The sequence below is a fragment of the Natrialba aegyptia DSM 13077 genome, assembly GCF_000337535.1.
Lineage (GTDB): Archaea > Halobacteriota > Halobacteria > Halobacteriales > Natrialbaceae > Natrialba > Natrialba aegyptia.
Map to the genome: position 1 here is coordinate 53628 of NZ_AOIP01000031.1, position 115343 is coordinate 168970.

The window sequence follows — 115343 nt, forward strand, 5'->3', positions numbered from 1 at the left end:
ACCTTCGAGGTAGCAAAGCGCCTCTCGCCGTGTATCCTCTTTATCGACGAGTTCGACTTCGTGGCCAAGACTCGCCGCAGCGACGAGCACGCGGCGCTCAAGCGCGCCGTCAATACGTTGCTCAAGAGCATCGACAACATTTCGCTGATCGAGGACGACGTGTTGTTGATCGGGGCGACGAACCACCCCGACCAACTGGACGACGCGGCCTGGCGGCGCTTCGACGAGATCATCAACTTCCCGAAGCCGGACTACGGCATGCGCGCGGACATTCTGCAGGTTATCACGCGCACGATGGACATCGAGGAGTTCGATCCGCAACTCATCGCCGAGTCGACGCAGGGGCTGACCGGCAGCGACCTCCGGATGGTGCTTCGCGAGGCGGTGCTCGAGGCGTTGACCGAGGACCGGACGACGCTGACCCAGGAGGACCTCCTCAACGCGGTCGAGGAGTTCGAAGAGCGGGATAATCTGAAGAACATGGACATGATCGAGGGCGACCACGACGCGCTCGTCGCGGGTGGCGATATCGGAAAGGCGAGTGACGGCGGGCACGATCATGATCACGACCACGACGACCACGACCACGATCACGACCACGATCACGACCACTAATCGGCCGTCTGACACTCGTTTCGTCGACTGCGCGTGAGAGTCCGAGAGTCGGCAACGGCTGCGGGGAACAGCCTTTATGCGATGGCTTCGAATGTGCAGGCGATGACCGATGATGGGTTGCCTTTTGAGACCGCCGAGACTACTCAGACTTCCCAAACTTCCCAGACTGCCCAGACTGCCCAACGGACACCAACCGGACAGGACACACAGCCCGGGAAAGCCGCACGAACTGACGATCCGATCGAGCGCATCGCCGCCCGCGTTCGAACCGAGTTCAGCGAGTCGATTCGTCGCCTCATCGCGTTCGGCCCGGCCGTCCGCGGTGACAGTACCCTCCAGACGGAAGCCGATTTGCTCGTCGGTATCGAGGACGACGAGGTGGCGACAGGAGCAGACGAGGAGACGGACTGCGAGCGCGCACTCACTGAACTCGCACACGATGTCGCGCTCGAACACGAGATCGTTCTCACGGTACACGTTCTGCCGATCGAACGGTTCGAAGCGAACGAAGACCATCCGTTCATCGAACGGGCCATCGCGGAGGGGACCGAGTTCATCTCGCCGACTCCGGAGAGCAACGAGCGGTAACTCGCCGCGTTGCCTCGGCGGTTGTAGTCTCGGCTCGCTCTCGAGGACAAGCACGCCCGCGACCACAGCCGTGCCACCCGAGGGGAACCGCTGATGCGCGTCACCCTCCTCGGAACCGGCGATACCACCGGCACGCCGACCGTGGGTTGCGACTGTGATACGTGCGAGGCCGCCCGAGAGCGCGGCGTCGAGCGAACCCGCTTTTCGGTCCACGTCGAGAACGAGCGCACCGGCGAGGCGCTGCTCGTCGATTTTAGTCCCGACTTTCGCTACCAGTTCCTTCGCGAGTCCGTTCCGCTTCCCGACGCCGCCATCATCACCCACATCCACTTCGACCACCTCGACGGCCTCGGCAACGTCTTTCGCGTACTCGATGAACTCGACGTGTACGCGGCAAACGAGACGGACCCGCAGACGGGCGAGAGCGTCGCGGAAACGGTGGCCAACGACTACGACTACCTCGATCCCATCACGGTCGTTCCGACGACGCCGCTCGAATCCGTCCGGATCTGCGGGTTCGACGTGACGCTCGTTCCGGTGGACCATCCCCCGCTGATCTGTTACGGACTCGCCATCGAGGATCCGGAAACCGGTGCGAAACTATCACTGTCGGGGGATACGAGCTACGCCGTCCCCGACCGCTCGCGCGAGGTTCTCGCCGAGCCGGACTTGCTCCTCGCAGACGCCATCGTTCCTGCGGCGCTTTGTGATGCACATCCGATCGGCGGCCGACACGAGAACGACGACGGCGTGGCCCGCACGTTCGGGACGAAACATATGACCCGCGAGGGGGCGCTGGCGCTCGCCGACGAACTAAACGCGACACGAACTCGCCTGGTCCACCTCGCACACTTCTATCCGGAAGCCGAGGCCTTCGAGGAGCCATTGGCGCTTGACGGCGAAATCTACACGCTGTAACGCCTGCTAGTTGTTGGTTGCTTCCACGCCACATGATAAAGCGGCCGGTAACGTGACGCAAGCCAGTTATTAATGGTTGGCAAGTGCATTCAACGCTCACATGGAACATCGTGCTCCCCCATTGAGTAGCGGGGTCACTGGACTCGACGATATCCTTCATGGCGGGTTCGTTCCTGGCCGCATGTATCTCGTTCACGGCCAACCCGGCACCGGGAAGACGCTCCTCGGAATGCACTTTCTTCAGGAGGGGCTGACCAACGACGAAACGGTGCTTTTCATTCACGGCGAAGAGTCCCAAGACGAGATCCGCATGAACGGCGACGCGGTCGATATCGACGTCTCCGGCGCGGAGTTTCTCGATCTGGGACCCGACTCCGAGTTCTTCACCGAAGACTACTCCTACGACCTGGTCGATCCGAGCGACATCGAACAGGATCGCTACACGCAGGACATCCACGAGGCGATCCGCGAAATCGATCCCGATCGGGTCGTCGTCGATCCGATCACACAGCTTCGGTACGTCGAAGCCAACGACTACCAGTTCCGAAAGCGCATTCTCGCGTTTATGCGCTTTCTCAAACAGCGCGAGATCACCGTTCTCACGACTGCAACGCCTTCGACGGAACAGGAGTACGATACCGAAATCCGCTCGCTCAGCGACGGCATCATCGAACTCACGCGAGGCGACGGCGGCCGCCGAATCAAGGTCGCAAAACACCGAGCGCTCGGGCAGCGAAAGGGCGACCACGCGATGGAAATCCGCGGAAACGGGATCGAAGTGTTCCCGCAACTGGTCCCCGACCGCCACGAACACCCCCTCGAATCGAACCACCTCGAGTTCGGTATCCCCGGCCTCGATGAACTCTCCGGCGGCGGGTTCGATCAGCGCACCGTGACGTTCATCAGCGGTCCGACCGGTGCCGGCAAGACCTCGACCGGCACACAATTGCTCACGCAAGCGGCGGCGAACGGACTGAACTCCGCCGTCTATCTCTTCGAAGAGGACATAGAGACGTACCAACACCGCTCGGAGTCAATCGGGATGCCGGTCACCGAAATGCGTGATAACGACCTCTTTTCGGTGACCGAAATCGAGCCGCGAACGCTCTCGGGCGAGGAGTTCGCCCACATGGTCAAAGACGAAATCGACGAGCGGGAAACCGACATCGTGATGATCGACGGCCTCGACGGCTACACGACCTCGATTCAAGGGAACGAGGAGAATCTGGTCAGAAAGCTCCACGCGCTGACCCGGTACCTGAAAAACCGCGGGATAACGGTGTTGGTGACGAACGAAATTTCGCAGATCACCGGCATCTCGAACGCGACGAGTAACAACCTGAGCTACGTCGCGGACAATCTCCTGTTCCTGAGCTACGTCGAGATGGACGGCAGCCTCCAGAAAGTCATCGGGATCTTGAAGAAACGCTCCGGCAACTTCGAGCCCAACCTCCGCGAGTTCGAAATCACGTCCGATGGAATCCGCGTCGGCGATCCGCTGACCGGACTCCACGGTATTCTTCAGGGCGTCCCTCGATCCGGCGGACCAACGGATCTCTCCCGATACGAATGACACGACGACAGGAACTCGCCCGCGATTGTGGTCGCAGTCGGACGCTGTCCAGTCGTGTGTGTCCAGGCTCTCACACCGGTGATCGTGCATGGCGCTGAATCCACACGATCAGCAACCGACAACGAGCACGGTCCAGTTACTCATCGAGGAGACGGGCAACCGCGCCGCGCTCCGGAAACTCCTCGAGGATCACTACGAGATCCGCACGACGCAATCGATCGGCAAGGCCGACCTCTATCTCGTCGACGACCACACGTTTCCCGAGTATCACACCGCCCTCCAGGAGCGCGTCGACCGAAGCGATCCCGTCTTCTGTCCCGTCGTCCTCATCCGCCGAGCCGACAGAAACCCCCACGTCTCGCTGCCGGACCTCCACGAGCGCGAGCCGCCCTACCTCGTGGACGACATCGTCGACGCACCGATCGACCGGTCGCTGCTCGTGCGCCGACTGAACTCGTTGCTCGTCCGCCGCGAGCAGTCGAAGGATCTGCTCCATTACATCTCACAGCTCGAGGCCTCGAACCAGTCCCTCGAGCAGTTCGCCTACGCGGCTTCCCACGACCTGCAGGAACCGCTGCGGATGGTCTCGAGCTATCTCCAACTCATCGAACAACGCTACGGGGACACGTTCGACGAGGACGGCGAGGAGTTCCTCGAGTTCGCCATCGACGGCGCGGATCGCATGCGGAGCATGATCGACGCCTTGCTCGAGTACTCGCGGATCGATACGGAGGGGAATCCCCTGACGCCGACCGAACTGGACGACGTGCTCGCAGACGTCCGCCAGGACCTCCGGATGATGATCGGCGAGCACGAGGCCACTATCGAAGCCGAATCGCTGCCTCGGGTGCAAGGCGATGCCGATCAGCTGCGGCAACTGTTTCAGAATTTGCTATCGAACGCGATCGAGTACAGCGGCGAGGAGCGCCCGGAGATCACGATTACCGCCGAGAAAACGGCGGAGGGTGCAGAATGGAAACTCTCCGTTCACGACGAGGGGATCGGAATCGATCCGGACGATCAGGAGCGGATCTTCGAGGTGTTCCAGCGGCTCCACAGCCACGAGGAGCGCTCCGGTACCGGCATCGGACTCGCCCTCTGTAAGCGTATCGTCGAGCGACACGACGGGCGCATCTGGGTCGAATCCGCCCCCGGCGAGGGAGCGACGTTCTCCTTTACGCTTCCGGCGGTGACTGACTCCGTGTGAAGGCCGTCGGCAGTGACACCGTCGCTGAACTCGCCTCTCATGCCCCTGTATCGTCTTCGCTACTGCAGCCGTCGCTATCACTGTTGCAATTCTCGCGCGATGTCAATCCCGACACGACTTTCACCCTTACGTCCGTAGGCCACGTCATGAGCGACGACGCACAGGCCGAAGCCGGCACGGCCGAAGGGCAAGGTCCCGTCGAAATCTCCGAGGACCTCGCCCGCCATCTCGACAACAAGCGCGACGAACTCTTCGAGAAGTTCGAGATCCGCGACGAGTTCCCGGCGGCGGTGCTCGACGAGGCCGAGGCCAGAACCGAGGACGTTCAGGCCGAAATCGAAGACGAGATCGAGGACCGCACGGATCTGCGCGATCTGACGACCTGGACGACGGACCCGATCGACGCCCAGGACTTCGACGACGCGATCTCGATCGAAGAACGCGAGGACGAGTACGTCCTCTGGGTGCACATCGCGGACGTGACTCACTACGTCCACCCCGAATCGGCGATGTGGGAGGAGGCCGTCGAACGCAGCAACACGGTCTACCTGCCCGGCTACACGATCCATATGCTACCGCCGGTGCTCGCCGAAACCGTTTGCTCGCTCGTCCCCAACGAGGAGCGACTCGCCCACACCGTCGAGATGCACCTCGACAAGGAGCATCTGGGCTACGAGAACATCGAGATCTACAAGTCCGTCATCGAGTCGGACGAACGTCTCACCTACTCCCAGGCCGAGAACCGCCTCGACGATCCCGACGCCCCGTTGCACGAGGAAAACAAACTCGTCCACGAACTCGCCGATCGGATGCACGAACAGCGCAAGGAAGACGGCTCGCTGGTCCTCAACCCCTCCCGCGACCGCGCTCACACGATCATCGAGGAGTGCATGCTGAAGGCCAACAAGGCCGTGACGCACACGCTGATGTGGGACCGCGGCGTCGAGGCGATGTACCGCGTCCACCCCCAGCCCAGTCCCGACGAGTGGTCCGAAGCCCTCCGCGAGATCCAGGACCTAGACGGCGTTTCGATCCCCGGCGATACCTGGGACGATCCCCGGAAGGCGGTTAACGCCACTCTGGAGGAAGCGCCCGGCCGCCAGCTCGACAAGATCCAGTGGGCCGTGATGAAGGTCATGCCCCGCGCGAAGTACATGAACGATCCCTTCGGCGGCCACCACGCGTTGAACTTCGAAATCTACGGCCACTTCACCAGTCCCATCCGCCGCCTCTCGGACCTGATCAACCACTGGATCGTCTACCAGAACGACGTGCCCGAGAACCTGATCGAACTCTGCGACCGCGCGAGCGACAAACAAAAAGACGCCGAACAGTGCGAACGGGAGTACAAACAGTTCCTCCAGGAAGTCGGCCTCGATCCGATGGCGGTCAACAACCGCGGTGTCGAAGTCGTAGACGAGAGCGAGGCCGAGAAGACGCTGTAGATCGAACTCGAAACCGAGACCGAGATCAGGTCGAAACCGAGACCACAGCCGAAACCGAGACCACAGCCGAAACCGAGCCGATTCCGAACTTGGCCACCCCCGAGTTCACAACTGCTTCTCGTAGACGAACTCCTCGAGTTCACCAGGTCCGTCGACTCCTTCGAGATCCGACACCTGCGTTGCCACCCGATCGAATCCTCGGGATTCGTAGAACGAGACGCCGACGTCGTTGTCCGCGAGAACGGTTAGTCGGAGGCGCTCGCAGGTCGCCCGCAGGTCGGCTTCGACGCGTTCCAGAAGGGCTGTTCCGACGCCCTCGCCCCAGACGGGTGGCCGCGCGTACAGTCGGGCCAGGGACGCGACTGGGGGCTCGTCCGGGTGGCTGCCGGCGTGAGCGAATCCGACGGCGTCAGCTGTCTCGCGGTCGCTCGCGTGTGCGTCGCCGGCGGGCACGGCCAGCAGGAAGCGTTCGTCGTCCCGGTCGCTCGCGGTGGCAATCGACTCCTCGAGTTCGTCGAGCGCGTACCACTCGTCGATCATCCGTTCCACTTGCGCCGAGCCGAGGAACTCGTCGTAGGCGGCGTGCCAACTCTCGCGGGCGATTTCGCGAACGGTCGGCGCAGCTGTCGGCGTCGCCTGCCGAGCGATCCAGTCCATGCGCGACCATCTGCGCTCTCCGATAAAATCGTTCGCCCGTCCGGTTCGGACGCGTGCCGACTCGAATTCGAGATTCGATTCGTCCTGAACGCGTGCGCCGACGCCGAAGAGCACCGCAATCAGGCCGGTGATGACGCCGAAGCCCGACACGCTATCGCCGACTGAACTCGCCGTCGGTGCCGTCGTTCCCGTCGTCTCCGGATCGCTATCTCCCGCTGGAAGTGGAGATCACCGAGAGATATCCTGCCCGTGTTCGGAGACGACCGCTTCGACCTCTTCCGCAGTGACGAGCGCGGCGTCGCCCGGAATCGTCCGCTTGAGCGCCGCCGTTGCGGCCGCGTACTCGAGTGCCGTCGGCACGTCGTCCCCGTCGAGTCGACGGGCGATGAACGCGCCGGTGAACGCGTCGCCGGTCCCGATCGCGTCGACGGTGTCGGTCTCGTAGGCGTCGTGGTCGTGGACGACGCTGTCGTGCCAGGCGATCGCGCCCTCGTCGCCGCGGGTAACGACGACCGTCGTGAAGTCGTACTGCGAGCCGAGTTTGTGCGCTAACTGTCGCGGATCGCCCTCGAAGCCGAGGACGGTGCGGGCGTCTCGGGCCGCGATCACGAGGATGTCGATGCCCGGGAACAGCTTCGTCATCGTTCCCTCGGCCTCCTCGGGCGACCAGAGCTTGCGCCGGTAGTTGAAGTCCACGGCGGTCGTCGTCCCGCCCTGTCTCGCCGCCTTGAGCAGGTTCGCCGTCGCATCCCGCAGGGACGAGGAGAGGGCGGGCGTGATCCCGCTCGTGAAGAAAACCTGTGCGTCCTGGATTCGATCCAGATCGAACTCGTGGGCCGAGGCGGTCGTGATGGCGCTGTCCGCGCGGTCGTAGACGACGTTCGTCCCGCGCGGGGAGCCGCCTTGCTCGACGTAGTAGGTCCCCTGTCTCCCGCGGTGGCTCCAGACGACGTCCGTGTCGATGCCGTGCTGTCTGAGTTCGCCGACGGCGCGTCGACCGAGCGGCGTCTCCGGCACCTTCGACAGCCAGGTCGCGGGCGTTCCGAGTCGCTGGGCGGTGATCGCGACGTTGCTCTCTGCGCCGCCGGCGTGAACCTCGAGTTCGCTCGCGTTTTCGAGTCGCTGCTTGCCGGGCGGGGAGAACCGGAGCATCGTCTCGCCGAAGGTGACGAGTTCGCTCACGGCTCGGCCCTCCCGAGCTGGTCGAAACCGTCTGTGGCTACCATATCGGGACAATCGAACGCTCCCGGTATAAGTTGTTCCGGTGTCACGTGGCCGCGTGACAGCGCGCTCAGGTGTCTGCGGCCGTTCCGGGTGCGACCGGGTCGACCGCGATGACGACCGCGCCGTTCTCGGGGCGCTTCTCGATCGGAACGTCGAACGATTCGAGGAGGGCGCAACTCGTCTCGACGTGGTCGGTGACGGCGGGAACGCGAACGCGCCCGCCCGCTATCGCGAGGAAGACGAGCAACTGGTCCGCCATGTGCCGGTCGACGGGTGCCGTGCCGTCGAGAAACCGGTTCGCGGCGTCCGCCGCGTTCTCGCCGACGCGCTCGGCCGGCACGCCGCGCTCGCCGAGGGCGGTGAATCCGGCGAGCGAGGTGGCGCTCTCGTCGCCGCCCCGACCATCGTCGTCGACCCGGAGCACGATGGCCGATCCGGGACAGTCGCTCGCTACTGTCGTCTCGGATCGCTCGACGAGTTCACAGTCACAGTCACAGTCACAGTCGCGCGCGTCGAGTCGTTCGAGTGCGCCCTCGGCCTGCCGACGCGCGACGTTTCGATCCGCCAGCGCGGCGGCTTCCGCCGAGTACACGCGGATCGCGGTCGACCGTGCACGATCGATCAACTCGATCGGTTCGAGCGTCGAGGGCGCGAGGCGGAGCGTCGCCTGACCGCCGCCGTCCGGGTAGAAGCCGCGGCGGCTCCACTCGCAGACCGCCGCGAGGCCGAACTGCCGGAGCAGCGGGAGCTTCACGCGCCGAAAATAGTCGAGCGGCGGCGACCACGCCACGTCCGTCCCGCCGGTTGCCGTCAATGACAGCGGCGACTCGAGTTCGGTCGCGAGCGGGAGGACGGCGTCGAACAGCAGCGTCACGCTGCCGGCGGTACCGATGTCGACGGCGTAGTCGCCGCCCGCGAGCCGTTCCCTGCCCGGATTGAACTCGACCGTCTCCGATCCGAGTTCGGCACCCGACACGTCGGCAGCCGCGAGTTCGGCAAGCGTTTCGAGGACCGCCAGGTGCTGGTGTCGAAGCCCGGGCGTTGAGCGGTCGCCGCGAACGTTCGTGATGCGAACGGGCTCGCGCTCGAGAATCGCCAGCGTGAGCGCCGTTCGCAGGAACTGGCCGCCGGCGATTGCGCCGTCGAGTTCGCGGGCCACGCTAGCCACCGTGGCCCGGGTAGTCCCGCTCGAACCGGTCCTCGATTTCGCCCTCGTCGAACTGGACGATCACCGGCCGGCCGTGCGGGCAGGCGTAGGGGTTCTCGCAGTCGTCGAGTTCGGCGAGCAGGTCGACGACCGAGCCCTCGGTCAGCGAGGTGTTGCCCGTGATCGACGGATAACACGCCAGGTCGCCGAGGAACTCGTCGGCCAGCGCGTCGACCGTCTCGGCACCCGCCTCGCGGTCGCCCTCGACGAACGAGGCGAGCACGTCCCGGAACCGATCCGGGTCCAGCGTCTCCTCGAACACCGCGGGAACGGTGGTCACGGCGACCGTGCGGTCGTCGACCCGGTCGGCGTAGAACCCGAGTTGCGCGAGCGCGTCGCGATAGGCCGCGAACGCCTCGGCCTCGGCCGCGGTCAGTTCGAGTTCGACCGGCGAGGCGAGCGCCTGGGCCGACGGGTCCTCGGCGACGGCATCCTGCAGGCGTTCGTAGTTTACCCGCTCGTCGGCGGCGTGCTGGTCGATCAGCACCAGGCCGTCGTCGGTTTCACAGACGAGGTAGGTGTCGCTGTACTGGCCGAGCACCCGCAACGGCGGGAGCGAACTGAACTCGTGATCGACGTCCGCGCCCGTCGCGGCGTCGCCCGCGAGCGTTCGCTGTTCGGTCGCGGCGTCGAACTTGCGGTCGGGATCGAGCGCTCGTCGGTTGTGCGCCGCGTCCACGGCGTCGGCGCTCGAATCCGGATCCGTATTCGTGTCCGTGTCCGTGTCTGTGTCCGACGACGCGCCCGCTGCGTTTGCCGTCGCGGGACTGCCGTCATCCGTCTCCCGCCCCGGCTTCTGTCCCGCCGCGCGGTCGGCAGAATCGGTGTCCGCCACTTCCCGAACACCCGTCGACTCAGCTTCTCGCCGCTCGGCCGCCGACTCGAAGCCGCCCCGTTCGGTATCGTCGGGCGCGACCCCCGTCGGCGTCGCCTCGGTCCGGTTCTCGGTATCGTCGACCGCGGGTGCACCGCCAGACTCGGTCCCAGTCGCGCTGTCATCGCTAGCTGAACTCGGGTTTGATTCCGGTTTCGGCCCGCCTTTCTCTCGCTCGGGCGTTTGCCGGTCGGGCGTCACTCGCGCCTCGCTCGGCGCGGATCGGCCACGCGGTGCCCGCGAGCGCAGCAGGCCGTGATCGAGCAGCGCGCTCTCGACCGCCGCATCGACCTGCCGACGGACCGCATCGTCGTCGTCGAAGCGCACCTCGCGCTTTCGCGGGTGGACGTTCACGTCGACGGCCTCGCCGGGGGCGTCGTGAAAGAGGACGACGAACGGGTATCGATCGCTTCCCAGTTGCGTTCCGTAGGCTCCCATGATCCCCTCGCGAACCGCATCCGCCGTGACGGCGCGATCGTTGACGTACGTCGCGAGGTACTCCCGACTCGCCCGGTTGGTCTCGGGGTGCGAAACGAGCCCGGAAACCCCCTCGAGCGGTCCGGGCGGGAGTTCGTCGCCGTCGGCTTCGACGGGGATCATCGCGGCGGCGACCTCGCGCCCGTAGACGGCGAGGACGGCCGCCTGGAGGTCGCCCTGTCCCGTCGTCGAGAAGACCTCGCGGCCGTCGTGGGTCAGCGAGACGGCCACGTCCGGGTTGGCGAGCGCGTAGCGCGTGACGATCCGATTGACGTGGGCGAACTCGGTCGCCGTCGTCTTGAGGAACTTCCGGCGGGCGGGCGTGTTGTAGAACAGGTCCGCGACCTCGACGGTCGTTCCCGCCGGACAGCCCGCGGGCTCGACCGACTCAACCTCGCCACCCTCGTAGACGAGTTCGGTGCCGGCGTCGTCGCCGTCCTGCGGGCGCGACCGAATGGTGAGCCGCGAGACGGAGCCGATGGTGTGGAGGGCCTCGCCGCGGAAGCCGAGGGTGGTGACGCCGGATTCGATGTCGTCGAGCCCGTCGATCTTGCTGGTCGTGTGTTCTCTGACGGCCGCTCGAACGTCGGCCTCGGACATGCCGCGGCCGTCGTCGGCGACGCGGACGAGTTCGGTGCCGCCGGCGTCGACGGTCACGTCGATGGTCGAGGCGTCGGCGTCCAGGCTGTTCTCGACGAGTTCTTTGACGGCGCTTGCGGGCCGCTCGACGACCTCGCCGGCGGCGATGCGGGCGACGGTATCGTCGTCGAGCCGGCGAATGTCCGTCTCGTCCCGTGGCGGTTGTGTGTCGCTCATGGTCTGTGGTGGGTGTGGTGGCGGTGGTGGCTCCCGAACGCGGAGATCCCGATCGGGGCGGCGTCGTGAACTCGTCTCGCCCCGTCTCCGTCGTTCCGATCGATCGGTGTCTAGTTCCCACTGGTGCTCGAGGGTGGTCAGAATTGCGATTCCGCACCCGTCCGCCGAACGATGGAAGTCCCCGAGATCCTCGCTCCCTACGCGCGCAGCGACAGCACCTCCTCGAGGCTGTTCTCGATCGCCGTCCGGCCCGCTGGCGGCACCTCGACCAGCGGCGGGCGAACCGCGTCCGTCGGGATCACCCCGCGGGCGGTAAGCGCCGTCTTCGTCGCCGGTGCGAACCCGTACTCGCCGCAGGCGTCGAACAGGCGTGACACGGCCCCCTGCAACTCGCCGCCGCGCTCGTCGTCGGCCCGCTCTGCAACCTCGGCGTAGACCTCGGGAACGACGTTCGCGAGCGCGTTCACCCCGCCGTCGGCCCCCATCCGAAGCGCCGGGACGAGCAACGCATCGTAGCCCTGCACCACGCGGAACTCCGCCGGCGTCCGTCGTATCGCATCGCAGACGAACTCGAGGTCGCCGCTCGAATCCTTCAGTCCGATCACGTCCTCGCGGGTCGCCAGCGCGTCGATCGTCTCCGGTGCGAGCCCCCGACCGGTACAGGACGGGATGTTGTACAACAGCAGCGGCAGCGGCGACTCGTCGGCGACGGCCTCGAAGAACCGTCGATTGCCCGCCGGGTCGTTCGCGGTGTGGAAGTACGGCGGCGTGACGACCGCCGCGTCCGCGCCAACTGCGGCGATGTCCTCGATCGCCGACAGGGCTTCGGCGACGCTCGTCGCGGCCGCCCCCGCGAGAACGGGCACCTCGCCGTCAGCGTGGTCGACCGCGAGTTCAGTGACGCGTCGGCGTTCGGCCGGGGAGAGGCTCGCGAACTCGCCCGTCGTTCCGCAGGGGAAGATCCCGTCGATACCGCCGTCGACGGTGAACTCGACGAGGTCGCCGAACGCGTCGGCGTCGATGTCGCCGCTCTCGTCAAATGGTGTTACGAGCGGACAGGTGATTCCGGACAGCGCTGCGGTGAGGGTGGGTGGCATACGTCCGTCTTCCGGGGCCGTCGACAAAACGTCTCGTGTCGGTGCAAGCGCGGGAGTCGACCGCGAGCGGGTTTCGAAGCGGCTTACTCCAGTCCGAGGTCCTGGGACATCGAGTTCCCGGCGCGGGGGACGCCCTTCGCGGTGAGCGTCTCGCCGGTGATGAACGACGCGGCCGGACTGACGAGGAACTGGACGGCGTCTGCGATCTCCTCGGCGTGGCCGATCCGGCGCTCGGTCTTCTCGCGCGAGGGCATGTCCTCGCTTTGAATGCCGAGCGTCTCGGCGACGCCGGGCGTCTGGATCAATCCCGGTGCGATGCAGTTGACGCGGATGCCGTCGCCGGCCCACTCGGTCGCCAGCGTCTCCGTCAACCGGATGATCGCCGCCTTCGAGGCCCCGTAGTGGCTCTCGCCCGGTGCGGCGTGCTGGCCGTTGACCGACGAGAGGTTGACGATCGACCCGCCGTCGCCCTCGCGCATGACCTCGCCGGCCAGTTGGGTGCAGTGGACGGTGCTGTGGAGGTTGAGGTCGACGATGGTCTTCCACCCGTTCTCCGAGATGTCCTCGAAGTTCGCGACGAACTCGCCGCCGGCGTTGTTGACGAGTACGTCGATGTCGCCGAACGCCTCGACGGTCTCGTCGACGAACGATTGCACCTGGTCGCGCTCGCGGACGTTGCATTCGACTGCGAGGGCCTCGCCCGGGACGTCCTCGGCGTCGGTGATCGCCTCGGCGACCGGCCCGATGCGGTCCATCGAGCGCGAGCAAATCGCGACGTTCGCCCCGCTCGCGGCGAGCGTCTCCGCGATCGCCTTTCCGATTCCCTGACTCGCGCCCGTGACGATGGCGGTCTCGCCCGCGACACCGTAGTCTGGTTCGTGCATCGTGCTACCTGATGCCGCATTCGCCTATAGATTTACCGATGGAAACGCAGCTGGTCGAAAACTGTACAATGGACGGGTTCGCGTGCCTGCCCGTCGAGTATTACTCCGATAGTTTCTCCTGCCACTCCTGGACCTTCGTGATCAACTCGACCGGCGGCGTCTCGTTCACGTCGAGTTCTTCGAGGTCGTCGAGGACGGCTTCGGTTTCGGGGTCGATATCGTCGGATTCTGTGGTATCGTTCGGCGCACCACCGTCGGCGTTCGCCGGGCCGCGGAACTGCCCGTTGCTCACGTCGAACACCGTCTGGACGGGGTCGCTCGAGTGTCCTCCCTTCGCCTCGATGGCCTTCTCCTCGCGCAGACGCTCGAGGACATCCCGTGCGCGGTCGACGACGGGACCGGGGACGCCGGCGAGATCCGCGACGTGAATGCCGTAGGATCGGTCCGTGGGGCCGTCACGCACGGCTCGTAGGAAGGTTACGTCGCCGTCGCGCTCATCCGCGGCGACGTGGACGTTCGCGACCCGCGGGAGGTTCTCCGCGAGGCCGGTGAGTTCGTGGTAGTGGGTCGCAAACAGCGTCTTGGCTGCGACCTCGTTGTGCAGGTACTCGGTGGCCGCCCAGGCGATCGAGATGCCGTCGTAGGTTGCGGTTCCGCGCCCGACCTCGTCCAGGATAACGAGCGACTCCTCGGTCGCCGTATGGAGGATGTTCGAGAGTTCGCTCATCTCGACCATGAACGTCGAGCGGCCCTGTGCGAGTTCGTCGAGCGCGCCGACGCGCGTGAAGATGCCGTCGACGAGGCCGATTGTGGCTTCCTTCGCCGGGACGAAGCTCCCGATCTGGGCGAGCAGGACGATGCAGGCGACCTGTCGCATGTACGTCGACTTCCCTGACATGTTGGGGCCGGTGACCACGAGGAAGCCCCGATCCTCGCCGTCCAGCCGAACATCGTTCGGGACGAACTCGGTGGTCTGTTCGACGACGGGATGGCGGCCCTGATCGATGTCGAGCGCGTCGCCGCGGTGCAGGTCGGGTTTGACCCACCGGTTCTCCGCGGCGTGGGTCGCGAGACTCGCCAGCGCATCGACCGTCGCGAGGGCGCGGCCGACGTCCTGTAAGAGTTCGGCTCGCGCGGCCACGTCGTCGCGAAGCGATTCGAAGAGGTCGTACTCGAGTTCGCCGCGTTGCTCCTCGAGTCGGAGGATTTCGCGTTCTTTCTCCTCCAGTTCGTCGGTGGTGAACCGTTTGGAGTTCTTGAGGGTCTTGACCTGCTCGTAGTGGTCGGGGACCCCGTCGGCGGCGGATTTGCCGACCTGGATGTAGTAGCCGTCGGTCTTGTTCCGGTCGACGGTCACGTGCGAGAGGCCGTGTTGGCGCTTCTCGCGCTCGTCGAGCGTGTCGAGCCACTGCTTTACCTCCTCGTGGCGGTCAATGACCTCGTCCAGATCGTCGTCGTAGCCGTACTGGAGGAGTTCGCCCTGGGTTACCGTCGAGGGCGGGTCCTCGGCGATGGCGTCTTCGAGCGCTTCCCGAAGGGCCGCCGCGGCGGCGCGGTCCGGCCGGTCGATGATGCCGGCCAGCGGCGACTCTGCGAGAGCCGGCGTCGAGTCGATGGTCTCCGCGAGCGCCGGGAGCACGGCGAGGGTTTCCCGAACCGCGAGGAGGTCGCGCGCATCCGCGCTGCCGTGGGTCGCCTTCGATGCCAGGCGTGCGAGGTCGTAGGCCTCGCCGAGCGTATCCTGCATCTCGTCGCGTTCGAGCGCCGCCGACGAGAGGGCCGCGACACTCTCCTGGCGCTGCTCCAGCGTTTCTAGCGCGCGCCGCGGGCGCTGAAGCCACTCCTTCAACAGCCGGCCGCCGGCGCTGGTCTGGGTGTGATCGATCGTCGCGAACAGCGAGCCGTCGCGCTCGCCCTGCATGGTTTCGGTGAGTTCGAGGTTGCGCTGGGTCGTCGCGTCGAGGGTGACGTGATCGTCGCCGTGATGGGCCTGGATGCGCGTCATCGACGCGAGCACGCCGGCCCCGGTCTCCTCGACGTAGGCGAGAATCGCGCCCGCGGCGGCCGTCGCTTCGGGACCGACCGACAGGCGCTCGACGGTCTCGCTGCCGAACTGCTCGCGAACGGCGTGTGCGGCGCGCTTCGGGGCGAAGGCCTCCGTCTCGTGAAGCGTCAGCGCCGCGTCGATGCGCTCGCGGACCGTCCCCAACAGGTCGTCGTCCGTCCGGCTGTCGGGGCCGGGCAGCACCTCGACGGGATCGAACCGGTAGAGTTCGGTCAGCGCGGCGTCGGTGTCCGCGGCCTCGGCGACGAGAAAGCGCCCCGTCGTCACGTCGGCGAAGGCGAGGCCGTAGCGCGGATCGGAGCCGGAGCCGCCGTCGACCACCGCCGCCAGGTACTGCGCGTCGGCGTCGCTCGTCTCGAGCAGCGTCCCGGGCGTGACGACCCGCTGGATCTCGCGCGCGTGGCCCGATTCGGTTTCGTACTGGTCGGCGACGGCGACCCGGTAGCCGCGCTCGACTAAGGCCTTGAGATACGGCGTCAGGTCGTCTAACGGCACGCCAGCCATCGGGTACGACGAGCCGTGCGAGGACTTCTGGGAAACCTTGAGATCGAGTTCGTCGCTGACGGTCTCCGCGTCCTCGCCGAAGAACTCGTAGAAATCCCCACACTGCATCGCCAACAGCTCCGCGTCGGTGTCCTCCTTGAGCGAGAAGAACTCGCCGACGATGCCCGTCGCCTCTGTCATACTCGGAGCCTGGCTTTCCATCACAAAAACCCTGCGGGATCCGTGGTGGAAGTGATCGAAACCGAACGCGGGACACCCGTCGAGTGGACGAGATCTCTTCGAGCGGAACTGACCGGAAACGCCCACTCGGGACAGCGCCCGAATCCCTCCCCGAAGAATCTCGCCTCTCCTCTCTCGTCCACAACCGTGACCGCCTCTTCTAACGGTTAGTATCGCCTTTCCCAAACCGATTCATTTAGGAAAGCATATGTAATATCTACGAGTTTCACTCGTATGTCCCTCCGTACGCGGCGGCAAACTCTACTGGTGATGGGCGGTGGTCTCCCTGTGGTACTCGCTGGTTGTTCCGGCCGCGAGAGTTCCACAGTAGATACCCGATTGCTACAACTTCAGGCGATCAATCATGAATCTGATGCGTATGAGCTCTCTGTTGAAATAACCGAGAACGGTGAGGTGGTATACGAGAGGGCGGTCGAAATCCCGTCAGCTGCGGATGAATCGACTGGATTGGGAGACGAGAAGTGGAGCGGAGTAGCGTTTGAGGGGTATCCGACAGAGCCAGGTTCGTATATTTTACACACGTGGCGAGGTGATCAATCCAGGGAAGATGCCGTAACTCTTGATTTCGCTGCGTACGATCAGGAATGTGTTCAGGTGCGGATATATATTGGCGACGCACGAGCAGACAGTGGCGCTGGACTCAGTATCTGGAGATCATTCGACTGTTCCACCGTCGACTGATCTTGGGGAACTGACCAGCCGCTACGTTCCTTCGTTGACCGGGAAACACGCTCTCTTCGAAGGACCGAACTCGGGTCGAAAAACATCACACTTTCGAATACGTTTTCGGTGAAGAGTTCACTGGAGAACGACCCGAACAGTTCGATCAGTACCCGAGACGGGATCGGTGTCGAGTTAATACAGCGACCCGCCGAGCGGGACATCCACATCCCGATCCGGTTCGACCAGCACCGGGAACTCGTCCTCGTCGGGGACGCCGACGGTCAGCGCCTCGGATTTGAATCCCGCAATCCGCACCGTGCCCAAGTTCGTCGCACACAGCACCCGCCGGCCCTCGAGTTCAGTCGGGTCGTAGTGGTGATCCAGTTGCGCCGCGGACTGAATCTCGCCGTGGTCCTCGCCGAGGGTGATCCACAGCTTGGTCATCTTCGGTTTGTTCGCCTCAGGGAACGATTCGGCTTCCAGTACCTTGCCGACGCGAATCTCGGCGTCGAATGGGCTTTCGACCATGCGCGGTGCTATCGTCCGCACGGAGAATGAGCGTTCGGTTTCCGGTAGTCTTGCGGACCGCAGGCTCACGCGAGCAGTTCGTCGGCCAAGAGCACCAGGCTCTCGTCCTCGTCGGCCGCCGCGTCCGGCACCGCTAGCATGACCGTCTCGATCCCGGCGTCGACGTACGCATCGAGGCGCTCGCGGATCTCCGCCGGCGTCCCGGTCGGTGCCGTCTCGACGTATCCCGAAAGGAAGAACTCCCGCGGCTCGCTCGGCTCGTCCGGCAGGAACTCGTCCGCGAACGCTGCCCGTTTGCGTTCCGCATCCGCGGTCGTCTCGCCGACGAAGACGAACAGTTCGGCGGACTTGCGGATCTCGTCGTACCGCGCGTCGTCCTCGCAATGGCCTCGCAGTACGTCGAGCTTCTCCCGAAATCCCTCGGGCGAGAGGGTCCCGAAGTTCCAGCCGTCGGCCAGTTCGGCTGCGTACCGAAGGGTGAACTCCTCGCCGCCGCCCCCGATCCAGATCGGCGGGTGCGGGTCTTGGACCGGCCGCGGCTCGCAGAACGCGTCCTCGAGTTCGATATCGAGATGCTCGCCCTCGTAGCTGTAGCTCTCTTCGGTCCACAGCCTCTGTAGAATTTCGACCGTCTCGGCGAGCCGCCGAAGCCGCTCTGCCGGCGGCTCCCTGAACTCGTAGCCGAACCGGTCGTACTCGTCGCCGTACCAGCCCCCGCCCAGGCCGAGGTCGAGTCGGCCGTCGCTGATCCGGTCGACCGTCGCCGCCATCTTCGCCAGCAGCGCGGGCTGCCGGTAGGACTGGCTCGTGACGAGCGTACCGACGCGGACCCGGTCGGTCGCCTCGGCGACGGCGCTGAGCGTCGTCCAGCACTCGTGGGCCCCGCGACGCGGGTCGCCGATCCACGACTGGAAGTGGTCCTCGAGCCAGACCGCGTCGTAGCCGATCGATTCGGCCCGAATCGCCGTCTCGCGGACCGCGTCGATCTCGGTTCCGTACTGGGGAAGGATGACGCCGACGTCGAGTTCGGTCGCCGTCTCGACCGCGGCGTCGGGTGCGCTCATCGGCGCACCTCCGAATCGAGCGCGACGACGCGCTCGGCGAGGGTCGCGGCGTCGTCCGCGAGCAATTTCGTCATCGCCTCCTTGCCGACCGCCCCGCGGTCGATCACGGCGGTCGGCGGCTCCTCGTCGTTCCGATCAGCGAACGCCTGCCGCGCGCCCCATCCCATCGTCTCGCCCTCCTCATCGGCCGTCGGCTCGTCGGCACGGTCGTACTCGGCGCGTTCCCAGCCGAGTTCAGCGAGCGCCGCCTCCACGTCCGCGCCGAACCGGCAGTTGACGGCGAACCGGAGGTCGGGACTGAACTCGCGGGCGGCGAGGAGGAATCGGGCGACGTGGCTCGACGCGCCGAATCGGACGCCGCGGTTGGGCTGGATTCCAGAGAGCGTGCGCGTGATGCGACCCTCGACGGCGGCCGTCTCGTCGACCGATTCGGCGTAGGGGGTCGCGCCGACGACGTTCATCCCGACTTCGGGGACGAGTTCGGAAACGTCGGCGTCGACGAGTCGGTCGACGATGGTCTGTACTTCTTCGCTCGTCGCCTCCCGGGCGGCCGCGTTTCGCAATTCGACGGCGTGGTTGACCGCCCCGTCGCCCTCTCCGACGTCGTAGGCGTATCGTACCGCCCGCACGAGGAAGTCGGTCGCGCCGCCGACGGCCGTCTCGAGGTCGTCCCCCGTCGCCAGGCGGGCCGCGATCGCCGCCGACAGCGCACAGCCGGAGCCGTGGGTCGCCGCCGTGTCGATGCGCGGGTGTTCGAACGTCGTGGTGCCCGCGTCGGTGACGAGTACGTCTCGAACCGTCTCGCCGGGAACGTGTCCGCCCTTGACGAGCGCCGCGTCGACGCCGAGTTCGCGGATCGCCTCGCCGGCCTCGCGGGCGCTCTCCTCGTCCGTCACCGCGATGTCAGTCAGCACCTCCGCCTCGTCCGCGTTCGGCGTCGCGAGCGTCGTGTCCGACAGGAGATCCTCGTAGGCCCGTTCGGCCGCGGGTTCGAGCAACCGATCTCCCGAGGTCGCGACCATCACGGGGTCGACGACCAGCGGAAACGCGAACGAACTCGCGCGCTCGGCGACGGTCTCGACGAGTTCGGTCGTCGCGAGCATCCCCGTTTTCGCGGCACCGACGTCGAAGTCGCCGGTGACAGCCCCGATCTGGGCGTCGACCTCCTCGGCGGGGAGGGCGAACGAGCGCTCGACGCCGCGGGTGTGCTGGGCGGTGACGGCGGTGATAGCCGACGTGCCGAAGACGCCGTGGGCGGTCATCGTCGCGAGGTCGGCCTGGATGCCGGCCCCGCCGCCGGAGTCGCTGCCCGCGATCGTCAGCGCGACGGGGCGACCGTCGGGTGCTGGAGTTCTCATAGCCGGGGATATTCGCTGGTTATACAAATCGATAGTGGTCCGAAAACCGGGCGGATCGACGAACTCGCTCGACGGATGGAGTGAGCCCTCATCGGTCGACTCGACGACTCGGAAGCGGTTCAGTCTGTGCTACTCACGTGCAAGCTCCGCGTAGGCCGCCCACGACGGATCGGTGCGCGGATGCTCGAGTCGTTCGCCATCGACCGCGACCCCGGACCCCGATTCGACGCGGCCGATGTCCGCGACGACGGTCCCTCGGTCTTCGAGCGCCGTCCGCACCGCGTCGACGCCGTCCGGGTCGACCGCGATGACGAGCGAGCCGCAGCTGGTCATCGCCCAGGGGTCGAGTTCGAGGCGTTCGCAGACCTCGGCGACACCGGGACGCACCGGCACCGCCTCCCGGTCGATCGCGAATCGGGCGTCGGCACCCGCCGCCATCTCGTTCAGCGCGCCCGCGAGCCCGCCCTCGGTCACGTCGTGCATCGCGGTGACGGGTCCCGACGCGGCCGCCGTAAGCGCGTCCCTGACCGCGTAGACCTCGTCGAGGCGGTCCTGCGCGTCGGCGATCACAGTCCGTGGGAGATCCAACTGGTCGCCGAAGAGGGTGCTGAGGAGACCGACGGCCTCCACGGCTGGCCCGGTCGTCAGGAGGAGCCGATCGCCGGCGCGCGCGCCGTCGGGACGGACGACCGCGTCGTGCTCGCCGACGCCCATCGCGGTCGCCGCGCCGACCCACGGGTGGGACGGATCGGAGTACCGCGCCGTGTGCCCCGTCACGACCGAGACGCCGAGGTCGCGACACTCCCCGTGAATCGTCTCCCAGACGGTCGCGAACTCGTCGTCGGTCATCGTCTCGGGGAGGGTAAAACAGATCGAGAGGTGTGACGGCGCGACGCCGCTGACGGCAACGTCCGCGAGCACGAGATCGAGCGCGAACCGAGCCGCGCGCTCGAAGCCGAGTGCCGGCAGGATCGAGAGCGGGTCCGTCGCAGTAACGAGCGCCTGTCCACCGATATCCAGCACGCCGAAATCGACGCCGTGAGTCGGCCCGATCACGACATCATCACGAGACGCGCCCAGATTCGGCGCGATCCGGTGCTCGAAGAACTCGCGGTCGATCTTCCCGAGGTCGGTCATACGCAAACCAGTCGGCCGACCGATCTTCAGCGTACTGATCGCCGACGTGCACGCCCGCCCCGGACGAGTTCTCGCTGCCGACGCGAACCGTTTCCGTCCGTCCACGAGTCCGACACGCGGCGTAACCACCGACGGTTCACTCGCTCCGAACAGGAAACCGCAATCGGTTTCTGCAAACAGTGAAACCGATCCCCGCCAAAGAGCGTGTGAATGGCGCACCCGCTCCCGTCGCCGACTCGGTCCGACCTCGAGTTCTCGACCAGCGAACTCTCGGGTGCGCTAGGTGATTCGGTTACCGTCCTGCCGCTGCTGGTCGCCCTCGCCGCAACGACGACCGTCTCGCTACCCCACGTGCTCGTCGGCTTCGGCGTTTTCCAGCTCGTCTGGGGGCTGTACTACGGCTTGCCGCTCTCCGTCGAGCCGATGAAAGCGCTGATCGGACTCGCGATCGTCGGGTCGCTTTCCTACGCCGAACTCGCGGCGGCCGGGCTGCTCGCCGGCGTCGTCCTGCTCGGCGTCGGGTCGCTCGGCCTCGTCGGCTACCTCCAGCGGGTCGTCGGCGAACCCGTGATCCGTGGCGTCCAACTCGCCGTCGCCCTGCTCCTATTCGAGGCCGCCGTCGACCTCTCGGTCGGCGCGCCCGGCGTGGCCGCCGCCGGCCTCGCCGTCGTCGGCGCGCTCGCCCTCGCGGGCTACCGGCAGTCGAGCGTCCTCGTCGTGCTCGCACTCGGCGGCGTCGCCGCGATCTTCGCCGCCGGCGTCCCGACGCCCCGCGTTCCCGCAGCCGAACTCTTTCCCGCCGGCGCGCCGACGCTCTCCGCCGCGGCGATCGAGGGCACCGTTGCCCAACTCGGGATGACGGTCGGCAACGCGGCCATCGCGACCGCGCTGCTCTGTGGCGACCTCTACGACCGGGATATCTCTGCCGACAGGCTCTCACAGAGCATGGGCGTGACCTGTCTCACGGCGATTCCGTTCGGCGGCGTCCCGATGTGTCACGGCAGCGGCGGCCTCGCCGGCAAGTACGCCTTCGGCGCGCGAACCGCCGGCGCGAACGTCCTCCTCGGCCTGGGGTACGTCGCCCTCGCGCTCGTCGCAACCGGCGCGCTGCTGGCCGCGTTCCCGGTCGCCCTGCTCGGCGTCTTGCTCGTCGTCGTCGCAATCGAACTCGGCCGCGCGGCGTTCGCTCCGATCTCCGTCGCGGACACCCGCGCGCTCTGCCTCGTCGTCGGCGTCGGCGTCGTCGGCCTCGCGGCGAACGTCGGCGTCGCGTTCGTCCTCGGTGCCGTCGCGTTCTGGCTGTTGTCGCGTTACGCGTGATACGGTCTGCTGTAACGATTTGCCGGTACAACCGCAGGACGGGCGCGGTTGCGCCGGAAATGACTGACAGCAGTCCGTATGAATCGTCCACGAACGCGGCGCGAAACCGGGCGCGAAAACCCGGGCGACTTTTCTCCCGATAGGACAAACCACCGCCGATGACCACCACCTGGGGCGACCTCTTCGAACGCGGAGCGACCTACGACATTGACCTCGACCGGATCCGCGCGACCGCCGACGAACTGGACGACTACCCGGCGTCGAGTTCAGGTGAGCGGGATGACTGATCCTGATCCCGATCCGGATTCCGATCCCGATCAGACATCCGCGCAGCCGAACCCCGCCCGTATCGCCGCCGATCCCGCGGTTCTGGCCGCCGATCTCCTGCTCGACGGCGACGCCCGCAGGGCGCTGGATCACGTCCGCCGCCACTCCTGGATCGATCTCGTCGCGAGCGATCACCTGCTCGCGGCGACCGAACGCCTCGTCGCCGCCCTCGCCGACCCCGACCTCGCGGCCGACCATCGAGCGCGCCTCGAAGCCGATCGCGTCGCCGTTGACCACCCCGCCGACGATCACCCGGCACTCGCCTCGGCCTACCGCGGCGAGGCGGCGCACTTACTCTCCTACGACGAGTCGCTGAACTCGGCGGCCGCCGGACTCTCCATGCAGCCGCGGCTCTCGCTTAGCGTACGGACGCCGGACGCGTTCGCGACTGTGTTCGATCCCGAAAACCTCTATCCGGCGGTCGAAGGCGGAACATATCCGGGACCGGACCGCGACCCGCGCGAATAAGTTGACCGACTACTGATCGGCGTACCACTCGGTAAACGTCGCCAGCGCTCGCCCGCGGTGTGAAATTGCGTTCTTCTCTTCGACATCCATCTCGGCCAGCGTCTGCCCGTTGAACTCGAAGATCGGATCGTAGCCAAAGCCACCGTCGCCGCGCGGCGAGACAATGGTCCCCGCAAGCGTTCCCTCGAACGTTTCCGTCCGGTCGCCGTCCGTGAACCCGAGAACCGTCTTGAACCGCGCCCTGCGGTCGTCCTCCGACTCGACGAGTCGCCAGAGGCGTTCGACGCCGACCGTGTCCTCGACGTACGCCGAGTACGGCCCCGGGAAGCCTCCGAGCGCGTCGACGAACAGGCCCGTGTCGCCAACCAGAATCGGGTCGACGTCCTCGAGTTCAGCGAACGCTTCCTCTGCGCCGCGAACCGCGATAGCTTCGAGCGAGTCGCTCTGGATTTCCGTGTAGTCGTAGGGCACCTGTTCGACGGTGGTGATCCCCTCGAGATAGGACTGGGCCTCGCGCGCCTTTCCGTCGTTCCCGGTGACGAACCGAATGGCCATATTCGAGGCAGCGGTCGCCGCGGGAATATAGCCGTCGGTTGCGCCCGCTATGAGTCGAATCGGTGCCCGACGGGCAACCGACCGCTCGAACGAGCACGAGTAGACGCTCGACCCTGGGACTGTGACTGAACGCGAGAGCGAACTCGAACGCACAGACGCCCCGCTCACGGGCGGTGTGGCAGTTATTACCGCTACGCCATCCACTACAGAACCTACAGAACCGAGAGAAACGGCGCGTGCAACTGAACTCGCCGTTCAGTGATCGTCGTCGACGATGACTTCGACGGGTTCGTCTTCCTGCTCCTCGGTGTCCGTGGACGAGCCCTGCTCCTGTTGCCACAGCAGCGCACCGGCGACAACGACGACGATCCACGAGCGCCAGTTCGCGAGATTAAGCGTGTAGCCGACGCCGAAGGGCTTCTCGACGAGCATTCCCTCGCCCGGCTGCCAGTACGACGAGAGCATGCGACCGATGCTCGGCCGTTCGAAGTTGTACGGTACTCCGAGAATCTCACCGGAGGTCGGTTTGTCTGCCATACCCGCCAGTACGACCTCCCGTATTAAGAGTATTGTGTGCTCGCCTCGATTATGGAAATTGGTCTCTCTCGCGCGTTGATCACTCCGCCCCCGCTCGTGCATTCTCGTCAGGATGAGATTCTTGCTTACAGGCTGCCTCAAGTCCCACGAGGACTCCCTTCTGCATCGTCTCGAGTGCCATACTCGGTTCGCCCTCGTCGCGGACCGCCGCCTGTTCGTGCGAGAGCGGAACGTGGGCGAAGCCGACGCTGAACTCGTGGTCCGTGGCCGCCGTCTCCGAAACGTGACGAGCGGTATACAGCAGATTGTTACAGAGATGCGTGCCGGCGTCGGTCGACAGCCTCGTCGGCACCCCGGCGTCCCGCATCGCTGCCTTCATCGCCCGAAGCGGCAGCGTCGCAAAATACGCCCCAGGCCCGTCCGCGACCACGGGATCGTCGACCACGCGCCGCTCGTCGTTGTCCGGCACGCCGGCCGAACTCGTATCGCGGAGATTGATCCCGACGCGTTCGAGTGACAACGCGTGCCGGCCGGCGGCCAGTCCGAGCGCACAGACGAGTTCAGGGTCGTGTTCATCGATCGCAGCGGTGAGTTCGGCCGCCGCGCGATCGAAGACGACCGGCAGTTCGCGGCCGACGATCGTGTACGTCTCGCGGTCGAGCCCGTCGAGTCGCGTTGCCAGTTGCGAGGCGGGATTCGAGCTGAACTCGCCGAAGGGTTCGTAGCCGGTGAGCAGGACGGTGGTGTCTGCGGTGTCGGGTTCCGTGTCGGCGGTCATCAGTTGCGGAACTCTTGCCGTCACCACAATAGTGCCAGGGTCTCGGCAGTCAGTTGTCGGGCCCCGGTGTCGACTAGGCCGGCACCGGTCATGAACAGTCTCGATGCAGTCGCTCGAAGGCGGCCCAACTCAGGTGTACCGTCCCCGACCTTCGACATCCCGAAGCCGCTCGAGCACCCGCTCGTCACCGACATCGCGATAGCCCTCGCGGACTGCGTCCCGAAGCGGCTCGGGATCGTCGGCGGTGCCGACGAGACTTTGATCGAAAACGTGCAGATCCATCGCGTAATCCTCGACGTGGTCTGTGTGATAACCCAGTCCGAAGTCGATGAGGTACGTCCGATCCGCGTTCACCCTGACGTTTCGCGTCGTCGGATCGCCGTGGACGAACCCCGCCTCGTGCAATCGTGCGAGGTGGCGACCGACATCGCGGACGTACGCTACCCTGCGATCACTATCGAGTTCGTCGCGGAGATCGGCCGCACCGACGAACTCGAGTTCGAGTCGCGCCTCCAGCGGATCGACATCCGAGAGCACCGGCGTGGGGACGCCCTCGCGGCGCGCGAGGTTCGTCAGCCGGGCCTCGAGGGTCGTCCGCTCGCGGCGGAGTCGATCGTCGAGGGTCGGGTGGCGGTACGTCTTCGGCTTACGGCGTTTGCGCACCCGCCCCGTCGCGGGGTCGAGGTCGACGAGCGCCTCGGCACCGCGGACCTGATCGTCGCGAGAAGCGCCGCGTCCGGGGGCGAGGGCGAGTTCGGGTTCCTCGCCCTGCTCGCGGGTCCTTCCGTCACCGCTTGGGGTTTCGAGGTCCTCGCTTCGCTCGGCCCCCCCTCGCCACGTGACCGGCACCTGATCCGGCCGGAAGTTCGGATCGACGCGCGAATCTTCGACCGCGAGCGTGTCGCCGGCCGCGTACATCTTCGCGCCGAGGACGGCGATCATGCCAGCGTTGTCCCGCAGGAACCGGGGGTCGGGCGCGTGAAAGTCGGCCCCGCGCTGGTCGCACATCGTTTCAAGCATCTCGCGCAGACGGGCGTTCTGTCCGACGCCGCCGCCCAGCACGAGTTCGTCGCTGCCGGTCAGCGAGAGCGCGCGCTCTGCCACCTCGGTCAGCATGGCGAAGATGGTCTCTTGGAGCGAGTAGCAGATATCCGCGACCGCTACATCGTCGTCGTAGCGCTGCTTCGCGGCGCTCATGATCCCCGAAAACGAGAAGTCCATTCCCTTGACGACGTAGGGGAGATCGATGAACTCGCCGTCCTCCGCGGCCGCCTCGACTTTCGGCCCGCCGGGGTGGGACCAGCCGACGTGGCGGGTGAACTTGTCGATCGCGTTGCCGACGCCGGTGTCCATCGTCTCCCCGAGGACGCGGTAGCGGCCGTTGCGGTAGGCCAGCAGGTGAGCGTTTGCGCCGCTGGCGTTGAGACACACGGGCGAGTCGAAGTCGGCGGTGTGGCGGCCGATCTCGAGGTGGGCCACCATGTGATTCACGCCGACGAGTGGGACGCCAAGCGATTGGCTCAGCGCCCGCGCGGCCGTTCCGACGGTTCGCAGGCAGGGGCCGAGCCCGGGACCGCGGGAGAAGGCGACGGCGTCGACCGGCGGCTCCGAATCGGGGCCGTCGAACGTCTCGCGGGCATGGTCGAGTGCCCGTTCGACCACCGCCGGAATCGCGTCGTGCATGTGCTCTGCGGACTCGCGGGGATGAATGCCGCCGCTTTCCGGCTCGTAGGCGTCGGTTTCGATAAAAACGTCGTCGGTCTCGGCGTCGAAGACGGCCGCACTGGCCGCCCAGGCGGTGCCTTCAATGCCGAGTACTCGCGGGGCTGAACTCGGGCTCACGACTCAGCGGTGCTCGTCGTTAGGCCCACTCGGTGTAGCCGCACTTGCCACAGTGCTTGCGGTCGCCGTGGTCGGCGAGGAAGACGTCGCCACAGCGGGGACACTGCTCGCCCTCGATGCTGCCGTCGTCGCCGTAGAGTTCGTAGCGCGCCATTTATGCTTCCTCCGGATCAGCGTCTGCTTCAGCCTCTTCCTCGACGCCGATCTTGTTGCGCTCGAGCATGTGGTCCTGTTCGACGTCGCGGGCGTGGTCTGCGGTGTCGTAGACCTTTGCCTCGCCGACGGTCTTTCGCATCCCGAACTTGGTTTCGAGTTTGCGGATGACGACCTCGTCGGCGTCCTTGTTCAGTTTCGCCGCGAGGCTGTCACGAACCTGGAGGCGCTCCGGGGTTGCGTCCTCGTGGGTCAGTTCGAACGTCACGTCCGTCCGGTGCAACATGGGGTTCTCCGATTCGGAGATGATGTCGACGTCCATGATATCACTCAGTTACCCTACTATCCCCGTGTAGCGCCTAAAAGGATTTCGAAGCGACCAGTGACTGCTGCTACTCGCGGCGGAACTCCTCGCAAGTGTCCCAACTCTCGGAACCGTCCTGAGCACTGCCGTCGTCGCGCCGGTTTACGCCGTCGTGATCGTCGTATTGCTCGGGTGTGACGGTGACGGCGTATCGCGTTACGCCGAGACGACGGCGATTCCTCGCGGCGTCTGCATCTCGAGTTCATCGGGCCACTCGATGTCGACCCGTTCCCATCGGTCCCCGAAGTCAGCGGTGACCAACAGCCCTCGATTGTTCACGCCGTAGACGGTGTCGTCGCCTGTCGTCGCGAAGACGGTCCGGACGACGCCCTCGCCGGTCGGCAATCCGTTGTCGTCGAGACGCTCCCACGACGCACCCGCTGTGCGGCGGTAGACGTACGACTCGGCGCGGCTGGCGGTGTGAGCCGTTGACGCCCCGCTCGCGCTCGAGAGCAGCACCTGGTCCGGATCGGCGGGGTTCGGGACGACGCTCCAACAGTAGCGGTGGCCGAGACCGTCCTGCGGATTCTCCCAGTGTTCGCCGCCGTCGTCGCTTTCGGCGTAGCCATCGCCGGCTGCGGCGTAGAGTCGTCCTTCCCGATCGGGATGCGTCGCCAGGCTGTGATTGTCCAGCCGCGAGCCGTCGGGCCGCTCGTGCCACGTCTCGCCGCCGTCGGTACTGTAGACGAACGCGCCCGCCTCGATGCCGACGTAGAGTCGATCCGGGTCGAACGGATCGACCTCGAGCCAGCGGACGTGGTGCGTGTGGGGCCGCGGCGGGAAGTACCACTCCGATTCCGAGGGCAGGTCGGTCAGCCCGCCGAGTTCAGTCCAGGAGTCGCCGCCGTCCGTGCTCCGGTAGACGCGGCTGGGTTCGGTGCCGGCGTAAAGCACGGCCGGGTCGTGCGGGCTGATCGCGAGCGACATGACGGCTTCGCTCGCGAACACGTCGCCGGTTTCGAGTCGATCGAACGTCTCGCCGCCGTCGGTGCTTCGAAAGAGACCATGTTCGAACGTGCCGACGAACAATCGTTCGGGCGCGTCGGGGGAGACCGCAACGCACCGGAGTTTGTGACCGGAGAGCCGGGTGGTCGTCGTCCAGTCGGCGGTCGTTTCCGCCGCCGTCTCCACCGTGCTCGTCGTCTCCGACGTGGTGGCTGTGTCCGACGAGGACGAGGACGAGAACGAGGACTGTGACGACGACTGCGCTGCAGCGTCAGCCGTACAGACGAGGAGTCGATCCCGAAGGGCGATAGCGATACGCATACTCTGTAGTAGGCGTTCGATCCTCAAACGAGTCGCGGTGCGTTCGCATGCACGGCCGGTTACTCGACAGTAAACAGTTCCTCGTCGAGTTGCACCCCGCCCAACCCGCACTCGAGCGCTCCGAACGCGAGAATCAGCGAGGTTCCGAGGGCAAGACAGGCTGTCAGTATCCCCCACCCGCCCGGCGCGGTCAGCAGTTGCAGGAAGCCGACTGAACTCGCTGCGACCGACAGGACGGCCAGCCCGACTGCAGCGATTCGCGGCCAGCCAACCGTCGTAACGCCGAGCGCGATACGATCGCGGACGCCGACGACGAGCAGCGCGAGGCCGCCGAACGCGAGCCACCCGATCAGAAACAGATCGATCGTCGTCGTCGGCCCGCCGAGTGCGAACAGTCCGGCGACGACCGCAAGCGTCACTCCTCCGCACACACCGAGTCGCCGCCGAAGCGAGTTCGTCGTGAGTATCGACATTCGACGTTCGTTGTCCGTCTTTGTAGTCGACCTCGGTAATCGTTCGGATTTGCGGCGGTGTGTGAGACGGCGTAGCGCGGGGTATCAGTCGTCGTCCATCGGTGCCGAAACCGGTTCGACGCGCTCGCCGCGCGGTCCGTCGAGTTCAACGTCGGGCAACAGGTCCCGCAGGTAGCGCCCGGTGTGGGAGTCATCGAGTCGGGCCACGTCCTCGGGGGTGCCCGTGGCGACGACGTTGCCGCCGTTTTCGCCGCCCTCGGGACCGAGGTCGATGATGTGGTCGGCGTTTTTCACGAGGTCGAGTTCGTGTTCGATGACGACGACGGTGTTGCCGTTGTCGGTCAGCCGGTGGAGCACGTCGACGAGTTTGCGCTCGTCGGCCGAGTGCAGGCCGGTCGTCGGCTCGTCGAGCAGGTACAGCGTCTCGCCGGAATCTTTCTTGCCGAGTTCTTCTGCGAGCTTGATCCGCTGGGCCTCGCCGCCCGAGAGCGTCGTCGAGGGCTGGCCGAGTTTCATGTAATCGAGTCCGACGTCCTGCAGCAATTTGAGCCGGCGGCGGATCTGGCTCGAGGATTCGAAGAACTCGTAGGCTTCCTCGACGCTCATATCGAGCACGTCGGAGATGGTCTTGCCTTTGTAGGTGACATCGAGGGTGGCGTCGTTGTAGCGCTCGCCGCCGCATTCCTCACAGGGGACGTAGACGTCCGAAAGGAAGTTCATCTCGATCTTCACGGTACCCTGTCCGCCACACTCCTCGCAGCGTCCCTCTTTGACGTTGAAGGAGAAGCGTCCCTTCTCGTAGCCGCGCTGTTTCGCCAGTTTGGTCTGGGCGAACAGGTCTCGGATGTAGTCGAAGACGCCGGTGTACGTGGCGGGGTTCGAGCGGGGGGTACGACCGATCGGCGACTGGTCGATCAGCCGGACGGTTTCGATCTGGTCGAGTCCCTCGAGTTCGTCGTGATCGCCGGGAATGACGCTCGTGTTGTCGTTCATCTCGCGGGCGAGGCCCTTGTAGAGCACGTCGTGCATGAGCGTGGACTTACCGGAGCCCGAGACGCCGGTGATCGCCGTAAAGTTTCCGAGCGGGATGTCCACGTCCAGGTTCGAGAGGTTGTGCTGGCGCGCGCCGAGTATCGTCAGCGCCCCGTCGGGATCGCGTCGCTGCTCCGGGACCGGAATCTGCCGGCGGCCGGAGAGGTAGTCGCCGGTGATCGACTCGTCGCAGGCTTTGACGTCCTCGACGGAGCCGTTGACGACGACCTCGCCGCCGCGCTTGCCGGGGCCGGGCCCCATGTCGATGACGTTGTCCGCGCGGCGCATCGTCTCCTCGTCGTGCTCGACGACGAGCAGGGTGTTGCCCAGGTCGCGAAGCTCTTCTAGGGTATCGAGCAGCCGGTCGTTATCCCGCTGGTGGAGCCCGATCGAGGGCTCGTCGAGCACGTAGAGGACGCCGACGAGACCGGAACCGATCTGGGTCGCCAGGCGGATGCGCTGGCTCTCGCCGCCCGAGAGCGTCGAGGCCTCCCGATCGAGGGTGAGGTACTCGAGGCCGACTTCGACCATGAAGCCGAGGCGGGCGCGGATCTCCTTTAGGATCTCCTCGGCGATGACCCGCTCGCGCTCGGTGAGGTCGGCTTCCATCGACTCGAAGTGCGCGAGCGCGTCGCCGATGCTCATCGCGTTGATCTCGGTGATGGCCGCGTCGTCGACCAGCACTGCTCTGGAGGCGGGCTTCAGCCGCGTTCCGTCGCAGGCTGGACACTCCGTGACCGACATGTAGTCCTCGATGTGCTCGCGGGTCGAGTCCGAATCGGTCTCGATGTACCGCCGTTCGAGGTTCGGAATAACGCCCTCGAAGCGCTTTTGTTTGCGCCGAGTACCGTTTTTCGTGCTGCGCTTGAAGACGACTTCGCGATCGGTACCGTAGAGGAACTGCCGTTGTACGTCCTCGTCGAGGTCCTCGAACGGCGTCGTCAGCGACACGTCGAAGTGCTCGGCGACGGAATCGAGACGAGTTTGGTAGTACGACCGGTTGTAGCTCCAGGCCTCGAAGACGTGCTTGACCGGCTTCGAGGGATCCTGGACGACCAGGTCCTCGTCGACCTCCTTCGTCTCGCCCAGACCCTCACACTCGGGACAGGCTCCGTGGGGCGAGTTAAAGGAAAAGGAACGCGTCTCGATCTCCGGCACGTCGATCCCGCAGTGGGTGCAGGCCAGATCCTTCGAGAACTCGACGACGAAGCGGTCGTCTTCCTCGACTTCCTCGCCCAGCGCGCCCGTCCGACGAGCCTCCTCGCCGAGTTCAGCCGCAACTTCCTCGGGCGCGTCGGGAAGGATGACCTTCAGCACGCCCTCGGCTTCGTCCAGCGCCGTCTCGACGCTGTCGACGATCCGCGGGCGATCCTCGGTCGAGACCGTCACGCGGTCGACGATCACGTCGACGGTGTGATCGAAGTTCTCGTCCAGGTCGGGCGTATCGAGCGTCAAATCGTGTTCCTCGCCGTCGACCTCGACGCGAGCGTAGCCCTCCGAGACGAGTTCATCAAAGAGGTCCTCGAAGGCCCCCTTCTGGTCGCGGACGACGGGCGCGGCGAGTTTGGCCTTCGTCCCCTCGGGGAGTTCGAGGATGCGTTCGACCATGTTCTGGGCCGACTGCTCGCCGACCTCGCGGCCGCACTCGGGACAGTGTGGCGTGCCGACGCGGGCGTACAGCAGGCGAAGGTAGTCGTGGAGTTCCGTGACGGTCCCCACCGTCGAGCGCGGGTTGTTCGCGGCGTTCTTCTGATCGATCGAAATCGCCGGCGAGAGCCCCTCGACGGTCTCGACCTGTGGCTTGTCCATCTGCCCCAGGAAGTTCCTGGCGTAGGCCGAGAGACTCTCGATGTACCGGCGCTGGCCCTCGGCGTAGACGGTCTCGAACGCCAGCGAGGACTTGCCCGATCCCGAGAGGCCGGTGACGACGGTGAACTCCTCGCGGGGGATCGTCACGTCGAGATCCTTCAGGTTGTGCTCTTCCGCCCCGCGTACTTCGATTGTCTCCTTGCTCATCGGTCTGCACTCGTCGGACGACGGGAGAACGGTGGTCGCAGTACCGGTGCTCGATTCATCGTAGTTGTGTCAGTAGCCGAAGCAACTTAACGGGTCTGAAAGCCAAATGACGTGGTCATTGGTAACTATTAGCGCCACTCCATGCGGTGGCTCGGTCCGACCAAAGTATCTTCGGTCGGTAGCCCGAACAGTCATGCATGAGCGACGACAGCGGGAGCGAGCCGACACTGTCGGTCGACGAGTTCGTCGAGTACTGTCGGACGCAGGCGGGGCTGCTCAGCGGTCACGTCGAGACCATGCGCGAGGAGGCCGACGACCTGCTCGACGACATCGACGCGGACATGGCCGAGATCCGGTCGCGACTCGAGGCGAAGTCGTCGGGCGTCAACGGGACGAAGACACCGTCGCCGACGGGCGCTACCGGAGCCGCGGGTCCGAACGCAACCGATACCGATCTCGAGGAGATCGAAGCGCTCGAGAACGATGTCGAGGAAAAACAGTTTCTCGTCGAGGCGAAGCAGACGCGAATGGCAGCCTTCCAGCAACTCGCGGCCGACTACACTGAACTCGGGGCCGAACTCCAGTCGGACGTAACGGACGGGCAGGAAGCGCTGGAACGGGTCATCCACTTCGAGGCCGACCGCGACGCACCGGTATACTTCGAGGATCGGCAGACGGTGTACGAGGCCGCGGCTGCGAGTTCGAGTGGCGAGCCGGCGGACGGAAACGGCGTCACCGGCGGTGACGAGCGGCCGGACGAGAACGGTTAGAGGTCGCCTCGGAGCACGACGTCGTCGCCGACCGACGCGAGCATTTCCTCCGTGACGGTGTAGTCCTCTTCGTCTTTGCCCTCCCAGCCGAGGGAGGCGAGCAGGTGTTCTGCGATCGACGGATTGGGATCGACGGCGGCGCGATTCCCGTCGACTTTCGCAACGATCCCGAGTTCTTTCCCTTCCGCATCGACGACCGTCTTGCCGACGTCGTCTTCGGTCAGTGGTGCTGTCATACGAACCGATAGGTCGATATCGCGGATAACGCTCCGGCCGTCTCCTGCTGGCTCGCACGGCGTGGCAATGGCGTCCCCGGAGTATATACTGCTGGCACCCGTGGACGCTACTGCGGTGCCCTTTCCACGCTGACCGTCGCGAGCGCGGTTCGAGCCGAAACGCAGAATCGGAGCCTCGGCTCGATAGAGCAGATCACCAGATCAACGCTACAATGAGCCACACACTCGAAATCAGCGACGATCTCAAGGACCGACTCGACGAACACCGTGAGCCGGGCCAGTCCCCCGAAGAACTCATCGCAGAACTGGTGTCGATGTACGAGACGGAGGGGACCTTCCTGCAGGAAGGCTACTCCGAGTGACGCGTTGTCGGCAGCCCGGACGTCGCTCTTTTGGCGTCGAGTTCAGCGGCCAGATACCGCCAGTGCTCGTCCTGGTCGGCGAACGACTCCGTCGTCCCCCACTCGTCGGTAATCCTAAAGCCGGCCGCCCGTAACTGCTCTCGCGTCGCCTCGATGCCGGCGATGTGCCACTGCATCTCGACACCGCTGTCGAGCCAGTCGGGATTCGTCCCGGTCCACTCGCTCGCCCCCTCCGAGACGAGCACGCGACCGCCCGGGCGCAGGACGCGACTGAACTCGTCGATGACCGCCCGGTGGTCTGCGAGCGGCACGTGGATCAGCGAGTGGAGCGCGGTGACGGCGTCACAGCAGTCATCACGAAGGGGGAGGCGCGTCATATCGCCCTGCGAGAGGGCTGCCGTCGGCGCGTTTTCCGCGGCGAGTTCGAGTTGGGTGCGCGAGACGTCGATGCCGATTGCCTCGCGGGTTCCGTTTTCGTCGGTGTTTCCGTCTCCGTTTCCGTCTTCGTTCGCGTTCCCGTCCCCGTTTCCGTCGCTGGTTCGAGGTCCGTCCCCGTCGAGGTCGCGGAGAACGGGCGTTCCTTGCCCGCAGCCGGCGTCGAGCACCCGTCCCGGGGTCTCCATCGAGCGCAGAAAGGTCGCGAGCACGTCGCGTTCGCGTCCGTCCTCGTTCGCCGCTCGTTCCGCGGCGTACGTCTCCGCGAGTTCGTCGTACCCGCGTCGAACGGCTGTCTTGTCGACCATGGGCGACGATCCGCCTACTGGGTAATCAAGTTTCGGTGCACGGAGCCTGCTGGATGATCGAGTTTCGGTGCACGGAACGGGATCGCGGGCGAGCGCAGGACGGCGCGACGGCGATACGGGAGGGGAACTCGGTCAGTCGCGCGTCGGTGGGCCGGTGCCGGACTCTCGGTGCTCGTCGTCTTCGCCGCGTTCGAGACGGAGGTGGTCGATAGCGTGGAGTTCGAGCACGGGGATGACCTTGGCGACGAGGAGGAAGAACAGCGAGACCATGCCGATCGTCCCGGTGAGCGAGGCGAACTCGATCAGGCTGGGAATGTAGTGGCCAGGTGTTGCGGCGTAGATTTCGAACGCGGGGTACTCCAGGCCTTCGACGACGAACAGGACCTTCTCGAGGATCGTCCCGAGGAGGATTGCAACCGCGGCGATGGCGGCGCGCCGTCGGGTAAACAGCGCGGGGCGAATCGTCTGTGCGAAGATGTACGCGAGGGTGAGACTAACGAGCGTCATCGAGGTGAGGTAGATGGGGCTACCGAGGGACGCTGCCCAGACGTGACCCAGGTCGGTCGGCGGGGCGAAGGTGCCGGTGAGTATCTGCTGTAGTTGGAGCCACAGGAACAGGAGGCTGAAGAAGCCGAGCCAGAGCGTGAGTCCGCGGAAGATGTCGTCGGTGATGATGTGGTCCCAGTCGTATGCGCGACGGAAGGCGCTGGCGAGGAGAATAACGCCGCTGATCGCGGAGGTCAGGGCGATGGTGAGAAACTGCGGTCCCTGAACGCCGCCGAACCAGCGCGGCAGGGTCGGGAGCACGGCGAACAGCCACGGGATCACGCCGCCGTGGAGCAGCAGTGGTGCCATGATGATGATGGCCAGTGCGATCCACCAGACCATTCGCTGGACGACCTCGTCCTCGCGTTCGGTGTAACCGATCGTCAGCATGTTGTAGATCGGATTGAAGCGGTCCGGCAGATCGGACTGCAGCCGGCTGATGTCGTACCGGAGCGTCAGTGCGAGATACGTCGCCGTCAGGACGAAGTAGGCCGTGATGACGGTCACGTCCCACACCAGCGGTGATGCGTGGACGGTGATGTGGTAGTGGCCGGCGATGCTCGTGACCATCCGATCCGGTCGGCCGAGGTGGACGACGATGTAGAACGCGGCGGCGGAGAGCGCACCGATGGTGAGCAGTTCGGCCAGACGGGCGACCGGCATGTAGCGGTCCATGCCGAGCAGTCGGACTGCAGCGGAGAGGATGATGCCACCGTGGGCGATCCCGACCCACCAGATGAACGCGCCGATGTAGATTCCCCACGTGACGCCGCCGCCGGTCCCCCAGTCACCCAGCCCGGTGACGACCATCCCCTCCGTGAGCTGATAGCCCCACCCGAGGAGAAAGAGCCCGAACGCCAACCCAGCAATAGCAACGAGAACGTAGTATACGGTCGATGTTTGCCGGATCGGCCGAAGCACGTCCGCCTCGGAGGGTGATTTCGTGCTCATTGTGAGTGTCTCACACGTCGTACCGCAGCGACACAGTTTGTTTCGAGCGTTGGCCTTGCAAGGATCGGATAGGTGGACAGAACCAGCACGCTCTCCGGAATCGTGTCCTTGCACTCCCGACTCGCAGAACGTGTGGTAACAAGTGTCATTCAAGTAGCCAGGTGCCGTAGAAACACCCATGCACCTGCTCGTCGCGCTCGACGACTCCGAGCCGGGCTGGGCCGCGCTCGAGTACGCCCTCAGGGAGCACCCGGACGACGAGATTACCGTTCTTCACACCATCTCCCTCTCGGAAAGCAGCTACGGCGAGTTCGCGCATCTGGGTGCCGGACCGCTGCTCGAGCAACGCCGAGAGCGAGCGACGGGCCTATTCGAGGCGGCTCACGACCGCGCCGCGGCGGCCGAGCAGTCGGTGGCGACCGAACTGGTCGAGGGACGACCGGCCCGCACGATTGTCGACTACGCTCGCGAACACGCCGTCGATCGGATCGTCATCGGCAGTCACGGCCGGACGGGGGTCTCGCGGGCGCTACTGGGAAGTGTCGCGGAACAGGTCGTTCGTCGAGCACCGGTTCCAGTGACGATCGTTCGATAACGGACTGAGATCGGTATCGACGCCAAACTGCGAAGGAGCCTTACTGCTCTTGGCTCTGTGCAGGCGCGAGGTCGTCGATTTCGACGGACGGCTCGAGAAGGACCTCCGCCTGCTCGCCGATGTCGCGCTGTTCGCGCATCAACTGCTTGAGCGTCCGCTGCGGCGAGAGGTCGCCGATGAGCACACCGCCGACGATCTTGCCGTCCTTGATCGCGATGCGTCGCCACTCGGTGTCGCTGTACCGGCGTTCGACGTGTTCGTCACCGAGCGTCGGATGACCGAAGGAAAGGAACGGGAAGTCAAAGTGCGTAATCGAGTACGACGAAACCCACTCGAACACTTCGTCCTCGTCGTCTGCAGCCATATTGACCGCCGCGACGCGACCCTGTTCCTTCGCCGATCCCCAGGACCCGTTCTGGGCCTCTTCGTCGAGCAGCACGTCGTAGAAGCGGGTAATGTCTCCCGCCGCGTAGATATCGTCGACGTTCGTCTGCATGAACTCGTCGACGACGATGCCGTTGTTCATCTCGAGGCCGACCCCGCGGAGGAACTCGGTGTTGAACGTCAGCCCGATCGCGACGCCGGCGAAGTCACACTCGTATCGCTCGCCGTTCGGGTCGACGGCGGCCGTGACCTGTCCGTCCGCGTCGGTCTCGAAGTGGTCGACGCCGCTGTCGAAGACCGGTTCGACGCCCTTCTCGCGCATGCCCTCGTGCATGATCTCCGCGCCGTCCCCGGAGAGCGCGTAGCGCCACCAGCGGTCGCCGCGCATGAGGTACTTGCCCTCGACGCCCTGTGCGCCACAGACGGCGGCGAAGTCGATACCGAGGAGTCCAGCACCGACGATGACGCCGTTCTCCGCGGCTTCCGCGCTCTCGCGGATGCGACGGGCGTCCTGGAACGTCCAGAAGTGGTGGACGCCCTCGGCATCGCTGTCGTCGACCGGCAGCTGGGTCGGCGTTCCGCCGGTCGCGATAAGCAGCTTATCGTAGGTGATGTCCTCTCCCTCGTGGGTGTGGACGATCTTCTCGTCCGGATCGACCGTCGTCACGTGCGTGTTGAGCGAGAGGTCGATGTCACGCTCTTCGTACCACTCTTCGTCGTGAATCGAGATCGGTGCTTCGGGAAGCTTGCCCTTCGCGTGTTCCTTGATGAGAATGCGATTGTACAGCGACTCCCCCTCATCGGTGATGACGGTGATCGATGACTCCGGGTCTTCTTCCCGGAGGGTCTCGGCAGCCGAACTGCCCGAGATACCGTCCCCGATGATGACGTAGTCTGTCATATCTCGACCGTTCGTAATGCGGGTTAAAGTGGATTGCTATCTCGTTCATTTTCCCGTTCGACCCTGAAGATTGCAACAATTGTCAGTTTCAGCCCGATGCTTGTGAACATTGGTAATACCAGTCCGGTGCTGAACCGACACCCGAACCGCGTGACCAACACCGTCCCGAACCGCTCTTTAGGGACGCCACCGTACTATCCGCTATGAAACTCCGCCAGAACGCGCGCCACTTCGCCTCCCGAACGGCGCTCCAGACGCCCGTCGTTCGATCCGTCGCCACCGCCGGACTCGTCCGTCTCCACACGGGCGTTTTCCTCGACAAAGCAGACCCCGCCCACGCCGACGAGCGCGAGGACCACCTCGACGACCTCTTCGAGGCCACGATCGACACCTACCTGCGGGCGCTCAAGGACGGCTACTCCGAGGCCGAAGCCCGCGAAATCACCCACATCCAGGCCGCGTTCGACTTCTACAACCACGGCTGGACCGAAATGATGGAATTCCCCACTGACGAACTCGACGCCCACTACGACCGCTACCGCGAGTTCTTCGAGCGCTGGGACATTACGATCGACGAGCCGCTCGGCCAGTTCGCGCCGCCGGCGGGACTGACCGAGGCCCCGTCGACGCCCGAGAAACTCGACGATCCCGTCCATCCCCACGCGGAGGGCGGCTTTGCGGACGACGTCTACGTCGAAACCGAGTCGGGTGAGACCGTCGTCGGCGGGCGGGACGAACCCGCTGACGTCGACGTTTCGCAGGCGGTCGGCGTCCGCGATGACGCCGGGACGAACGCGCCCGAGAACGAAAACGAGAGCGGCGGCGACAGCGAGAACTGAGCGCCGGGCCGGTCGATCACCTCGCGCTGGCGCTACAACCGCCGCTGCGCTCTCGCCGATGCCGTTGACACCATCGATGCCGCCAACGCCAACCGGCTTCCACTTGACTTCCATTACATCCGCGGCAGCGACCGATACTCGCCCGTCGTACTACGAGCCGTTGCGCCGACCTGACCGAACCCGCCTCGACCCGCTATCAGAGTCGGCTCTCCGAACCCGCTGCAGCTCGCTTCCAGTCCTCAAAGCCACTCCGGTGTGACGTACTCCGCCGTCGCGTGCTCGTCCGGCCAGATGACTTCTTGGGTGCCGTTCCCCGCATCGTCTTCCTGCCACTGGAAGTACAGCGTGTCGCCCCGGTTGTACGCGAGGTCGTGCGGGAACTCGTGATCCCGGCCGTAGAACTCGATCTGCCCGGCGCTGCCGGTGAACTCGATGTCCTCGAGCACCGGCACGAGGTCGGCGGAATCGACCGTTTCCGCCTGCGTGGCCGCCTCGGCGAACAGCGCGACCGCGTCGTAGGCGAAGTAGCCGGTGTAGACCGGCGAGGATTCTCCGTAGGCGTCCTGATACGCGTCCTCGAAGGTCGGCGTTTCCGCCGTTACCTCCGCACCGAGCGGCGCGCTGCTCTGTCCGACCGCGAACCGACAGGCGCCGTCGACCGCGTCGTAGTAGGTCGGTAACTGCATCGGCACGTGGATCCCGCCGAACTCGAGTTCAGGTTCCTGGGCCGTCCAGTCGACGACGGCGTCGGTACCGGTGTGGGCGGTCGAGATGAACACGGCGTCGGCACCCTCGTCTTCGGCGGCCTCGTAGATGTCCGAGAAGTCGTCGGTTGCCGGCGGGTACCGTTCTTCCATGACGATCTCGAGATCGATTCCCGACTGTTCGTCCTGGAAGGTTTCCCACGCGCCGCGGTTCCACTCGTAATCCTCGGCCAGCAGCGCGATCGAGTCCCAGCCCAGGTCGGGTGCCATGTCGCCGAGGAAGTCGATCTGGGCCTGCCCGAGGTCGTAGTCGTTGACCGGCCCGGCGCGGAAGTGGTACTTGTACTGCTCGTAGTCCTCGCGGACGAGTTCGCTCACGCTGGAGGTTGCGGCACCGGCGGTGATGTGAAGCGTCTCCTGTTCCGCGATATCGTCGATGATCGCCTCGAGGACTTCGCTCGTCGAGACGCCGATCGTGACGGCCACGTCCTCCTCGAGAACGAGCCGCTGGTATTCCCGGCGGGCCTCGAGCGGGCTGCCGCTCGTGTTCCCGACCGCCAGTTCGACCGTGCGACCGTTGATACCGCCCGTTTCGTTGAGGAGATCGCGGGCGACCCGGGCCGAGCGAGCGATCGCGCGACCGTTGAAGTCGCTTTCTGGTTCGGGAGCGAGGACGCCGATCGTCACCGTCTCTCCGTCCTCGGTTTCACTGCCGACGATAGTTTCGTACGTGTCCGTACACCCTGCCGTGGAGAGCGCGGCCGTGCCGGCCGCCGTCGCGAGAAGTTGACGCCGCCGAAGACTGTGCTGGGACTGCTTCCCAGCAGCGGTCGGGGTCGTCCGTTCCCGATCAAAGTCCGTCATACTGGACTGTTCTTTCGACCTATGTTTCTTAACGGTTCCGGAGAGGTTTACGCGAGAGCGGGACTGGAGCGCATCTACACTGCCACCCCGTTTTATCAACTATCACTCAAAAGCTCGTTTGGAAACTATCCCGACACGAACCCTCACCGTGACGCTCGACACGAGTCACGTTCGCACATACCAGGCTGCTGCCAGACGAGCGGGCAACACCCCCCGTTCGATTATCGGTGCTGATAACTGTGGATCACCTTTTATGTACCGACCACCGCACGCGTTGACTATCGATGGATATTCGACGTGTAGTGCCGTCGGCAATTCGACGCCGGTACGCGGTCAAATTCGGGATCGCGTTGCTGGTGATCGGACTGTCGATCGGCCTGATCGGAATCGGTGCGACCGCTGGCATCACCAACGAGGTAGAACAGCGCACCCAGTCCGATCAGACCGCGTTCGCCGGCCAAGAAGCACAGGGACTGCAGATGTGGAACGAACAGAACGAACAGACGATCGCGACGTTCGCCCACTCCGATGTCGTCGCCAGCGACGACGCCGACGCGATCGAACAGCGCCTCCTCGATTGGGAGGAACACCTCGACGTCGACACCTTCTCGATCAGCTACGTCGACACCGCCGACGAGACGGTCCTCGCGAGCACCGAGGACGAACTCCGGGGCCAATCCGCAACCGGACTCGAAACCGTCTCGGACGACGCCTACGACCAGGCAACGGCCCAGGTCCCCTGGGTTTCCAGCCCGCAGGTTCTCGAGGGTGAACTCGGCGAGGAGTCGTCGGTCATCACCTACGTCCTCTCCGTTCCCAACGCGGACGACCGGGCGCTCGTCTACACGGCTGAACTCGAAGCGTACGGCAACCAATTCCAGGACGACGACCAGGTCGCAACCGTCGTCGTCGATACTGGATCCAACAACGAAATCATCCTCGACAACGCCGACTACGGCGGGGACTACGAGACGCTCGGCCAGCCCTACGACGGCAACACCGACCTGATCGATTCGGCACTGACGGAGGGTGCAAGTACGCGGGAGGTCTCCGGCGAGGCCGCCGGCGTCCTCGACACGTACGAGTTCGATAGCGAGGAGTACGTTGCCAGTTCGGCACGGGTCTACGGCACCGACTGGGTCGTCCTCACACACGAGCCGACCGACCAGGCCTACGGCTTCGTCAGCACGATCAGCGAGTGGGGATACATCGCGACCTTCATCGGCGTGTTGATGGTCGGAATGGTCGGTGCGGTGCTGGGCCGGAATACGGCCGTTTCGATCGATCGGCTCACGAACAAAGCCGGACAGATGGAAGACGGCGATCTCGACGTCGACCTCGAGACCAAGCGTATCGACAATATCGGCCGCCTCTACGACGGGTTCGACTCGATGCGTGGCGCATTGCGCGAACAGATCGAGGAGGCGGAGACGGCCCGCGAAGAAGCTGAACTCGAGCGCGAGCGGATCGCGGAGATCAACACGCACCTCGAACGGCAGGCGGACGAGTACAGCGACGTGATGGAGGCGGCCGCCGACGGCGACCTGACCGCCAGGATGGACGCCGACAGCGAGAACGAGGCGATGGCCGACATTGCGACCGACTTCAACGTCATGCTCGAGGAAATCGAGCAGACGGTGGCCGGACTGAACCAGTTCGCGACCGACGTTGCGACGGCCTCCGAGCAGGTGACCGCCTCGAGCGAGGAGGTCCGATCGGCCTCCCAACAGGTTTCGGAATCGATTCAGGAAATCTCCGAGGGGGCAGAACAGCAGAACGAGTCGCTGCAGTCGGTCAACCAGGAGATGAGTGCCCTCTCGACGACGACCGAGGAGATCGCAGCCTCCTCGAACCAGGTCGCAGACATCGCCGAACGGACGGTCGAAACCGGCCAGGAAGGCCAGGAAGCCGCACAGGAAGCGATCGCCGCGATGGACGATATCGAGTCCGAGGCCGGCGGTGCTGTCGAGGAAATACAGCGCCTCGAAGACGAAGTCCAGCAGATCGACGACCTGATCACCACGATATCCGAAATCGCCCGCCAGACGAACATGCTGGCGCTGAACGCGAACATCGAGGCCTCCCGCACGGTCACCAGCGAGGACGAAGAGGGCTTCTCCGTCGTCGCCACGGAAGTCAAGGCGCTCTCCGAGGACGTTGCGGAGGCGGCCGACGAAGCCGAAGACCGCCTCGAAGCGATCCGCAAGCGCACCGAACAGTCCGCCGCCGAGGTCGAGGGGACGAGTTCGAACATCGACGCCGCGAGCGAGCGCGTCACGGCGGCCGTCGATGCGCTCGAAGAAATTACCGATCTCGCCCAGGAGACGAATATCGGCGTGCAGGAAATCTCCGCGGCGACCGAACAACAGGCGGCCTCGACCCAGGAGGTCGTTGCGATGGTCGACGACGCGGCAACCGTCTCCGAGGAGACGACCTCGGAGGCCGAAAACGTCGCCGCGGCCGCCGAGGAACAGACGACGGCGCTGACGGAAGTCACGAACTCCGCCTCGAACCTCTCCGAGCAGTCCGCCCAGCTCTCCGCCGCCCTCGATCGGTTCGAGACCGACGTCGAGCAGGCTGCACTCGATCTGGACGTGACGATCGAGGAGACCGAAACGGGACTCGAGTTCGATGAGCCGACGTTTGACGGTGCCGTCGACACCGACACCGATACCGACACCACGGACGACACCCCCACCGACAGCATCACCGTCGAAGACGAACCCGAGCCAGAACCGGAATCCGCGGCTGCACTTCAAGCCGAGACTGACGATGACGGACCCGTCGATACTGCCGATGTCGCAACCGGGCGCGAGTCCGGTTCCGACGCCGACGAGTTCAGCGAGCACACCGTCGAGCAGTCGGCGTTCGACGGACCGGTGTTCGACGAGTCGGCGGTCGACGAGTCGGCCGATCCGCTCGCCGTCGACCCTGCAACCGACCGCGATGGAGGCCCGGAAACGCCAGCCGACCCGACGGCTCTCGACTCGGCAGCCGCGAGTGACGAGGCCGACGCGGGAGACGCGACGCCGGACCCGCTGGCGTTCGAAACCGACGCCGACGGGGCGGCCGAAACCGATTCCGAACTCGGTGTGGGTGGCGACGATGTGGCCGCTGACGATGCCGTCGGTGACGATACGGTCGACGAGGCTGCCACGTTCGACGAAGACGACACCGAGAGTATCGATCCGCTTGGATCAGTCGAAGCGGATCGTGAGGGCGACGAGTCCGCGGACACAGAGACGGAGTCGACCGACGAAACGGAGACCGACGACGACGTGTTCACGTTCGGCAACGCAGCGGACGACGACGCAGCCGATGACGCCTGACGATCACCGTCGACAGTCAGTGTCTCGAGACCAGCACTGATTGTCCGTCATCGGCACCTCCATCGTTACCGGCACTGAAACCAAAACCGGAACCGAACCACAATCGGAACCGGCACTATAACTGAAACTGGAACTGGAACTGGAACTGGAACTGAAACTGGAATCGGCCCGCCATCGCGTTCGGTCCGGTCCGCTACCTTTTTGCCTGCAGTCTGGAAATGGGACGGCATGCTCACCGTGCGGGCTCCGGCGACGAGCGCAAATCTCGGCAGCGGCTTCGATGTCTTCGGTATCGCGCTCGGCGCACCCGCCGACATCGTTCGCGTCGAACGCGCGCCGGAAACGACGATCACCGTGACCGGCACCGGAAGCGAGTTCATTCCGGAGGACCCGGAAAAGAACACCGTCGGGGCCGTCGCGGACGCACTCGACGCCCCCGCTCGTATCGAGATCGACAAGGGCATCCGCCCGTCGTCCGGTCTCGGCTCCTCGGCTGCGAGCGCGGCCGGCGCAGCCGTCGCACTCAACGAACTCTACGACCGCGGCTACTCGCGCGACGAACTCGTGCCGATCGCCGCGGAGGGCGAAGCGCTCGTCTCGGGCGAGGCCCACGCCGACAACGTCGCACCGTCGCTTCTCGGCGGCTTTACCATCGTTTCCAATACCGATACCGGCAGTAACGTCACACAGGTGGACGCTTCCCTGCCGCTCGTCGTCTGTCTTCCCGAAACGACCGTCTCGACGCGCGATGCGCGTGACGTCGTTCCCGACCAGGCACCGCTTTCCGACATCGTTGACACCGTCAGCTGTGCCGCCACGCTCGCCGTCGGCATGGCCCGGAACGATCCCGAACTCGTCGGACAGGGCATGACGGACGAAATCGTCACGCCCGAACGCAGCGCGCTCATCGACGGCTACGAGGCCGTTCGAGAAGCCGCTCTCGATGCAGGTGCCACGGGCGTCACAGTCAGCGGTGCCGGGCCTGGCGTGCTCGCCGTTTGTCGCCACGACGACCAGCGAGGGCAAGTCGCCTCGGCGATGCTCGACGCCTTCGAGGCCGCAGGAATCGAGAGTCGCGCCTACCAAACGCGCGTCGGTGCGGGCGCACAGCTGTATCGGGAGTGAGTACGGTCGTCTCGCCGCGAGCAAGCACGAATGGGGACACGAATCGACGCGGCTCTCGCGGTACTCGTTCTCGCCGCCGTCGGCCTCACCTTCGCGATCGTCGATGTGTCGGTGTCGCTGCGTTCTGCCGCCGGTGGCGGGTGTGGAACGATCGCGTTCGAGTTCATCGCCGCTCGAGATCCCGCCCTCGTCCGCGAGTACTGGGAGCGGCCGGCCGTGCAGGTCACGGCGGTCGGCCTTGCACTCCTCGCGATCGTCGGCGGGGCGACGGTCGCACCCTCGCCCGTCCTCTCGGCGATGGCGGGCGCGCTGGTGACGTATCTCGGATTCTTGGGACTGACGCTCGCCGGACGCAGGCGAGCGAATTGGTGACAGAACTCGGTCGCTCTTCGGCTCGCTGTTCGCGTCGTTTTTCGGCACCTCTCTCGGGCGGAAGGTTACTTGGCTCGAGGAACTCGAACAGCGCATTCGATTGCTCGAACGGCAGATCGTAATGAACAGTAGTCGACTGGCGGGGCCGTCTGTACCGAGACCCCCAGGTCGATGGCTGGTTCGGTACTAACTTGACGGTGAACTCGTCTTAGACGCCCCGTCCCTGCAACTTCTCCTCTTCTGGCAGATCGGCGTTCGCGTCGCCCTTCATCCCTTTTCCGAGGTTCTTCGAAATCTCCACGAGCGTTTCGGGGTCGTCCCAGTTGTTCGTCGCCTGGACGATGGCCTCGCCCATCACGGGTGGATTCTCCGCGCCGAAGATGCCGCTGCCCACGAAGATACCGTCGCACTCGTGGTGCATCATGAGCGCCGCGTCTGCGGGCGTCGCGATCCCGCCGGCGGCGAAGTTGACGACCGGGAGACGACCCATCTCCGCGGTTTCGTGGACCAACTCGGCGGGTGCTTCGATCTCGCGCGCGTAGGCCTCGCGCTCCTCGTGAGTCATGCCCTCTAACTCGCGGATCGCGCCCTTGATCGTCCGCTGGTGGTGGACGGCCTGGTTGACGTCGCCGGTGCCGGCTTCGCCCTTGGTACGGATCATCGCCGCACCCTCGTTGATTCGGCGCAGTGCCTCGCCGAGGTTGCGCGCGCCGCAGACGAAGGGTGCCGTAAAGTCGCGCTTGTCGATGTGGTAGGCGTCGTCGGCGGGCGTAAGAACCTCGCTCTCGTCGATCATATCGACGCCGACGGCCTCCAGGATCTGGGCTTCCTTCGTGTGCCCGATGCGGGCCTTGCCCATCACCGGGATGGAAACTTCCTCGACGATCTCCGCGACATCGGCGGGGTCCGCCATGCGAGCGACGCCGCCGCGCTTGCGGATATCTGCGGGGACAGCTTCCAGCGCCATGACGGCGACTGCACCAGCGTCCTCGGCAATACGGGCCTGTTCGGGGTTGACGACGTCCATGATGACGCCGCCCTTTTGCATCTGTGCGAAGCCGCGCTTGACGAGGTCGGTCCCGCGTCGCAGTTCCTCGAGATCGGTGGTCTCGGTCATAGTGTGGCGTTTTCACCCATCGCACTTACGCGTGTCTGTTGCGGATACGTCTCTGTTACAACTCGTTTACCGTGGTCCGAAATAGATCGACTCGCGTCCATCATTATCGGGTTATATTGAATACCGTTCAGTGTTTGAAACTCCACTCGCACCTAATCGCTACTGTTTTGCGGACTCCGTCCGTCGAACTGGACGAAACCGATGACTCCGTCGACCAGGCCGTCGACCCGCGATCGCGATCGATTGCCGCGGTATCTCGCCCCTGTTCCGCGATCGATCGAAAATCTGGGACTCCGCCTCGCGTGGCTCGTCGTGGCGATCAATCTCGCCGGAACGGCCTTCGGGTTTTGGTACTACTCCGGCCAGTTCGCCGGAACGCCACCGGCACTGTGGCCGTGGGTTCCCGACAGTCCAATGGCGACCCTGCTCATTGCGCTCGCGATCGCCGCCTGGAAACTCGGCCACGAACTCCCGTGGCTGACCGCACTCGCGTTCTTCGGGAACGTGATCCTCGGCCTCTGGACGCCGTACACGCTGCTCGCGTTCGCCGACGCCTACGCCTCCCTCGATCCGCTCATGTACCAGTTCCTGTTCTGGAGCCACCTCGCGATGGTCGTCCAGGCGTTCGTCCTCCACCGCATCACCGACTTCCCCGTTCGAGCCGTCGCCGTCGCACTCGTCTGGTACGCGAGCAACCTCCTCGTCGACTACTTCGTCCCGGTCGCCGGCGACCTCCATCACACGATCATCCCCGTGGCGCGTGATACCCCCATGTTCCTCGGAGCCGACGCCCTCGGCGTCGTCGCCGGCGGCGAAGTCACGTTCACCCTCCTCGCTCTCTTTCTCGCGCTGGCGACGCGCATCAAGCACTGCGAACGCGAACTCGACCGGGAGCGGGCGACTCAAGCGGCGTCCGAGGCAGAAACGGAACCGGCTGGCGGCGTCGAGAGCACGACGCGACCGTAACGGACGGCGGCCACACCTTCTCGGAAACGAGTTCTGGAAAACGAGTTCATCGTCCGACTACTCGAGTTCAGCTGTCCGAACGCGGTAGTACTGACCCCGGAACTCGTAGAGACCGTCGCTGTCGTGCCCGAACGCCGGATGCGTGCCGTTGTATTCCTCGATACGAACGGTGGATACGTCGCGCTCGGCTGCGAGTGCGACCGCATCCCAGAGTTGGCTGTGCCGGAGCAGTTGCTCCGTGATCAGCCGCCGTGGCTCCGTCCCGCCGTCCGGTTCGTCGACGACCTCGAGTTCGAACTCGCACAGTCGCTGATACTCGTCGTTGGGATCGCCGCGCGTCGAGGTGGTGATAAGGGTGTCGGTATCGCCGTCGCCCTCGTCATCGAGTTCGGTGTCCGCGATCGCGTCCGTCGGCGTCAGTGTCAACTACTCGGCCTCGAGTTCGAACGTCGTCGCGAACGCAACCCGTCTTCAAGAGGATACGGATAACTAAAAGAACGATTTGACCGCCGGTTTCGTCCGGTTCCGGTCAGCACCAGCATCGGAAATTTCCCGCCGGTTCCGTTGCTGAACTCGAAGCGAAGCGAGGCCAGCGAGTTCGTCGCCGTCGATTAGTCGACGATGACGACCGCCGACTCGGTCTCGATCATGTCCCCTTCGCCGGAGTAGGTGCGTTCGAGTTCGACCTCGAATAACTCGTCGTCGAGTTCTTCGCCGGCGACGCGGAGCACGTCGGCGTCGCGGTCGATCTCGTACTCGCCGCTTTCGATGCCGGCGTCGATGTCGCCGACTTTGGAGCCGAACTTCGGTCCGAGCGTCGAGTAGTCGAGATCGATCGAAGCGACTTCGGTGGTGACCTCCGGTTCGGTCTCGAGGACCGCGAGGTCCTGCACGTGCATCACGTTCTGGATGGCGTCCTCGAAGCCCTCGATCGGGCCGTAGACGGAGACCGATTCGAGGTCGGCGTTCAGCGGCAACTGGTGCTCGCTCTTGTAGCGTCGGAGCGCGCCGATGACTTCGAGTGCGGTCTCGCCGGCTTCGAGGTCGGCCTCGTAGCCCTGCGGGCTGGGCCAGTCGCGAGTGTGGATGCTCGTGTCGTCGAGAGCAGCGTCACCGTCCGCGTACACCGCCTGCCAGATCTCCTCCGTCACGTGCGGCAGGAACGGGGCCCAGAGTTCGAGGAAGGTTCGGTGTGCGGTCCGCAGCGCGTACTGCGTCGAGGGATTGTCCTCGCGGCCCTTCGCGATTTCGAGGTAGTCGTCGCAGAAGGTGTTCCAGAAGAACGTGCGCAGGCGGTCGCGCGCCTTGGCGAACTCGTAGTCCTCGAACTGCGCGGTGAGTTCGTCGACCGCGTCGTCCAGTTCGGCGAGCAGCCAGCGGTCGATCGGCTCGAGTTCAGCTGGCTCCTCGGGTTCGCCAGGTTCGGCGGGCGCGAGCGTGTCGACGAGTTTCGAGGCGTTCCAGAGCTTGCGAAGGAGTTTCTCGCCGGCGCGCAGGTCTTTCTCCTGGTACGGGAAGTCGTCGCCGACGGCGGCGCTCGCCGTCCAGAAGCGCACGGCGTCCACCGGATACTCCGCGAGGACCTCGTCGGGGGCGACGATGTTCCCTTTGGATTTGGACATCTTCTCGCGGTTCTCGTCCAGCACGTGGCCGTGGATCATCGTTGCGTCGAAGGGCACCTCGCCGGTGTGCTCGTAGCACTTGACGACGGTGTGGAACAGCCAGAACGAGATGATGTCGTGACCCTGGGGGCGCAGATCGAACGGGTAGAGTTCCGGCTTGTCCATCGTGAACGCCTCCGCGTCGGCGTCCCAGTCCCAGCCGGCATTGATGAGCGGCGTCAGCGAGGACGTCGCCCACGTGTCGAAAACGTCCTCCTCAGCGCTGAACTCGTCGTGGCCGCATTCGGGACAGGCGTCGACCGGCGGCTCGTCGGAAAGCGGGTCGACCGGGAGATCTTCCTTTGCGGCCATGATCTCGTGGTCGCACTCGGCGCAGTACCAGACCGGGAACGGAATCCCCGAGTCGCGTTGGCGCGAGATGAGCCAGTCCCACTCCAAGCCCTCGATCCAGTGCTTGTAGCGGGTGAACATCTTCTCGGGGTACCAGTCCATCTCCCGGCCGGCCTCCAGGTACTCCTCCTTGTGGTCCAGAATCTCGACGTACCACTGCTTGGAGACGCGGAACTCGACGGGCGTGTCACAGCGCTCGTGGACGCCGACGGCGTGCGTGATCTCCCAGCGGTCGCGCAGGTACCCGTCGTCGTCTAAGTCCTCGACGATGGCCTCGCGCGCTTCTTCCGTCGAGAGGCCCTCGTAGTCGCCCGCCAGGTCGGTCATCGTCGCCGACTCGTCGATGGCGACGCGAAGCGGCAGGTCGTGGGCCTGGTACCACTCGATGTCGTTCTGGTCGCCGAAGGTACAGCACATGACGACGCCGCTTCCCTTCTCCATGTCGACGCGGTCGTCCGCGATGATCGGCACCTCGTGGCCGAAGATCGGCACGCGAGCCGTCTCGCCGACGAGATCCTGATTGTCCTCGTCGTCCGGGTGGACGAAGACGGCGACGCAGGCCGGGATGAGTTCGGGTCGCGTCGTGGAGATGATGAACTCGTCGCGGTCCGCACCGTCACCGACGACGTCGAACGCGATGTCGTTGAAGTGCGAATGCCGCTCGTCGTCTTCCATCTCGACCTGGGAAATCGCCGTCTCGCACTCCGGACACCAGATCGCAGGGGCCTTCTTTCGGTACTCCCGGCCCTTCTCGTAGAGATCGAGGAAGGACAACTGGGAGATCCGCTGAACCCGCGGCTCGATCGTCTTGTACGTGTTCGACCAGTCGATCGAGGTGCCGAGGTTTTGCATCTTCTCGGTGAACTCGGCCTCGTACTCCGTACAGACCTCGCGGCAGAGTTCCTGGAACTCGCGGCGCTCGTAGTCCTGGTGGCGGATGTCGAGTTCTTTCTCGGTCAGGCGCTCGCTCGCGATCCCGTTGTCGTCGTAGCCGAACGGAAACAGCACGTCGCCGTCCGCCATCCGCTGGAACCGGGCGGCGAAGTCCTGCAGGGTGGAGCCGTAGAGGTGGCCCATGTGCAGACTGCCCGAGACCGTCGGCGGCGGCGTGTCGATGGCGTAGACGGTGTTCGGATCGCGTTTGGGGTCGCTCTCGTAGGCGTAAATCTCCTCGTCGACCCAGCGGTCCTGCCAGCGCGACTCGACCGTTTCGGGGTCGTAGCCGCCCTCAAGCGATGGTTCGGGGTCTTCGTCCGTTTGTGCGTCCATACTCATGCTCTCACCGCCCGAATCGGGCGTCGTCGATACGTCGTCAGTGCGATGTAGCAGTGACTGTGATCCATTGCTGATACCGGTCGTTGCTCGGTGAATGCTGGTCGCCGACAATACATCCGTCGAAACAGGGTGGGGATAGGGGGCTACGGGGCCCCTACGAACACCGTCTCGCGCGGGCCGTCAGACTGACTGGCCACGGGCACGACCGCGACGGAATCGGTCATACAGTGTTATTCCATCGGATCGGTGTTAGGTGTTTCGCGTCGTAGCGGCCCGATTGCCGCCTGATTGCCGTCGTCGATACCGTGCCCGTCACTGGTCCTCGAGGAACACCGATCCGGCGGTCACTGGGCCTCCGAGTTCCCCGAGTGTGCCCGCACCCACAGTTCGCCGATCCGGGAGAGGCGCGTTCGGTAGGACTTCCCGTGTTCCTCGCGCTCGATGTACTCCTTGCCGCCCGGCCCGAGTCGGTCGACGTTGTAGATGACCTTCGAGCGGAAGCTATCGGTGTACTCCTCGTTTAACTCGCGGGCCAGCGACTCCGCGAGTTCGGAGACGGAGTCGAACTCGCCGTCTTCGCCGAGTTTGTAGAGGATCAGTTCCTCGAACGGTTTGACGTTCGAGAAGGAGGTGACGGGAAGTTCGACGATGTGGCTGCCGCCGATCTCCTTCGCGCCGATCGTCGTGCCGCGTTCGTCGAACTCGTCAAGGAGGTCACGGGCGCTTTCGAGACGGGTTGTAAGCCGTTCTGCATCGAGGTCGGTGGCGTCGCTGTCGGCATCGATCGCTTCGAGGAGGTCGATCTGTTCGCGCAGTTCCTCGGCGAGTTCGGTTTCGAGGTACTTCTCGGGGGCGGTGTAGTAGGTGTGGATCTGCTCGCGGTCGTCCTCCCGTTCGACCATCAGCGAGTTCGCGGCGGTCGCGAAGGCGAAGCTCACGGTCCGGGGCATCGCGGCGACGTTGACCCAGACCTCGTTGCCGCGGTCGAGTTCGGCGGTGATGCGGTTGTAAGCCTGCTCGAAGGCTTCGTCGTAGTCGTAGACGTCTTCGAGCACGAACCGTTCGGTTTCGGCCCCCAGAAGGCTCCGAAAGTCGGTTTCGAGTTTCTCCGAGAGGTGCCGGGAGTACTCGACGTTGGCCTCGCTGCCGACGGCTCCCTCGAGAAGGATGACGCTGTCGACGTCGATCTGATCGCGGACGAGCGGGGCGATCAGCCGGTCGTAGTCGAAGCCGACCGGGACGATGTGCGTTTGCATGGACCCGACTTGGGTGGGTTCGCCCCTAACAGTATTGGTGTCCGGCGGGACCACACTGGTGCGACGGAACCACCTAGTACGACAGGGCTATCCACATTGACTAGTCGTCGGTGTGTTCTTCCTCGTCTTCGTCCCGGCTGAACTCGACGGTCCGAACGAGTTCGGAAATCGTCTCGCGGTCCCGTTCGGGAGCGGTTTCGATGGTCCCGCTTGCGACGGTGATCGATTCGAGCGGAAGGATGCCGCCGGCGACGCCGTAGCTCGTTTCGGTCGGCCAGACGGCGACGTTGGCTTCGGCGTCGAGGTGTGCGAGCCCGGTGCCGTCCGTCGCGTTGTCCGTGCTCCCGGACTCGGTTTTGGTTTCGGTTTTGGTTTCGCCCCCGTCACCGCCCTTTCGGTCGCCTCGATCGCTCGCCGAGGCGGGGATCGGATAGGCTACGTCGAGGACGTACCAGCGGCCCGCCTTCCCGTTCGGGCCCTCGAACTCGAGCGTCTCTCGGGTGCCCTCGATCGTCAGTCCCTCATCCCTGAGGGTTTCAGCGAACTGTGCTTTCGCCTTCGGCGCGGCTTTCGAGAGCGCAGCGTCGGGCGCGATGCCGACGGTCGACAGCGACGGGGAAATCGACAGATCAACGGCGAACAGCGATCGGAGCGGGACGTCGCTCGGACCGAGCGAGGCGGCGGGCGTCGTCTCGGCCGGCTCGTACAGCGTCGTCTCGGCGGTGATCGACGCCACCAGGACGGTGGTTTGTCCGGTTCGAGTGCCGAGCGGTCGCCAGGTTTCGGCAAGGGCTGCAGGGAGATCGGTTGGCATCGCCCGTGGATACGGCGGTGGGTCCTTTCGGTGTGTCGCTCTCGTCACTCCGCGCCGGTCTCGTTCCTATCGAAGTACAGCGCGCGTCGTTCGGCCGCCGCCGGCGTCGTCACCAGCGACACCGCGACGGTCGCGGCCAGTCCGAGTGCCATGCCGACGACCCCGGCCGACCATCCCGCGTACGTGCCGGGAACGACCGTCGCAAAGTGACTCAACAGATAGAACGCCTGACTGAGGAGGATTCCGGCTCCGATCCCCGCTCGCGTCGTCCGCCGCCAGTAGAGCGCGGCCAGTACCGGCAGTGCGAGCTGGGCGAATCCGCTAAAGGCCGCATCGCCGAGTTCGAACAACGTTGCCGGGTTCACGAGGCTGACGAGGAACGCCGCCGTCGCGAAGACGACGACGCCGATACGGGCGAGCAGATCTTCGCGCCGGTCTGATACGTCGCGCGAGCTGAACTCGGCGAGCGGGCGGTAGAGATCCCGCGTGAAGTACGACGAGCCGGACAGCAACATCGAGTCCGAGGACGACATCATCGCGGCCATCGCGCCGGCGATGACCAGCGCGGCGAACCAACCTGGGGTGAACTCGGTGAGGACGATAGGGAAGACGTTTCCGTCGGCCGGAACCGTCACGTCGAGACCGTGCGCCCACGCGCCGATCATGAACGAGGGGACGAACAGGAGCACGCAGAGAATCGGCCAGAGCGCGAACGATCGCTTCAGAACGGTCCGCGAGCCGGCGGCGAAAAAGCGCTGGTTGACCTGCGGGAACATGGCGACGCCGAAGCCGATCACGAGCGCCCTCGAAAGCATCCATTGGGGCGTGTAGTGGTCGCTTCCGAGCGCGACGTGAGCGGCCGCCTCGGTTTCGAGTGCCGCCGTGGCGCTGGTCGGTCCGCCGACGACAGTCAGGAGCCAGAGCATCGCGATCCAGGTGGCGACGAGCATGAACGCGCCCTGCAGGGTGTCGGTCCAGGCGATCCCGCGCATCCCGGCGAGGACGACGTAGAGGATCATAAACGCCGTGATCAGCCCTGCGCCCGCCCAGTACGGTATCGCGCCGTCGGTCAGCGTTTCCAGGGCCGTGCCGGCACCGACCTGCTGAAGCATGACGTACGGAAAGAGCCAGAGCAGACTGACGGCCGCGATAATGCCCCGAAGAAGCCCGGAGCCGAATCGATCGCCGAGCATCTCGCCCAGCGTAACGTAGTCGTACTGCTGGCCGAGGAGCCACTGTTTGTAGCCGATGGCGTACCAGAGGATGGCGAAGATGATGCCGTCCATCAGCCCCATGACCAGTATCCACTCCGGTCCTTCGTGGTAGGCGATGTTCGGGCCGGCGAAGAACGTAAACGCCGAGAGTAGCGTGGCAAAGGTCGTAAAGAGGAGAACGACCGTTCCGAGCGTTCGGCTCGCGAGGTAGAAGTCTGCCGCGGTTCGTTCCGTCAGTCGGTACGCGCTGAGTCCGATCAGCAGCGCCAGCACGAGATAGCCGACGACGATCCCGAGTTGTGCCGGCAGCGTCACGGTGGCTCACCTCGCCGCTCAGATTCGAGTTCAGCGTCGGCCGGTTTTGGTTTCGATGTCCGTTCTGATTCCGGTCCCGAATTCGAACTCGGACTCGGATCCGGTCCCGGTTCAATGCCGATACCGAGTCCCCACGCACGGCGGGCGAACTGCCGGAAGACGACCGACGCGAGCCCCATCCAGCCAACGTGCCACCAGAGCCATACGGGCAAGCCGGCGACGACGGTGCTGTTCCCCCACAGGAACCACGGAATTGCGAGCGCACAGAGGACGATGCCGACCGCGATCCAGCCGGCGAGTTCGAGAGACCCCATACCCGCTGGTCGCAGCCTCATCGAGTAATAACTTTCCTTCGACAGCCGGTATTGAAGACATATAGTATTCGATACGGTAGGTCGGCTCCCTCTTGCGTTTTCTCGTAGGTGAAATCGCTCTTTCACGTAGGAAAAGGGGTATATGTGTCGGCGAGAGAATGAGAATACGACCGATATGGCCCGTCTGTTTCCACGCCGGAGCGAGACACCCGCCCAGGACGGGCAACCCCGAATCGTCGATCTCGAGGGCGAGGACGCTGACGCGGTATTCAGCGCGCTGTCTTCGACGACGGCTCGCCAAATCTACTCCTGTCTCGATGGGGAGCCTGGAACGCCGAGCGATATCGCCGAAGCGATCGATTCGTCGATCCAGAACGTTCGGTACCACCTCGAGAACTTAGAGGACGCCGGTCTCGTCGAGGTTGTCGACACCTGGTACTCCTCGCGCGGCAACGAGATGAGCGTCTACGCCACGACCGACGGACCGTTGATCGTGACGAGCGACGAGTCGACCGGCTCGCGGCTCAAAACGGCTCTCTCGCGCCTTATTGGCGGAGTCGGCGCGCTCGCCGGCGGAAGCCTGCTCGTTCAGTACGGCGTGGCTCGGTGGGCCGGAGCATCGTCTACCGGCGGGCAGTCGGCACCGTTTTGGAGTTCGGACGATTCGGCTTCATCGGATCAAGGTGATTCGACGGGGTCAGACCGGGAGACCGGCGAACAGGGAAGCGGCAGTGGGGGTGGAAATCAAGCAGAGTCGACGAGCGGTGATGCGGATGCCGGCGCCGGAACTGATTCGAACAGTAGCGGTGCCGATGATACGGACGTCGAGATTGCAGGAACCGACGGCGATCATTCAAACGGAACTACCGGTTCGAACGGAACGAGCGACGCGGCCGACGGCGGTACCGGTACCGACGCCACTCCGAACGACTCGCACAACACCACCGGCACCGACACGTCCGATCCGGGCGCATCCCACGGCGACACCGGAGGCAACGACGGGATCATCGATCACGTTCACGATTTCGCGACCGATATCGTCGATCACGTGCAGGGATTCGCAACCGACGTTACGGACCCCCTTCTGACGAACATGCCGCCGGGACTACTCTTTTTCCTCGGCGGGCTCACCGTCTTGCTCGCCGTCACGGCCTACTGGTACTGGTTCTCCCCCCGTCCCGTCCGCTGACCGGCCGGCTCGGAACGATCGCCCTTTGCCGGTTCCGCACACAAATAGCCAATTTACGTATGTTTTATGTACTGATAGCCGACACGTCGTTCGATCCCCAACCGACCGAACAGCAGTTTCGCATGTCAACAGCTATTTGCCGCTCACGAACCAATTATTCAGTAAACCGGTCTCTGCACGCGTCTCTCGCGTCACCGCGCCCCACACCGGGGCAGATCTCCCATGGAAGACACCTCGAAATACCTCATTCACGCGGACGTCACGGCTGACGGGGTCGTCGAGCGCAGCGACGTCGTCGGCGCTATCTTCGGGCAGACCGAAGGCCTGCTCGGCGACGAACTCGATCTGCGCGATCTCCGTCAATCACAGAAAGTCGGCCGTATCGATGTTGAAATCACGAGCACGCAGGGCCAATCCCACGGTAACGTCACCATTGCGACGAGTCTGGACAAAGTCGAAACCGCGACGCTCGCCGCCTCGCTCGAAACGATCACTCGCGTCGGCCCCTGCCGGGCAACCCTCGACGTCAGCGAAATCGAAGACGTACGGGCAGCCAAACGCAAGGAAGTCGTCGACCGCGCGAAGGAACTGCTCCGGACCGGCTTCGACGACTCCGTCATGTCCTCCGAAGAAATCCTCACCGAGGTGCGCCAACACGTCCGCGTCGAAGACATCACCGAATACGACGGCTTCCCCGCCGGTCCACGCGTCACCGACAGCGACGCCATCATCGTCGTCGAAGGCCGCTCTGACGTCCTTACCCTGCTCAAGTACGGCGTCAAAAACGCCATCGCCGTCGAAGGCACGAACGTCCCCGACCCCATCGCCGACCTCACGACCCACCGCACCGTCACCGCGTTCCTCGACGGCGACCGCGGCGGCGACCTCATCCTCGAAGAACTCTCACAGGTCGGTGACGTCGACTACGTCGCCTTCGCCCCCTCGGGCACCTCCGTCGAAGAACTCGACCACCACCAACTGTTCGCCGCCCTCCGGAACAAGGTCCCGTATGATACCGTTTCAGGACTCAACGAACCCCGCGAAGCCATCGCCGCAACCGACGGCAGTACGAGTCCCGCTCCCGCCCCCGGATCTGATACCGGCCCCGGTCTCAACAGCGAGTCTCCCGTCAAATCCCCCCGCGGTACTGATACTGCATCCAACACCACCGCCGAAGGCACTTCCCACACATCTGGACCTCCCTCGTCCGCAAAGGCGGCCGGTTCCCAGAACACAACCGAGAACACACTCGCCGAACCCACAACGGCTACCGACCCCTCGACGACCGAGGACGATGCCGAAACACACGGCAACGCCGACACGGCGTCCCCGCCCGCCCCGAACGCACACGCTCGCCAATCCGACTCTGCGACGGCCGACGACCAGTCGCTCGAAACGGTATACGAACACGCAACGGCGATCATCCGCTCGGACACCGACCGCGTTCGGTTTCTCGATGCCGAGAACGATATCATCGCGGAAACGGACGCGAGTTCAGTGGGAGACGAACTCGCTGAACTCGAGTCAGAACCAGAGTCGAAGTCGGAGTCGGTCCCGACGACGATCGTGTTAGATGGGATCCTCAGTCAACAGGTGCTCGATCTGGCGGCCGATCGAGGCGTCGAGCGGATTATCGCGCGGTCGCTGGGGCAGTTTACGAAGCGACCGACGAGCGTACAGATTCACGCGGTAGAAGACGTCGCGTCCGAACCGCCGGAGTAGGATCTCGGTGGTGGCTCTCCGGGTTGCGTACGTTCTATCCCACTCTATCGGACGAAGATGGACGGCGAGATTACGTGCCGGCCATATACGGCCCAACGCGCTGTGAAAGAGTTCCTTCGCATCCTCCATCCGTCACTATCCGTTGTCGCTGTTGCAGTCGAGTTCAGCGCTCGATACCGATGGTCGCGGCGTGAGCCTGCAGGGCCGTCTCGGTGTCGACGGTGGCGGTGGCGCGGAACAGGCGGCTGCCGCGCTCGCGTTCGACGCGGACGTTCCGGAGCGCAGCGGCGTCCTCGCGGTCCGTTTCGAGCGCTGCTGCGACGGTGTCGGTCGATAGCTGTGACGGATCGGCGACGACGCCGTAGGTTGCCGTCGTTCGGTCGGCCGAATGCACCGTCGCAGCGGTTCCGATGGCCTCGGCTGCATCGATAACGGAGAACAGTGCGTCCGTTTCTGACGCCCCGTCGAGTGCGTATTTGAGGAGGGCGCGAGTTCGGCCATCGAGCGTGCCGGCACCGACGACGTCTCCCGAGAGCGTCCCTGCGAGTTCGTGGGCGGTCGTCCGGCGCGGGAGGGTCGCTGCCGTCGGCGTCGACGCGGTCGTCGACGCGGACGCCGTTGCCGTTGCTGACAGCGACGACTCGCCTGCCCCACTCTCGAGGGCCGCGTCGACGTGGGTGAGAGCGGGTGACTGCGTTCTCGTTCCGGTCGCCGACCGCGCGTCGTAGCCGAGGACGACCGCACCGTCCGCGAGCGCGACGGCGAACTCGTCGTCGACGAACCGTTCGGCGGACCGAGAGGACGGCTGGCCGTCCCCGGACTCTGCAACGGCGGTGAACTCGCGGTCGGTTAGTTCCGCACGGAGCGCGGGTCGGGAGAGCGAGCCGGTGACGACGGCCGCGCCCGCAAGGGGGGTGGCACCTGCAACGGTCGCAGTGCCGGTGGCGTGCTCGAGATCGGTGAGTGAGACGCCGTCGAGTCGCCGTTCGAGTTCGGCGATGAGCGGCTTGAGGTGGGTTGGAATGCGGGCGGCCTGGAGGGCGGTGCGGTTGGCGCTGGCGGTGAGGGTCGTTCCGGCCGACGAGCGGTCGGTCCGACTGGCGGTGTGTGTCGCGGTTCCCTTGGCGCCGGTATTTGCCGGACTAGTCCGTGCGGACGATTGCGTTCGGTCGCTGCCGGCGGCCTGACCGATCAACGAGAGGCTGCCGAGGGCCGCAGTCGCGCGCCGAACGAATGTACGTCTCGATCCCATACCCGATGTCTCGACCGGGCGTATATATACCGGGTGGCGTAGATTCCGAGCGAGAAAACGCGTGGCGTATCGGCGTGTTGGCGTTGGTTCCGTGTTGTAATCGCAGTTGCAATTGTCGGCGTGAGTACTCGTTCTCGTTTCCCGCCTCGATTACGGATCGGAAAGCAGTACAGCGGCAACGCATCATCGCGACAGACGAGAACAGGAGCGGAACGGTAGACTTATCATTTCGCCTTCAGAATTGCCCATCTAGGTTTCGTAATGGAACTCAAGCAACTGTTTTCCGAGCCGAATGGGTGGGAAGCGGCTCGCATATCGCTTGGAAGTTCACTCGCGTTCTTCAGTATCTACGCCTATTTCGAACTTCTACATGCTAGCGGGACAGTCGCGACGCTTGTACTCGGGGCCGCAACGGGGATGTCCGGGATCGCTGAACTGCTCCCAACGGACCACCGATACGTAGCGAGTGCCCTGCGGGTAACTGCGCTCGGAATCCTCGTCATCCTGGTAGTACTGTCACTGTGGAGGCTCGTCTCGTAATAGCGGCGGCAGCCGGTGACGTTGCTCCGTCCGGAACTCTTCTGTCCGGATGGAGGGGTCACTCTGGCTGCCGTTCTCGTTGTGAGATGCGGTTTCGATCTCTCGCGGTCACCCGAGCACGGCGATCGGGATCATGAGCAGCGCACAGACGAGCGCACCGGCTAACGTCGCGAGGAAGTTGACGCCCTGATTGCCGAGGACCGACCCTTCGAGGGTCGCCCCCAGTAGGCTATCCACTGTCATTCCGGCGACACCGGCTGCAACGATGATCACCGCGCCGATGGGATCGACGACGGGAAAGAGGACGTAGCTCAGGCCGGCGACGATGGCTGCGCCAAGGAGACCGGCAACTTCGCCCTGCCAGGTGACGCCGCCGTCGGTGCCGGGATCGACGGGCTCGAGCGTCGTGATCAATCGCGGCGTCTCGAAGACGCTCCCGACCTCGCTCGAGAGCGTGTCGCTCATCGCGGTTGCGACGGAGCCGGCGAAGGCAAAGAGAAAGAGTTCGGCGCTGATCGACAGGAGGGCAGTTGAACTCGCGGCGTAGCCGAGGACGGCGGCGATGGCGACGGCGGCGTTGCCGAGGACGTTACCGCTGCCGCGAGCGCCGTTGTTCTCCTCGGCGACGCCGAGTTCCTCCTTCCGGGTGTAGCGGAACTTGGTCGAGAGGCCGCCGATGCCGAAGAAAGCGATGAGGACGACGAACCAGTTGTAGTCGCCGAGAACGACCGTCAACAGGCCGAGGAGGATGCCGGTGATCATGCCGGCGATGGAGGCGGTATCGAGGGCGTAGGAGACGTAGCCGAGCGCCACGGTCACTGCGAGTGCGCCGACGATTTCGATCGCTCCGAGTTCGGGTCCGAGCTCGGCCAGCAGCCAGAGCAGGAGGCCGACCGAGAGCATGACGACGGGGTCGTCGTAGATCAGGAAGGCGTCGCGGAGAAGGGCGGCGAGGAGCGCGCCGCTTGCGGCGAGAAAGAGGACGGTCGGGAGTCGGGGCTCGATGGGGACGTTCGTCAGGGCGTAGACGGCGGCCTGGCCGGCGACGGCAGCGGCGGTTGCGACCAGGCAGAATCCGGTGACGGCGGCGATTTCGTTGTCAGTGTCGCTGTCGGTATTGGTATCGGTATCGCTGTCTGCGTCTGTGCCCGCCGCCGTCCGAGCGCGGACGAGTCGCTCGGCGAGGTTGCCGTAGCCGACGAGGACGACGGTCCCGACGAAGACAGAAAGCGGCATCGACGATCCGACCGCCAGAAGGCCAAGGACGACGGCCGAAAGGACGAATGTGATGAGTCCGTAGAGGCGACCGTCCTCGTAGTCGCCGGGGTAGGCAAGCGCCTCGAACGCCGGGCCGGTAACGTCGGTAACGAGAAATGCACCGAGCAGAACGACAGCCGCGACGCCCGTTGCAATCGCCGGCCCGGCAAGCGGTACGGCGAGCGAGAGCGTACTGAGGGCCGCGAAGACGCCGGCTCGCCGAACGGGTGATGTCACGATATCGGTGTCTTTCTGTGGCGGTTACTTGAAGGTTCCCGAACACGCTTCTTCCCGTGTTTCACCGGCGACAGTTCCTGTACCTGTGATCTGGGACGAGTCCCGCCGTCAACCGGTCCCGTAACCTGTATGGCATCTCACGAAGAAGCCAACGTGTGGGACTGTACGAACGGTATCTCGCCCGTCGGATTCGCCAGTACGATGCCGCTCCACCCGAGCACATCGCACTCGTCATCACCGAGCGGGACCTCCTCGAACGCGGCGCCTACGAGACGCTCGTCGACTTCTTCGAGTGGGCCTTCGAGTACGCCACTCGAGTGACCGTCTACGTCAGCGTCCTCGACGCCGCGGCCGTCCCGGCGCTCCGTCGTGAACTCGAAACGATCGACGCCCCGCGCGAAGTTGCGGTCCGCGGCCCCGACGACCGGACACCGGCGGATGCCTCCATCCAGATCGGAATCGGTCTCGGCGGCAAACACGAGTTCACGAGCGCGGTCCGGACGCTCGCAGAGCGCGTTGACGACGCTTCGCTCGACCCGGAGGCGATCGATGACGAGCGCGTCGAGAACCATCTGGTGTTTCCGTCGGAGCCGGATCTCGTGATCAAAACGGGTGCAGAGCGCCTCTCGGACTTTATGATCTGGCAGTCGGTGTACTCTGAGCTGTACTTTACGGACATCAATTGGCGGGACTTTCGCAAGCGGGACTTCCTGCGAGCGGTTCGGGAGTACTGCAATCGGTCGCGACGGTTCGGCCGTTGAGTCGTCGGGCTGTTTCTCCGCGACTTGCTGGCTTGGCACGCCGGGCGGTCAGTACGCGTAATCAGACCGCGTCGAGGCGGTCGAGTCACGGGTTTCGTCGACGGGAGCGAGCAGGCTTTCTGCGCGTGGATGGTCGAACGCGACGACCGGTTGATCCATTCGAACGATACCCGAGCGTGCATCGTACTCGAGAATACCGAAATCCTCGAGTTTCGGCAGGACAGTGTGGACGAGTTCGATCTCGATCGATTCGGGGGAGTCGTCGTCCCACTGGGCGAGCGTCTCGCTCAACCAGTCGACCGAAACGGGCGTTTCACACGCTGAGAGGACGTGGAGTGTGATACGAAGCCGGACGTTCGCGAGGAGCGTATAGGCCTCGTCGAGTGGCACGTCCGTCAATCGTACGAACCGTTGGACGTCGACGGGAGCACTGCGAGACGACATTCAGCTACTATTGTCATACTAATTAATAAAATACTTCTGGTTATCTAGTTGACGTATCATCGGTAATCCATCGCTTCTCCGGCGATAACTCCGGGGATGGACGGGCGAAACGTCTCCGGATCAGTCAGCCGCGCGACTACTCGAATCGAGGCCGTCCCCATCTGTCCCGCTGGCGTCGTCCGATTCGCGAACGGCCGTCGCATCGATGTCGTCCTCGTGCGGGCGCTCGCCCGTCGGCAGTGAGTCGCGAAACCGGTTGACGATCGATTGGGCTTCGGTTAGTTCCGTCTCGCTGACGGCTCCGAGGAGGGCGAGCGCTCGTCGGGCTCGCGTGCGACGCCAGGATTCCGCGCGGTGTTCGTACGTCCGAATCCCGCGCAGGAAGTCCGCCTTCGAGAACTCGGGCCAGTAGGGCGTACAGAAAAAGACGGCCGCCTCGTTGCCGTTTGCGTGCCAGGGGAGGAAATTCGACGTGCGCTCGGCGCCGCCGGTGCGAATGATCAGGTCGACGTCCCGGACCGGCTGATCGTACAGCCGCTGTTCGATGGTCTCGACATCGATCTCGTCGGGATCGAGTTCACCCGCCTCGACATCGTGTGCGACACCCCGCGTCGCTTCGAGCAGTCGAGATCGACCGCCGTAGGCGAGCGCAATATTGAGGACGAATTGGTCGTAGCCCTGCGTTTTTCCCTCGGCGTAGTCGACGGCGTCTCGGACCCGGTCGGGGAGCATCTCCGTTTCGCCGATGACGCGAATACAGACGTCGTTGTCGTGGACGCGGTCGGCGTCGGCGAACTCGTACAGTTTGTCACAGAGGAGGTCGAACAGCGCCTCGTTTTCCTCGTCCGCCCGTTCGAAATTCTCCGTCGAGAAGGTATACAGCGTCAGTTCTTCGACGCCGATATCCTGGCACCACTCGAGAACTCGTTCGGTCGTCTCGGCACCGGCGCGGTGGCCGTCGTGGGCGTCTCCGCCGTTCTGTCGCGCATACCGCCGGTTACCATCCTGAATCACCGCGACGTGGGTCGGCGCACCGGCGATTTCACGGGAAAGTAACCGCTCGTAGACGGCATCGACGTGCTGACGGAACCACCGCTTCATCGATTGACGAGACGGTATCGAGGATTATGTGTCTTGTGTGGTATTCTCCGACAGTGAGAGCCCGTGGCTCTGACGCACGATCGACTGCAGGGGCTGTCCGATATCGATCGAGCGGGCTGCAACTGAATCGTGATGGCTATCTGTCCGCAGGTTCTCGAGTCAGCCAATGGCTAACGCGATCGACGACGATCTGTACCAGCGGACCAAGGCGCTGCTCGAACCGGGTGACGTTCGACTCAACGGCGCGATCGTTCACACCGAGTACGACGGCAGCGAGGACGTACAGATGATGCAGGCGACGATCGACGCCGGCGACATAATCGCCGAGCATTCCGGATACGATCCGCAGGACTGCTACGTCTACTCCGGCAACGACGACACGGACTTCTCCTCGAACCAGCACCAGGGACTCACGCTGGAGGACGAGGCGTTCGTCTGGGAGTGCCAACAACTGCTCCGCGAGGGGAGTTTCGACATCGTGATCTACTACGAGGCGAGCGCCGACCACGAGGCGATCCTCGCAGATATCGAGGCGTTGGGCTTCGACGTGACCGGTGTCGAAGGCAAGTAGACGGGATCGATCTCCGTTTCCAGTTAGCTTCCGATACAATCAGGATCAAAGATACTTTAGTGCCGTTCTATCCTACCGTTGCGTATGGGTTCATACGTGAGCGGCGTCGGCTCTTGCATCCTCGGTCTCGTCGTTTCGCTCCTCCACCTCTCACCGCCGTACGCAATCCAGCGGATCGTCGACGGCACTTGGTGGTGGTTCCCGCAACTCGAGCCGGTCAGCCACACGCTCATCCTGTACCATTCGGTCGTCGGTGCCGCTACCTTCGCCCTCGGCGTCGTCGGCATCTTCGCGCTCAGCTACCGGGCCGGCGCTGAACTCGAGTTCAGTGCGGACGCTCGTCGGTTGGCACTGGTCGTTGGTCTCGGTAGCGTGATCGGGTATGCGCTGCCGGTTATCGCCGTCGTCGTCCTGTCGGTGGTCGACGGTGGAACGGCGCTGGGTGGGGTGAGAATGCCTCTGTCTCTGTCTCTGTTGCAGGTTACCGGACAAACGATCGGATTCGGAATCCAATCGGCGTTGATCGGCTTCGCCGGCGCGGCGTTCGCGCATCAATCTGCGAACTCGAATCGGCGCACATCTGCCAACGCCTGAGCGGTGCGTTTACGGACGAAGCCGGAATCGACAATCGGTATCTCCAAGCGATCGGTCGATCTTCTGCGGCGTGAGACAGTAATTGAGGAGCAGAACGGGATCCTTCCCGCCGCTCAGCGGTAGATATAGATCATTACCGATCAACAATTAGGACGGAAGCCATAACAGGGTACGAAAGTGCCCCGGATGCAGGAACATCCGAGACGTGGCTTCCAATCGCGGCTGAAGCCATGATTGCGTACATTCTCACGGGATATAAACATCCCGCACGCCTGATGCATCGTCACAAACAGCGAGCAGCGGCGCTATTCTCCGAGAGAGCCAGAGCAACGGGGTGGCAGTCGGTATGACCGACGAGTTCGCGTCGGATCGGTCGACCGCCGGAACGGACAGCGGCTCGGACAATAGTGCCGACCGAGACGACAGCGCCGGTTCGGACGACCGGCGGCGCTGTCCCCGCTGCGACACGCCCATCCTGCGGACCACCGTGATCGGCCCGACCGAGGCAATCGCCGGCCCCTGCGGCTGTCGCGTCGCCCCGCCGGTCCCCGACAGATCCGACTAAGCCACCGCACAACTCGGCCCGCAATCGCGACGCGCGACCGATACCGAACGCCGCAACCGAACTCAACCTGAACTCGAACGCGGGTGATCTGCACTTTCACCACCGTAACGGGCGATACGTGCAGCGCTCCGCCGAGTCGTCGAAACCGACCGGAGCCGAAGGTATATGCGTCCCTGTCACAAATGTCAATAGTATGGACCTACCCGACAGGTTCCGCGACCTGCCGGCGTGGGCGGCGGTGCTCGCTTCCGTACTCGGGCTCATGGTCGTTCTGACCGGGCTTTCGATGGTTCTCGGGATCGTGTTTGCGGGTATCGCCGTCGGGATGGAACTCGGGAGCCCCATGCTCGGCGTTCTCGCCGCACTGCTCGGTCTCGCCATCGTCACCGTTCCGACCATCGCGGTCGTGCTGGCACTGAGAGGCGGTGAGGACGAACGCGATGGCGGTCACGGTGCACGATCTGATGACGCGTCCGACGGTCGGGTTGCGACACTCAGAGAGCGATACATGGCCGGCGAGATCGATGACGAGACGTTCGAACGACGGGTTGATGAACTCCTTTCCGGCACGGATGCAACCGCCGCTGGGACCGAACGAGAGTCGAGTCGGCGTCGCAATCACGCCGCCGACCGTGCGGACGAGACGCGGACACCGGAACGAGAGCGATAACTGAACCGGCCGAACACGTACGCCAGCGGTCGTTCGATCACCCCGATTGGCTTATGCACCGCCAGTCGTGAGTACATCATATGACACCCGAGGTCGACCTCACGGACCGCGAACGGGCCGTCGTCAACGCCTTTCAGGGCGGCTTTCCCGTCGTCGACCGGCCGTTCGAACCCGCCGCAGCGGCCGTGCGCGAACGCGGGGTCGACATCACTTCGACCGAACTCCTCGAAACGATTCGCGACCTGGACGACCGCGGCGTTCTCTCCCGGTTCGGCCCGCTGGTCAACGCCCAGGAGATCGGTGGCACGGCGACGCTCGTCGCGATGCACGCCCCCGAGGACCGGTTCGACGAGATCGTCGAGCGGGTCAACGACCACCGCGAGGTCGCGCACAACTACGAGCGCGAGCACCCGCACTTGAACGTCTGGTTCGTCGTCTCAGTCGCCGAGGAATCGCGCGTCGAAGAAGTGCTCGCCGCGATCGAGGACGAAACCGGACAGGAGACGTACAACCTCCCCAAACAGCACGAGTTCCGCGTCGAGGCGAAGTTCTACGTCGACGGTCCGCTTTCGCCGGCCGACGCGGGCGATCCGACCGACGCCGGCATCGACCTCACGGAACTGGGTCCCGACGTCTCGCCGCGCGACGAGTCCACGCTGTCGCCCGCCGAACGCGACCTCGTCCTCGAAATTCAGGATGGCCTCCCGCTCACCGACACGCCGTACGCGGACGTGGCCGCCGCCATCGAGCAGGATCTCGAGTGGGTCCTCGAGACGACGAAGCGGTTCGAACGCGAGGGGAAGATCCGCCGCATCGGCGTCGTCCCCAACCACTACGCGCTCGGCTACACCGAGAACGGCATGACCGTCTGGAACGTCCCGGACGAACTCGTCCCCGAAGTCGGCCCCGAGATCGCCGCGCTCCCCTTCGTCACCCACTGCTACCAACGCCCGCGCCACGACGGCGTCTGGCCGTACAACTTCTTCGCGATGACCCACGGCCGCAGCGAGGCCGAGAGTCAGCGTCGTATCGAGCAGGTTCGCGAGACGATGGCCGAGTTCTGGGACGTGACCGACGAGGACTGGGACTCGCTGTTCTCGACGCAGATCCTGAAGAAGACCGGGATTCGACTCGACGAACGCGCCGCGGCGAACACGCGCACGGAGTAACTGCACTCGATGATTCCGCTGCTTCACGACTTTACGGACGCGACGGTGCTCGTCTTCGGCGGCGGCCCCGTCGGCGCGCGGAAGGCGCGCCGGTTCGCTCGGGAAGCCGACGTGATCGTCGTCAGCCCCGCGTTCAGCGACGCTGATTTCGGCGGGGCGGAGCGGTGTCGGGCCGCCCCCGACCCGGACGACGTGCCGGACTGGATCGAGCGCGCGGCTCCCGACCTGACCGTCGCCGCGACCGACGACGAAGCGGTCAACGACGCCGTCGTGGCGGCCGCGCGGGACCGGGGCATTCTCGTCAACCGCGCGGACCGCGCCGGCGGCCGCGAGCCGGGCAGCGTCGTCGTTCCCGCGACCGTCCGCGAGGACCCCGTCGTCGTCGCCGTCGCGACCGGCGGAACCGCGCCGGCGCTCAGCAAGTACCTCCGCCGGGAACTCGAAGCAACGCTCGACGGGGCGGGCGCGATGGCGACGCTCTGCGGCGAGTTGCGGGCCGAACTCAAGGCTCGCGACGTGGCTCCGGCGCGGCGACGCGAACTCGTCACCGATGTCGTCAATTCTCCGGCCGTTTGGACAGCTTTACGTAACGGAGACCCAAAGACACGACAAGTGATCGAGGACGTGCTGGGCGAGGAGTTGCCATCCGCGGGTGATCGTTCGTGATGTCGGCCGGCGTCATCACCGCCGCCCGCGTCACCCACGGGAGCGGGAGCGTCGACGACCTTGCAGCGGCCAGTCCCGACAGTCAGCAGGACGCCGTCGCCGACCTCGTCTCGGTCGAGGGAATCGAGGAGGCATACGTCCTCTCGACGTGCAACCGGGTCGAAGCTTACGTCGTCGGCACCGACGCCGCCGTCGGCCGCGCCGCACTCGCGGAACTTTTCTCCGGTATCGACGACGAGGCGCTCGTTCGTACCGACCACGACGAGAGCCTGCGCCATCTGCTCCGGGTCGCGGCCGGCCTCGAATCGGTCGTCCTCGGCGAGGACCAGATCATCGGCCAGGTCCGAACCGCCTACGAGGACGCCCGCGTCGCCGGCGGCATCGGCTCGATGCTCGAATCCGCCGTGACGAAGGCCATCCACGTTGGCGAACGCGCCCGGACCGAAACCGCGATCAACGAGGGCGTCGTCTCCCTCGGCTCCGCCGCGACGCGCCTCGCCGCCACCACGATCTCGCTCGACGGCGCGACCGCCCTCGTCGTCGGCGCGGGCGAGATGGGCCAACTCGCCGCCCGAAGCCTCGCGGACGCCGGCATCGACGAACTTATCATCGCAAACCGTACCGTCTCTCACGCCGACCACCTCGTTACCGAACTCGGCGACCGGACCGACGCCGAAACGCGCGCCGTTCCGCTCGAATCCCTCGGTACCATCGCGACCCAGGCGGACGTAATCGTGACCGCGACCGGGAGCGACGAGCCGCTCCTCGAACGCCGGCACCTGGCTGGCGATCGGGACGCCACTACCCCGACCGATGCCGGTCGTGTCGTCGTCGACCTCGGTCAGCCCCGCGACGTCGCTCCCGCAACCGATACGCTCGAAACCGTCACCGTCTACGATCTCGACGACCTCGAAACCGTCACCGAGGAAACGCACGTCAAGCGGGCCGACGCCGCACGCGAAGTCGAGACCATGATCGACCGCGAGTTCGATCTGCTCTGCGACCAGTACAAACGGGCCCGCGCCGACGAGGTCATCGGCGCGATGTACGAGTCCGCAGCGCGAATCAAGGAACGCGAACTCGAGACGGCGATCTCACAGCTCGAGGACGATTCGCTGACGCCGGCACAGCGCGAGGTTATCGAGTCGATGGCGGATGCGCTGGTCAACCAGTTGCTTGCGCCCCCGACCAGAAGTTTGCGCGAGGCGGCGGCCGAGGACGACTGGAGCACGATCAATACGGCACTCCAGTTGTTCGATCCCGACTTCGGCGACGAGGAGGTGCCGTCGCTGTTTGAGAACGCGAGGTCCGAAGCGCGCTCGGCGGTGCAGTTCGAGGCGACCGACGACGATTAACGAGTGGGCGGGGCATCGCGGAATCGCAACGTCCACAATGGTTTACAATGGTTTTCGGAGACCGAGTTCAGTTGTGCTGTCGACACCTCAGTGTGTCGGGGTGGATCACGACGGCGTGTCACGAAAACCCACGTGGCACAATCATTATTTGATTGGCCTTCGTTCGGGCGACCATGGCTGACATCCTTTCAGACGAGGAAATCGAGGCACAGCTTCCCGCCGAGTGGGCTCAGGACGGCGACGAAATCGTCCGTACGTACGAGTTCGACGACTACCTTCGGGGCGTCAATTTCGCGCAGATGGTCGGCGAGATCGCCGAATCGCAGTTTCACCATCCGGAGATCGTCATCCGCTACTCCGAGGTCGAGATCCGACTGACCTCCCACGAGGAAGGCGGTATTACGGACGACGACATCGAGATGGCGGAACTGATCGAGTCCGAACGCAACGCCTGAACTCCTGCGAAAGCTGTTCGTCTCGGGCGTGTGCGGTCGCTGGGTCTCTGTTCTGGTCTCTCCGTCCCTGTAGCTGTGTCTGTACCGACACCGATACCGGTACCTGAACCCGAACCCGAACCCGAACCCGGATTCAGGCCCGGACCTGGATGAGCCGCCTGAACAGTTGAGTGGCTCCATCGTCTATCTACACGCGATGCACGGCCAGTACGTCTTCACGGTTCGCGTTCGACTCGAACCCGCGCAGCCGTCCATCTCGCTCGAACCCGGCAGTGAAACGACGACGGTTACCGTCCGTCGTGGGGCACCCGAACCGGGAACCGATGGCTGGCGTTTCTTCCGCGACACGCTCTGGCGCGGCGAGGTTGCCGACGAGGCCCACGTCCGACGGCTCGCCGAAGACTGGCTCGATCTGCCCGTCGAATCGGTCTCGTTCAGCGAACTGCAAGTCGATACGGCGTACTTCGACGCCATGAAATCGGCCATCGCGGCCGACCTCGACGCGTTCAACGCTGAGACGGTCTCCGAAACGCTCTCGAAGTACCTCGGCTCGAGTATCAGAGTGCAGGACGTATAGCCGATCTCGCTGTGGGATTCCGACCTGTCGACTGCCACCGTGACGAATCGACGAGTCAGCAGTCGTTCAGGAAATCGGTACACATTTACTCGCCACTCCCGTACGGTTGTGTCCCGATGGTCACCGAGAACGAGAACGAGAACGAGTTCGAAGTCGACGCTGCCTCCAGTCCCGCTTCCGCTGCCGCCTCTGCGTCCGCATCTGCATCCGCTTTCGACGCCGATGACAACGCCTTCGACGTCGACGATGACTACGACTTCTGGCTTCTCGATCTCGACGGCACACTCGTCGACGTCGAGTGGTCGTACACCCGGGGCGTCTTCGACCGGGTCGGCGATCGTCTCGGTCGCGAGTTCAGCGATCAGGAAGCGGATATCCTCTGGAGCGGCCTGACCGGGTCTCGCGACCGACAGCTCCTCGAGTGGGGAGTCGATCCGACGACGTTCTGGGAGGCTTTCCACGCGGAGGAGGATCCGCTGGTCCGTGCCGAACAGACCTATCTTCACGAGGACGCCGCGTTCGTCGCCGAGCTCGACGCGCCGGTCGGACTGGTCACGCACTGTCAGGAGTTCCTCTGTGAACCCGTCCTCGACAACGTCGGCATTCGGGACTGGTTCGATGCGCGACTGTGCTGTACCGAACAGACGGGCTGGAAACCGGACCCGCAGCCGGTGCAGCGGGTGATGGACGACCTCGGCGTCGGGGAAAACGGCCACCTGGGCGTGCTCGCGGGCGACGGCGCAAACGACGTGGGCGCGGCCTGGAACGCCGGCCTCGACGCCATTCACGTCGAACGGGTCGGCCACGACCGCCGTGGTCGATGCGTCCTCGGTGACTACCGCGTCGAGTCGTTCGACGAACTCTTCTAGCCGCTCAGCGCGTGGGCTTATGACTACGACTGCGATGACGACTACGGCTGAATTCCCACGACAACTACGACGATTGTTCGACGTGCTGTAACTCCTCGTTGACCAACGTTTCGTACGCGCGGCGGAACCGCTCGGAGAGCGCCTGATGGGAAATACCGAGTTCATCTGCTAACTCCTCCATCGAGATCCGCCGCGGAATCTCGAAATATCCGTACTCGAGTGCCGCCTCCAGCGCCTCGTGTTGCTCGGGCGTCAGTCGCGTCTCGCCGCTTTCCGAGTCGGCAACGTCGGTGATCCGCCGGAGATCGACACTGATCCCCATCTCGTTGAGTCGATCATAGGCCTGCGTCAGCGTCTCTCGGTTGTGGAACCGAACTCTGGCCTGCCACCAGCCGTCGGTGCCCCACATCTCGAGGAGTGAGCCGCCGTCGATAAGCAATTCTTCACACAACTGGTCGGTTCCCGCTCCATCGGCGAACTCGACGTCGAACAGTAGTCTGGAGTCCGATTCGACGAGCAGATCATACTCGATTACGGCTGGGTCCACATCGAACGCACCCGTTGCCCGCTCTCGATCGACGCCCGCAACCCAGAGGCAGGGCCGGGTCTTCGAGACCGATGACTCGAGTTCGACGGTGATCTCGGGGGCGTGCTCGAACGCGGTCACGAGGGTCGTCTCAGTGGCTGGAAGCCGAAGCTCGGCTATCGTCGACATCACGCTATGTACAGCACCATCCCCTAAAAATCGCTGTTCAGGCTGCCCTGACTGTCTCGTTCGGGAACGTGCGGACCCAGACCCAGTTACGTGCCCTCGTTCGAGTTCTCCGCAAGCGCCGTCTCGAGTTCACGAACGCTCGCCTTCGCCGTCCGGTCCGGGTTCGCAAACACTCGCACCGACTGCTCGCCGAGCGGGACGAACTCGAGCGAGAGGTGGTCAGCCGTCTCGCGCAGTCCGAGGGCGGCGTCGGCCTCGCCCGCAACGACCGTCCGGGCGGGGCTCTCGTGGGCGCGGAGCCCGATGTCGTATCCGCTGATCGAGTCGGCGAGTTCGTGTTGTCCCGCACCGCGGTCGTCGGCGAGTTCGGCGAGCGCCCGTTCGAGACTGACCCGAAGTCCGGAATCGCTGGTGCGGTTGACGAACCGGAGGTCGCGGTCGACCAGATCCGAGAGGCCCTCGATTTCGTCGGGGTTGCCGGGTCTGACGACCAGTCCCCACTCGCGGATCCAGCCGCCGAGTTCGGTTGCGTCGGTGTCGCGCTCGATCGGGCCGGCGATGACGGCCACGTCCGGAACGCCGTCGCGGAGTCGTCGGAGGCCGGGGCGGGAGCCGACCGGGAGGTAGCGGGGGTTCTCCAGACGATCGAGGAGACGGTTGAGCGTCGGGTCGTCCTCGCCGACGCCGAGCAGCGTCGGCGGGCGAACATCGGGTGAGAACAACCGAACGCGGACCGATTCGCCCGCCTCGAGGTAGTCCGTTTCGGGGCCGACCTCGACGACGCCGTCGGCCTGGGCGAGGCTGGTCGTTGCGCCGCTGCCTTTGTCGACGGGATAGACGAGGGGTGCATTGTCGCTGTCGTCCACACGTGGGGCTGCGTCGCGGTCGTCTTCAGCGTCGGGACCGCGCTGGACGAGGCCCACGGGCATCAGGCGAAGCCGACCCTCCCCGTAGCGTTCCTCGCGACCCATTCGGCCGGTGACGGTCGCGGATTCCGGCTCGGGAACTCCCGCGGCTTCGCGGATCGCGGGTGCGACGAACGTTCGAAAGACCATCATCGCGGAGACGGGGTAGCCGGGGAGACCGACGTAGGCGGAGTCGGCTAACCGCCCGACGAGCATCGGTTTGCCGGGTTTGACGCTGACCCCGTGAAGGAGGAGTTCGCCTTGCTCCTCGATGACCCGGTAGATAACGTCGACCGCGCTCGCGCTGGTCGAGCCGGAGGAGAGCACGAGATCGCACTCCGCGGCGGCGTCTCGAAGGACGCGCTCCATTTCGTCCTGTTCGTCGCCGGCGTGGGGATAGAGCACGGCTTCACCGCCGGCATCCTCGACGCCGGCGGCGATCGTGTAGCTGTTGACGTCGTAGATCTCGCCGCGGTCGCTGTCGAGTTCGTCGCCGGGCCGGACGAGTTCGTCGCCGGTGGAGACGATGCCGACGCGGGGTTTGCTGCGGACGGGGACCTCGTCGATACCCAGCGCGGAGAGGAGTCCGATGTCCCGCGGCGTAATCTGGGTGCCGGGGCCGAGCGCGCGCTCGCCGGCGGCGACGTCCGCGCCGGCGAACATGACGTTGTCGCCGGGGGCGACGGCGGTGCGGACGAGGACGGTCGTGTTGTCGCCGTCGCTGTCGGTGTCGACGGTGTCCGTTCGTTCGACGGGAACCATCGCGTCCGCGCCGTCGGGCATCACCGCGCCGGTCGAGATTTCGACCGCCTGGCCGGCTTCGAGTTCGACCGCGGGTTCCTCCCCGGCGTGGACCGAGCCGACGACCTCGAGTTCGGCGGGATCGGCCTCGTCGGCCCCGAACGTGTCCCGCGCGGTGAGCGCGTAGCCGTCCAGACTCGCTCGGTCGAACCCCGGCACGTCGAGTTCGGCGTCGAGCCGCGCGACGAGGGTTCGGCCGCGGGCGTCCGTCAGCGGCACGCGCTCGATGCCGCCCTCGAGCGATAGCGAGTCGATCGCCTCGCGCGCCTCGGCCGGCGAGGCGAGATCGCGAAACTCCTTGCGGTTCATAGCGGTCCTTCGCGCGCGGACGGTAAAAACGTCGGTCCGTCGGTCAGTCTGCCGATCGTGGCGCTCCCTACGGGTTCGATTCCCAGTTCTCCACCGCGACCGTCTCGCCCGCCGGAATTCCCTCGCGGCCGTCCGGAACGACGACCCAGCCGTCCGCGAGTGCGACGCTCGAGAGTACGCCCGACCCGCTGGCCCGCGTCGGCGTCGCGACGACCGCGGGTTCGGCCGCGTCCGGGTCGTCGTCGCGTCGCGACACCTGAACTCGGGCGAAGGTTCGCGTTCCGGGTTCGCTCGGGATCTTGCGCTCGAGTCGTGCCTGGGTCGTCGGGTGCGGATCGGGAGTCGTTCCCTCGAACCAGCGCAGCGCCGGCCGGAGGAACTGCACGGCGTTGACGATACAGGCGACGGGATACCCCGGCAGCGCGAGGACGGGCGTGTCCTCGACGATACCGAGACAGACCGGGTGGCCGGGCTTGAGACCGACGCCGTGAACGAGGACCTCGCCGATGTCGTCGATCACCTCTGGCAGGAGGTCGCGCTCGCCGACGGAGGAGCCGCCGGTCGTCACCACGATATCCTTCGTCAGATCGCGCTCGATCGCGACCCGCAGCGAGTCGGCATCGTCGGTGACGACGTCGCGGTAGGTCGCCCGTCCGCCCCATCGGTCGACTAGCCGCGAGACGGTGAGGCCGTTCGTCTCGATGACCTCGCCCGGTCCCGGATCGCGCTCGACGAGTTCTTCGCCGGTCGGGATCACGCCGACGGTCGGCGGCCGTGCCACGGTGACCTCGCGGCGACCGACCGACCGCAGGAGGCCGAGGTCCGACGGGCGAAGCCGGTGGCCCGCGTCGCAGAGGTGCTGGTCCGCGTCGACGTCCTCGCCGACCGGCGCGACGTTTTCTCCCTCGGCGACGGCGTCCGTCACCTCGAGTTCGGCCGCCGAGTCGAACTCGTCGACGTGTTCGATCATCACGACGGCGTCGGCGCCGTCGGGGAGGGCGCTGCCGGTGTGGACGCGGGCGGCGGTTCCGGGCGTGACGGTCGCGTTCGCGGGAGTTTCCTCTTCATCGTCACCGCCGCCAGCGCCGTCAGCGATGCGAAGCAGTTCGGGCGAGCGGTTGCTGGCACCGAAGGTGTCTGCAGCGCGGACGGCGTAGCCGTCCATCGCGGCGCGCTCGTAGTGCGGGACGTTCCGGTCGGCCGTGATGGCCGCAGCGAGCGTTCGGCCGTCGGCGGTCTCGAGGGGGACTCGTTCCGTCCCGGTGAACGGTCTGTCACCGTCGAGGCGCTCCGTGATGGCCTCTTTGAACGTCTCTCGGGCCTCGTCGACCGGGGTCCGGACCTTGAACCCGGCCGTCGTGCGATCGTGATCGGCTCCGTTCATACTCGAACGCGGGTTGCGGGACGGCAAAAGCGTAGGGGACGACGCGGTCGTCACGGCTCCGACTCTGCCGAGTTCGATCCTGGTCGGGATCTGGGCCGTCGCCCCGGACGCCGCTCGCACGATGACCGCTACCGCGGGCTTTTTCGTATCGGCGTTCGAACCTGTATCTATGCCAGCGCTCCGCGACGCCCTGCGGGATCTCACCGAGGACGTCTTCTTCGATCTGCTCGAGAGCGACGAAGCGTATCTGCTCGTTCTTGACGTGCCAGGAATTACGGCTGATTCGCTCGGCTGGACGGTCGAAGACGGTCGTCTCTCGATCACTGGACAACGCGCGAAAGCCGTTCCGGACGACTATCACTATCTCGAGGAGAACCGCTCGCTGTTCCTCGATGTCGACCTGCCGCTTCCCGACGAGGTCCGTGCGGCCGATGTCGAGGCGAACGCGGTCGTCGAGCGTGGCGTCCTGGAGTTGACGCTTCCCAAAAGCGAACCGGGGAGCGAAGAGACCACGATCGATATTATCGAGACGAAGACTGCGGGGGATGAGAACGGAGATATCGCTTCAGAGGGCGACGCAGGGACAACAGCGAATAGGACAAGCGATACTGGAATCGACGCTGACACCGACACTGACATCGATACCAACACTGACACCGACGCCGACACCAACACTGACACCAACTCGAGGTGACCGAGACTGGTCTCCCTCCGTGCGTACAAACGGTTCGTCCTCGTCGCCTGGCAGTTCCTGCCCCTGCTCCTCGCGTATGCACGAGACCGTCATCGATTCCTCCTCTTTGGTCGCTCCCGATCGGTCGCCCCTGAAACGCGCCGCCATCGGGCGTCCGTCCTCCTCGAGTCGCTCCTGACGCTCGGGCCAACGTTCATCAAACTCGGCCAGTTGCTCTCGACCCGCCCCGACGTGCTCCCGCCCGAGTACATCGACGAACTCGCCGCACTGCAAGACGAGGTCCCGCCCGCCGAGTGGGAGCAGGCCCGCGCAGTCATCGAAGCCGAACTCGGACCGATCGACGAGCAGTTCGACTCCTTCGACACGGCGGCGATAAGCGGCGCGAGCCTCGGACAGGTCTATCAAGCACAACTGCATTCGGAAACAGTCGCCGCCCGCGACGACGACGACGTTCGCGAGGTCGCAGTCAAGGTCCGTCGCCCCGACATCGAAGAACTGGTCGAAGCCGACCTACGCGTGATCCGCTGGTCGCTGCCGCTTATCCTGTTCTTCGTCGACGAATCTCGGGCCTTCTCGCTCGAAAACCTCGCCGACGAGTTCTCGAAGACGATCCGCGAGGAGATGGATTACGAGCGAGAAGCCGAGATGCTCGCGGAGATCCGGGGCAACTTCGCCGGCGACGACCGCTACCGGATTCCCGCCGTCATCGAGAGTCACTCCGGGCCGCGAGTGCTGACGATGGAACGCATTCCAGGGACCAAGATCAACGACGTCGCCGAACTCGAGCGGAAGGGAATCGACCGCAGCACGATCGCGGAGAACCTCCAGTGGGCATACATGCAGATGATCATGGACGACGGCGTCTTTCACGCCGATCCGCACCCGGGTAACCTCGCGGTGACCGACGAGGGGCGGATCGTCTTCTACGACTTCGGCATGTCCGGTCGGGTCGACGACTTCGTCCGCGAGAAGATCATCGAGTTCTACATCGCCGTCGCCAACCAGGATATCGACGGCATTCTCGACGCGCTGATCGAAATCGGCACGCTCTCGCCCGATGCGGATCGCGGCGTGATGGCTGAAGTGATGGAGATCGCGATCCAGGACGCCCGCGGCGAAGACGTCGAACAGTATCGCGTCAACCAGATCGTCGGCCAGATCGAGGACTCGATCTACGTGTTTCCGTTCCGGTTGCCGAAGAACCTCGCGCTCGTCCTGCGAGTCGCGACCGTCGTCGAGGGCGTCTGCGTTACCCTCGATGAGGATTTCGACTTCATCGAGACCGCGACGGACTACCTCACCGAACAGGGGTATCGGGAGGAGACCGCCCGGAAGTACGCCGCCGAAACCGCGGGTCAGATCCGTCGGAGCGGCGAGTCGCTGACTCGAATCGCCCCGAAGTTCGAGCGGACGCTCGATCGACTCGACCGGGACGATCTGTACGTTCGCGTCGGCGTCGAGGATTCGGGTAACGTCTTCGATCAACTCGCAAAACGGCTGATCTACGGCATGTTGTTGACGATGGCGCTGTTCTCGATGGGCGTTCTCTATGCCCTCGAGGCCCCGTGGGCTGCAGTCGTCGCGGCGATCTTCGCGTTCGTTCTTTCGATCCAACTCTATCGGACGTTCCGCGAGTCGCGGTCCATTCAGGCAAAACCGCAGTTTACCAGGCAGAACCTCCGACAGCGCCAGCGTGAGAAGTGACGGCAAGAACGGGACAGGACGGAACGAAACGGGCGAACGTACTTTTCGCTGGCCGGTGAGTCACACGCTATGGACCTGCAGACAGCGTTCGACCACCTCGCCGATCTCTCGCTCTCGATCGACGACGCGACCACCGAACGGCTCTCGAGTGAGACCTCGAGCGAGTTCACCCGCGTCACGACGGAATTCACGCTCACCGGCGCTGGCGAGTCCGGCGTCGGCGAGGATGTGACCTACGAGGCCGACGACCACCACGCCCTCGCCGAGCACGGACTCCCGGATCTGACCGGCGAGTTCACGTTCGGGGAGTTCTCCCAGCGACTCGTCGATCTCGACCTGTTTCCGACCGCTCCGGACCGCGAGGTGTTTCGAAACTACCGCCGCTGGGGCCTCGAGAGCGCGGCCCTCGACCTCGCGTTGCGACAGGCCGAGACGACGCTCGCGAGTGAACTCGATCGGTCGCGCGACCCCGTCCGGTTCGTCACCAGCACCCGACTCGGCGAGCCGCCGACGACGGACCGACTCGAGCAACTGCGCGAACGGGTCCCCGAGATCGAGTTCAAGCTCGACCCGACGACGACGTGGGATCGAGAACTCGTCACCCGCGTTGGCGAGACGGTCGGCACCGACGCAGTGCAGATCCTCGACCTCAAGGGACAGTACGCGGGCACCGCCGTCGACGCCCCCGCCGACCCGACGCTGTACGAACTCGTCCTCGAGTCATTTCCCGACGCCGTCATCGAGGACCCCGCGCTGACTGATGAGACGGAATCGCTGTTCGACGAAGCGACCGTCCGCGAGCGTGTGTCCTGGGACGCACCGATTCACGGCGTGTCGGATATCGAAGCGCTTCCCTGGGAGCCCGAGTGGTTGAACGTCAAACCGTCCCGGTTCGGGTCAGTCGAATCGCTACTCGAGACGATCGCCTACTGCGAGGAACGCGACATCAGCATGTACGGCGGCGGCCAGTTCGAACTCGGCGTCGGCCGCGGCCACATCCAGTTGCTCGCATCGCTTTGCTACCCGGCGACGCCAAACGATGTTGCACCGGGTGCGTACAACGATCCCACCGTCGGGGACGGCCTGCCGCCGAGTCCGCTCGAACCGCCCGTCGCTTCCACCGGATTTCGGTGGTGAGCCGGCGTCCCTGGTGAACGTAAACTGGCTCGCAGGTCGAATTGAATGTTCTCCATGCGTTCTGTCCGCTTTCACCGATTTGATCTCCGGCAGGCATCCGGATACTGGAGTTTAAGAACACTGGTGACACGTATCGCACACTCGAGCCGGCATTCCAAACGGTTTATGGCCGTCGGTTGATTACCCCGGGACATGGCGAAACAGCAGCAAGAAGTTCGCGATCTCCAGGAAGGAAGCTACGTAATCATCGACGACGCAGCCTGCAAGATCAACGCCTACTCGACGGCGAAACCGGGCAAACACGGCAGCGCCAAGGCCCGTATCGAAGCGAAAGGCGTCTTCGACGGCAAAAAGCGCTCGCTCTCCCAGCCGGTCGACGCGAAGATCTGGGTTCCGATCATCGAGCGCAAACAGGGCCAGGTCGTCTCCGTCGACGGCAACGACATGCAGGTCATGGACCTAGAAACGTACGAGACCATCACGATGCGCATGCCCGAGGATGTCGACGCCTCCCCCGACGAGAACATCGAATACCTCGAGATGGAAGACCAGCGAAAGATCGTCTAATGTTTCCTGGGGCGACGGACGAACGCGAAGGAACCGACGCGGCGACCGGCCGTTCGGACGCGAACTTCGTGGTCGTCGGTGCGCCCCTGGACGTATCGACGACCTTTCAGCCGGGGACCCGATTCGGACCCCAGCGCATTCGGACTTTTGCGGAGCCGTTCGACGACTACGACCACCGGACGGACCAGTACTTTTCCGACCTCGGCGTCGTCGACCACGGCGACGTTCGCGCGTGGGACGACGTTCCGGAGTACCTCGAGTGGCTCGAGGGCGTGTTGCGCGATATCGCCTGGGACGACGCCGTCCCGGTTACGCTCGGCGGCGAACACACGGTCTCGCTGGCCGGCGTCCGCGCCGTCGAACCGGATATCGTCGTCTCGCTCGACGCTCACTTGGACCTGCGCGAGGACTACGACGGCAATCCGCTCTCGCACGCGAGCGTAATGCGACGAGTGCTCGACGACGATGAACTCGACTCGGTCGACAAGCTGTTCGTCCTCGGGGCTCGCGCTGGGAGCGAGGCCGAGTGGGACCGGGCCGAGGCGGCCGACGTGACCGTCGTTCCGCCCGAGGACGTGGCCGACTGGGACCCCGGTGATCGCTTCGAGGATCGGGACGTGTACCTGAGCGTCGACATCGACGCCGCCGATCCGGGCTACGCGCCCGGAACCGGGACGACGGAGCCGTTCGGACTCGAGCCGCGCGAACTGCGCGACGCGGTGCGCTCGGTTGCGCCGCAGGCGACCGGCGTCGATGTCGTCGAAGTCAACGACCGCGACGACGGCCAGGCGGCCTCGCTCGCCGGAAAGTTGGTGCGCGAGTTCATCTACGAACGCGCGGCCGCCGAGTCTTCCTAACGACGGGCCGTCGGCTCAGAACGGCGCGGAGAGATACGCCTTCGGAACCGCGTTTCGAACCGTGACCAGCGGGTCCACGACCTGGCTGATTTCGAGGCCGCCAACCAGACTTGCGAACAGGTAGGCGTCCGTCGTGTCGACCTCGTGTTCCGCGGCCAGCAGTTCGATCGCGTCCCGAGTCGCTATCTCGCAAGCTGCTTCGAGCGTGTCCGCGCTCGCGACCGGTTTCCAGGCCTCGGGGGTTTCGATCAGCGGGCGCTCGAGTTCGGTTTCGGGGTCCGAGAGCACCGTGACCGTCACGTCGATGGCCGTTCCGATCTCCGCGCCGGTGCCACACATCTCGCCGTCGGCCATCGCGGCCTTGCAGTCGCCCATCGCGAGCATGGCACCCGCCTGAAAAACGGGGAAGTAGACCGCGTTTCCGGCGCACAGATCCGTCGTGTCGAGGTTGCCGCCGTGGTCGTGCGGGACGAGCGTCGTGTGCGATTCGGATTCGGTCGCGACGCCGATCGTGCCGATGAGCGGTTCGACTGGAACGTCGGCGTCGATTCCCGCGATGGAGAGCGTCGCGTCGCTCCTTTCGGCTCGTTCCCCGTTTCCGTTTCCGTTTCCGTCTCCGTCTCCGTCGCTCTCACTCTCGACGGGCGTGATCCGGGACCGGGGTGCCTCGATTCCCTCGTGGCCGTCGAGTAGCCCGAAGCCGTCGACCGAGATGACGCGGCCACGATCCTCCGTCAGTCGGATGTCGTCGATATCGACCCGCAGCACGTCGCCGGGTTCGGCCCCCTCGACCGCGATTGGTCCCGTCGCGGCGTTTACCTCCGCCGGAACCGACTCGAGCACGTCCGACTCCGACTGGACTGCCCCGTCCAAGCTATCTCTGGTTTCGACCGTCAGTTGCGCGCCCGACTCGACCGTCGCGATCGGCTCGAGTTCAGGTGTGAACTCGTAGATGGCACCCGTCTCGTGGCTGATCGTTCGCCGTGACATGGGAAGTGATACGAGGCGCTGGTAGTAAATTGGGGTCCCGCGGTCGGCGCGCCGGCGGTGGCGAGCCGGCTGTGACCACAGCTATATGACCCGCGGCGGCGGTAGGCTACTCGCGGGCGTTGTTCGAGCGGACAGCGGATGAGTGAATAGCGGATAACGGAAGCAGACGAGCGGATGAGCCGACGTGTCGCCGTCGCGGTGTGGCGGCGACTGCAGCGGAACGTTGCGGTACCGAGCTGATGTAATCATGAATGTAACCGATGTCCACGACCGCTGGGAATCACGCTCGGGTGCCTATTCACCCGAATACTACGCGTACTACGGTCCGAACGCCACGAGCGAGGCGATTCGCCGAACGCTGGCTCGTTTCGTCGACCCCGATGCCACCGTGCTCGAACTCGGCTGTAGTTCGGGCCGCCACCTCGCACACCTTCACGACCACGGCTACGAGAACCTGTTCGGCATCGATATCAACGAGACCGCCTTCGACGTGATGCAACGCCACTCGCCCGATCTGTTCGCCGCGGGAACGTTCTACTGCTGTCCGATCGAGCGCCTGGCTCGCTCCGTCTCGGCCGATCGATTCGATGTCGTCTACTCGGTCGAAACGCTTCAGCACGTCCACCCGGACAACGAATGGGTGTTCGACGAACTCGCTCGAGTGGCCGGCACGACCCTCCTGACAGCGGAGAACGAAGGGCAGTATCCGACTCAGGACGAGTCACCATCTCGCCCGCCAGCCGACTCGTCTGCCAGCGAAATCCGCCACGTCGACGGCGTGCCGCTTTACGTCCGCGACTGGACCCAGGTCTTCACCGACCGCGGACTCCACCCGGCCGAGTGCGAGCAAACTGAACTCGAGCGCCACACGCTCCGCGCGTTTCGTGTCGATGCCGCATCGACGCCGGGCGAGCGCTGATGGTGCCGGCTACCCGCTCGTCCGAGTTCAGTCTGCCATTATCGATCGCCACTCGCCGATCGGCAACCGCCGACTGCGTCGCGCTCGATCGCAAGGATACAAGCCGCCGCCGGCCTAACGCGGGAGTATGAGCATGCAACTCTCGGCGTTCGTCGACCGCCTCGACGAGACGCTCGGAACCGCCGACTACGCCGACCTCGACGCCAGCGCGAACGGCCTGCAGGTCGGTCCCGACGAGGGCACCGTCGAACACGTCGCCTTCGCCGTCGACGGCGTCGAAGAGACCTTCGAGCGGGCGATCGCGGCCGACGCGGACGCGCTGGTCGTTCACCACGGCATCTCCTGGGGCGGCTTCGACCGCGTCACCGGCCGTACCTACGATCGACTCGCTCCGCTGATCGAGCACGACCTCGCGCTGTACGTCTCGCACCTCCCGCTCGACGGCCATCAGGAACTCGGGAACGCCGCCGGCGTCGCCGACGCGCTCGACCTCGAGAATCGAACCCCGTTCGGTGAACTCGGCCCCGAGTTCATCGGCCAGCGCGGCACCGCGTCGGAGCCGTACACGCCCGCGGAGCTGCGCTCCCGACTCGATACCGAACTCGATACCGAGGACAACCCCGTCCGACTGCTCGAGTTCGGTCCAGACGAGATCGACGAGATTGCGATCGTCACCGGCAGCGGCACCGACTGGCTGGACGAAGCCATCGAGGCGGGCGCGGACGCGCTCGTGACCGGCGAGGGCAAACAGCAGGTCTACCACGAAGCGCGGGAGGCGGGTATTCACGTCGCGCTGGCGGGCCACTACGCGACCGAGACGTTCGGCGTCCGGGCGATCCAGGAGCGGGTCGAGGGGTGGGAGACTGAACTCGAGACGACTTACTTCGACGTTCCGACGGGACTGTAGCCGAGTCGTCCTCGCGGATTTTCTCGGCGGTGGTATCTCGGTGTAGGCCGTCATTGACCCGCGATGTGACGGCATACGCCGCGACGAGGCGCTGTAGCGATACCGTACTATTGGCGGTGGGTGGATAGATGCCGCTGTCACTGCGCGAGAGGGGTTCTGCGTATTGATCGACTGCTGCGTATGATAATCGAACGCCAGGATACTGTTTGCTCTCGTGAACGGTCTGCAGCCTGTCGATAACAATAGGTGATGCGTCGCAATTCACTCGCGTTCTCGGGGCGGCTCCCGGGGAAGAAATCACAGAAATCAATGTCTCAAGAGATACCTTCCAGACGAGAGTGGTTGCGAAGGGTCACCGTTACGTCCGCGGTGATCGGCGGCGTATCGGGAACTGCCGCAGGTATCGTTGCCGGCGGCGATACCGCGGACGATGGCGACGAGACCACCAGCGAAGCCGATACTGCAGACGCTATCTGTGCTCGTGCACCGCCGATTCGGCTGACCCCTGCGTGCGGCGATACCGACGAGAACGCAGACGGGCCGGTCTTCTGCATCACCAACGATAGCGAGCACGCGGTCTCACTCGAGTGGCGCGCCGTGTCGCCACCCGACGAACGGATCGAGTTCATCGACTGCCGGCGGATTCGCGTCTTCGGCGAGTTCGCCGACGTGATCGTCACCGCGACGTTCGTCGGTGCCGGCGATGAAGTCGGAAACGTCATCGAGCCGGTCGGCGCGGTCGACGGCGAGCGGATAATCGACGTACGTGAACTCGAACAGTTCCCCGACGATGCGATTATCGGCTCCGTCGAGGCGTTCCGGGAGGAACCGGTCGTTCCCGGTGTCGGCGCGTTTACGGCGTCGAATCCGCAGTTCAGTGCGTGTCAGGAGGTGGTCTTCGGCGAGGTAGCGGTCGGTGACGAATCGGATGAGCGGGTCGCCGAGAGCGAGAGCGACGAGGAATCCGGTCCCGATCCGGCGACGCTCGAGACGGTGACGGTCCCGGCGGGTGCGACGACGTGTTTCACCGCCGATGTCGATGCGGCCGACGGTCCGGTCGCAGTGCAACTGTTTCGAGAGGGCGCGATGATCGCCGACCGATCGAGCGCCACCGCCAACTCGTGTCCGCTCCCAGTCCGCGTCGGACGCGCTGATCCCGTGACGGTGCCGACCCGTCTGATAACGTCGACACTGTGTTCGTGCGGTCGCAGTCGTGAGCGACGCGGCGAGTAGCCATCCCTCAAACCGCTGTCCGTCGGGATCACTCTCGCGACGCGCTTCTCCCGTCCACACGATCGGTGTGGGCCGTATTCCCGTCTGTGCCCTGTCAGTAGGTCTCGTAGGTCGTCGATCCTACGTCGACCCGAACGAGCGTGTTCTCGTCGTAGGCGTCCGGTTTCGCGCCGTATTTCTCGTTGATTCGCCGTCTCGCCGCTGCCGTTTCGGCGTCGTCTTCGATGACCGTTGCCGTCCCGAGTAGCGTCACCATCCAGCGCGTTCGGCCCTCGTCGTCCGCCTGTACCGACAGCGACACGCGCGGATTCGTCCGGATGTTCTCCAGCTTTCGGCCCGTCGTCACGAGTTCAACGACATCGTCCTCGTACCGATACCAGACGGGGGCGACGTGCGGGCGTCCCTCGACACAGGTCCCGAGATGGGCCATGAGCGGTTCACTCTCGAGAAGGTCCGCGACTTCTGGGGGGACAGTGGACACGATTCCGTGACCGACGAGGACGGCCAAAAGCGGTTCCCTGGCGGGTCCATGCCCGTACCCGAGACACAGTCGCTGACGCGCCACCCGGGCGAAGACGAACGCGAAGTTATACTGTCTGACAGGTGTCAATACGAAGTTGATCGAGAATTCGCGATCAATCTTCACGTAGTTCTGTCCGACAGTACTAGGACCGCAGTCGTTGCGCATCCAACCGAACGTAGTGCCAGAGCGTTCCCGTCAACCCCGACTCGGCGATCCGTCGGCCTGAACTCGCGACCAGCACGTCCGGGGCGTAGGCCGTCGGATACCGGCGTGCAAGCCGTCGACTGAACGCCGTATCCTCGTTTGGGACGGTCGGAAAGCCGCCGATATCCTCGAAGGCCCGCCGATGGACGAAGCAGTTGAATCCCGGCAATACGGGCCGCTCGAGGCGCGGAAACACGTGGTTGATCGTCGCCTCCATCACCTTCGCCCGCCACGGTCCCGTTATCCGACAGCGCGAACTCGCGCCTGCCAGCCCGTTCGCCTCGACGAAGCCGCACATCTCCGTCAGATAGTCCGCCCGGACCCGCGTATCCGCATCGATAAACGCGAGCCATTCGCCGCTTGCACGTTTCGCTCCCATATTGCGCGCCGTCGCGATACTCCCATGGTCCTCTTCGACGATCGTCGATCCGTACTCCCGTGCAATCGCGCGCGTCCCATCGTCCGAGTTCCCGTCGACGACGATAATCTCGAACTCGAGTGCGGTGTCGAGCGCGGCGAGACTCGAGAGCGTGCCGCGGATGAACTCGGCCTCGTTTCGCGCCGGAACGATAATGCTCACGGCAACACCGGATGACTCACCGGCAGTGCTATCGGTGTTGTCGGCAGCCAGTTCACTCGAGACGTCGATCATGTCTCGCTCTCGGTTCGCATGCGCTCGCATTCCGGTGTTCGCCTCGGTATCCTCGCTCTCGTCCACGTACTGCGCTCGGTTATCTGCCGTGAGTTTAGTCGTGACGATTGTGACTCTCGCCCATACATCATTAACATTTATTATGGTTGGGCGTAACGGTCCGCGTACAGATGCCACGTGTACGTGTAGCCGGCCTTCACGCAGCTCGTTCCGCCCGCTTCGACCGCCGAACGCTCTCGCCGAACCACATCACACACTCCACCCATCCCGACCGATATGAGCACACGACACTCACAGACGACTGATTCGACACCGACCGCGTCCAGCACTCGATCCACTACTCGGCCGCCCGTTCAAGCCGACTCGATCGCTCGCTCGCAATCGACCACCGCAAGTGAGCCGTCGACTACCGAGATCGAACCACCGTCCCGCGCACCCGCAACCTTCTCCGCCACTCACACCGACCGCCTTCGAAACCTCATCGACGAGTGGAACACCGCCTTCGCCGACGCCCACACCGACCGCGACTGAACTCGATCCAAACCGTCTTGGTCGTCTCCCTCTTACGATCGGCTGGCCGATGACGATACACCTGCTCCGAGCCGGACTCGGCACCCGGTAACGACGAGCCCTATGAGTGCCGAGGCCTTCGGCTTACGCGTAGTATCAGTCAGTTCTCGATCAACAGATCTATCGTGGGTTCCAGTAGCAAACGAGAACAGAGCCGTCAACGGAACCGCACGAAAATTCGTATCTCGGCCGTTCAGTTCGGATCAGTAGCCCGTCTGCGACAGGTGTCTCCTTCCGCCCAAACCGTTCCGTCCGGCGGAAGTTCCCAGAGCCCGAATAGCTTCGCTATAACACTCGGCTCCGCCGCCGATTCCATTCGATACATCTCCGGTGGGAACGGTTCCACTGCCGTATTGACCGAAAGCGAGAGTAGCTCACGCTCGAGGGGAACATCGTCGGGCAGCGTTCCGATCGGCTGGCCGTCTTCGTCGATCAGCCGACGGACGAACAGCCCAGAATTGACCTCCCGAAGCTGATCGCGGTCGTCGCGATATACGTGGAGGACGTAGCAGTTATCGGACTCACCGATAGTCGTTGCCACGTCCCTGTAATCGATCTCGGTCGTCTCGATAGAGGCGTGACCCTTGCAGAGGACGATATCACTGCCGCGTTCCCCGGGTGCGAATTCGCGAAACGGATCGACAATCGTGTTCCGCTTCCGTCGCCGCTCCGACCGCAGTTCAGCGATCGATCGGCGCTCGAACAGATACTCGTATGTCGAAATAGGGGGACCGGAATCGCACTCCGCGTACGTCGGTGCGGGGAAATCGCGTTCTCGAACGACCACGCTTCCGGTCGCCAGTTGCCGGACGTTCCACGCGGGAGCTCGTTTCGTCCGGTCCGCACCACCGAAGAAGTCGAACCACTCCAATCCAAAGACTGTTATCCACGGGAGCCGCTCGAGACCGCTCTCCGGAGGGCGGTCGGCGGGGAAAATCCGCTTCGGCCGGTCGTCGTAGATGTCGGCGAACGCGTACCAGGGATCGAACCGTTCTGATAACTCGAGGAACAGGGTCACGAGGAGTTCCGTCCGCTTTTCGACCGTCTCTCGAGTATATTCGTCGGTGTCGAATATCCGGGCAGGTGGTCCCCATATTCGGACGGGCGCTGAAACTCGCATCTCGGTCTCGAGAAGCCGAACGGATAACTGGTACTCGTGATTTTCGGGGCTCCAGAACTTGATTCGTCCACGGCCGACGGAACGGATTCGATCGACGAGAAACTGTAATTCGGCCGTTGTCTCCCAGCCACTGTATCCGACCTCGTCTTGTCCCCAGGTCCCGAAGACGAACTCCTGACTGCTGTCCGTCGATACGGTCGAAAATCCGCTATCCTGAATGCGCCGCACAGCCGACCGGACCGGCTCGCCGGGAAGCTCGTCCAGAAACAGGTGAATATGGGGGCGTAAGGCGCTCATTCGTGTGGTTTCGTTAGATTGCGCGGTATTATATTCGTAGGTGGTCTCGATGCTGTGTATAATACAAACAACACATTCCCAACTAAAAACCTACTGCGGCAGGATCGGTGTACCCGTAAGTCGTTCCTGTTCGAGTGCCGAGGCCCAACTACTACCGGAACTGTGATTCCACGGGCAGCGCTCGTTCATGCGCGACAATTACCGAACGAACGCACCGAACACGCTCTCCTCCACTTTTCGAAGATGCTCGCCCGCAGTTGATGTCGCAATTCCGACGACGTTCGCCACATCGTCGAGCGTGGACTGCCGAGGCGCACTGTAGTACCCTATCTCGACCGCTACTTCGAGCACTTCCCGTTGGCGCGTCGTTAATTGTCTCGTGAGCGCCGCTTCGTCCGGGTTGTAGTCGCCCGTTTCGACGACATCGAACGCGATAGCCGTCTCCTCGACGGAGTCGCGAAACAACTCTCGAAACGCAGCGTCGCTTCCCAGATACGTTATTCGGAGCGAACCGTCGGCGGTGAAGTAGATGGGCGTCTCGATAACGACGTTCGACTCGCGTTGACGTTCCAGCAGACATCGAGTCGCGTCCGTCGGTTCGAACTGACTGACGGCCATCCACCGATCCACCCCGGAGATGAAATAATCAACGACATGGGGGGAGTCCCTCATTATATCCTCGTATCGGTCCCGATCACCGCTCCCCTCGGCGAATAACAGTACCGTGTCGTCGGCGAGATGTTCGACGTGGTGAATCGCCTCCCGCTCGATCTCTGACGCGTTCGAGAGTGTCTCTCCGAGCGGGTGGAACGAACCGCTCTCGACGGGGTGAACGAGAACCGTGAGATATCGCATACGTACGAGAAGATACCCGGCGTGCTTTAAACCGGCGTAGATAGCCGGCAGCCGAAATTCGACGGTTCGATGCGAACCGACAGATATGGAACGAAACCAACTCGTTGGACGCCGCGAACACCTCCGTAGCGACGAAATGACCAGCAGTTCGTGCCGGAAGCGCCAATGACGACAGAGAGACCCGACATCGCTATCGTCGGTGGGGGGATCTGTGGGCTGACCACGGCGCTCGCGCTCGAACAGCGGGGATGGGCACCGACCGTATACGAGACCGCGTCCGAGTTCCGTCCAATCGGCGCTGGAATCCTGCTACAGACAAACGCGTTGCTCATTTTGGACCGCCTCGGAATCGCCGACCGCGTCCGAGAGTCAGGCGTTCCCCTCGAAGACAGTTCGATTCGGTCCGCGAACGGACAAGTGTTAACGCGATTCGATCTGGACCGCGTCGAACGGGCCGACTTCGGCTACGGCTTCGTGGCGATACACCGCGCCGAACTGCAGCGAATACTCCTTGAGGAACTCGATGCCGAAGTCAGAACCGGAATGGCGTGCAAAGCGGTGACTGACACGGATACTCCGGCCGTTCGATTTACCGATGGCACGCACATCGAACCGGACATCCTCATCGGGACGGACGGTATCGACTCCGTCATCCGGGACGCCGTCGCGCCGAACGTCGAACCGCGAGTGCTGGACAGTATCGCCTATCGAGCCATCGCAACGGTAGATTTACCCGAGCAGCACCGAACTCGAGGGATCGAGGTGTGGGGCGAGGGGACCTACACCGGTGGTGCACCCATCGACGAGGATCGGTTCTACTGGTTCGCTACGGCGTCGGAGTCCGCGGTGGAGTGGCAAACCGACTCGCAGCCGACGAAAGCGATGCTACGCGAACTGTTTTCGGCGTTCCCCGCTCCGATCCCCGCTGTCGTCGAGTCGATTGATACCGATACCGTGTTCAGTACCGATTTGGCGGATGTCCCGTCACTCGAACGGTGGCATCACGGGTCAGTCATTGTCGCCGGCGACGCGGCCCACGGAATGTTACCGTTCGCCGGGCAAGGTGCGGCACAGGCCATCGAAGACGCACTCACGCTGGCCCACGAAATCACTACGCGCGGAACGTCGGCGGCGGCCTTCGAGACCTTCGAGACCAAGCGAAAACCAAGGGCCGATCGGATTCGAGTCGAGTCCCACCATCTGGGGGCCCTGAGTACGATTCAATCGCGAGTCGGCACTCGAATACGAAATCTCTCAGTTAGAGTGCTTCCAGACGCAACTTTTCGGCGTGCCCGTCGACGACGAGCATTGCACACGTCACTTCCGGAGACTACTGACTCCGACCAGCACTTCGATATCCGGTAATAGGTGCCTGTTCGAGCACCGAAATCTTCTATTTCTCTACGCATCACTTCCCTAGGAGACTAAAATATCGATCCCGAGTTTCTTCTTCGCGACTACCAAGTAGACGGGAGATTGTCAGTACGGAAGATACATTATACAACCGAATAATCCCCAGCTAATGTATCTCTACACACCGGACGAAATCGATCGAGAACGAGCTCACCATCAAGCGGTCATACAAGGAGCGGACGATTTAGCCGTCAAACGCATCGGAAATCTCGGTGAACTCGCGTTCGAGCAGTTCTGTCGCGAGTATCTCCCCGTCGAGATGTGGGAATGGGAAAATGAAGAAGCGATCCGGCGCTGTAATTCGGAGAGTTTTTCCGGCAATGATTTCGACGTCTTCGGTTACGAAATAGACGTGAAAACCTCGAGAGACGTTTCTGCGTTTCGGCCGGCAAATCTCCTCGAAAATGACCCAGATGATGATATCATCGTGATGGTTTGGCATCGCGATAACGAAGATGCGCTCATCCTCCTCGGCTGGGAGCGGACTGAAACACTCGAATCGAAAGTCAGAACGCAGGGTGCGTATTCTGGTGACGAACCGAAGAAACTCGCGCATCTCGCTGCTCGCCCGATGAACGAGTTACAGGATTTAGGGCCGAACACGGCTCACATGAATCAGAAGCCACAGAACCCGTTCAAACCCGGTGATCGAGTGGTTAAAGCGGAGGATGCCGACGCATCGGTTGCCGTGGTCGTGGAGGTACTCCCACCGGAACAAGACGTCAATCTCTACGGTCAGACGATGGATGGTGAAGCAGTCTGCGTCGCATTTCCGAATACGCTCGACGACGGTCCAGGAAACTGGCGAGAGATCCACCCCGCGAAGCTAGCGTCTTACTGTGACGATCAGAATATCAAGCTCTACACCTACAAACACGCGAATCTCGAGTACCCCGATAACCCGTTCACGCCGGGCGACTACGTTATCAAACCGGATTACGACGATCCAGATCTCGCAGTCGTTCTTCGGGTTGCAGACGATGGAGATGACGATCGAGATATCACCGTCGCATTCTGTAAACACCTCGAGAAAGAGTTCGGCGAGCAGATGGAGATTCCACCGGCAAATCTCCGTTCGCGCTGTGACGAAGTCGGTGTCGACTCGTACTCCTACAATCACGACGAACTCTCTTTTAAACAACAGTATTAACCCACCACCGCTCTTCATTGGAAATGGCGGTAGACGGCCGTATAAACGACTATTGAACGGTACTGAGAGATCGGTATTGCTTTGGGTGCGTGGATGAATCAATCGATAGAACGTCGACGCAAACCGTCGGGATTCGTGAGTGCTTCGATCGGAGTACCCCATTTATCCGCTTCCAGACTATGAGGATCGATACGACGGAACTTCGAAAGGGACTGTCCGAAACGGGACGGTTCGTACTTTCACACCACGTGCCTGCCGAGTTCTATCGCTGTTATTCGCCCGTCGTCTTCGGTCGCCGAGTTCACATTTGCGCTCGATGTGCGGGCGTCTATCCGGGGATCGGGGCGGGGGTACTCGCCACGTTGATTGGCCCGGAGGTGACACCTGCTACCGTTGCGTTCCTGGTCGCGCTTTTGCCAGTTCCCTCCCTGGTCGATTGGAGCGTAACGACGTTCAGCAGTCGCCGTGGGTATAACCCCGTTCGGACGGTGACTGGATTCTTGCTCGGGTGTGGCTACGGACTGGCCATCGCGCATCTGCTGTTCGAGGCGATGGTCGGTCTCCTCGGGATCGGGGTCGGATATGCGATTCTTGCGGGAATACTGCTGTACTACTCGTGGTGATAGCGGTATCCAACAAGCAGCTATTTAAGACGAGTGTGTGAAGCACGGGCGAGAGCGGAATGAAGCACTGTAGCAACTGTGGGGAGCAACTCGACGACGGAGCGGATGTGTGTCCCAGCTGTGGGGTCGATCAGACGAGGCCTCTCGATGGCGGGCCCGACCGGTCTGGTGGCGAAAAGTACTGTGTCGAGTGCGGTGAGCGGATAAACGCACAGGCAGAGATCTGTCCGGAGTGTGGCGTTCGACAGCCCTCCTATCGCGGATCCGGTGTTGATTCGGATCGGCTCGCGGCGAGTATTTTGGCGCTGCTCCTTGGAACGCTTGGCGCACACAAGTTCTATCAGGGAAACGTCAAACTTGGCGTCATCTACCTGTGTTTCTTCTGGACGGGAATTCCTGGGCTTCTTGGCATTGTCGAGGGCATTCTGATGTTGGTTGCCGACGATATCGAATACGAAGAGAAGTACGCCGACGGAAGCCTGCTCGGAATGTAAGCTCCGTCGCTTTCGACTATCCGCGTGGAATCTGGTGAAACAGTGCCGGTAGCAACGGTAGTTCACTACCAATTTCTTTGAAGTGTATCTGTATTGTTCGAAGAGTATTCCGAGCTAACGCGCCTACAGGCTATTTTATCGCACAGCGTTCAACTGCCGACACGGGGTTCGACGATCGACGAAAATTCGATCGAAAAAACACGAGTTATTTGTCCGGAGGACAGTTATCGAGATGACTTTCCCAATCAATTATGTCTGGCAAGTACGACCTCATCATCGTCGGGGGCGGTATCAGCGGGGCATCACTTTTGTATGCAACCGCGAAGTTCTCCGATATCGACTCCATCGCGCTCATCGAAAAGGAATCGGAGACCGCGGCGATTAACTCGAACCACACGAACAACTCACAGACGCTTCACTTCGGCGACATCGAGACCAATTACACGCTCGAGAAGGCCGAGGAGGTAAAGGAAGGAGCGGAACTCCTTGCGGGGTACCTGGAGAACCACGACGCCGACCGCGAGATGCACGACAAGCGAAGCAAGATGGTTCTCGGCGTCGGCGACGAGGAAGTCGCACAGCTCGAGCGGCGCTACGAGGCCGAAGGCTTCGGCGATCTCTTCCCGAAACTCCAACCGATCGGCCGCGAGGAAATCGCCGAGTACGAGCCCAAAGTCGTCGAAGGCCGCGATCCCTCGAAGGACATGCTCGCACTGCAGACGCCGGACGGCTACGTCGTCGACTACGGTGCAACGACGAAGTCGTTCGTCGAGCAGGCCCGCGAGGAACCCAACGTCGACATCTACAGCGGCACGAAGGTCACGGACATCACGCCGACGCTCGACGGTTACACTATCGCCACGACCAACGGCCGCTTCGATTGTGACGCGGCTGCCGTCGCCGCCGGCTCGCACAGCCTCCAGATCGCGAAAGAACTCGGCTACGGCCAGGACAAGGTGTTGCTCCCCGTAGCAGGCAGTTTCTTCCTCGCAGACGATCTGCTCAACGGGAAGGTGTACACGCTCCAGATGAAGAAACTCCCGTTCGCCGCCGTCCACGGCGACGCGGACGTTCACGATTCGAGCATTACCCGCTTCGGCCCCACTGCGAAACTGGTCCCCGCCCTCGAACGCGGCCGTCTCTCGACGGTACGGGACTTCTTCGACGTATTCGGGTTGAACGCCGCAGCGTTCCTCAGCTACGCCAACATCCTTTCGGACCGGATCCTTCTCCCGTACGTTCTCCGAAACCTCGTCTACGACCTCCCCGCAGTCGGGCCGCGCGAGTTCCTCCCGCACGTCCAGAAGGTCGTCCCGAGCGTCGAACTCGAGGACATCGAACGGGCGAAGGGCTACGGCGGTGTCCGACCCCAGATCGTCGATACCAAGCGCAAATCCCTCGATATGGGCGAAGCAAAAATCGTCGGCGACGACATTCTGTTCAATATCACGCCGTCGCCGGGCGCGTCCACCTGTCTGCAAAACGCACTGCAGGACACGCAGACGCTCCTCGAGTTCCTCGACGACGAGTACGAGTTCGACGAGGAGGCGTTCCGCGCCGAAACGATCGACAACTTCCCCCGTCAAGCATAAGACGCCTCGCGGTCTGCAAACTGCCACTCTTTTCTCCCACCAAGGGCTTGAACCGCGCGTTGTGTTCCGGTCGATCCGGTGTCTCTGTTACTTATAGCGTGGCCGTGGTGAACAACAGTAGCTACCATGAGTGGAGACACCGGAGACGATCACACAGACACCAGTCACGACGAACTCGGGGACGAAATCGACACCGATATTTCGACGATGAGCGCCGTCCTCGGGGACACTTATCGAGGCGAATTGGATCGCGAGACGACCTGGCGGTCGAGACTCGACCAGACGACGACCTGGAGCGTCACCGTGATGGCTGCGATCCTCACCTGGGCGTTCTCGAGTGGCAACAATCCACACTACATTATTCTGATCGCCGTCCTGGTCGTAACGACGTTTCTGATGATCGAAGCCCGGCGCTACCGTGACTACGACGTCTACCGATCGCGTGTCCGCCTGATTCAGCAAAATCTCATCGCGGACGCGCTCGATCCCGCGGGTGAACTCGAACACGAGGATTGGCGACGAAAACTGAGCAACGACTACCGAACACCCACGGTGAAAATCACGCTCCTCGAAGCCCTCCGCAACCGACTTCGGCGAATCTACCTCGCGCTGTTACTCATCTTGTTACTCGCCTGGGTTTTCCGGATTACCGCATTTGCAACTGGAGACGGCTTTCTGACTGTGGCCAATGTTGGTTCCCTGTCAGGTGTCATCGTGACGGGGGTCGTTGGCGTCTTCTATAGTCTCGTGCTGGTCGTTTCACTGTGGCCTCGTGAACGCGAGGCGATGGGTGAGTTTAGAGGCGGTGATGCGGGAGAGTGGAAGGAGACGCAGTGATCCTAGTTCTCGAAGCCCCTTCCCATCGACAGATGCTTTCGGTTGGTGGCGCGGGTAGTTTACTATTGTGCCCTTCACATGTGATAAATCATATTCCACTATACGAAACAGCTGTAGTATGTACTTCACAGCTTCGGAGGATAAACCAGTTTTGCGTCGACTTCTCGTTGATCCGTGGCTACTTTCACCAACCTAGAGTCGGTTTAGACTTTCTTCGGGGACATCTATCGGACGAGCGTGAGAAAGTGTGTGAGTTCTGGGGCTGCTGAACAGTGCTGTCACTCTCGAGTGGCGGGCTCAGTGAGAGATCAACCGGTTAGTCAGGTTGGGATCAACGCCGAGACGGCGATTTTGACACAGTCGCCCGCGGTCAACATGGGCGCGAAGTTATGCGATGTACCGAAAGACAGCCTGCTGTGAACCGTGTATCATGTCACTGTCCAACAGTAGTTACGAGATCACTCAAAGGTCTCCAGAAACGATCTGGGCGACGCGCTCACGATCGAAGAGCGTCGCATCCTCAAACGCATTTGGATAGATGTCTTTCGCCGCTAGTTCGGTGTGATGAAAGTTGATTATCGGTCCTTGATCGAGGTACCCGGCGTTGTAGACGGCGTCGTTCTGCACCGCCCGTATATTGTTGGTGACCGAATGATCCTCCAAGGGTTCGACTACCTCTTCCCTGAACTTGGATTCGGATGCCCCTCCGTAGTTGCGTACCAGTAACGCTTCGGGATCGATTTCGAGCAAGGCTTCTGGACCGAGCGTGCCATCGTCGGAGTAACTGTAGTGGCCTATGTCCGTCTCGGCAAGTGCGCCACTCAGACCGAGATCACGCCACTGTTTGGTGCTGACCCCACCATCGTCAATTCGGAATGGGTGGAACGAGGTTCCTGACTTGCCGGCTGGGTAGACGAGCAAGGCAGTTGGTCGCTGGTCGGCCGGTGGCAATCGTTCCTCTATCGTTTCGAGCATCTGCTCGTGGAGTTCAACGAACGCTTGGTAACGGTCTTGGGCCTGAAAAACCTCGGCCATCAACTCGAAAGCCTCATAGAGGCTGTAGTAGCGATAGTCGTGCCAGTTATCGCTGTGACGACGAATGAAGCTCCCGAAAAAGGGACCGAGGTTGTTCGCGATTTCTTCGATGTCCGACTGGTCCCATCCGTACCAGAGTTTCAATATGTTCGGATCTATGAAATGGACATCGGCGTTCATGTCATAGAACAGTTCTTTATCGACATCGCTACTGACGAGATCTACGATATCGCCTTGGTTATGCTTAACTCCAGGAAGAGCGTCGAAGGCTTCGTTCGCGTAGCGGTCGTGGTTCTGAATCCCGAGCGTCTGTCCGCCGCCGAGTGCGAACGCCATGTCCGCGAAGGTCGGCAGTAGGGCGGTCCATCGCTCGGGAGGGCCCTCGAACTCGACTTCCCCCACCGGCTCGATTTCAGCAGTATAGCTGGTTCTATCGCCTGTTCTTTGGCCCAATTCCGAAGGGTCACCATTCAGACAGCCCGCGAAGACCATGCTGCCAACCACACTACTCGTCCCTAAGAACTCTCGTCGCGTTGATTCTACACGTCGCATAACGCCATATTTTAGGATGGCCTAAAAATACCTTTCGAGGTTCGACAGCATCAGAGCTGCTTACGATCCAGCAAGCGGAAGTGATGAATAAATCGCGGGCTCAGTTCATGGCTGACCCTTGCAAGTCGATTTCTGACTTCTATTACTCGGCTGACGAGTATGACAATTATCACAGCAAGAGGAACGTTATCCCAGATGGAACCAGAATCTTCCCAGATACTGTCAACAAAAGGCGTGCTGAAGACATAGTGGATGAGCGCAACAAGAGACGCCATTCCTTCGGAGCGCACGAACTGAATCATCCGTTAAGGCCGTCGACGTGTTCTTCGTCTGGTCCCCACTCATCATCTCGGATAACCATAATCTTCACGCGACACATTTGAGTAGCTCATCCCACATACACTACTGCTGCCATGTCATATACTAGTCTATGTTCTCAATAATATAGGTTGGGTTAAATACTGTCATAGAAAGCACTAATTCAACTCCTGGTTGCGGAAGGCGAATCACGAAAAGTAGGTAATCGGTGAGTGAATTCTAGTAACTGAAACGAGTTCAGATTGTCCTCGCTATCGGCACTACTGGAAAGCAGTACACACCGAATGGCACGATGGGATGTGCGGTCAGTGTAAAATCGTTTCAGGTGTTACTACCGCTCGGAACGGCGCTCACTCACAATCACAGCCACCCTGGTCGAGCAGATCTCTGATGGTATACTGCTGTTTGCAGTCCTCACAGGTTACCGTCACGTTCACGAGGACGTTGAACTCGCCGATGTCGAGTACGTCGCTTCGTTCGAGCTGTGCAACCGTGTCCTCTGTCACCGCCGCCGTCCGGTTTCGGAGGGCACCGAGTTTATCCCGACTCCGTTCGAGTCGCTCCTCGTCGCTCGGTGATTCGAGTGTCGTTTCGAGACAATCCGTCAGGTGGTTGTAGACCGTCTGGTGGGAGACGAAATCACTCTCCACCTCCTCGACCGGGATGGAGTCTCGCTCGAGTTCTTTTCTCGTCTGCACGCGGGTCCCGCTACTGACGTCGTCACCGGTCAGGAGTCGATAGGTGTTTTCGACTTCGCCGTCCTTGTACTGGAGCCCCGCTTCGTCGAGGGCCGCTTCGAGCACACGCTGATTGACGTGCGTTGCGAGATCGCGCGTGCTGTATCGTTCGTCCGTTCTATCGGTCCAGTAGCTGACGAGTTCATCGTCGAGTCCGTTCAGGTCGTACTGGGTCGTGATACGACCGACTTTGCAGCCACACGATGAACTCGCCGCTGTATCGAGAGTGCGCTCGGTCACTACTAGTGCGTAGTCGAGTCGGTCTAAAAAGCGTTCCGACCGTGGTATTTACACCAATACGGGCGTAATCGACCCCGTTTACGGGGTGTGGTCGCTGCATGATTCTCGGTGGTTTCGCACGAACGGCACTGGCAGGACACAAGTATACTAGTTAGTAGATATCTTTCCGAATACATACGGATAGTGCCATCATGTTTGAGCCGAGAGTCAGCAGGCGGGGTTTACATCCGTAGGATTGTAAATCTCAAACGGAACTCGAGTGCAGTCGGCAGATTGTGAGTGTATCGATGTGGATTTCTCGCGGTAGCGGCGCTCAACCGTGTTGATACGTAGTGGAGCTGTGGCGAGTGAATATACAATGGCCGCTCTCCCCTGTTTTGGCTCGACCACCTTCAGATTCGCGTTTCTTCGCGTTCCGGTATAGTAACACCTGAAACGGTTTCCACACCGATCGCACATCCATCGCGCGATCGGGTGTACGGTGGCTTTCAGTGACCCCTCTCACTCTCACTACGAGTGCAACTGCAGCAACCGCGTAGATTCCGGTCGATTCGGGTGTCGTTTGCAGTCCTCAAATAAATTGCTTTCAGAGATGACTTCGTCGGCCAGTATTCTCGATATCGTTCGTACTCGTCGTCTCTCAGCGCGGGTACCGTGTAGTCTACTCACGAAACCACGTGACACCTTGCAACCGCGGACGAGTTCTATTTCATAGTCTCAAACCGGCTATTCGTTTTTCGGGCCGAGGTTCCCCGTAGCACTTCTTGACCGTCGAATTACTGCTCAAGTGTGTCTCGGTACCGAAGTACACTTGCCCTTCGTCGGAGTCAAAAAGTCCGGCAACGGTTCCCCCTCGACCCGCGAAATCATCGAAATCATCACTGAGCGTACCGCCCAAACGATGAACGATTCCAAAGGCATCCGGACAGCTCGGGGCCTCTCGCCGACATGACCACGCAGGACGACTGAACCGTCTGGGTGGGCGGAACTGCCGACCAGGGTTCCCGTTCGAATCCGTTTGATAATCGCAAATACTTAAGCACCTCATTTCGTAGACACGGGTATGACAGCCGGTTCGACCGGGAACGACGGGCCACGCCGGATCAAATCGGTGCAGACAGCGACCGACGTTATCAACGTCATTAAACAGCAACAGGGCGGTACGCTGGCCGAAATCACAGCAGATCTCGAACTGACGAAAGCGACCGTTCACACGTACCTCCAGACGCTCGTTGACTGTGGCTTCGTTACCAGGGACGGCGACCAGTATCGACTCGGATTCCAGTTCGTGACGATCGGCGAACACGTCCGGAACGAAACCGACCTCTACATGGCCGGTCACAACGAGGTCGACGAACTCGCGGAACGGACCGGTGAATACACCCATCTCATCGCCGAGGAACGCGGCCGCGAGGTCGTCCTTTACGAGAGTCGTGGCGAGTTCGCCGTCGCGATGGACTATCATCTGCGGATGCGAGAGACGCCCCAGCATTTACACGATACTGCGGCTGGGAAGGCGATTCTCGCGCACCTCCCGGCGACGCGACGGGACGAAATCATCGCGAATCTGGAGTTCGAACGCCAGACGGCGAATACGATCACGGATGCGGCCGAGTTGCGGGAGACGCTTGCGGACATCCGGGACCGCGGATATGCACTCAACGACGAGGAGGAGATTCGGGGGATGCGAGCGGTCGGCGCGCCGGTGCTCGGCCCGACCGAGACCGTCGTCGGCTCGGTGAGCGTAACGGGACCAACGAGCCGGCTCCAGGGGGAACGGTTCCATTCGGCGGTGCCAAAGCAGGTCATCGAAACCGCGAATCTGATCGAGGTCGCCCTCGAAACGGCACAGTTTGACCGGTAAGCGACGGTTCGGCGTGGGGTGGATGTATCGATACCTCATTTAGTTTCCGGCGAGAGCGAACCTGTAGTGAGAAAAAAGATATATGATTGTGCCCCGGAGTCGTTCATACGATGGATATGGTTGCGATCGAGCAGGCGAGCGTCTTTCGGTCCGGTACCGTCACGAACAGAGATGAGGTCAGCGCAGGGCTGGACCGATGACGGGTGAATACGACGGAACGATTGCCCGAACGGTCCGCGTGCTCGGTGCGCCCCTCGATCTCGGTGCGAATCGGCGCGGAGTCGATATGGGACCCTCGGCGATTCGATACGCTGATATCGAGGCTGAACTCGCTGCTGCCGGCGTTGACTGTACCGACGCCGGCGATCTGGACGTCCCTCGACTCGAGACGAGTTCGGCGGCCAGCCGGGAATCGACGGGGAACGCGAAGTACCTGGACGAGATCGGGCGCGTAACTGAAACGCTCGCGACCGAGGTCGCCGGGACGATCGACGACGGTGCGGTGCCGCTCGTCCTGGGCGGGGACCACGCGGTCGCGATGGGATCGATGTTCGGAGCGGCACGGAACGCCGAGGACGGCATCGGGGTCATCTGGTTCGACGCCCACGGCGACTACAACACGCCCGAAACCTCCCCGAGCGGGAACGTCCACGGGATGCCGCTCGCTGCGGCTCACGGTCGCGGCGAGTTCGCCGATGTCGAGTGGGCCGAAACCCCGGCTGTGAGCGAGGAAAACACCGTTCTCGTCGGGATTCGAAGCCTGGACGACGAGGAGCGAGCGGCGCTGCGTGAGAGCGAGGCGACGGTCTTTACCATGCGCGAAATCGACGAACGCGGCATTACCGCCGTCGTCGAGGATGCACTCGAAATCGCGACCGACGGCGTCGACGGGATTCACGTCAGCCTGGACCTCGACTGGCTCGACCCGACGGTCGTTCCGGGTGTCGGCACGCCGGTCCGTGGCGGCGTGAACTACCGCGAAGCCCACGCGGCGCTCGAACTCGTCGCCGAGCGCGATCGGGAGGCGGAGTTGCTGCGGTCGATCGATGTCGTCGAAGTGAATCCGATCCTCGATCGGGACAACCGGACTGCCGAAGTCGCGGCTGAACTCGCTGCGAGCGCGTTCGGGAAGCGGATTTTGTAGTCTCTTCTCCGTTTCTCTGCTTTCCTTGGCTTTTCTACCGTCTTCTCGCGTCGGTTGTGCGTGTTTCGGGTCCAGAATCCACGTGTTTTAAGCACCCTGGTGAGTAGAACCAAGGTATGCAACGTGAGACAGCAGTGCCGAATGTAACGCAGTTGCCGGGACCGGTTGCATCCGAGTGGGTCGAGTACCACCAGCAAGCCGCTGCGACGAGTACGTACGTCTACGACTTCGTCTGGGATAGTACCGCCGACGCCGAGGGCCCCTTCTGTACGGACCCGGACGGCAACGTCCTTCTCGATTTCACGAGTCACGTTGCCGCCGCGCCGCTCGGGTACAACAACCCGCTGATCACGGACAAACTCCGCGAGTTCGATCTCGTCGACCCCCTGAAAATTGCTGGGCAGGACTTCTACGTGAGCACCGGCGGGACGCCCGAGGAGGCCGAGCTGCCGGGACCCGCTCACCTGATGAACAAACTGACCGAGATCACGGCTCACTACGACATGGATACCGTCTTCCTTTCGAACTCCGGCGCGGAGGCGGTCGAGAACGCGATCAAGGCGTGTTATGACCACTGCGAGCAGCCGAAGTACGGGCTGACGTTCGAGGGCGCGTTCCACGGCCGGACCCTCGGCGCGCTCTCGCTGAACCGCTCGAAGTCGGTCCACCGGCGTGACTTCCCCGAACTCAGCGGCATCCACGACGTGCCCCACAGTCTCGAGGGCGTCGAACGCCTCCGGGAGAAACTCGATCCCGACCACGGCCACATTCCACCCGAGCAGGTCGCCTTCCTGATCCTCGAACCGATCCAGGGCGAGGGCGGCTACCGCGTCCCCGACGGCGAGTTCATGCGCGCGGTCGACGACCTCTGTACCGAACACGACATTCCGATCATCGCCGACGAGATCCAGTCCGGCGTCGGTCGCACCGGCAAACTGTGGGCGTCGGATCACTACGAGTTCGAACCGGACGTGATCACGGCCGCGAAGGCGTTGCGCGTCGGCGCGACGGTCTCCCGATCCGAACTCTTCCCGGACGAGGAGTCGCGACTCTCTTCGACGTGGGGTGCCGGCGATATCATCGCCTCGATGCAGGGGACGCTCACGCTCGCCGCGATCGAGGAACACGACTTACTCGCCCACGCCGAACAGCAGGGCGAGGCGCTACTCGATCGGCTCGCCGATCTCGAGGCGGCACACGAGGCCGTCGTCGACGTGCGCGGCCTCGGACTCATGACGGCGGTCGAGTTCGATACGGCGGACCGCCGAGACGACGTCGTGGACGCGGCGCTGCAGCGGGGCTTGCTCACGCTCGGCTGCGGAACGAAGACGCTTCGATTGCTGCCGCCGCTCGACGTTCGCGATCGCGAACTGGATATTGCAGTCGACCTGCTCGGGGAGGCCGTTGCTGCGGTCGAGCCTGTTTCGTCGGCGAACTGAGACTCAGCGTCGGCGGGTGTCAACAGTCTCATCTGCGACCATTTCGAACCCGATTTGAGCGGTGAGAGTTCTGCTAGTGCCCGACTCGCTACTCGTCGCGGACTTTTCGAGAGCCATCCAGGACGGGAGAAGTTCCGATATGCCGTTTTGGGCAATTCCATATATCATCATGCACTTCATCATATTTCGTTCAATACGCTATCCGGTCGTTCATGGGGATCGCTCCCGCTAAACGATATATGGGAACGAGTGACACTCACCACTGATGAATACATGAGTACAATTGTAAATAACGCAGATGACTTCGACTACTGGGTCAACAGAGCCGTGCGTGTACGAGCGGTAACACTGAGAGACGGAACCAATTTCGGCACAGTCGGATAACCGAATACATGGCAGTACACAGTTGACAGCCGGTCTGCTTCGGAGAAGAAGTCATTCCCACTCGAGTTCGAATCCGACTCTCTCGGAAGAATATTTCCTTATGAATCCCACGTCCGGTATTGGAGAGAGGCTACCAATTCGACTCACTAGTCGTCGATTACCCTGAAAACAGGCACATCATTGACGCCGGGGCTGCCGAAATACTATCCGGTACAACCGAAACACTTCTGTGGATCGTCCGTCGTAGTCGTCGTCATGACAAACACCCCCAACCGGTCCGTCGAACGGGCCTTCAGGATCGTCGACGAACTCTCGGAAAACGGCGGCGGCCGAGCCTCCGAACTCGCGGCGCGACTCGAGATGCCGGTGAGTACCGTCCACGACTACCTGCAGGCGCTCGTCGAAACGGGGTACGTGACCGCCGAGGACAAGGAGTATCGGACCTCGACGCGATTTCTCGAGGTCGGCCACCGCCAGCGCCACCGGCTGGAGGTCGTCAAGGCCGTCCGCGACGAACTCGCGACCGTCGCCGACGAGACCGGCGAACACGTGACGCTGCTGATCGAGGAGCACGATCAGGCGGTGATCCTCGCCGTTCAAGAAGGGCCGGATGCGATCAACCTGTTCGCCTACCCCGGCGCGCGGATGCCGCTTCACGCGACGGCACCCGGCAAGGCGATGCTGGCTCACATGGACGACGGGCGCGTCGCTGAACTCGTCGATCAGGGGCTCGTCGAAGTAACGTCCCGGACGGTAACCGACCCCGACGTACTGCTCGAGCAACTCGAGACGGTCCGACAGCGGGGCTACGCGGTCGACGAGGGCGAGCGCATCGCCGGGATGGTCTGCATCGCAGCGCCGGTGCTCGACAAGCGCGAGCAGATTCAGGGTGCGATCTGCGTCTGCGGTCCGGAGAGTCGCCTCGGCGAGACGCGCCGTGAGGAAATCGCGGAAGTCGTCCAGCGCGCAGCGAACGTGACGCAGGTGAATCTGGATTACGTTTGAGCGACCTCGTTAGCGGCCGACGAATTCGGGGTCATCATCGCCGAAGAAGGCGTCGAGTCCGCGCCGGTAGTCCTCCGTTCGGGCCGCCGCGGCGATCGCGTCGGTCTCGGCCGCGAGCTGGGCCTCGAGTTCGCGACCGTAGCTCTCGGTCAGGAGTCGGCTCGCGGATCCGAGCGCCTGGGTCGGCCCTGCCGCCAACTCGTTCGCGAGTTCAGCAACGTGCGCATCGAACTCGTCGGTGGGGGCGACCTCGGTCGCGAGCCCCAGGTCGACGGCTTCCTCGGGGCCAATCGGCCGGTCTCGAAGGACGATTTCCTTCGCGTTTCGGAGGCCGACGAGTCGCGGGAGGAAGAAGGTCGAGCCGCCGTCGCCGGTCAGCCCGATACCGGGGTAGGCAAAGCGCAGGGTTGTGTCTTCGCCGAGGATGAGCAGGTCGGGCATCAGCGCGAGGCTGAAGCCGATTCCGGCGGCGATACCGTTGACGGCACCGACGACGGGCGTTTCGGACTGGTGGAACTGGACGATCGCCTCGTGGGCGCGGCCGGCGAGTTCGCGGAGGCGCGCGGCGTCGGTCTCGTTGCCCTCGAGGTGGGTGAGATCGGCACCGGAACCGAAGAACTGGCCGGCGTGGGTCAGCACGATACAGCGCGTCTCCCGGTCCTCGCCGAGGGTCGTCGCGACCGAGATCAGTTCGTCGGCCATCTCGAGGGTGAGCGAGTTCCGCCCGGCCGCGCTGTCGAGCGTCACCGTCGCCACGCCGTCGTCGTGATTGACGGCAAGGTTTTCGTAGTCAGTCATGTCAGTCAGCGATTCGTGACGGTGGTGGTTAACTGTTATCGTCCGTCGAGCGCGGCACCCAGCTGCTACCGTGAGTGTTGAGCGGCGGTGATTCGAGCCGGATCTGTTTCCGACTCTCCCGGAAACAAGGCATAGCGGTCGGTCCGATGGTTCGTTTCCTGAAAATCGGACACTTTAGTATCCCGCTCACGAATATTCGGCCATGGAACTGACGAGCGAACAGGAACTCGTTCGGGATACCGTTCGAGAGTTCGTCGAAAACGAGGTCGGGACCGACGTCCGCGAAGCCGACGAGACCCAGACGTTCCCCGAAGACGTGTGGGACGGGCTGGCCGAACTCGACCTGACGGGGCTTACGGTCCCCGAGGAGTTCGGCGGCATGGACGTCGACGAAGTGACCTACAGCATCGTCAACGAAGAACTCGCCTACGGCCACCTCGCGGTGGCGACGGCGCTGTCGGTCCACTGTCTCGCAACGTCGTGCATCCGCGAGTTCGGGTCCGAGAGTCACCGGGAGGAGTGGCTCCCCGAGATGGTCTCGGGTCGGCCCGTCGGCGCGTTCGCCCTGTCGGAACCCGACGCCGGCTCGAACCCGGCGGAGATGACGACGGAGGCCGTCCGCGAGGGCGACGAGTACGTCATCAACGGCAAGAAACAGTGGATCACGAACGGGGAGCGGGCGGGCGTGGTCGTGCTGTTCGCGAAGACGGACCGGGACGATCCCGAGACGGTCACCCAGTTCCTGATCCCGAAGGATGTCGACGGACTCGAGGTCGGCAAGAAGGAGGACAAACTGGGCCTGCGAGCGAGCGATACGACGACGCTCATCTTCGACGACGTGCGGATTCCGGCCGAGAATCGGCTGACCGAGGTCGGATCGGGACTCAAGGCCGCCTTTTCGATCCTGACCGGCGGCCGAATTGCGATCGCGAGCCAGGCGGTCGGCGTGGCGCAGGCGGCGCTCGACGCTGCGGTCGCGTACGCGAACGAACGCGAGCAGTTCGGCCAACCGATCATCGAGCACCAGGCGGTCGGCCACAAGCTCGCGGATATGCAAACCGACGTGCAGGCCGCTCGCCTGCTCACGCGGGACGCCGCGCGGAAAAACGAGGACGGCGTCGATCCGACGGCCGCGGCCATGGCCAAGTACTTCGCCAGCGAGGCGGCCGTCGACGTGGCCAACGAGGCCGTCCAGGTCCACGGCGGCTACGGCTACACCAAGGACTTCGACGTCGAACGCTACTACCGCGACGCGAAGATCACGACGATCTACGAGGGCACCAGCGAAATTCAGAAGAAGATCATCGCGCGCGAGCTGAAGTCGCGCTGAGTTGCGCCGCTTTTACGGTTGCAGCGGCTCTCTCAGTCGTACTCGTAGAAGCCTTGTCCCGCTTTCTTGCCCAGCTCGCCCGCCTCGACCTTGCGCTTCAAGAGGTAGGCCGGCTGGTACCGATCACCGAGTTCATCGTGCAGCGTCTCCGAGGCGTGCAGGCAGATGTCCAGGCCGATGTGGTCGGCCAGGGTGAGCGGGCCCATCGGGACGTTCGTCCCGAGTTCCATCCCCGCGTCGATGTCCTCCTTCGTGGCCACGCCCTCGTCGTAGGCCCGGATACCCTCGTTGATCCAGGGCATCAGAATGCGGTTCGTGACGAAGCCGGGCTTGTCGTCCGATTCCCACGTCGTCTTCCCGAGGTCCTCGGCGAACTCGTGGGCCAGGCTGAGGGCCTCGTCGCTCGTCTTCTCGCCGACGACGACCTCGACGCCCTCCATGATCGGGACGGGATTCATGAAGTGCAGGCCGACGACTCGCGCCGGCCGGTCGGTCGCGCTCGCGATCGAGGTGATCGAGATCGTGCTCGTGTTCGTCGCCAGCAGCGTCTCGGCACCGACGATGTCGTCGAGTTCGGCGAAGATCTCGCGTTTCACGTCGAGGTCCTCGAGCGCCGCCTCGACGACGAGGTCGCAGTCAGCGAGGTCGTCGAGGTCGGTCGTGCCCTCGATTCGGTCGCGGATCACGTGGGGGTCGTCCGGGAGGGCGTCCCGGTCGTCGAGGCGGCCGAGGCTCTCGTCGATCGAGTCGAAGCCGCTGTCGACGAACTCCCGTTCGATGTCGCGCATGACGACCTCGTAGCCGTTCGTCGCGGCGACCTGTGCGATGCCGTTGCCCATCGTCCCCGCGCCGACGACGCCGACGCGGTCTACCGTCTCCGGGGTCCGGTGCATACGCAGTCTCTGCTGTCACGAGCAGTATAAGTGTGCCGACTCGCCGGCTGAGCGAATCGACCGCGCGAACGCGAGGGAAGTTAGCCGTGCTGTGCCTGTTCCTGCTCGCGGAGTTCGATCCGCCGAATCTTCCCGCTCGAGGTTTTCGGCAACTCGTCGGTGAACTCGATCCGGCGGGGGTACTTGTAGGGAGCCGTCTCCGCTTTCATGAACGCCTGTAGCTCATCCGTGAGCTCCACGCTGCCCTCGTAGCCGTCGGCGAGGATCACGTAGGCTTTGACGACGCTCCCGCGCTCCTCGTGCGGACTCCCGACGACGGCCGCCTCGGCGACCGCGTCGTGGCTGACGAGTGCGTCCTCGACTTCGAAGGGACCGATCCGGTAGCCCGAGGAGATGATGATGTCGTCGGCTCGTCCCTCGAAGAAGAAGTAGCCCTCTTCGTCCCGTCTCGCGAGGTCGCCCGTCCGATAGAACTCGCCCGAGAGCTTCTGCTCGTCCAGATGGGGTTTCTCGTAGTAGCCGTCGAAGATCGCCGGCGAGTCGACGGGCACTGCGATTTCGCCGATTTCGCCCGCCTCGACTTCCTCCTCGTCGTCGACATCGATGATGGTCGCGCCGACGTCCGGCGTCGGCTTCCCCATGCTGCCGGGCTTGACATCGATCCCCGGATAGTTCGACACGAGCGCGACCGTCTCGGTCTGGCCGTAGCCGTCGCGCGGGGTCACCCCCCAGGCGTCCTCGATGCGCTCCATCGGCTCCCGATTGAGCGGTTCGCCCGCCGAAAGCGCATCGCGCACCTGGACGTCGTAGGCGTCGAGGTCCGCATTGGCCAGCATTCGGTACTGCGTCGGAACGGCACAGAGCTTCGTGACGCCCTCGGTTTCGAGCAGTTCGAGGAACGTCTCGGGCTTGAACTCGCCGTCGTAGATGAGCTGGGTCGCGCCGGTCGTCAGCCCGACGCCGACCGGGCTCCAGAACCACTTCGCCCAGCCCGTTCCGGTCGTCGCCCACAGGAGTTCATCCGCGAGTTCGGTCTCGTCATCGATGTTCCACCAGTGGGGCGCGTTGACCCGATTGAAGCAGTACATCCAGCGGTGTTTGTGCAGGACGGGCTTTGGCTTGCCCGTCGTCCCGCTCGTGTAGTTGATCGACATCGGGTCTTCGGCACCGAGGTCGGGACCGTCGTAGTCGGTCGGCTGGTCGGCGAGGACCGCCTGGACGGTGGTCCAGTGAGCGTCGTTCTCGCTCTCTCCGTCATGCTCATCTGCGAGCGCAGCGTCGTCTCCGTCCAGCACGATCACCCGCTCGATCGGCGTCTTCGAGAGCACCGGCTCGACCATGTCGGTCAGCGACTCGTGGACGACGATCGTCGTCGCGTCGCAGTCGGTCGCCCTGAACTCGATGTCGTTCGCCCGCAGCATCGACGAGCAGGGGACCAACAGTGCGCCCGTCGCCAGCGCGCCGAGTTGGATCGCGAACGCGTCCGGATGGCGCGGGAACAGGTGCATCACTCGGTCGTCCTTCTCAACCCCGAGTTCAGCGAGCCCGTTTGCAAACCGGTTCATGTCGTCTCGAAGGTCGGCGTACGTTCGTTCGCTTTGCGCGCCCGTCGCATCGCGGAAGTGAACGGCGACGCGGTCGCCGAACGACTGGGCGTGCTCGGCAACGCGCGCCGTGACTGTGTATGACTCGGGAATCTCCCATCCGTCCGCCGCGGTCGTATCGGTCGCCATGGACAGTAGGTATCACACCACATGTCTTTATGGTTTCGACACCGATTTCGAGCCGGTCCGATTCGGCTCGTCCTCGCCCTCGGTCGAAACCTCGGTCGAAACGGTCCGAGATGGCCGTCTCCACCGCCGGCGGACGACCGTTCAACGAGTAACAACAAGACTTTAGATTCCTGCCAGACATATCCTCACTAATGTTCGACCAGGAAGAGATAGACCGGATTCGCGAACGGCGCGAGCAGTGGACCGAGGAGACGCTCGACCCGACCCTCGACCACCACGGCGAGCGTCGGGATCGGTTCGCGACGGTCTCGAACCACGAGGTCGACCGCCTCTATACGCCCGACGACATCGCTGAACTCGACTACGAGGACGATCTGGGGTTCCCCGGTGAGCCGCCGTACACGCGCGGTCCGTATCCGACGATGTATCGCGGCCGTACGTGGACGATGCGCCAGTTCGCCGGCTTCGGGACGGCGGAGGAGACGAACGAGCGGTTTCACTACTTGATCGATCAGGGCCAGACGGGTCTCTCGACGGCCTTCGACATGCCGTCGCTGATGGGGATCGACTCGGACCACCGGATGAGTCAGGGTGAAGTCGGCAAGGAGGGCGTCGCGGTGGACACGCTGCGGGACATGGAAATCCTCTTCGACGGCATCGATATCGGCGAGGTATCGACCTCGTTTACGATCAACCCTTCCGCAGCGGTTATCTACGCGATGTACATCGCGCTGGCCGACCAGCAGGGCGTTCCGCGCGAGGAGATCCGAGGAACGCTGCAGAACGACATGTTAAAGGAGTTCATCGCGCAGAAGGAGTGGGTCGTTCCGCCCCAGCCGTCGCTCGAGGTCGTCACCGACACGATCGAGTTCGCCGTCGAGGAGACGCCGAAGTTCCACCCGGTTTCCATCTCCGGCTACCACATCCGCGAAGCGGGATCGACGGCGGCCCAGGAGGCCGCGTTCACCCTCGCGGACGGCTTCGCCTACGTCGAGGACTGTCTGGACCGCGGGTTGGACGTCGACGAGTTCGCGCCGCTCCTCTCGTTTTTCTTCAACTCGCACAACTCGATCTTCGAGGAGGTGGCGAAGTTCCGCGCCTCGCGGCGGATTTACGCCCGCGTCATGGAGGAGTGGTACGACGCCGAGCGCGACGAGTCGAAACGGCTCAAGTTCCACACGCAGACGGCCGGCCAGTCGCTGACGGCCCAGCAGCCGCTCAACAACATCGTTCGGGTGACGATTCAGGCGCTGGCGGGCGTCTTCGGCGGCACGCAGTCGTTGCACACGAACAGTTTCGACGAGGCGCTTGCGCTACCGACGGAGAAGGCGGTTCGAGTCGCCCTGCGGACCCAGCAGATCATCGCCGACGAGTCCGGCGCGGCCGACATCGTCGATCCGATGGGCGGCAGCTTCGCGATCGAGAAACTCACGAACGAGATGGAAGCCGAGATCATGGCCTACCTCGAGGAGATCCGGGAGATGGGCGACGGGTCGATCCGCGACGGCGTTCTCGACGGGATCGAGCAGGGGTACTTCCAGCGGGAGATCCAGAACTCGAGCTACGAGTACCAACAGCGCGTCGAGCGCGGCGAGGAGGTCGTCGTCGGCGTCAACGAGTTCACGATCGAGGAGGATACGTCGCCGGAGATCCTCGAGATCGACGAGACGACGCGGGATCGGCAACTCGAGCGACTCGAGCGGGTCAAGCGCGAGCGCGACGACGAGGCGGTCGAGGCGGCGCTTGCGGCCCTCTCGGACGCGATTCCGACGGACGAAAACGTCATGCCGTACATCGTCGATGCGGTCAAGACCTACGCGACGATGGGCGAGATCATGCAGGTGTTCGAGGATCATCACGGTGCGTATCAGGAGGAACTCAGCCCGGTCTAATACTGATTCTACAAACTATCTGCTGTAATGATATATTGGGGAGGAGAGAACGAAGCTGAGTACTGCCGTTGAACTCAAGACTCACCGTCACTTGCCCTTGTACGGCATTATAGTGGCGAAATAGGTGAGGAAACCGATCGTGAATGAACGACAGGACGAGTGAACGGAGAAACGATCAGAGTCGCGTCGAGACTCCTTGAGCTGCGTATAGTATTGCGGAGATCAGATNGAGGAAACCGATCGTGAATGAACGACAGGACGAGTGAACGGAGAAACGATCAGAGTCGCGTCGAGACTCCTTGAGCTGCGTATAGTATTGCGGAGATCAGATGAGGACATCTGCCATTGCGAATAGATATGAATTCTGTGGGGTCAGCAGAATAGAAACGTATCATATATGTTGTTGAACTATCGACTGAGTTCGGATCCGACCGGTACCGTCCAGCTGTCTGAGAGGTACTTTTCGGCGATGAAGACGAGTGCGAAGGCGGCGATGCCGGCGACCTGGGCGAACAGGGCCGGGTAGACCATGATGAACGCGCCGAGCCAGAACAGGCCGAATCGGATCGGGATGGTGTACCGGCGGTCGAAGTAAAACGGATAGTTGAGCCCGTAGATGATCGTCACCGCGCCGAGCAGGACGGCACCGGCCGTGATCAGCGACTGGAGACCGAGTGCGGTCGAGACGAGTTCAGGATGGTAGATGAACGACAGGGGGAGGACGAAAAGCGGCGCGGCGATCGTCATCGCGGTGGCGCACGTTTCCCAGAAGTTGGATTCGGCGATGCCGGCGGCGACGACGACGGCGATGGCGACGGGCGGGGTGACGCCGGCCATGACGGCGGCGTAGAACACCATGTAGTGGGCCGCGAGTTCGGGAACGCCGAAGTCGTTGACGAACGCCGGGGCGACGAGGGTGGAGGTGATCACGTAGGCCGCGACGGTCGGCATGCCGATGCCCATGACGATACAGACGAGCATGCCGAGGATGGCGGCGATGAACAGGACGCCGCCGGAGATGTCCATCAACATGAGTGCGATCTTCGAGGGGGTGCCGGTCACCATCAGCAGGTCGACGATGCCGTTGACGGCGGCCAGGATGATGGCGATCGGTGCGAGGATGATCGCGCCGCGGCGAAAGCCGGCGACGGTGTTGCCGAGTTCGGTGACGAGCGAGTCGACGATGCGGGATCGGCGGACCGATCGGAGGCGCGGGCTCCGAGCCGACGGCCGGTCGTCGAGTTCGACGGTCGCGGACCGGCGTCCGGTGACGACCGCGTAGATCGACTGGAGCACGGGGGTCGCGATACCGAGGCCGATCATGGTGGCGATGGTCCAGAGGGCGGACGTCGCGACGGTCCACTGCAACACGCCGAGCAGGGTGATCAGGACGACGAAGGGAGTGCCGAATCGAATTCCTTCAACGAGTTTGTCCCCGCGGGTGAGCCGCTCGTCGAAGAGGTCGTCGAACTGCAGGTCCTGGCTCCCGACCTCGCGGATCGAGGTGTAGTGGACGCCGATGACGATGCTGGCGACGAGGATCGCGGCGGGCAGCAGTCCGGCGGAGATGACGTCGACGTAGGCGATCTGGAGGAACGAGGCCATCACGAACGCCGAGGCACCCATGACCGGCGGCAGGACCTGCCCGGAGGTCGAGGCCGTCCCCTCGATCGCGGCCGCCGTCCGCGGGCGGAGGCCGCTGTCGATCATCGTCGGAATGGTGAACGAGCCGGTCATGCCGGCGTTTGCGGCGTAACTACCGTTGACCGAACCGATGATCGCGCTCGCGAGAACGGCGGTCTGGGCGACGCCCGATTCGATGTACTTCGCGCTCGCGATCGCCATCCTGAGGATGAGATCGAACGCGCCGTAGGCGAACAACAGCCCGGCGTACAGGAGAAACGGCGCGATCAGCGTGGCCGTAAGCTGCGTCAGCGAGCCGAAGAACCCGCCGAGGTCGGTGATCAGAACCTGCAACATGTACCGCGTATCGATTCCGGCGTGGCCGAAGATGCCGGGCAGCATCCACCCGTAGAGGGCGTACGCCATCGCGCCGACGACGAGACCGAGGAAAATCTTCCCGTAAGAGCGCCAGGTCAGGTACAGGATGACGGCGACCACCAGCCAGGCGAGGTGGTACTCGTGCTCCAGCGCTCGGCCCTGTCGCTGCTGGTAGACGGCTTCGAAGTTCGTAAACAGGTAAGCGCAGGCGACGATCATCACGCTGGCGCAGGCGATCAGTATCAGCAGATCGAGATCGTCGCCGGCTTCGATCGATCCAACCGCCTCGTTGAGGATGTACAGTACCAGAATGCTGCCGAGGAACACGACGGCGTACTGCGCTCGGCTCAGCGTGCCGGGTGAACTCGCCCAGAAGAGGACGATTCCCCAGAACAGCAGCGCGCCGATCGTGATCGCGGAGTTGAGGTATCGGAGCGTTGTTTCTCGAACGGTCGTCGGTGTCGGTTGTGCTGTCGTCATGGGTGCAGTGGTGGGTCAGTAGCGCAGGTTGGCCGCCCGTCGTCAGTTGTAAGAGCCGGCGTCGTCGGGATCGCCGACGAGCCAGTCGTCGTTCCAGGCGTCCTGGTCCTGGTAGTACTCCGCCGCACCGGGATGCCACGGGTAATCGTCGATCGCCGCCGACGTGAGCTCGTCGAGCGATTCCGGGGTGAACCGCGGTTCGGCGTCGCGAACGGCGTCTCCGTGTTCGTGTGCGATCCGCGTGAGTTCGTAGACCTGATCCGTGGACGTCTCGGGGTGAAACGTAAACGTCACTTCGAGGTCCCAGGAGACGATCCCGTCGGCACCGATGTCCTGTTGCCACTGGAAGTCTTCGACGACGTCGTCGTACTCCGAAAACCCGGCACCGGAGTACTCCTGGATCGCCTCGACGAGTTCGTCCGTGTGTTCGACGTATCGAACGTCGGTCCGGCTGTCGTACTCGACGACGAAGCCGGTGTTGCCGACGCCGGGGGTGCCGTAGGCGATCGCGGCGTCGATCGTTCCCTCCTCCATGGCTCCGGGGGCGTCGTCGACGCCCATGTCGACGATGTCCATCTCCTCGTAGACGTCCGCGACCTGGGGCATCTGCCAGACGTCGAGCGTCGTCGCGCGGGTCGAGTAGCCGGGCTCGGCCGGGTAGACGGTGGCACCCGCGAGGTCGTCGAACGTTTCGATGTCGGTGTCGGAACGGGCGACGACGTAGATGCTGTAGGGAAAGGCGAGAAACCCCTGCCAGGGGAGCGTTTCGACCGAACTGTCCGCGAACATGTCCTCGCCGTTCATCGCTTTGGACATCGTGTTCGTGTCGACGATACCGCCGTCGACCTGGCCGTCGCTCATCCGGTTCGTCGTCCCGACGTAGCCCGGACTCTCGATCGTCGAGTACGCCACGTCCTCGCCGTGGTCGGAGACGGCCTGTTCGAACGCCAGTCCGACGTCCCACGTCCCGCCGGCGGACGCGCCCATCCGAACGGTGTCCCCGCCCCCGCCGCCCAAACAGCCCGCCGCACCGAGCGCACCGATCGCTGCACCTGTCTGTAGGACGTTCCGGCGGCTGATGTTACCAATAACCATAGTGGGTCTACCATCGACTGGATATCGTATATATTCTTTGGTGAGAGATATCGTCCCCTTGAAAGGAGAACCGAGCTCGGTCAGCAAGCGGCGCTATCGCCCGAGGACGCTCGCAAGCGCCTCGTCGGACAGCACGGCCGAGAGCACCGGTTCCGTGTGCTCGCCGAGCTGTGGCGGTTCGTGGCCCGATCGCGTCGTCTTGCCGGTGAACTCGATCGGACAGGTCGGGAACGGAAGGTCGACGCCGTCGATCGTCAGCTCGTCGAGCGTTCCGCTCTCCTGGAGATGTTCGTCCTCGAAGACCTCGACGGTGTCCTGAACCGGCGCTCCCGGCAGGCCGCGCTCGCGGAACAGTTCGAACCACTCGTCGTTCGTTCGCTGATCGAAGATCGGTTCGAGTTCAGCTGTTAGCGATTCGCGATGCTCGACGCGGTCGTTGTTGGCCACGTAGCGGTCGTCGGTCGCGAGTTCGGGGCGGTCGATGGCCTCACAGAACGCGGTCCAGGTGTCGTCGCTGCCGATGGCGATGGCGAACCAGCCGTCCGCGGTTTCGACGGTGCGGTAGGGTGCCAGCGAGGGGTGGACGGTACCCTGTCGCGGGTACGGTTCCTCGGTGACGAACGTGCGCCCCGCCCGCTCGGTGAGCCAGGAGACGAGCCCTTCGAACATGGGAACGTCGATGTACTGGCTCTCGTCGTTGTAGAGTGCGGTCGTGATGCCGATGACGGCGTACATGCCGGCGCAGATGTCGCCGATCGGAATGCCGGGGCGGGCCGGCGGGCCGTCCGCCTGGCCGGTGATACTCATGCTGCCGCCGAGGGCCTGGACGACCATGTCGAAGGCGGGCATGTCGCGGTAGGGTCCCTCGAGGAAGCCGGAGATAGAGCAGTAGACGAGTTCGTCGGTGACCTCGCGGAGGTCGTCGTAGCCGAGGCCCCACTTTGCCATCGTGCCGGGGCGGTAGTTCTCGACGAGCACGTCGGCCGTTTCGGCGAGGCGTTCGAGGGCGGCAGCGCCCTCCTCGGAGGCCAGGTTCAATTCGACGCTTCGCTTGCCTCGATTGAGTGACGTGAAGTAGGCGGTGAGACCGGACTCGCCGATTTCGGGGCCGACGCTTCGCGTGATGTCGCCCCGGTCGGGCCGTTCGATCTTGACGACGTTCGCGCCAAGATCTGCGAGCATCTGCGTCGCGAAGGGTCCCGATAGCATCTGCGTACAGTCGAGGACGCGAACGCCCTCGAGCGGGGCGTTCTCCGTCGGCGTCCCGGCCGGCGTCGACAGCGGGTCGGATGTCATGTCTCGAATACCGTTCGCTCCCGTAATGAGAACTCCGTTCTCCCTCGCCTCGCCCGAGGACGATCCTTGCAGCGCCGTCAGCCGAGATAGCGGACGAACCAGAGGGCCAGCATCGCGAACAGCGCCAGGGCGAGGACAACCTCGATGGCGGTGACGGCGGCGGGGACGTACGTCCGGATACCCGCCGCCGTCTCGTCGTAGCGCTCGTGGACACGGCCGAGCGTCTCTACCACCCGCGTTCCGATCGTCTCGTCCGAAGCCATGCGTGATACACACTGACTACCGTGTTAAATCCACTTGTTTTGTCGTTTCAAAGCTGAACTCGTCGACATCCGTGCGGTCGACGCCCTAGAAGCCGGTCGTCCCGTCGAGCAAGTGCTCCTCGACGACCGCGTCGTCGAGTTCAACGCCGAGGCCCGGCGTCTCCGGGACCTCGATGGAGCCGTCCCGAATCAGCGGTTGGTCGCGCTCGATCAGGTCGTCCCACCAGTCGACCTCGAGCGCGTGGAACTCGAGGACGTCGAAGTTGGGGATCACCGCGCCGAGGTGGACGCAGGCCATCGTCCCGATCGGGCTACAGACGTTGTGCGGCGAGATCGGGATGTAGTTTTCTTCGGCGCGGTCGGCGATGCGCATCGTTTCGCCGAGGCCGCCGACGGTCGTCGGATCGGGCGTGACGATGTCGACGCCGTGGTCGTAGAGCAGGCCCGAGAGTTCGTGGACGCGAAATCGGTTCTCGCCGGTGGCGACCGGCGTGCGGGTGGCCGTCGTGACTTCTTTCTGGGCGTCCATGTTCTCGGGCGGGACGAGGTCTTCGAGCCACATGAGATCGTAGGGCTCGAGTTCGTATGCGAGGCGTTTCGCGCTCTCGACGGAGTAGTCCCAGTGGCAGTCGAACGCGAGGTCGACATCGTCGCCGATTGCCTCGCGGACGGCCGCGACGATCTCGCGTTTCTCCTCGATCGCGCCGTTCGTGAGTCGCCCGTTGAACGGGTCCGGATCGTTGTCCCGCTCGAGGTCGAGGTCGAACTTGAGGGCGCTAAAGCCCATGTCGACGACGCGGCGGGCCTCGTTCGCGTACGCCTGGGGCGAGTAGGCCTCGGCGTCCGCGTAGTCGGTGGAGCCGTCCTCGACGGCGTAGGCCTCGCCGGCGTGGCAGTCGCAGTAGATGCGGACCTCGTCGCGGAGTTTGCTGCCGAGCAACTGGTAAACCGGCAGGTCGAGGAGCTTCCCGGCGGCGTCCCAGAGGGCGAGTTCGATGCCGGAGGCGGCGGTGACGACCTTGCCGGTCGTGCCGCCGTGGCCGGACATCTCCTGGATGATTCGCCTGTAGAGACGCTGGACATCGAGCGGGTTCTCGCCGAGCAGGAAGCGTTCGGTGTACT

106 protein-coding genes and 1 pseudogene (2 of these 107 cut by a window edge) are annotated in these 115343 nt (G+C 63.8%); 53 read left to right on the forward strand and 54 right to left on the reverse strand.

The window, feature by feature from the left end:
• The 6 genes from C480_RS11435 to C480_RS11460 form a co-directional block, all read left to right on the forward strand.
• Nucleotides 1-615, forward strand: the end of a protein-coding gene (locus C480_RS11435; protein ID WP_006665770.1) for an ATP-binding protein. 867 nt of this gene lie to the left of the window's left edge; 615 of the gene's 1482 nt are visible here — the last part of the coding sequence; its start codon lies beyond the left edge, outside the window; its stop codon occupies nt 613-615.
• Between the two features lie 102 nt (nt 616-717).
• Nucleotides 718-1203: a hypothetical protein gene (locus tag C480_RS11440; protein ID WP_006665771.1), complete on the forward strand. Its 486-nt coding sequence runs from the start codon at nt 718-720 to the stop codon at nt 1201-1203.
• 93 nt (nt 1204-1296) lie between these two features.
• Complete coding sequence (locus tag C480_RS11445; RefSeq protein ID WP_006665772.1) at nt 1297-2121, forward strand: MBL fold metallo-hydrolase; 825 nt, start codon at nt 1297-1299, stop codon at nt 2119-2121.
• A gap of 100 nt (nt 2122-2221) precedes the next feature.
• Entirely contained in the window at nt 2222-3694 is a 1473-nt protein-coding gene (locus tag C480_RS11450) for an ATPase domain-containing protein (protein ID WP_049903604.1), read from the forward strand.
• Between the two features lie 88 nt (nt 3695-3782).
• A complete protein-coding gene (locus C480_RS11455; protein WP_006665774.1) occupies nt 3783-4901 on the forward strand; it encodes a sensor histidine kinase in 1119 nt (372 codons plus the stop codon).
• Between the two features lie 146 nt (nt 4902-5047).
• Entirely contained in the window at nt 5048-6346 is a 1299-nt protein-coding gene (locus C480_RS11460; RefSeq protein ID WP_006665775.1) for an RNB domain-containing ribonuclease, read from the forward strand.
• Between the two features lie 105 nt (nt 6347-6451).
• Here C480_RS11460 and C480_RS11465 read toward each other — a convergent pair whose 3' ends face one another.
• The 11 genes from C480_RS11465 to C480_RS11515 all read right to left on the reverse strand — a co-directional run bounded on the left by C480_RS11465 (nt 6452) and on the right by C480_RS11515 (nt 21141).
• Complete coding sequence (locus C480_RS11465; protein ID WP_049903687.1) at nt 6452-7003, reverse strand: GNAT family N-acetyltransferase; 552 nt, start codon at nt 7001-7003, stop codon at nt 6452-6454.
• Between the two features lie 228 nt (nt 7004-7231).
• Complete coding sequence (kdgK1, locus tag C480_RS11470; RefSeq protein WP_006665777.1) at nt 7232-8185, reverse strand: bifunctional 2-dehydro-3-deoxygluconokinase/2-dehydro-3-deoxygalactonokinase; 954 nt, start codon at nt 8183-8185, stop codon at nt 7232-7234.
• 109 nt (nt 8186-8294) lie between these two features.
• Nucleotides 8295-9395 (reverse strand): RNA 3'-terminal phosphate cyclase, encoded by a 1101-nt coding sequence (gene rtcA / locus C480_RS11475; protein WP_006665778.1) that lies wholly within the window; start codon nt 9393-9395, stop codon nt 8295-8297.
• A complete protein-coding gene (gene mutL / locus C480_RS11480; protein ID WP_006665779.1) occupies nt 9388-11601 on the reverse strand; it encodes a DNA mismatch repair endonuclease MutL in 2214 nt (737 codons plus the stop codon). Before mutL ends, rtcA begins: the two co-directional genes overlap by 8 nt.
• Before the next feature lie 197 nt (nt 11602-11798).
• A complete protein-coding gene (locus C480_RS11485; RefSeq protein ID WP_006665780.1) occupies nt 11799-12698 on the reverse strand; it encodes a dihydrodipicolinate synthase family protein in 900 nt (299 codons plus the stop codon).
• An 83-nt stretch (nt 12699-12781) separates the two neighbouring features.
• Nucleotides 12782-13582 carry an SDR family NAD(P)-dependent oxidoreductase gene (locus C480_RS11490; RefSeq protein ID WP_006665781.1) on the reverse strand — a complete coding sequence of 267 codons (801 nt, stop codon included), beginning with the start codon at nt 13580-13582 and terminating at the stop codon, nt 12782-12784.
• A gap of 100 nt (nt 13583-13682) precedes the next feature.
• Complete coding sequence (gene mutS, locus C480_RS11495; RefSeq protein ID WP_006665782.1) at nt 13683-16331, reverse strand: DNA mismatch repair protein MutS; 2649 nt, start codon at nt 16329-16331, stop codon at nt 13683-13685.
• A gap of 915 nt (nt 16332-17246) precedes the next feature.
• Nucleotides 17247-17582 (reverse strand): tRNA-binding domain-containing protein, encoded by a 336-nt coding sequence (locus tag C480_RS11500; RefSeq protein WP_006665783.1) that lies wholly within the window; start codon nt 17580-17582, stop codon nt 17247-17249.
• Between the two features lie 65 nt (nt 17583-17647).
• Nucleotides 17648-18646 carry a TIGR03560 family F420-dependent LLM class oxidoreductase gene (locus C480_RS11505; protein ID WP_006665784.1) on the reverse strand — a complete coding sequence of 333 codons (999 nt, stop codon included), beginning with the start codon at nt 18644-18646 and terminating at the stop codon, nt 17648-17650.
• Entirely contained in the window at nt 18643-20004 is a 1362-nt protein-coding gene (gene thiD, locus C480_RS11510) for a bifunctional hydroxymethylpyrimidine kinase/phosphomethylpyrimidine kinase (protein ID WP_006665785.1), read from the reverse strand. The genes C480_RS11505 and thiD overlap by 4 nt, the downstream gene beginning before the upstream one ends.
• Before the next feature lie 129 nt (nt 20005-20133).
• Nucleotides 20134-21141 carry a HypE family hydrogenase expression/formation protein gene (locus C480_RS11515; protein WP_006665786.1) on the reverse strand — a complete coding sequence of 336 codons (1008 nt, stop codon included), beginning with the start codon at nt 21139-21141 and terminating at the stop codon, nt 20134-20136.
• Nucleotides 21142-21351: 210 nt separating this feature from the next.
• Between C480_RS11515 and C480_RS11520 the strand changes: the two genes are divergently transcribed.
• The 3 genes from C480_RS11520 (at nt 21352) to C480_RS11525 (ending at nt 23256) form a co-directional block, all read left to right on the forward strand.
• A complete protein-coding gene (locus C480_RS11520; RefSeq protein WP_006665787.1) occupies nt 21352-22461 on the forward strand; it encodes a putative sulfate/molybdate transporter in 1110 nt (369 codons plus the stop codon).
• Nucleotides 22462-22619: 158 nt separating this feature from the next.
• The gene (locus C480_RS24545) at nt 22620-22748 is read left to right on the forward strand and encodes a hypothetical protein (protein ID WP_275040276.1); all 129 of its coding nucleotides are present in this window, start codon (nt 22620-22622) and stop codon (nt 22746-22748) included.
• Nucleotides 22741-23256 carry a DUF7384 family protein gene (locus C480_RS11525; protein ID WP_006665788.1) on the forward strand — a complete coding sequence of 172 codons (516 nt, stop codon included), beginning with the start codon at nt 22741-22743 and terminating at the stop codon, nt 23254-23256. The genes C480_RS24545 and C480_RS11525 overlap by 8 nt, the downstream gene beginning before the upstream one ends.
• A gap of 9 nt (nt 23257-23265) precedes the next feature.
• On the opposite strand, the gene rdgB is transcribed toward C480_RS11525, so the two are convergent.
• The 9 genes from rdgB to uvrA all read right to left on the reverse strand — a co-directional run bounded on the left by rdgB (nt 23266) and on the right by uvrA (nt 32272).
• On the reverse strand, nt 23266-23811 hold the full coding sequence (gene rdgB, locus C480_RS11530) for an RdgB/HAM1 family non-canonical purine NTP pyrophosphatase (protein WP_006665789.1): 546 nt from the start codon (nt 23809-23811) through the stop codon (nt 23266-23268).
• Between the two features lie 255 nt (nt 23812-24066).
• A complete protein-coding gene (locus C480_RS11535) occupies nt 24067-24348 on the reverse strand; it encodes a DUF5808 domain-containing protein (protein ID WP_006665790.1) in 282 nt (93 codons plus the stop codon).
• Between the two features lie 79 nt (nt 24349-24427).
• Nucleotides 24428-25126, reverse strand: coding sequence for a pyroglutamyl-peptidase I (gene pcp, locus C480_RS11540; protein ID WP_006665791.1), 699 nt, complete (start codon nt 25124-25126; stop codon nt 24428-24430).
• Between the two features lie 129 nt (nt 25127-25255).
• Nucleotides 25256-26968, reverse strand: a complete 1713-nt coding sequence (locus C480_RS11545; protein WP_006665792.1) for a bifunctional N(6)-L-threonylcarbamoyladenine synthase/serine/threonine protein kinase — start codon at nt 26966-26968, stop codon at nt 25256-25258.
• Nucleotides 26969-26987: 19 nt separating this feature from the next.
• On the reverse strand, nt 26988-27122 hold the full coding sequence (locus tag C480_RS11550; RefSeq protein ID WP_006107993.1) for a 30S ribosomal protein S27ae: 135 nt from the start codon (nt 27120-27122) through the stop codon (nt 26988-26990).
• Nucleotides 27123-27443: a 30S ribosomal protein S24e gene (locus tag C480_RS11555; RefSeq protein WP_006665793.1), complete on the reverse strand. Its 321-nt coding sequence runs from the start codon at nt 27441-27443 to the stop codon at nt 27123-27125. It abuts the gene before it with no gap.
• A 198-nt stretch (nt 27444-27641) separates the two neighbouring features.
• Nucleotides 27642-28751 (reverse strand): WD40/YVTN/BNR-like repeat-containing protein, encoded by a 1110-nt coding sequence (locus C480_RS11560; RefSeq protein WP_006665794.1) that lies wholly within the window; start codon nt 28749-28751, stop codon nt 27642-27644.
• Nucleotides 28752-28810: 59 nt separating this feature from the next.
• Nucleotides 28811-29224 (reverse strand): hypothetical protein, encoded by a 414-nt coding sequence (locus C480_RS11565; RefSeq protein WP_006665795.1) that lies wholly within the window; start codon nt 29222-29224, stop codon nt 28811-28813.
• An 84-nt stretch (nt 29225-29308) separates the two neighbouring features.
• On the reverse strand, nt 29309-32272 hold the full coding sequence (gene uvrA, locus C480_RS11570; RefSeq protein WP_006665796.1) for an excinuclease ABC subunit UvrA: 2964 nt from the start codon (nt 32270-32272) through the stop codon (nt 29309-29311).
• A 197-nt stretch (nt 32273-32469) separates the two neighbouring features.
• Here uvrA and C480_RS11575 point away from each other — a divergent pair, with 197 nt between their 5' ends.
• The gene (locus tag C480_RS11575) at nt 32470-33042 is read left to right on the forward strand and encodes a thioredoxin domain-containing protein (protein WP_006665797.1); all 573 of its coding nucleotides are present in this window, start codon (nt 32470-32472) and stop codon (nt 33040-33042) included.
• Here the strand turns inward: C480_RS11575 and C480_RS11580 are convergent.
• Entirely contained in the window at nt 33039-33278 is a 240-nt protein-coding gene (locus tag C480_RS11580) for a PRC-barrel domain-containing protein (protein ID WP_006665798.1), read from the reverse strand. The two genes, C480_RS11575 and C480_RS11580, sit on opposite strands and share 4 nt — an antisense overlap.
• A 212-nt stretch (nt 33279-33490) precedes the next feature.
• Between C480_RS11580 and C480_RS23820 the strand changes: the two genes are divergently transcribed.
• Nucleotides 33491-33640: a DUF7557 family protein gene (locus C480_RS23820; RefSeq protein ID WP_006665799.1), complete on the forward strand. Its 150-nt coding sequence runs from the start codon at nt 33491-33493 to the stop codon at nt 33638-33640.
• On the opposite strand, the gene C480_RS11585 is transcribed toward C480_RS23820, so the two are convergent.
• A complete protein-coding gene (locus tag C480_RS11585) occupies nt 33628-34383 on the reverse strand; it encodes a class I SAM-dependent methyltransferase (protein ID WP_006665800.1) in 756 nt (251 codons plus the stop codon). The two genes, C480_RS23820 and C480_RS11585, sit on opposite strands and share 13 nt — an antisense overlap.
• 132 nt (nt 34384-34515) lie before the next feature.
• The gene (gene nrfD / locus C480_RS11590) at nt 34516-35880 is read right to left on the reverse strand and encodes an NrfD/PsrC family molybdoenzyme membrane anchor subunit (RefSeq protein WP_006665801.1); all 1365 of its coding nucleotides are present in this window, start codon (nt 35878-35880) and stop codon (nt 34516-34518) included.
• A 178-nt stretch (nt 35881-36058) separates the two neighbouring features.
• Here nrfD and C480_RS11595 point away from each other — a divergent pair, with 178 nt between their 5' ends.
• Nucleotides 36059-36475 (forward strand): universal stress protein, encoded by a 417-nt coding sequence (locus C480_RS11595; RefSeq protein ID WP_006665802.1) that lies wholly within the window; start codon nt 36059-36061, stop codon nt 36473-36475.
• 40 nt (nt 36476-36515) lie between these two features.
• On the opposite strand, the gene C480_RS11600 is transcribed toward C480_RS11595, so the two are convergent.
• Nucleotides 36516-37760 (reverse strand): NAD(P)/FAD-dependent oxidoreductase, encoded by a 1245-nt coding sequence (locus C480_RS11600; protein ID WP_006665803.1) that lies wholly within the window; start codon nt 37758-37760, stop codon nt 36516-36518.
• Nucleotides 37761-37963: 203 nt separating this feature from the next.
• Here C480_RS11600 and C480_RS11605 point away from each other — a divergent pair, with 203 nt between their 5' ends.
• Nucleotides 37964-38599, forward strand: a complete 636-nt coding sequence (locus C480_RS11605; protein WP_006665804.1) for a DUF6149 family protein — start codon at nt 37964-37966, stop codon at nt 38597-38599.
• A gap of 239 nt (nt 38600-38838) precedes the next feature.
• On the opposite strand, the gene C480_RS11610 is transcribed toward C480_RS11605, so the two are convergent.
• Nucleotides 38839-40167 carry an ABC transporter substrate-binding protein gene (locus tag C480_RS11610; protein WP_006665805.1) on the reverse strand — a complete coding sequence of 443 codons (1329 nt, stop codon included), beginning with the start codon at nt 40165-40167 and terminating at the stop codon, nt 38839-38841.
• A 284-nt stretch (nt 40168-40451) separates the two neighbouring features.
• Between C480_RS11610 and C480_RS11615 the strand changes: the two genes are divergently transcribed.
• The 3 genes from C480_RS11615 (at nt 40452) to C480_RS11625 (ending at nt 44993) form a co-directional block, all read left to right on the forward strand.
• Nucleotides 40452-43496, forward strand: coding sequence for a methyl-accepting chemotaxis protein (locus tag C480_RS11615; protein ID WP_049903608.1), 3045 nt, complete (start codon nt 40452-40454; stop codon nt 43494-43496).
• Between the two features lie 228 nt (nt 43497-43724).
• Complete coding sequence (locus C480_RS11620) at nt 43725-44621, forward strand: homoserine kinase (RefSeq protein WP_006665807.1); 897 nt, start codon at nt 43725-43727, stop codon at nt 44619-44621.
• Nucleotides 44622-44651: 30 nt separating this feature from the next.
• Complete coding sequence (locus C480_RS11625) at nt 44652-44993, forward strand: hypothetical protein (RefSeq protein ID WP_006665808.1); 342 nt, start codon at nt 44652-44654, stop codon at nt 44991-44993.
• Between the two features lie 208 nt (nt 44994-45201).
• Here C480_RS11625 and pdxS read toward each other — a convergent pair whose 3' ends face one another.
• A complete protein-coding gene (gene pdxS, locus C480_RS11630; RefSeq protein ID WP_006665809.1) occupies nt 45202-46110 on the reverse strand; it encodes a pyridoxal 5'-phosphate synthase lyase subunit PdxS in 909 nt (302 codons plus the stop codon).
• A gap of 201 nt (nt 46111-46311) precedes the next feature.
• On the opposite strand from pdxS, the gene C480_RS11635 reads away from it, so the two are divergent.
• Nucleotides 46312-47076, forward strand: a complete 765-nt coding sequence (locus tag C480_RS11635; protein ID WP_006665810.1) for a DUF1405 domain-containing protein — start codon at nt 46312-46314, stop codon at nt 47074-47076.
• 57 nt (nt 47077-47133) lie between these two features.
• Here the strand turns inward: C480_RS11635 and C480_RS11640 are convergent, their stop codons facing one another.
• The 6 genes from C480_RS11640 to C480_RS11665 form a co-directional block, all read right to left on the reverse strand.
• The gene (locus tag C480_RS11640) at nt 47134-47502 is read right to left on the reverse strand and encodes a hypothetical protein (protein ID WP_006665811.1); all 369 of its coding nucleotides are present in this window, start codon (nt 47500-47502) and stop codon (nt 47134-47136) included.
• A 185-nt stretch (nt 47503-47687) separates the two neighbouring features.
• Nucleotides 47688-50474, reverse strand: coding sequence for a valine--tRNA ligase (locus tag C480_RS11645; protein WP_083873373.1), 2787 nt, complete (start codon nt 50472-50474; stop codon nt 47688-47690).
• Between the two features lie 233 nt (nt 50475-50707).
• Nucleotides 50708-51619, reverse strand: coding sequence for an HFX_2341 family transcriptional regulator (locus tag C480_RS11650; protein ID WP_006665813.1), 912 nt, complete (start codon nt 51617-51619; stop codon nt 50708-50710).
• A gap of 100 nt (nt 51620-51719) precedes the next feature.
• Entirely contained in the window at nt 51720-52433 is a 714-nt protein-coding gene (locus C480_RS11655) for a hypothetical protein (RefSeq protein ID WP_006665814.1), read from the reverse strand.
• A 44-nt stretch (nt 52434-52477) separates the two neighbouring features.
• A complete protein-coding gene (locus C480_RS11660) occupies nt 52478-53962 on the reverse strand; it encodes a sodium:solute symporter family protein (RefSeq protein WP_006665815.1) in 1485 nt (494 codons plus the stop codon).
• Nucleotides 53959-54276 carry a DUF3311 domain-containing protein gene (locus C480_RS11665; protein ID WP_006665816.1) on the reverse strand — a complete coding sequence of 106 codons (318 nt, stop codon included), beginning with the start codon at nt 54274-54276 and terminating at the stop codon, nt 53959-53961. Before C480_RS11665 ends, C480_RS11660 begins: the two co-directional genes overlap by 4 nt.
• A gap of 175 nt (nt 54277-54451) precedes the next feature.
• Between C480_RS11665 and C480_RS11670 the strand changes: the two genes are divergently transcribed.
• Nucleotides 54452-55465, forward strand: a complete 1014-nt coding sequence (locus C480_RS11670; RefSeq protein WP_006665817.1) for an ArsR/SmtB family transcription factor — start codon at nt 54452-54454, stop codon at nt 55463-55465.
• A gap of 222 nt (nt 55466-55687) precedes the next feature.
• Entirely contained in the window at nt 55688-57187 is a 1500-nt protein-coding gene (gene dnaG / locus C480_RS11675) for a DNA primase DnaG (protein WP_006665818.1), read from the forward strand.
• 163 nt (nt 57188-57350) lie between these two features.
• Here the strand turns inward: dnaG and C480_RS11680 are convergent, their stop codons facing one another.
• Nucleotides 57351-58439: a hypothetical protein gene (locus C480_RS11680; protein WP_006665819.1), complete on the reverse strand. Its 1089-nt coding sequence runs from the start codon at nt 58437-58439 to the stop codon at nt 57351-57353.
• A 261-nt stretch (nt 58440-58700) separates the two neighbouring features.
• Between C480_RS11680 and C480_RS11685 the strand changes: the two genes are divergently transcribed.
• Nucleotides 58701-58979: a hypothetical protein gene (locus tag C480_RS11685; RefSeq protein WP_006665820.1), complete on the forward strand. Its 279-nt coding sequence runs from the start codon at nt 58701-58703 to the stop codon at nt 58977-58979.
• Between the two features lie 108 nt (nt 58980-59087).
• Here the strand turns inward: C480_RS11685 and C480_RS11690 are convergent, their stop codons facing one another.
• Nucleotides 59088-60473, reverse strand: coding sequence for a DUF92 domain-containing protein (locus C480_RS11690; RefSeq protein WP_006665821.1), 1386 nt, complete (start codon nt 60471-60473; stop codon nt 59088-59090).
• Nucleotides 60474-60628: 155 nt separating this feature from the next.
• On the opposite strand from C480_RS11690, the gene C480_RS11695 reads away from it, so the two are divergent.
• Nucleotides 60629-61234 (forward strand): undecaprenyl diphosphate synthase family protein, encoded by a 606-nt coding sequence (locus C480_RS11695; protein ID WP_006665822.1) that lies wholly within the window; start codon nt 60629-60631, stop codon nt 61232-61234.
• 48 nt (nt 61235-61282) lie between these two features.
• Here C480_RS11695 and C480_RS11700 read toward each other — a convergent pair whose 3' ends face one another.
• A complete protein-coding gene (locus C480_RS11700) occupies nt 61283-61678 on the reverse strand; it encodes a DUF7344 domain-containing protein (RefSeq protein ID WP_006665823.1) in 396 nt (131 codons plus the stop codon).
• 120 nt (nt 61679-61798) lie between these two features.
• Entirely contained in the window at nt 61799-62779 is a 981-nt protein-coding gene (gene uppS / locus C480_RS11705) for a polyprenyl diphosphate synthase (RefSeq protein ID WP_006665824.1), read from the reverse strand.
• 166 nt (nt 62780-62945) lie between these two features.
• Between uppS and C480_RS11710 the strand changes: the two genes are divergently transcribed.
• The 10 genes from C480_RS11710 (at nt 62946) to C480_RS11755 (ending at nt 70270) form a co-directional block, all read left to right on the forward strand.
• Entirely contained in the window at nt 62946-63350 is a 405-nt protein-coding gene (locus C480_RS11710; protein WP_006665825.1) for a DUF5778 family protein, read from the forward strand.
• 84 nt (nt 63351-63434) lie between these two features.
• Entirely contained in the window at nt 63435-63944 is a 510-nt protein-coding gene (locus C480_RS11715; protein ID WP_006665826.1) for a hypothetical protein, read from the forward strand.
• A 346-nt stretch (nt 63945-64290) separates the two neighbouring features.
• Nucleotides 64291-64509, forward strand: coding sequence for a hypothetical protein (locus C480_RS11720; RefSeq protein ID WP_006665827.1), 219 nt, complete (start codon nt 64291-64293; stop codon nt 64507-64509).
• 193 nt (nt 64510-64702) lie between these two features.
• A complete protein-coding gene (locus tag C480_RS11725) occupies nt 64703-65179 on the forward strand; it encodes an SHOCT domain-containing protein (protein ID WP_006665828.1) in 477 nt (158 codons plus the stop codon).
• A gap of 80 nt (nt 65180-65259) precedes the next feature.
• A complete protein-coding gene (ahbB, locus tag C480_RS11730) occupies nt 65260-66348 on the forward strand; it encodes a siroheme decarboxylase subunit beta (protein WP_006665829.1) in 1089 nt (362 codons plus the stop codon).
• Nucleotides 66349-66357: 9 nt separating this feature from the next.
• Nucleotides 66358-67014: a precorrin-2 dehydrogenase/sirohydrochlorin ferrochelatase family protein gene (locus C480_RS11735; RefSeq protein WP_006665830.1), complete on the forward strand. Its 657-nt coding sequence runs from the start codon at nt 66358-66360 to the stop codon at nt 67012-67014.
• Complete coding sequence (hemA, locus tag C480_RS11740) at nt 67011-68369, forward strand: glutamyl-tRNA reductase (RefSeq protein WP_049903614.1); 1359 nt, start codon at nt 67011-67013, stop codon at nt 68367-68369. Before C480_RS11735 ends, hemA begins: the two co-directional genes overlap by 4 nt.
• A gap of 173 nt (nt 68370-68542) precedes the next feature.
• The gene (locus C480_RS11745) at nt 68543-68824 is read left to right on the forward strand and encodes a 4a-hydroxytetrahydrobiopterin dehydratase (protein ID WP_006665832.1); all 282 of its coding nucleotides are present in this window, start codon (nt 68543-68545) and stop codon (nt 68822-68824) included.
• 196 nt (nt 68825-69020) lie between these two features.
• Nucleotides 69021-69401 carry an LWR-salt protein gene (gene lwrS, locus C480_RS11750; protein WP_006665833.1) on the forward strand — a complete coding sequence of 127 codons (381 nt, stop codon included), beginning with the start codon at nt 69021-69023 and terminating at the stop codon, nt 69399-69401.
• A 116-nt stretch (nt 69402-69517) separates the two neighbouring features.
• Entirely contained in the window at nt 69518-70270 is a 753-nt protein-coding gene (locus tag C480_RS11755; protein WP_006665834.1) for an HAD family hydrolase, read from the forward strand.
• 64 nt (nt 70271-70334) lie between these two features.
• Here the strand turns inward: C480_RS11755 and C480_RS11760 are convergent, their stop codons facing one another.
• The 3 genes from C480_RS11760 to C480_RS11770 all read right to left on the reverse strand — a co-directional run bounded on the left by C480_RS11760 (nt 70335) and on the right by C480_RS11770 (nt 74384).
• Nucleotides 70335-70985, reverse strand: coding sequence for a helix-turn-helix domain-containing protein (locus tag C480_RS11760; protein ID WP_006665835.1), 651 nt, complete (start codon nt 70983-70985; stop codon nt 70335-70337).
• Nucleotides 70986-71071: 86 nt separating this feature from the next.
• A complete protein-coding gene (locus tag C480_RS11765) occupies nt 71072-73000 on the reverse strand; it encodes a molybdopterin biosynthesis protein (protein ID WP_006665836.1) in 1929 nt (642 codons plus the stop codon).
• A gap of 67 nt (nt 73001-73067) precedes the next feature.
• Nucleotides 73068-74384 carry a molybdopterin molybdotransferase MoeA gene (locus C480_RS11770; protein ID WP_006665837.1) on the reverse strand — a complete coding sequence of 439 codons (1317 nt, stop codon included), beginning with the start codon at nt 74382-74384 and terminating at the stop codon, nt 73068-73070.
• Nucleotides 74385-74553: 169 nt separating this feature from the next.
• Here C480_RS11770 and C480_RS11775 point away from each other — a divergent pair, with 169 nt between their 5' ends.
• The 5 genes from C480_RS11775 (at nt 74554) to speB (ending at nt 79343) form a co-directional block, all read left to right on the forward strand.
• Nucleotides 74554-75078 carry an Hsp20/alpha crystallin family protein gene (locus C480_RS11775; RefSeq protein ID WP_049903689.1) on the forward strand — a complete coding sequence of 175 codons (525 nt, stop codon included), beginning with the start codon at nt 74554-74556 and terminating at the stop codon, nt 75076-75078.
• Nucleotides 75079-75141: 63 nt separating this feature from the next.
• Entirely contained in the window at nt 75142-76782 is a 1641-nt protein-coding gene (locus C480_RS11780) for an ABC1 kinase family protein (RefSeq protein WP_049903616.1), read from the forward strand.
• A gap of 69 nt (nt 76783-76851) precedes the next feature.
• Nucleotides 76852-77919 (forward strand): enolase-like domain-containing protein, encoded by a 1068-nt coding sequence (locus C480_RS11785; RefSeq protein ID WP_006665840.1) that lies wholly within the window; start codon nt 76852-76854, stop codon nt 77917-77919.
• A gap of 192 nt (nt 77920-78111) precedes the next feature.
• Nucleotides 78112-78486 carry a translation initiation factor IF-5A gene (locus C480_RS11790; RefSeq protein WP_006665841.1) on the forward strand — a complete coding sequence of 125 codons (375 nt, stop codon included), beginning with the start codon at nt 78112-78114 and terminating at the stop codon, nt 78484-78486.
• Complete coding sequence (speB, locus tag C480_RS11795; protein ID WP_006665842.1) at nt 78486-79343, forward strand: agmatinase; 858 nt, start codon at nt 78486-78488, stop codon at nt 79341-79343. The genes C480_RS11790 and speB overlap by 1 nt, the downstream gene beginning before the upstream one ends.
• Nucleotides 79344-79358: 15 nt before the next feature.
• On the opposite strand, the gene C480_RS11800 is transcribed toward speB, so the two are convergent.
• Nucleotides 79359-80333: an acetamidase/formamidase family protein gene (locus C480_RS11800; protein WP_006665843.1), complete on the reverse strand. Its 975-nt coding sequence runs from the start codon at nt 80331-80333 to the stop codon at nt 79359-79361.
• Between the two features lie 247 nt (nt 80334-80580).
• Here C480_RS11800 and C480_RS11805 point away from each other — a divergent pair, with 247 nt between their 5' ends.
• The 3 genes from C480_RS11805 (at nt 80581) to C480_RS11815 (ending at nt 83392) form a co-directional block, all read left to right on the forward strand.
• On the forward strand, nt 80581-81252 hold the full coding sequence (locus C480_RS11805) for a class I SAM-dependent methyltransferase (protein WP_006665844.1): 672 nt from the start codon (nt 80581-80583) through the stop codon (nt 81250-81252).
• Between the two features lie 133 nt (nt 81253-81385).
• Nucleotides 81386-82159, forward strand: a complete 774-nt coding sequence (locus C480_RS11810; RefSeq protein ID WP_006665845.1) for a Nif3-like dinuclear metal center hexameric protein — start codon at nt 81386-81388, stop codon at nt 82157-82159.
• Nucleotides 82160-82501: 342 nt separating this feature from the next.
• A complete protein-coding gene (locus C480_RS11815; protein WP_241433821.1) occupies nt 82502-83392 on the forward strand; it encodes a hypothetical protein in 891 nt (296 codons plus the stop codon).
• 94 nt (nt 83393-83486) lie between these two features.
• On the opposite strand, the gene C480_RS11820 is transcribed toward C480_RS11815, so the two are convergent.
• A complete protein-coding gene (locus tag C480_RS11820; protein ID WP_006665847.1) occupies nt 83487-83900 on the reverse strand; it encodes a pyridoxamine 5'-phosphate oxidase family protein in 414 nt (137 codons plus the stop codon).
• A gap of 157 nt (nt 83901-84057) precedes the next feature.
• Entirely contained in the window at nt 84058-84837 is a 780-nt protein-coding gene (locus C480_RS11825) for a glycosyltransferase (protein ID WP_006665848.1), read from the reverse strand.
• Nucleotides 84838-85047: 210 nt separating this feature from the next.
• On the opposite strand from C480_RS11825, the gene C480_RS11830 reads away from it, so the two are divergent.
• The gene (locus C480_RS11830; RefSeq protein WP_006665849.1) at nt 85048-85302 is read left to right on the forward strand and encodes a hypothetical protein; all 255 of its coding nucleotides are present in this window, start codon (nt 85048-85050) and stop codon (nt 85300-85302) included.
• 232 nt (nt 85303-85534) lie between these two features.
• Here C480_RS11830 and C480_RS11835 read toward each other — a convergent pair whose 3' ends face one another.
• Both C480_RS11835 and C480_RS11840 read right to left on the reverse strand, forming a co-directional pair.
• The gene (locus tag C480_RS11835) at nt 85535-86758 is read right to left on the reverse strand and encodes a hypothetical protein (RefSeq protein ID WP_006665850.1); all 1224 of its coding nucleotides are present in this window, start codon (nt 86756-86758) and stop codon (nt 85535-85537) included.
• 198 nt (nt 86759-86956) lie between these two features.
• Nucleotides 86957-87613 (reverse strand): helix-turn-helix domain-containing protein, encoded by a 657-nt coding sequence (locus C480_RS11840; protein WP_006665851.1) that lies wholly within the window; start codon nt 87611-87613, stop codon nt 86957-86959.
• 165 nt (nt 87614-87778) lie between these two features.
• Between C480_RS11840 and C480_RS11845 the strand changes: the two genes are divergently transcribed.
• The 6 genes from C480_RS11845 to C480_RS11870 all read left to right on the forward strand — a co-directional run bounded on the left by C480_RS11845 (nt 87779) and on the right by C480_RS11870 (nt 93722).
• Nucleotides 87779-88978 carry an FAD-dependent oxidoreductase gene (locus tag C480_RS11845; RefSeq protein ID WP_006665852.1) on the forward strand — a complete coding sequence of 400 codons (1200 nt, stop codon included), beginning with the start codon at nt 87779-87781 and terminating at the stop codon, nt 88976-88978.
• Nucleotides 88979-89135: 157 nt separating this feature from the next.
• Complete coding sequence (locus C480_RS11850) at nt 89136-90176, forward strand: hypothetical protein (protein ID WP_006665853.1); 1041 nt, start codon at nt 89136-89138, stop codon at nt 90174-90176.
• 179 nt (nt 90177-90355) lie between these two features.
• Nucleotides 90356-90799 carry a DUF2085 domain-containing protein gene (locus tag C480_RS11855; protein ID WP_049903618.1) on the forward strand — a complete coding sequence of 148 codons (444 nt, stop codon included), beginning with the start codon at nt 90356-90358 and terminating at the stop codon, nt 90797-90799.
• A 59-nt stretch (nt 90800-90858) separates the two neighbouring features.
• A complete protein-coding gene (locus C480_RS11860) occupies nt 90859-91293 on the forward strand; it encodes a TM2 domain-containing protein (RefSeq protein ID WP_006665855.1) in 435 nt (144 codons plus the stop codon).
• A gap of 251 nt (nt 91294-91544) precedes the next feature.
• Nucleotides 91545-92885: an FAD-dependent oxidoreductase gene (locus tag C480_RS11865; RefSeq protein ID WP_006665856.1), complete on the forward strand. Its 1341-nt coding sequence runs from the start codon at nt 91545-91547 to the stop codon at nt 92883-92885.
• Between the two features lie 126 nt (nt 92886-93011).
• Nucleotides 93012-93722 (forward strand): DUF2270 domain-containing protein, encoded by a 711-nt coding sequence (locus C480_RS11870; protein ID WP_006665857.1) that lies wholly within the window; start codon nt 93012-93014, stop codon nt 93720-93722.
• Nucleotides 93723-94184: 462 nt separating this feature from the next.
• On the opposite strand, the gene C480_RS11875 is transcribed toward C480_RS11870, so the two are convergent.
• Nucleotides 94185-95159 carry an ABC transporter substrate-binding protein gene (locus C480_RS11875; RefSeq protein ID WP_006665858.1) on the reverse strand — a complete coding sequence of 325 codons (975 nt, stop codon included), beginning with the start codon at nt 95157-95159 and terminating at the stop codon, nt 94185-94187.
• Nucleotides 95160-95977: 818 nt separating this feature from the next.
• The gene (gene rdfA / locus C480_RS11885; protein ID WP_006665860.1) at nt 95978-96604 is read right to left on the reverse strand and encodes a rod-determining factor RdfA; all 627 of its coding nucleotides are present in this window, start codon (nt 96602-96604) and stop codon (nt 95978-95980) included.
• A 790-nt stretch (nt 96605-97394) separates the two neighbouring features.
• On the opposite strand from rdfA, the pseudogene C480_RS24230 reads away from it, so the two are divergent.
• The 5 genes and pseudogenes from C480_RS24230 to C480_RS11910 all read left to right on the forward strand — a co-directional run.
• Nucleotides 97395-97573 (forward strand): annotated as a pseudogene (locus C480_RS24230) (aldehyde dehydrogenase family protein); the annotation flags it as partial.
• Between the two features lie 94 nt (nt 97574-97667).
• The gene (locus C480_RS11890) at nt 97668-98468 is read left to right on the forward strand and encodes an IclR family transcriptional regulator (protein WP_006665861.1); all 801 of its coding nucleotides are present in this window, start codon (nt 97668-97670) and stop codon (nt 98466-98468) included.
• Between the two features lie 196 nt (nt 98469-98664).
• Nucleotides 98665-99612, forward strand: a complete 948-nt coding sequence (gene rocF, locus C480_RS11895; protein ID WP_006665862.1) for an arginase — start codon at nt 98665-98667, stop codon at nt 99610-99612.
• A gap of 116 nt (nt 99613-99728) precedes the next feature.
• Nucleotides 99729-101051 (forward strand): class-III pyridoxal-phosphate-dependent aminotransferase, encoded by a 1323-nt coding sequence (locus C480_RS11900; RefSeq protein ID WP_049903620.1) that lies wholly within the window; start codon nt 99729-99731, stop codon nt 101049-101051.
• 639 nt (nt 101052-101690) lie between these two features.
• Nucleotides 101691-102440: an IclR family transcriptional regulator gene (locus C480_RS11910; protein ID WP_006665864.1), complete on the forward strand. Its 750-nt coding sequence runs from the start codon at nt 101691-101693 to the stop codon at nt 102438-102440.
• Nucleotides 102441-102449: 9 nt separating this feature from the next.
• Here C480_RS11910 and C480_RS11915 read toward each other — a convergent pair whose 3' ends face one another.
• Nucleotides 102450-103238: an enoyl-CoA hydratase/isomerase family protein gene (locus C480_RS11915; RefSeq protein ID WP_006665865.1), complete on the reverse strand. Its 789-nt coding sequence runs from the start codon at nt 103236-103238 to the stop codon at nt 102450-102452.
• A 202-nt stretch (nt 103239-103440) separates the two neighbouring features.
• On the opposite strand from C480_RS11915, the gene C480_RS11920 reads away from it, so the two are divergent.
• A complete protein-coding gene (locus C480_RS11920; protein WP_006665866.1) occupies nt 103441-104568 on the forward strand; it encodes an acyl-CoA dehydrogenase family protein in 1128 nt (375 codons plus the stop codon).
• Between the two features lie 32 nt (nt 104569-104600).
• Here the strand turns inward: C480_RS11920 and C480_RS11925 are convergent, their stop codons facing one another.
• Together C480_RS11925 and C480_RS11930 are read right to left on the reverse strand one after the other, a co-directional pair.
• Nucleotides 104601-105461 carry a 3-hydroxyacyl-CoA dehydrogenase family protein gene (locus C480_RS11925; RefSeq protein WP_006665867.1) on the reverse strand — a complete coding sequence of 287 codons (861 nt, stop codon included), beginning with the start codon at nt 105459-105461 and terminating at the stop codon, nt 104601-104603.
• An 80-nt stretch (nt 105462-105541) separates the two neighbouring features.
• A complete protein-coding gene (locus tag C480_RS11930; protein ID WP_006665868.1) occupies nt 105542-107194 on the reverse strand; it encodes an acyl-CoA synthetase in 1653 nt (550 codons plus the stop codon).
• A gap of 191 nt (nt 107195-107385) precedes the next feature.
• On the opposite strand from C480_RS11930, the gene C480_RS11935 reads away from it, so the two are divergent.
• A complete protein-coding gene (locus tag C480_RS11935) occupies nt 107386-109086 on the forward strand; it encodes an acyl-CoA mutase large subunit family protein (RefSeq protein ID WP_006665869.1) in 1701 nt (566 codons plus the stop codon).
• A 408-nt stretch (nt 109087-109494) separates the two neighbouring features.
• Here C480_RS11935 and C480_RS11940 read toward each other — a convergent pair whose 3' ends face one another.
• From C480_RS11940 to C480_RS11960, 5 genes are all read right to left on the reverse strand, one after another.
• Nucleotides 109495-111567, reverse strand: coding sequence for a TRAP transporter permease (locus C480_RS11940; RefSeq protein WP_006665870.1), 2073 nt, complete (start codon nt 111565-111567; stop codon nt 109495-109497).
• 42 nt (nt 111568-111609) lie between these two features.
• The gene (locus C480_RS11945) at nt 111610-112662 is read right to left on the reverse strand and encodes a TAXI family TRAP transporter solute-binding subunit (RefSeq protein ID WP_006665871.1); all 1053 of its coding nucleotides are present in this window, start codon (nt 112660-112662) and stop codon (nt 111610-111612) included.
• Nucleotides 112663-112755: 93 nt separating this feature from the next.
• The gene (locus C480_RS11950; RefSeq protein ID WP_006665872.1) at nt 112756-113958 is read right to left on the reverse strand and encodes a CaiB/BaiF CoA transferase family protein; all 1203 of its coding nucleotides are present in this window, start codon (nt 113956-113958) and stop codon (nt 112756-112758) included.
• Nucleotides 113959-114035: 77 nt separating this feature from the next.
• Entirely contained in the window at nt 114036-114221 is a 186-nt protein-coding gene (locus C480_RS11955; protein WP_006108117.1) for a hypothetical protein, read from the reverse strand.
• Nucleotides 114222-114306: 85 nt separating this feature from the next.
• Nucleotides 114307-115343, reverse strand: partial view of an enolase C-terminal domain-like protein gene (locus tag C480_RS11960; protein ID WP_049903696.1) — the 3' portion only. The gene runs 181 nt beyond the window's last position; the window shows 1037 of its 1218 coding nt (coding positions 182-1218); its start codon lies beyond the right edge, outside the window — the gene reads right to left on this strand; it ends in the stop codon at nt 114307-114309.

What these genes read in the sequence shown, in the direction of transcription:
- C480_RS11440 (WP_006665771.1), top strand. Translation starts at nt 718, where the DNA reads ATGACCGATGATGGGTTGCCTTTTGAGACCGCCGAGACTACTCAGACT.
- C480_RS11445 (WP_006665772.1), top strand. Translation starts at nt 1,297, where the DNA reads ATGCGCGTCACCCTCCTCGGAACCGGCGATACCACCGGCACGCCGACC.
- C480_RS11450 (WP_049903604.1), top strand. Translation starts at nt 2,222, where the DNA reads ATGGAACATCGTGCTCCCCCATTGAGTAGCGGGGTCACTGGACTCGAC.
- C480_RS11455 (WP_006665774.1), top strand. Translation starts at nt 3,783, where the DNA reads ATGGCGCTGAATCCACACGATCAGCAACCGACAACGAGCACGGTCCAG.
- C480_RS11460 (WP_006665775.1), top strand. Translation starts at nt 5,048, where the DNA reads ATGAGCGACGACGCACAGGCCGAAGCCGGCACGGCCGAAGGGCAAGGT.
- C480_RS11465 (WP_049903687.1), bottom strand. Translation starts at nt 7,003, where the DNA reads ATGGACTGGATCGCTCGGCAGGCGACGCCGACAGCTGCGCCGACCGTT.
- mutL (WP_006665779.1), bottom strand. Translation starts at nt 11,601, where the DNA reads ATGAGCGACACACAACCGCCACGGGACGAGACGGACATTCGCCGGCTC.
- C480_RS11485 (WP_006665780.1), bottom strand. Translation starts at nt 12,698, where the DNA reads ATGCCACCCACCCTCACCGCAGCGCTGTCCGGAATCACCTGTCCGCTC.
- C480_RS11490 (WP_006665781.1), bottom strand. Translation starts at nt 13,582, where the DNA reads ATGCACGAACCAGACTACGGTGTCGCGGGCGAGACCGCCATCGTCACG.
- mutS (WP_006665782.1), bottom strand. Translation starts at nt 16,331, where the DNA reads ATGACAGAGGCGACGGGCATCGTCGGCGAGTTCTTCTCGCTCAAGGAG.
- C480_RS11500 (WP_006665783.1), bottom strand. Translation starts at nt 17,582, where the DNA reads ATGGTCGAAAGCCCATTCGACGCCGAGATTCGCGTCGGCAAGGTACTG.
- C480_RS11505 (WP_006665784.1), bottom strand. Translation starts at nt 18,646, where the DNA reads ATGAGCGCACCCGACGCCGCGGTCGAGACGGCGACCGAACTCGACGTC.
- thiD (WP_006665785.1), bottom strand. Translation starts at nt 20,004, where the DNA reads ATGAGAACTCCAGCACCCGACGGTCGCCCCGTCGCGCTGACGATCGCG.
- C480_RS11515 (WP_006665786.1), bottom strand. Translation starts at nt 21,141, where the DNA reads ATGACCGACCTCGGGAAGATCGACCGCGAGTTCTTCGAGCACCGGATC.
- C480_RS11520 (WP_006665787.1), top strand. Translation starts at nt 21,352, where the DNA reads ATGGCGCACCCGCTCCCGTCGCCGACTCGGTCCGACCTCGAGTTCTCG.
- C480_RS24545 (WP_275040276.1), top strand. Translation starts at nt 22,620, where the DNA reads ATGACCACCACCTGGGGCGACCTCTTCGAACGCGGAGCGACCTACGAC.
- C480_RS11525 (WP_006665788.1), top strand. Translation starts at nt 22,741, where the DNA reads ATGACTGATCCTGATCCCGATCCGGATTCCGATCCCGATCAGACATCC.
- rdgB (WP_006665789.1), bottom strand. Translation starts at nt 23,811, where the DNA reads ATGGCCATTCGGTTCGTCACCGGGAACGACGGAAAGGCGCGCGAGGCC.
- C480_RS11535 (WP_006665790.1), bottom strand. Translation starts at nt 24,348, where the DNA reads ATGGCAGACAAACCGACCTCCGGTGAGATTCTCGGAGTACCGTACAAC.
- pcp (WP_006665791.1), bottom strand. Translation starts at nt 25,126, where the DNA reads ATGACCGCCGACACGGAACCCGACACCGCAGACACCACCGTCCTGCTC.
- C480_RS11550 (WP_006107993.1), bottom strand. Translation starts at nt 27,122, where the DNA reads ATGGCGCGCTACGAACTCTACGGCGACGACGGCAGCATCGAGGGCGAG.
- C480_RS11555 (WP_006665793.1), bottom strand. Translation starts at nt 27,443, where the DNA reads ATGGACGTCGACATCATCTCCGAATCGGAGAACCCCATGTTGCACCGG.
- C480_RS11560 (WP_006665794.1), bottom strand. Translation starts at nt 28,751, where the DNA reads ATGCGTATCGCTATCGCCCTTCGGGATCGACTCCTCGTCTGTACGGCT.
- C480_RS11565 (WP_006665795.1), bottom strand. Translation starts at nt 29,224, where the DNA reads ATGTCGATACTCACGACGAACTCGCTTCGGCGGCGACTCGGTGTGTGC.
- uvrA (WP_006665796.1), bottom strand. Translation starts at nt 32,272, where the DNA reads ATGAGCAAGGAGACAATCGAAGTACGCGGGGCGGAAGAGCACAACCTG.
- C480_RS11575 (WP_006665797.1), top strand. Translation starts at nt 32,470, where the DNA reads ATGAGCGACGACAGCGGGAGCGAGCCGACACTGTCGGTCGACGAGTTC.
- C480_RS11580 (WP_006665798.1), bottom strand. Translation starts at nt 33,278, where the DNA reads ATGACAGCACCACTGACCGAAGACGACGTCGGCAAGACGGTCGTCGAT.
- C480_RS23820 (WP_006665799.1), top strand. Translation starts at nt 33,491, where the DNA reads ATGAGCCACACACTCGAAATCAGCGACGATCTCAAGGACCGACTCGAC.
- C480_RS11585 (WP_006665800.1), bottom strand. Translation starts at nt 34,383, where the DNA reads ATGGTCGACAAGACAGCCGTTCGACGCGGGTACGACGAACTCGCGGAG.
- nrfD (WP_006665801.1), bottom strand. Translation starts at nt 35,880, where the DNA reads ATGAGCACGAAATCACCCTCCGAGGCGGACGTGCTTCGGCCGATCCGG.
- C480_RS11595 (WP_006665802.1), top strand. Translation starts at nt 36,059, where the DNA reads ATGCACCTGCTCGTCGCGCTCGACGACTCCGAGCCGGGCTGGGCCGCG.
- C480_RS11600 (WP_006665803.1), bottom strand. Translation starts at nt 37,760, where the DNA reads ATGACAGACTACGTCATCATCGGGGACGGTATCTCGGGCAGTTCGGCT.
- C480_RS11605 (WP_006665804.1), top strand. Translation starts at nt 37,964, where the DNA reads ATGAAACTCCGCCAGAACGCGCGCCACTTCGCCTCCCGAACGGCGCTC.
- C480_RS11610 (WP_006665805.1), bottom strand. Translation starts at nt 40,167, where the DNA reads ATGACGGACTTTGATCGGGAACGGACGACCCCGACCGCTGCTGGGAAG.
- C480_RS11615 (WP_049903608.1), top strand. Translation starts at nt 40,452, where the DNA reads ATGGATATTCGACGTGTAGTGCCGTCGGCAATTCGACGCCGGTACGCG.
- C480_RS11620 (WP_006665807.1), top strand. Translation starts at nt 43,725, where the DNA reads ATGCTCACCGTGCGGGCTCCGGCGACGAGCGCAAATCTCGGCAGCGGC.
- C480_RS11625 (WP_006665808.1), top strand. Translation starts at nt 44,652, where the DNA reads ATGGGGACACGAATCGACGCGGCTCTCGCGGTACTCGTTCTCGCCGCC.
- pdxS (WP_006665809.1), bottom strand. Translation starts at nt 46,110, where the DNA reads ATGACCGAGACCACCGATCTCGAGGAACTGCGACGCGGGACCGACCTC.
- C480_RS11635 (WP_006665810.1), top strand. Translation starts at nt 46,312, where the DNA reads ATGACTCCGTCGACCAGGCCGTCGACCCGCGATCGCGATCGATTGCCG.
- C480_RS11650 (WP_006665813.1), bottom strand. Translation starts at nt 51,619, where the DNA reads ATGCAAACGCACATCGTCCCGGTCGGCTTCGACTACGACCGGCTGATC.
- C480_RS11655 (WP_006665814.1), bottom strand. Translation starts at nt 52,433, where the DNA reads ATGCCAACCGATCTCCCTGCAGCCCTTGCCGAAACCTGGCGACCGCTC.
- C480_RS11665 (WP_006665816.1), bottom strand. Translation starts at nt 54,276, where the DNA reads ATGGGGTCTCTCGAACTCGCCGGCTGGATCGCGGTCGGCATCGTCCTC.
- C480_RS11670 (WP_006665817.1), top strand. Translation starts at nt 54,452, where the DNA reads ATGGCCCGTCTGTTTCCACGCCGGAGCGAGACACCCGCCCAGGACGGG.
- dnaG (WP_006665818.1), top strand. Translation starts at nt 55,688, where the DNA reads ATGGAAGACACCTCGAAATACCTCATTCACGCGGACGTCACGGCTGAC.
- C480_RS11680 (WP_006665819.1), bottom strand. Translation starts at nt 58,439, where the DNA reads ATGGGATCGAGACGTACATTCGTTCGGCGCGCGACTGCGGCCCTCGGC.
- C480_RS11685 (WP_006665820.1), top strand. Translation starts at nt 58,701, where the DNA reads ATGGAACTCAAGCAACTGTTTTCCGAGCCGAATGGGTGGGAAGCGGCT.
- C480_RS11700 (WP_006665823.1), bottom strand. Translation starts at nt 61,678, where the DNA reads ATGTCGTCTCGCAGTGCTCCCGTCGACGTCCAACGGTTCGTACGATTG.
- uppS (WP_006665824.1), bottom strand. Translation starts at nt 62,779, where the DNA reads ATGAAGCGGTGGTTCCGTCAGCACGTCGATGCCGTCTACGAGCGGTTA.
- C480_RS11710 (WP_006665825.1), top strand. Translation starts at nt 62,946, where the DNA reads ATGGCTAACGCGATCGACGACGATCTGTACCAGCGGACCAAGGCGCTG.
- C480_RS11715 (WP_006665826.1), top strand. Translation starts at nt 63,435, where the DNA reads ATGGGTTCATACGTGAGCGGCGTCGGCTCTTGCATCCTCGGTCTCGTC.
- C480_RS11720 (WP_006665827.1), top strand. Translation starts at nt 64,291, where the DNA reads ATGACCGACGAGTTCGCGTCGGATCGGTCGACCGCCGGAACGGACAGC.
- C480_RS11725 (WP_006665828.1), top strand. Translation starts at nt 64,703, where the DNA reads ATGGACCTACCCGACAGGTTCCGCGACCTGCCGGCGTGGGCGGCGGTG.
- ahbB (WP_006665829.1), top strand. Translation starts at nt 65,260, where the DNA reads ATGACACCCGAGGTCGACCTCACGGACCGCGAACGGGCCGTCGTCAAC.
- C480_RS11735 (WP_006665830.1), top strand. Translation starts at nt 66,358, where the DNA reads ATGATTCCGCTGCTTCACGACTTTACGGACGCGACGGTGCTCGTCTTC.
- C480_RS11745 (WP_006665832.1), top strand. Translation starts at nt 68,543, where the DNA reads ATGGCTGACATCCTTTCAGACGAGGAAATCGAGGCACAGCTTCCCGCC.
- lwrS (WP_006665833.1), top strand. Translation starts at nt 69,021, where the DNA reads ATGCACGGCCAGTACGTCTTCACGGTTCGCGTTCGACTCGAACCCGCG.
- C480_RS11755 (WP_006665834.1), top strand. Translation starts at nt 69,518, where the DNA reads ATGGTCACCGAGAACGAGAACGAGAACGAGTTCGAAGTCGACGCTGCC.
- C480_RS11760 (WP_006665835.1), bottom strand. Translation starts at nt 70,985, where the DNA reads ATGTCGACGATAGCCGAGCTTCGGCTTCCAGCCACTGAGACGACCCTC.
- C480_RS11765 (WP_006665836.1), bottom strand. Translation starts at nt 73,000, where the DNA reads ATGAACCGCAAGGAGTTTCGCGATCTCGCCTCGCCGGCCGAGGCGCGC.
- C480_RS11770 (WP_006665837.1), bottom strand. Translation starts at nt 74,384, where the DNA reads ATGAACGGAGCCGATCACGATCGCACGACGGCCGGGTTCAAGGTCCGG.
- C480_RS11775 (WP_049903689.1), top strand. Translation starts at nt 74,554, where the DNA reads ATGCCAGCGCTCCGCGACGCCCTGCGGGATCTCACCGAGGACGTCTTC.
- C480_RS11785 (WP_006665840.1), top strand. Translation starts at nt 76,852, where the DNA reads ATGGACCTGCAGACAGCGTTCGACCACCTCGCCGATCTCTCGCTCTCG.
- C480_RS11790 (WP_006665841.1), top strand. Translation starts at nt 78,112, where the DNA reads ATGGCGAAACAGCAGCAAGAAGTTCGCGATCTCCAGGAAGGAAGCTAC.
- speB (WP_006665842.1), top strand. Translation starts at nt 78,486, where the DNA reads ATGTTTCCTGGGGCGACGGACGAACGCGAAGGAACCGACGCGGCGACC.
- C480_RS11800 (WP_006665843.1), bottom strand. Translation starts at nt 80,333, where the DNA reads ATGTCACGGCGAACGATCAGCCACGAGACGGGTGCCATCTACGAGTTC.
- C480_RS11805 (WP_006665844.1), top strand. Translation starts at nt 80,581, where the DNA reads ATGAATGTAACCGATGTCCACGACCGCTGGGAATCACGCTCGGGTGCC.
- C480_RS11810 (WP_006665845.1), top strand. Translation starts at nt 81,386, where the DNA reads ATGCAACTCTCGGCGTTCGTCGACCGCCTCGACGAGACGCTCGGAACC.
- C480_RS11830 (WP_006665849.1), top strand. Translation starts at nt 85,048, where the DNA reads ATGAGCACACGACACTCACAGACGACTGATTCGACACCGACCGCGTCC.
- C480_RS11835 (WP_006665850.1), bottom strand. Translation starts at nt 86,758, where the DNA reads ATGAGCGCCTTACGCCCCCATATTCACCTGTTTCTGGACGAGCTTCCC.
- C480_RS11840 (WP_006665851.1), bottom strand. Translation starts at nt 87,613, where the DNA reads ATGCGATATCTCACGGTTCTCGTTCACCCCGTCGAGAGCGGTTCGTTC.
- C480_RS11845 (WP_006665852.1), top strand. Translation starts at nt 87,779, where the DNA reads ATGACGACAGAGAGACCCGACATCGCTATCGTCGGTGGGGGGATCTGT.
- C480_RS11850 (WP_006665853.1), top strand. Translation starts at nt 89,136, where the DNA reads ATGTATCTCTACACACCGGACGAAATCGATCGAGAACGAGCTCACCAT.
- C480_RS11855 (WP_049903618.1), top strand. Translation starts at nt 90,356, where the DNA reads ATGAGGATCGATACGACGGAACTTCGAAAGGGACTGTCCGAAACGGGA.
- C480_RS11860 (WP_006665855.1), top strand. Translation starts at nt 90,859, where the DNA reads ATGAAGCACTGTAGCAACTGTGGGGAGCAACTCGACGACGGAGCGGAT.
- C480_RS11865 (WP_006665856.1), top strand. Translation starts at nt 91,545, where the DNA reads ATGTCTGGCAAGTACGACCTCATCATCGTCGGGGGCGGTATCAGCGGG.
- C480_RS11870 (WP_006665857.1), top strand. Translation starts at nt 93,012, where the DNA reads ATGAGTGGAGACACCGGAGACGATCACACAGACACCAGTCACGACGAA.
- C480_RS11890 (WP_006665861.1), top strand. Translation starts at nt 97,668, where the DNA reads ATGACAGCCGGTTCGACCGGGAACGACGGGCCACGCCGGATCAAATCG.
- rocF (WP_006665862.1), top strand. Translation starts at nt 98,665, where the DNA reads ATGACGGGTGAATACGACGGAACGATTGCCCGAACGGTCCGCGTGCTC.
- C480_RS11900 (WP_049903620.1), top strand. Translation starts at nt 99,729, where the DNA reads ATGCAACGTGAGACAGCAGTGCCGAATGTAACGCAGTTGCCGGGACCG.
- C480_RS11910 (WP_006665864.1), top strand. Translation starts at nt 101,691, where the DNA reads ATGACAAACACCCCCAACCGGTCCGTCGAACGGGCCTTCAGGATCGTC.
- C480_RS11915 (WP_006665865.1), bottom strand. Translation starts at nt 103,238, where the DNA reads ATGACTGACTACGAAAACCTTGCCGTCAATCACGACGACGGCGTGGCG.
- C480_RS11920 (WP_006665866.1), top strand. Translation starts at nt 103,441, where the DNA reads ATGGAACTGACGAGCGAACAGGAACTCGTTCGGGATACCGTTCGAGAG.
- C480_RS11925 (WP_006665867.1), bottom strand. Translation starts at nt 105,461, where the DNA reads ATGCACCGGACCCCGGAGACGGTAGACCGCGTCGGCGTCGTCGGCGCG.
- C480_RS11930 (WP_006665868.1), bottom strand. Translation starts at nt 107,194, where the DNA reads ATGGCGACCGATACGACCGCGGCGGACGGATGGGAGATTCCCGAGTCA.
- C480_RS11935 (WP_006665869.1), top strand. Translation starts at nt 107,386, where the DNA reads ATGTTCGACCAGGAAGAGATAGACCGGATTCGCGAACGGCGCGAGCAG.
- C480_RS11940 (WP_006665870.1), bottom strand. Translation starts at nt 111,567, where the DNA reads ATGACGACAGCACAACCGACACCGACGACCGTTCGAGAAACAACGCTC.
- C480_RS11945 (WP_006665871.1), bottom strand. Translation starts at nt 112,662, where the DNA reads ATGGTTATTGGTAACATCAGCCGCCGGAACGTCCTACAGACAGGTGCA.
- C480_RS11950 (WP_006665872.1), bottom strand. Translation starts at nt 113,958, where the DNA reads ATGACATCCGACCCGCTGTCGACGCCGGCCGGGACGCCGACGGAGAAC.
- C480_RS11955 (WP_006108117.1), bottom strand. Translation starts at nt 114,221, where the DNA reads ATGGCTTCGGACGAGACGATCGGAACGCGGGTGGTAGAGACGCTCGGC.